Here is a 109,900-nt window from a genome sequence, read left to right as displayed (position 1 = left end):
GGGCGCGTTGCCCCCACCTTGCCCACACTCATTCACCCTTTGCCCACACTGCGCCGCACGGCCGCCGGAGCTGGCTGAGAACGCCTGCGGCGCAACAGCAACAGATCTTTTCTTAATCGCTGCGCGGATGCCGTCTTAACGACCGCTCCGCGGTGGCTGGGGCAGCGCCAAACCGCTGCGATGAACGTCGGCACGACAACTTAAATTCGGGGGAAAACTGTCCTGGACATGGGGTCCACTATATGTCGCGTCATACCCAAGCAAACCGCGAAGCCGAGATTCTTGCGTGTCTGCGAACTGATTTGCGAACCAAGAAGACTAAAATCAAGTATTACCTGCGGAAGTCGTCATGAGTGAACCAAGACGCGATCGTCAAGCAGCCATCGATCAATCGCTGCGATTTTCTGAAATGCGCTACCGCCGCCTGTTTGAATCGGCGCAAGACGGTATCCTGATCCTCAACGCAGAAACCTCGGAGATCGAGGATGCCAATCCCTTTCTGATTGATATCATCGGCTATTCGCACGAAGAGCTGGTGGGGAAAAGTCTGTGGGATATCGGCGCCTTCAGAGACACCAAACTCAACCAAGATGCGTTTATTGAGCTCCAGACCAACCGTTACATCCGCTACAGTGACCTGCCGTTGGAGAGGAAAGACGGGCAGCTCATTTACGTCGAGTTTATCAGCAATGTCTATGACTGCGATGGTATCGAAGTCATTCAGTGCAACATCCGTGATAATTCGAAGCGGCATTTCCTGGAAGTGGATTTGCTGGCCACCACCCGCACCCTAAAATTCTTGAGCGAGAGCAACGTCGCATTGCTGCGCTCCACGACTGAAACCATCCTGCTCAACGAATATTGCCGGATCGCGGTAGAGACCGGCGGTTATTTGATGGCCTGGGTGGGGCTCGCGGACAGTGGACCGGAGCGATGCGTCCGGCCGATCGCCCACTATGGACACAATGACGGCTATCTGGCATTAGGTCAATTCACCTCGGCGGAGACCGAACGCGGCCAAGGTCCCACGGGCCGCGCCATCCGCTCCGGGGAGGTCCAGTTCTGCGCTGATATTGCCACCGACCCGACCATGTTGCCATGGCGGGCGGCGGCCTCCCAGCGCGGCTACCAATCGAACATCGCCATACCGCTCAAACTGCCCAACGGGACAATAGCTTGCTTGAGCCTCTATAGTGCCAGCCGCGACTCCTGGTCGATTCCCGAGCGGAAGCTATTGCAGGAAGTGGCGGATGACATCAGCTTCGGCATTCGAGCCATTCGGACGGAAATCGAGAAAGTACAGTATCAGCTCAATTTGCGGGATAGCCTGGAGCAAACGATCCAGGTCATCGCCGACACCATCGACCAGCGTGACTCCTATACCGCGGGGCATCAGCGGCGGGTGGCCAATCTCAGCTCTGCCATCGCGCTGGAAATGGGGTTAGCGCCCAGCTTTATTCACGGCCTGCATCTGGCGGCGACGATTCATGACCTCGGCAAGATCGGCATCCCGCTTGAAATACTGGTGAAGCCCCGCCGTTTGAGTGAGAACGAATTTAACCTGATCAAAGAGCACGCGATGATCGGCTTCAATATTCTCAAGGCTATCAGTTTCCCATGGCCAATTGCCAAGATCATTCAGCAGCATCACGAGCGGATTGACGGATCAGGCTATCCGCTGGGACTGACGGGGGATGCCCTGTTGCTGGAATCCAAGATTCTCGCCGTCGCCGACGTGGTTGAGGCCATGGCCTCGCCGCGTCCTTATCGGGCGGCATTGGGTATTGAGGCGGCCATGAGCGAGATTGCGGCGCATCGCGGTACTACGTTCGATGCGGCGGTGGTTGATGCGTGCCTGCGCATCTTCCGCGAACAGGGATACAAGATCGAAGATACGCTTTAGCGATCCCGCGACGATCAGGCACCCCCTCAATGCACGCCCAGCTAACGGCCGAGCGTCGCAAAGGTTGCGGAGGGCGCGACCGGGTTGGCGATAAGATCGCTCGTGCCCGCCGTCAAGTCGTGGGCCCGGACTTCGTCGGAGGGGTTGGCGGTCAGCGCGAGGATGGGGAGTCCGGCCCACGGCACGTTGCGCGGGCTGTCGCTCCGGTCGACTTCACATAAATGGATTATCGGCCACGACCCTGTCAACGCAAGTTTCAGATGTCCGCTTTCACGTAAAGTACACGCACGACTACGAGCGCGTGCTGGTCACTTTGCTACGCGGACAACCGTCCGCCGGACCCCGCACCAGCGACGCTCGGCTGCGCGACTCCATCGTCGGCTCGCAAGTGCTAGCCCCCGATCCGGGCGCGAACCTCCAGCGCGACCTCCAGCGCTTTCAGCCCGATTGCACCGTCCACCAATGGCGGACGGCCGGTGCGGACCGATTGCACGAAGGCGGCCAGTTCCCGGTCCAGCGGTTTGACCGCTTCGACCTGAAGACGCTCACGCACGATCTCGGGACGGGCGGCCCCCGGTATCTCTTTGAGACCGGCGCTGTCGATGGTTTGCGCGATGAAGTCCAGCGACAGGTAGGCCCCCGGTTGGAAGACGCGGATGCGGCGGGTCTGTTTGTCCGAGACACGGCTCGCGACGACATTCGCCACGGTCCCGTTGACGAATTCGAGACGGGCGCTGGCAATGTCCACATGGGGGGTCAGCACCGCTGAACCCACCGCGGAGATGCTGCTGATCGGTTCCCCCACCAGCGCCAGGATGATGTCGATGTCGTGGATCATGAGATCCGACACCACGTCCACGTCGGTCGCGCGCTCGGTGAATCCGCCCATGCGCTGGGCTTCGATGTAGCGCGGTGCCGTAATGCGCTCGGCCAGCGCCATGACCCCGGCATTGAACCGCTCCACATGCCCGATCTGAACCAGTGCCCCATGGTCACCGGCCAATTGCACGATCGCGGCGCCGTCCGCCTGGGTCGCGGCGATGGGCTTCTCGATCAGCACCGCGATGCCGCGCCGCAAGAACGGCTCGGCGGCCGACCAATGGAGCGTGGTCGGGACCACGATACTGACCGCATCGACCCGATCGACCAGATCCGCCGCGCGGTCAAAGACGGCGCAGCCGGCCTCGGTCGCCACGGCCTGGGCGCGCTCCGGGTCCGCGTCGACCACGCCGATCAGCACGACATCGGTCATACGGGAGTAGATCAGGGCGTGAAAACGGCCCAGATAACCGACGCCGATCACGGCTAAACGGAGTTTATCCGGCATGGGGAGGAGACCTGCCGTGAGGCGATCAGCCACCGACCGCGTCGGCGCCGGGCGCCTGCTTGGCGATCGGCACCGCATCCGCGCCGTAGTAGATGTTGATCTGGTACGCGAGGGTTGCGGTCATACCGACGACCACGACGATCAGCAGGAGGGCGAACAGATCGGGTTTTCGACGGTTGCGCTTGTAAGTCATTGACGTACCGAAGAACACTGCAAGTGAAGTTCTGGGGGTGAGGGATCGAAAACCGTGCGAAACAACCATCAAATCGCGCAACGAGAGCGGCGTGAACGGACGTGACCGGTCACCGACGCCGCATTCCGGTTTGTATTATCCCGCGTTGCGGCCCGCTTGTCTGCTTCCGTTCACGCGCGCTGCACCGCGGTGCCGGCCTTGATCACGGTTCCGGCCACGGGACATCGTAGGGTGGACAAGCGTAGCGCAGTCCACCAGCGACGGCGCGGGATTCGGTGGACTGCGCTAGCGCTTGTCCACCCTGCGGCCGGAACGATGATCAAGGGCGCGGTGCCGGCGTGCTGAAATTCCGACCCGCGACGCGCATCCGATGCCGAACTTCCTGGAGTCGTGCGCGTTAAGGTACCCTTGACGGCCTGAGCGCGGTCAGTCAACCCATTGCAACGATTCAAGGAGTCCACATGAAGCATCACTCGATCAAGGTCGGTGCCCTCAGCAAGTTCCAGCCCGAGCAGTCCTCACCGGCCGACGGACGCTATGTCTTTTCCTACACCATTACCATCGAAAATCAAGGCGACGAGGCCGCGCGCCTGCTCGACCGGCATTGGGTGATCACCGATTCGAACGGCAAGGTTCAGGAAGTCCGCGGGGAGGGCGTGGTGGGAGAGCAACCCTATCTGCAACCGGGCGAGCGTTTCGAGTATACCAGCGGCACCATCCTGCCCACACCGGTCGGCAGTATGCATGGGAGCTACGGCATGGTCAGCGACGATGGCACCCGCTTCGACGCCGCGATCCCGGCGTTTTCCCTGGCATCCATGCGCAGCCTCCACTAGCCGGAACGCGACCGACAACACGCGTATGCCCACCTACGCCATCGGCGATATCCAGGGTTGCGAACTGGAACTCCACCGCCTGCTCGAACGCATCCGTTTCGATCCCGGCGCGGACCATCTCTGGTTCGCCGGCGATCTGGTCAATCGGGGGCCCGACTCCCTGGGCGTGCTGCGGCTGGTCCGCTCGCTCGACGCCTGTTCGGTCGTCGTACTCGGCAACCATGATCTGCACTTGCTCGCCCTGGCCGCCGGCAACCAGAAGCACGCCCAAAAGAGCACCCTCCAGGCGGTCCTGGAGGCCCCTGATCGCGAGGAACTCCTGGATTGGCTGCGCCGCCGCCCCCTGTTGCATCACGACAGCGCCAAGGGCTACACGTTGATCCATGCGGGGCTCCCCCCGCAATGGACCCTGCGCGACGCGCGCGCCTGCGCCGGTGAGGTGGAAACCGCCCTGCGGGGATCGGACTGGCGCGACTTCCTCTCCGCCATGTACGGCAACGAGCCGAGCCGCTGGAGCCCGGCGCTCACCGGCATCGACCGGCTGCGCTTCATCACCAACTGCCTGACCCGGCTGCGCTATTGCACCGCGGACGGCGCCCTGGCGCTCAAGGAAAAGAGCCTGCCGGCCAATTGTCCGGCAGGCTTGTTCCCCTGGTTCCAATGTCCGGGCCGACAGACCCGCACCGCGCGGATCATCTTCGGGCACTGGTCCGCGCTGGGCTACTGGGATCAGGACAACGTCTGGGGAATCGACAGCGGCTGCCTGTGGGGCGGCAGCCTGACCGCGGTGCGGGTGCGTAAATCCAAGCCCATCGAACCGCTGCATCTGCCCTGCGCGGGCTACCTGACGCCGGGCGAGGACGGCGACTGAGGCGACGCCCTATCAGGTCATCTGATACTCGGACTTGGAACCGGTCAGGTCCCAAGCAAAGGTACAATCCAGATGCGACAGCACCGCGATCATGCCGCTCTCGCCATCCTCCACCATGACGGCGATGGGTGCACGGCGGCCAAACCGCCGGTTCCCGCGCCTGACCCAGAGGTTGCGCTGTTCCGGATTACGCGGAAAATAGGTGTTCAGTGCCTCCTCGATCCGCACCAGATAGGCGATCCGACGATTCACCCGCGGGTCGTCCGGCAAGGGCTCGGCCTCGCGAAAACGCCCGACCTGACGCGCTTTCACGGTATCCGGCAGATCCAGGATCGCAACGATCGCCGGCGCGGGCAGTGCCCAGAGCGTGAGCAGGTCCATGATGCGCCGGGTCAGGGCCAGGCGTTCGTCAGCGGTTTCATCAGTCATAGCGGGCACCCTGGGCAAAACGAGGTCGTCAATTCGACCGCACGCCTGGACATGGCGACCGCGCCGCGGCGCAACAAGCCCCGTTGGTCGGGATGCCGATCCGCGGTACCGTCCCGAGCACCGACGGTTGCCCCGGTCCCCGGTGTCCGGCATACAATTGGGCGATCCAGCACGGATCGACAGCGCAGCACAGTATGACCCAGATCACCGACATCGACGCCTACATGGCCGAGGTGGGCCGGCGCGCCCGCTCGGCCGCGCGCGCGCTGGCCCGCGCCGCCACCTGCGATAAGGACGCCGCCTTGCGCGCCATCGCGCGGCGGATCGACCAAGCGCGCGACACCATCAGTGCGGCCAACCGCGCCGATCTCGAAGCCGGCGCCGCCAAGGGGCTGGATACCGCCGCGCTCGACCGACTCGAACTGACCCCCGGACGCATCGACGCCATGATCGAGGGTCTGCGCCAGATCGCCGCCCTGCCCGACCCCATCGGCGCCATCACGGACCTGAACTATCGCCCGTCCGGCATCCAGGTCGGCCGCATGCGGGTGCCGCTCGGGGTGATCGGGATCATTTACGAGTCACGCCCCAACGTGACGGCGGACGCGGCCGGACTCTGCCTGAAATCGGGCAACGCCACGGTGCTGCGCGGCGGCTCCGAGTCGCTCGCCTCCAATCAGGCGATCGCCGCCTGTATCCGCGAAGGACTGGACGCGGCCGGGCTGCCGGGCGACGGAGTGCAGGTGGTCGCCACCACGGACCGCGCCGCGGTGGGGGTCATGATCGCCATGCCGGAAGCGATCGACGTCATCATCCCGCGCGGCGGCAAGAGCCTGATCGAGCGCATCAGCCGCGAAGCGCGCGTGCCCGTGATCAAACACCTGGACGGGATTTGCCATGTCTATCTCGATGCCGCGGCCGACCCGCAGAAGGCGTTGCGCATCACCCTGAACGCCAAGACCCAGCGCTACGGCACCTGCAATACCCTGGAGACCCTGCTGGTGGATGCGGCAGTGGCGCCGTCCCTGCTGCCGCCCATCGCCGCCGCCCTGCGGGAGAAAGGCGTGGAACTGCGCGGCTGCCCGCGCACCCGTGAGATCCTGCCCGCGACCCTGGCGGCCACCGAGGAGGACTGGGCCACCGAGTACCTGGCGCCGATCCTGTCGATCCGGGTCGTGGACGGACTGGATGCGGCCATGGAGCACATCGCCCGCTACGGCTCGGCGCACACCGACGCCATCGTCACCGAGGATTACAGCCGCGCCCGCCGCTTCCTGCGCGAAGTCGACTCCAGTTCGGTCATGGTCAACGCCTCCACCCGTTTCGCCGACGGCTTCGAGTATGGCCTCGGCGCCGAGATCGGCATCAGCACCGACAAATTCCACGCCCGCGGACCGGTGGGTCTGGAGGGGCTGACCTCGCTGAAATTCGTGGTCCTGGGAAACGGCGAGGTCCGCGCCTGACGGTCACCCGACCGGAGTCCAAGGCTTTCGTCTTGGCTTCTCTGCTTGAAGCTGGGACGACGCCTAAAAAGTCCCGCCATTCCAGCCAAACAAATGCCTGGGCGGGGCCGCGAACTCGATGTACACCCGCTCGGCCGGGATACCCAGCGACTCATTGAGCAGGTCGCACAACACGCGCGAGTAGTGGGCCGTCTTGAGTTCGGGCAGGCTCAGACTTTTCAGTTCCAGATAGGCGGCGGGTGCCGCGGTGCCGGCGAAGATCAGATCGCGCCCGTCCTCCAGAATCACCATCACATAAGACTCCGGCTTGCCCAGCAGCTCAGCCACGGCGCCGGAGGCGCGTTTCAGTAAACCGGCACGGACTTCGGCCGGGACTTGGACATTGGTCAGGATGCGCAACGTGGGCATGGCGGACTGAACCTCGGCAGTCGGTAAATTCCACAATGATAGAGTGCGGGCGACGACTTGTCGTCGGGAGTAGAGCGCACTGGACTGCGCCACGCTCGTCCACCCTAGCAGCCTGTCGGACTTAAGGCGATTTCCGAATAAGACGCTCCGTAGGAGCCCGCTTGCGGGCGACGTGACCTGCCGGAATCGCGTCATTGTGCCCCCACCCGTCGCCCGCAAGCGGGCTCCTACGGGTTGGATTTTTCGCGGAAATCACCTTACGTTAGATTTTTGAGCAACAAAAAGCCTTTATATTGACTCATGCTCTTATCCTAGGGGCTAAGTCCGACAGGCTGCTAGGATGCCGCGTGGCCGGAACCATGATCAACGCCGCCTGCGGGTGACGCGACGCTGCCGTTTCTGCTAATGTTAGCGTAACCAAGCTGATTCACCGTCCCTCGCCTAAGAGTCAGGAGACCTTGCCCAAGGCCCTTACCGATCAACCAACCGGAGTCCGGAACGCCGCATTGCCGGTCCGTTCGACCGGAATCCGTGTCCGGCTCCCACGCGTCTGCCACCGTGCGGTTCGCCAGAGGCATGCGCTTTAGTCCCGCCATCGCGTCAGCTTCCGGGTGTCGTTGCGACGGCACCGCACGGCGATGATCGGCATCCTCGGCGGCACCTTCGACCCGATCCATTTGGGGCATCTGCGCCCGGCGCTGGATTGCCTCGAGTCCTTACGGCTCGACCAGGTCCGCTTCATCCCGCTCAACGTGGCGGTCCACCGCCCCCAACCCGAGGCCCCGGCGACACTGCGGCTGGCGATGCTGGAGGCGGCCATTGCCGGTCAGCCCGAGTTCGTGGCGGACACCCGTGAACTGGAGCGGCCGGGGGGGTCCTTCTCGTACGACACAATTCAATCCTTGCGGGCCGAACTGGGCATGCAAGTACCAATCTGCCTGCTGGTCGGAGGCGACGCCTTCCGCGGATTCCTGGACTGGTACCGGCCACGCGAGATCCTGGAACTGGCCCATCTGGTCGTGATGCATCGGCCTGGGGTCGGCCGCATATTGGAACCGGGGTTGCGTGCGCTCTATGCGGAACACGGCTGCGCCGGCCCGCACGCACTGCGCAACCGACCAGCGGGCGGCATCCTGTTCCATGAAGTAACCCAGGTCGATATCGCGTCGACCCGGATACGTGCACTGATGCGTCAAGGCTTGAGCCCCCGGTATCTGGTTCCGGACCCGGTGTTTGACATCCTGCGGGAGGCCGGGCTTTACCGACCAGCCGCCGGCATCAAGGCTGAACACTGATCGCTATCGATCACTGTCTTTCGGGTTCGCCGTGGATGGCGGACCCCGGCGCCGACCCCCGAGTCAGCGCGCCGCGCCGGGCGAAGACGTTTGCACCGTCTGCGTCGGCACCCCGCAAGGACGTTTTGACTCTCTAGAAACGGTGCACCCGCACCCCTTGAATCCGAAGCAGAGGAGATCGCATGCAGCTCGAAAAACTCAGGCAACTGGTAGTGGATACCCTGGACGACATGAAGGCCAAAGATGTCCAGGTGATGGATGTGCGCGGCAAAACGGCCATCACGGACTACATGATCGTGGCCTCGGGGACCTCCGACCGGCACGTCAAGGCCATCGCCGAGACCGTCGCCTACCGCTCCAAGGAAGCCGGAGAGGCGCCCCTGGGTACCGAAGGGCTGAACGAGGGTGAGTGGGCACTGGTCGACCTCAATGGCGTGGTCGTCCATGTGATGCTCCCGAAGGTGCGCGACTTCTACAACCTGGAACGTCTGTGGTCCGCCCCCGCGCTGGTTCCCGAAGCCGCCGCCGCGACCTCCTGAGTTGCCGCCCCTGCTGTGCGTGATTGCCGCCGTCGCCGCTAACGGCGTCATCGGCCGCGGCAACGCCCTGCCCTGGCGCCTGCCGGCGGATCTGGGCCATTTCCGGCGCCTGACGCTCGACAAGACCATCGTCATGGGTCGGCGCACCTGGGAGTCCCTGCCGGGACCCTTGCCGCGACGACGGCACCTGGTCCTGACCCATGATCCCGCGTTCCAGGCCGCGGGTTGCACCGCGGTCGGGTCACTGGATGCGGCCATCGCCGCGGCGGCGGAAGAAGCGCAACTCATGATCGTCGGCGGGGCCAGCCTCTATGCGCAGGCGTTACCGCGAGCGGACCGGCTCTATCTCACCCAGGTGCACGCGGTGATCGACGGCGATACCTGGTTTCCGCCCTGGGAGACGGACGCCTGGCGGGAGATCAGCCGCATCCAATACCCGGCCGATGCGCGCAACCCTATCCCCATGACCTTTTTGGAACTGCACCGCGGGCGGGCGTGATCCGAACGGTTCCTTACTGCTCAGGGTAGTCGATCGGGTAGCCGTGCCTGGCCCAGGCGATAATGCCGCCGCGCAGGTTGATCACCCGATCCCAGCCCTGCTGCATCATGTAGGCACAGGCCTGGTAGGACCGTGCGCCACTGCGGCAGTAGATGATTACATCCTGATCCTGCGGCAGTTCGTTCAGCCGCAGGGGCAGCAGGTGCATCGGCAGCAACTGCGCCTGCGGAATCACCCCTTGGGCGACTTCAGCCGGAGTGCGGATGTCGAGTAACACAATGCCCTCCCCGGCGGCGATCCGCTGTTGCAGCGACTCTGAATCGATCTCGTTGACCACGCGCTCCACCTATGCGAATGCTAAGTATTTAAGTATATTACGGTCTTTAGACTGATAACTCAACGGCCGACCTGGTGCCCGAAGTCCATGACCCTTGAATTCCTTCCAGTCTTTCTCTCCGTTGCGGACCGACCCTGCCTGGTGGTGGGCGGCGGCGCGACCGCGCAGCGCAAACTGACGAGTCTGCTGCGCGCCGGCGCGGCCGTGACCCTGGTCTCTCCCCAACTCACCGAGACCCTGACCCGTCAGGCCCAGGCGGGGGAATTCAGGCACCAGCCCCGTCCCTTCGAGCCCACCGATGTCCGCGGCATGAAACTGGTCATTGCCGCCACCGACGACGCGACGGTGAACCGGCAGATCGCCACGCTCGCCAAGGCGCAGGACATTCCGGTGAACGTCGTCGATGACCCGGACGCCTGCACCTTCCTGCTGCCGTCCATCATCGACCGGGCGCCGGTGATCGTCGCCGTCTCCAGCGGCAAGACCTCCCCGGTGCTGGCGCGACTGCTGCGCACCCGGCTGGAAGCGCTGATCCCCGCCGGCTATGGCCGGCTGGCCGACCTGTGCGGCCGCTACCGCACGCGGGTCAAGGACCGTTTCAGCGACCAGCGCGACCGTCGCCATTTCTGGGATCGGGTGCTGGAGGGCGCCGTCGCCGAACGCATCTTCGCCGGTCAGGTCGAAGAAGCCGAGGCGGCGATCGAGCGCGAACTGGCTCCCGGCGCACTCGATCACGACCTGGGTGAGGTCTATCTGGTGGGCGCCGGCCCCGGCGACCCCGACCTCCTGACCTTCCGTGCCCTGCGGCTCATGCAGCAGGCGGACGTGGTGGTCTACGACCGGTTGGTCGCCGAACCCATCCTCGCCATGACGCGGCGTGACGCACGGCGGATCTATGTGGGCAAGGAGCGCAACAATCACGTGATGCGCCAGGAAGAGATCAACCGGATGCTCGCCGATCTGGCGCGCGACGGGCACCGGGTGCTGCGGCTCAAGGGCGGCGACCCCTTCATCTTCGGCCGCGGCGGCGAGGAGATCGACACCCTGGCCGCCGAGGGGATTCCGTTCCAGGTCATCCCCGGCATCACCGCCGCCTCGGGCTGCGCCGCCTATGCCGGTATCCCCCTGACGCACCGCGATTATGCCCAGTCGGTGACCTTCGTCACCGGGCACCTCAAGGACGGCAGCATCAACCTCAACTGGACCCAGCTCGCGCAGCCAGGCCAAACGATTGTGTTTTATATGGGCCTGGTCGGACTGCCGATCATCGTCCGGGAGTTGATCGCGCATGGCGTCGCCCCGGCGATGCCGGTGGCCCTGGTGCAGCAGGGCACCACCCACATGCAGCGCGTCTACACCGGCACCCTGTCCGACATTCTCGGCGTCGTGGAGGCGGACCCGCCCAAACCACCGACCCTGATCATCGTCGGCGAGGTCGTCAAACTGCGCGACAAGCTCTCCTGGTTCCGCACCTTCGAGGACCCGCGCCAGGGCGCCACGACGCCGATCCTGGCCGAGCACTGATCCATGTGCCTCGCCATCCCCTATGGTCGGAAAGACGGCGGCGGCGGGACGCGCCTCGGGCGCGCGCTGCGGGCGCGCCCGGCGCTGGCGCCCGCCGGTGCCGGGGTGCTGATCCTGATGCTCGCCGCCCTGGTGCCGCTCCTGGGCGGTGCGCACACCTGGCCCTGGTCGCTGCTGCTCCTGATCCAGGGCCTGGCGACCCTGGCACTGGCCGCCCTGGCGGACCGGCTGCCGGAGCACTGCCGGATGTCGGCGCCGGGCTACCCGCGACAGACCCTGCTGGCGATCACACTCGGGCTCGGCGGCGGTTTCATCGGATTCGCTCTGCTCGGCGATGCCGAAGCCGGCTGGCGCGTGCTCGCCGGGTTGTCACTCCTGGGGCTTGGCTGGCCGCTGGCCGCGGCGCCGTTGCGCCGCCAGGCCGCCTGGTGCCGGGTGACGCCGTCCGCGCTGCTGCGGCACCTGTCGGCGACGCTGAACGGCAGCCTGACTGCCCTCATCTTGCTGGCTTTCGGGGCCTGGACCGGGTTGACCTGGATCAGCCTGACCGGGGCCACGCTGGGTATGGTCGGTGTCTTGCTGCTCGTCGGCGCGCTCCCCAGGGACGCTCATCATGCATGAACTCTCCATCTGCCAGGCCCTGCTCGATCAGGTCGAGGGGATCGCCCGCAACCACGGCGCCACGCGGGTGGAGCGCATCCTGCTCAAGGTCGGTCCGCTCTCCGGGGTCGAGCCGGTGCTGATCCAGCATGCCTACACCCTGGCCGCGGCGGGCACGATCGCCGAAACCGCCGAACTGGTGATCGAGACCGCCGAGGTGCGTGTGCACTGCACGGTCTGCGGCGTCGAATCGCCGGCCGCCCCCAATCGCTTGCTCTGTGCCGCCTGCGGCAGTTTTCAGACCCGGCTGGTGAGCGGCGATGAGCTGCTGCTGGCGCAACTGGAGATGACCATCCCGGACAGGACGGAGCCGGCCTCCTGACGCCTGCGGCGGCGCGAATGGGTTAGACTCGCAGCCTCAGGTCCGCCGTTTCGCTCCGGCCAACCACCGACGAGGAGGATAACAATATGTGTGACACTTGCGGCTGTAACATCACCCCCGGCAACGCGCACCTGGTGCGCGCCGACGGCAAACTCGGGCGCACCGAGGACGGCCGGGCGGCGGTCACTGTCCTCACCGGACTGCTCGCCGAAAACGACCATCAGGCGGCCCATAACCGGGAACATTTCGATCACCACGGGGTGCTGGCACTGAACCTGATGTCCTCTCCGGGGGCCGGCAAGACCAGCCTGCTCGAGGCGACCATCGACGCCCTGGGCAGCCAATTGCGCATCGCGGTGATCGAGGGCGATCTGGAGACCGAGAACGATGCCGTGCGCATCCGCGCCAAGGGCGTTCCGGCGATTCAGATCGCCACCGGCAGCGCCTGTCATCTGGATGCGCACATGGTCCACGATGCACTTCACCATCTGGACCTGAGCGGCATCGACATCCTGTTCATCGAGAACGTCGGTAACCTGGTGTGCCCGGCCAGCTTCGACCTGGGCCAGCACCGCAACGTCACCCTGCTTTCGGTTCCCGAGGGCGACGATAAGCCGGCCAAGTATCCGGTCATGTTCCGTGCGGCGGATCTGGTGCTCTGCACCAAAGCGGACCTGCTGAGCGTGCTGCCCGAGTTCGTCCCCGATCGCGCCGAGCACTATCTGCGGGACCTGGCCACCGCGGCGCCCTTCGCGGTCGTCTCCACCCGCGGTGCCGGTCAACTGGAACCCTGGCTGCACTGGCTGCAAGACGAACTGACCGCCCAGCGGGCCCGTCTGGAACAAGGCCGCACCCTGCGCCCCGCCATTGCGCCGGACGGGTCGCGACTGCACGCCGCGGCCGGAACGGCCACCGAGTCGGTCAGCGGTCATGGACACACGCATCATCACCATGATCATGTCCGTGATCATGCTCACCACGGGCACGCACACCAGCATGGGCACGATGGCCTCGATCAAGATTCCGGCCACTTGGGCTCGCCGGGTGCGTAGTCAGGCCATCCTGGCCTGACCGTCAGGGCTGGAAGCCCTGACTACGCACGCCGCTGGCCGGCATTGAGTCGGATCGCCGTTGACCCACTGCACGCTTGAGTGTTAGAAACGCGTGGATGTCGGCCGCTCGTCAATAAAGCAATAACCCTGGAGGAAGCCCGCCGTGACCCTAGCCTTCGCTAAGATGCCGTTTGCCAAGACATTCGGCGCACTCTCGCTCGCTGCCCTGGTCGGCTCCAGTCTCTATACGCCAATCGCGCAGGGATTCGACTTCGGGAATATGATGAACCCCGGGCGCTGGATGGGGGGTAACCGCGATCGTTACGACGATTACTACGACGGCCCCTGGGGCGGCCCTTACGGCGGCTATGGCGGGGGTCCCTGGAGCGCACCCTTCGGGGCACCGGGTTATGGCTATCCGGGTTACGGCTACGGCGCACCGGGTTACTTAGGGGCACCGGCGCTGACACCACCGGCCGCGGGACCGAGCGCGCCGGCCGTGGACAATTCGGCGAGTCAGCATGAAATCGATGCACTCAAGCGCCGCATCGAGGAACTGGAGACTGCCCAGCGACCGGCCAAACCGCCGGCCTCGGCACCCACCACGGAATGGCCCTCGGCCCCCGCGTTCCGGCCGATGAATCAATACTGAACCGAGCCTCCCGACAACCCGCGTCGATCGCGAGGGCGCGGGTTGCCCCGACCGCCCCCGCCCACCAGTGCAACTGAAAGGTCACCACTCATGCAGAGCCTCGCGCGGCGGCTGATCCTCTTGATCATGGTTCTGATCCCGACCCTGGCCGCGGCCGGACCCGGCTATGCCGTCTACCCGAGCCAGGCCGGATTCGACGATGTGCTCGATGCGCTCAAGCTGGCTATCGAGGAGCGGGGCATGTCCATCAACAATGTCATGCACCTGTCCGAGATGCTGGAGCGCACCGGCAAAGACCTGGGTCAGGAACAACCCATCTACCAGCGCGCCGAGTCGGTCGAGTTTTGCAGCGCCGTCCTGTCGCGCGAAATGACCAGTGAAGACCCCGCACGCCTGGTCAACTGCCCCTTCATCATCGGCCTCTACACTCTGCCCGGCGCATCGGGAACGACCTATGTGGTGCACCGCGAAATACCCCAGGACCAGGTCGCGGGCAGCCCGGTCATGGCCCGGGTCGCGACCATGTTGAAAGAGATTGCCGGGGCGGCGGCGAGTTGGTAGTCACTCCGACCCACATCACGAGGAATTCCCAACCATGGATCTTTTGCTCGATACCGATTGCGTCATCGCCGCCTGTGTCCCGGAGGCCGCGCCAAGTCCCGACGCAGCGGCAGCGATCACCCGTTGTCTGGATGAGGACGGTACCGTCTGGCTCTATGCCGGCGCGGCCCAGAGCTACGAGGATGGAGTCCTGCGCGCCTTGCAGGACACGGCCGAGCACCGTGTCGCTGAAGCGCAAACGCGGCTTGCCAGGCAACGGCTCGAGTGCTTCACCCAGGACAAGCAATGGCTCGCCGCCCTGGGCGGGGATTTCGCGCGCTTCGACGCGCCCGATCCGGCCCGTGAGCGTTTGTTGAACGCCTTGGATCGCCTGCCCCGCGGCGCGGTCAAGATTCTGACGCGCGATGAAATTTTCGTGGCCGCTCATGCGGAACAGGCGATCAGTCCCGCCGGCTATCTGGCGCTCCCGCCGGCCGTGCGGCGGATCGACTTCATTGATCTGCCCGCTCAGCAAGCAGCCATTCGCCCCCAATTGGAGGCGCAGATCCACCGGGTGCTGCATCACGGCCGCTATATCCTGGGGCCGGAGATGGAGGAATTGGAACAGCGGCTGCAAGCCTACACCGGCGCCGCGCACTGCATCAGTGTCGCCTCCGGAACCGAGGCGCTCCTGATCAGCCTGATGGCCTTGGGCGTCGGCCCCGGTGACGAGGTCATCACGACGCCCTTCACCTTCGTGGCGACCGCGGAAGTCATCTGTCTGGTAGGCGCGCGGCCGGTCTTTGTCGATGTCGAACCGGACACCTGCAACATCAACGTCGATAAGCTCGAGGCCGCGATCAATTCGACCACCAAGGCGATCATTCCGGTCGCGCTCTACGGCCAGCCGGCGGATATGGACGCCATCAACACCATCGCCGCGGCCTACGGACTGCCGGTCATCGAGGACGCGGCCCAGAGCTTCGGCGCCAGCTACCGGGGAGTCAAAAGCGGCAATCTCTCGACCATCGGCTGCACCAGTTTCTTTCCGTCCAAGCCGCTGGGCTGTTACGGCGACGGCGGCGCCATCTTCACCAATGACGGGGAGCTGGCCCAGACCATGCGCGAATTGCGCGTGCATGGCCAAGCGCGGCGCTATGTCCACACCCGCGTCGGAGTCGGCGGACGCATGGATACCCTACAATGCGCGGTGCTCCTGGCGAAACTCGACCGCTTCGACTGGGAGATCGAGCGGCGCATCGCGATCGGCCGACGCTATTCGGAATTGTTCGCTGCCGCCCCGCACATCACCACCCCCGTCATTCGCCCGGACCGCACCTGTGTCTTTGCTCAATACACCCTGCAGGTCCCCAACCGGGACGGCGTGGTCGATGCGCTCCAGTCACGCGGCATTCCGAGCGCGGTGCACTACCCGATCCCGCTCAATGTCCAGCCCGCTTACCAGCATCTCTGTTGCCCGGACTGCACGCCGGTTGCGGCCCGACTCGCCGCCAGGGTCATCAGCCTGCCGATGCATGCGGACCTGAGCGAGTCCGCGCAGGACCTTATCGCGGAGGCGGTGATCGCCTGCGTGCGGGAGTGATGCCGTGACATCAAGCCCTGTGGGAGCGGCGTCCCGCCGCGACAGGTCGGGCGCGAAGCCGCAGTGTTAAAGGTCACCGCGGCACCGCATCGCGGCGGGACGCCGCTCCCACGGGGGACATGCATAGCCGTTTACTGAGCGTCGACGAAGGCCCGATAGGTCCGCTCCAGTCCCTCTTTCAATGCGACGCGCGGCTGCCAACCGAGTGCACTGAGCCGCTCGGTATTCAGGAGTTTACGCGGTGCCCCGTCGGGCTTCGCGGGATCATAGCGAATCCGCCCGGTGAAGCCGACCGTGGCACAGATCAGCGCGACCAGCTCAGCGATGGTCAAATCCTCGCCCGCGCCGACGTTGATATGCGACAGCATCGGCTCCGTATGGGTCGCATAAGTCGCCTGATCCAAGTCCATGACGTGCAAGCAGGCGGCGGCCATATCCTCGACATAGAGGAACTCGCGCCGCACCGTCCCGGTCCCCCAGATCACCAGTTCATCCAGTCCGCCGCTCTTGGCCTCGTGGGCACGACGCAGCAGCGCGGGGATGACATGGCTGTTGAGTGGGTGATAATTGTCGCCCGGACCATAGAGATTGGTCGGCATGACACTGCGATAATCCGTTCCGTATTGCCGGTTATAGGACTCACAGAGCTTGATACCGGCGATCTTGGCAACGGCATAGGGTTCATTGGTAGGCTCCAGTACCCCGGTCAGCAGCGCCCCCTCGGGGATCGGCTGCGGCGCCAGCCGCGGGTAGATGCAGCTCGACCCCAGAAACAACAGGCGCTGCACCCCGGCGCGCCAGGCCTCGTGAATGACATTGGCCTCGATCATCAGGTTCTGATAGATGAACTCGGCCGGAAAGCTGTCATTGGCGTGAATCCCGCCGACCTTCGCCGCCGCCAGATAGACCGCGGCTGGCCGCTCCGCCTGAAAGAACGCGCGCACCTGAGCCTGATCCGTCAGATCCAACTCGGCATGGGTCCTGGTGATCAGGTTGTGATAACCGCGTCGGCGCAATTCCTGCACCAGGGCGGCGCCGACCATGCCGCGATGTCCGGCTACATAGATCGCCTGTCCGGTCTCCATGCTCGACCTCATTCGTGATGGTTGAAGGTACTGTAACCGTGTTGCGTCACCAATTCATCGCGTTGCGCCTGCTTGAGATCCTCCCGGACCATCTCGGATACCAGTTCCTGGAAGCTGGTGGCGGGCGCCCAGCCGAGCCGCTCGTGTGCCTTGCGCGGATCGCCGAGCAGGGTTTCCACTTCAGTGGGCCGAAAATATCGGGGATCGACGGCGACAATACAGCGTCCGGCGGCGTCATACCCCTTCTCATCGACACCCTCGCCTTCCCAGCGGATCGCGATCTTCAATTCCTTTGCGGCGGCGGCCACGAAGTCGCGCACGCTGTATTGCACACCGGTGGCGATGACGAAATCTTCCGGCTGCTCCTGCTGAAGCATCAGCCACTGCATTTCGACATAGTCCCGCGCATGGCCCCAATCGCGCTTGGCGCTCAGATTGCCGAGATAGAGGCAGTCCTGTAAGCCAAGGGTGATGCGCGCCAGGGCACGGGTGATCTTGCGGGTCACGAAGGTCTCGCCGCGCACCGGGCTCTCGTGATTGAAGAGAATCCCGTTGCAGGCATAGATGCCATAGGCTTCGCGGTAGTTCACCGTGATCCAGTAGGCGTAGAGCTTGGCGACCGCATAGGGGCTGCGCGGATAAAAGGGCGTGGTCTCGCGCTGCGGAGTCTCCTGCACCAGACCGAAGAGCTCGGAGGTACTCGCCTGATAGAAACGCGTCTTGCGCTCCAATCCGAGGATACGAATCGCTTCCAGAATGCGCAGTGCGCCGAGTCCATCGGAGTTGGCGGTATATTCCGGCTCCTCGAACGACACCGCGACATGACTCTGAGCCGCAAGATTGTAGATCTCGTCCGGCTGCACCAGTTGGATGACCCGGATCAGGCTCATCGAGTCGGTCAGATCCCCATGATGGAGAATAAAGCGGCGATCACTCTCATGGGGGTCCTGATAGAGATGATCGATGCGATCGGTATTGAACAGCGAGGACCGCCGTTTGATGCCGTGCACGACATAGCCTTTGTTCAGCAGGAATTCCGCCAGATAGGCGCCGTCCTGTCCGGTTACACCGGTAATTAAAGCCGTTTTCATACGCTTATTTCACTCCTGTTCATTTGCTGTAAACGAAATCTTTCTGGATTCCAGCAGTTCGCGATACACCGCAAGGGTCGCCGCATGGATGCGGACTGAGTCGAAACGCGCCTCGGCGATCATCCGCGAACGCGCGCCGAACCGCCGCCGCAAATCCGTGTCGCCGATGAGGCGTTCGAGCGCGTGCGCCAAGGCCAGCGGGTCATGGACCGGGACCAGCAGTCCGTTGCCCTCGACCTCCACGGCCTCCCGACAGCCGGTCGCATCCGTGGTGACCAACGGCAGCCCCGCGGCCGCGGCCTCGATCAGAAACTTGGGCAGACCCTCGCGATAATAGGACGGCAAACAGGCGATGTGCGCCTGCGCCAGCACCCCGGGCATGTCGGCGCTATGACCCCACCACTCGATACAGCCCTCCTGATGCCAGTCGCGCAGTTGCTCCTCCGCCACCGAGGTCGGATTGCCGGGGTCGGGTTTGCCCACCAGCACGCACCGCGCCGGGCTGCCCCGCGCCTTGAGCAGGCGGGCGGCGCTGACGAAATCTCCCACGCCCTTGTCCCACAGCAGCCGCGAGGCCAGCATCACCACCACCGCCCCCGGCGGGTCCGAGCGCGGAACGAAGCGCGTCACATCCACCCCGGAGCCGGGGATCAGCACCGGCTCCACTCCCGTGAGCCGCAGGACCTGCTGTTGATCGTCCGGGTTCTGCACCAGGACCCGCACGTTCGGCGCGGCGAGCAGGGCGCGATAGGCGCCGCCCACCAATCCGCGCAGCAGGCGGGCCCGCGGGCCGTCGGAGGAGAACAGATAGCCCATCCCCGCCACCCCGTTGACCACCGTCGGCACCCCCGCGAGACGGGCCGCCAAGGTGCCGTAAAGCACCGGTTTCTGCGCGATATTGTGCAACAGGACGGGCTTCAGGTCCTTGAGGATGCGCGTCACCCGCGCAATGCTGCGCAGTTCGTGCCACGGATGCATCCCCTTGCGTGAGACCTCCAGGGGGATCAGGTCGAGCCCGGCCGCGCGGATGCGCTCGCCGTGGGCCTCCACCCCGGTGATGACCGTGACCGCGAAACCGGCAGCGCGTACGGCCTGAGCCAGCGCGAGATAGTGATGGCAGAAATACCAGTCCACGGTTACGAAGAAGGCGACCCGCCGGGTGCCGAGCGCCGTCATGGCCGGCGACTCGCGGACGGCGCGGCCCCGGCCGCATCCAGCCACGCCTGGAACATCAGCAAATCCCACAGGTAATAGGACCAGTTGCGCCGCCCCGCCAGGTGCTCCTCCCACTTGGCGCGAATGGGATCGGGCCTCAGGATGCCGTCGGCCAGCAGCCGATCGCGCGCCAGCAGGGCCTCCGCCCAGTCACGCAGCGGCCCGCGCAGCCAATGCTCGATCGGCACCCCGAACCCCATCTTGGGCCGATCCATGAGGGCACGCGGCACATGCCGCTCGACAATGTGCCGCAGCGGGAGCTTGCCGAGGCGTCCGCGCACTTTCCAGCGCAACGGCAGCGACCAGGCGAACTCGTAGACCCGATGATCCAGCAGCGGCACCCGCGCCTCCAGGCCGACCCCCATGCTGGCCCGGTCGACCTTGACCAGGATGTCATCCGGCAGATAAAGACAACTGTCCATGAACATCATCGACTCGGTGATCGATCCGGTGCGCGGGCGCCGCGCCGGGTCGGTGAGCACGCTCGCCGGTTCTTGGGCACCGATCACCAGCGCGGCCGGGTCGTTCCAGTGCGAGACCATGCGCAGATAGAGCGCCTCGGGCGAGTCGCCGGTCAGGACATCGATCGCCTTATGCAGTCGGTCCCCGGGGTTGGCGATGGCGAGTGGTCCGGGCAGCAGCCGGCCGAGGGGTCGCAGCAGCCGGTCCCAGGTGCCGGGGGCGATGGCGGTGACCGCACCGGCCAGCGCCCGGCGCAGCCCCAGCGGCACCCAGCCGATGCGCCGCCAGGTCTCGCGCGTCCAGAGATACCGGGAATAGCCGCCGAACAGCTCGTCTCCGCCGTCTCCGGACAGGCATACGGTCACATCGCGCCGGGCCATCCGGCTCACCAGCAGAGTCGGGATCTGGGACGAGTCCCCGAAGGGTTCGTCCCAGAGCCGCGGCAGGTCGACGATGGTCTCGATGCCGTGCTGAGCGGTGACGTACAGCTCGGTATGATCGGTCCCCAGATGCGCGGCGACCTGCCGGGCATAGGGTGCCTCGTCGAATCCCGTCTCGTGAAATCCGATGGAGAAGGTGCGCACCGGCTTGGCCGACTGGGCCTGCATCAGGGCCACCACCGCGGTGGAGTCGATGCCGCCGGAAAGGAAGGCGCCGAGCGGGACATCGGCCTGCATCCGCAACCCCACGGCGTCGCTCAGCAGCGACTCCAGCGCGTCCAGGGCCTGCGCCCGCGATCCGTCAAAGGGCGCGGCCAGACCGCGCTCGACGGCCTCGCGCGCAGTCCAATAGGCGCGGATGACCGGGGTCTGCTGACCCTGATCGAGGGCGGCCGAGGTCCCGGGTTCGAGCTTGCGAATCCCCTGGTAGATGGAATGCGGCGCCGGGACATAGCTCAGGCGCAGATAGGCCGCCAGCGCATCCCGATCGAGCGTGCCCTGCCAGTGCGGATGGGCGGTCAGCGCCTTGAGCTCGGAGCCGAACAGAAAGCGCCCGCGGTTCCAGCCATAGTAGAGCGGCTTCTCTCCCAGGCGGTCGCGCGCCAGGGTGAGCCGACGCTCCTGTCGATCCCACAGGGCGAAGGCGAACATACCGTTGAGCTGCGGCAGCGTCGCCGCCACCCCGCGCCGGCTGATCCAGGCGAGCAGCACCTCGGTGTCCGAGTGCCCGCGCCAGGGCAGGGTCTCGCCAAGGTCGCGGCGCAGGGCCAGGTAGTTATAGATTTCACCATTGAAGGCGAGCACATACCGGCCGCAATGGGAGACCATCGGCTGATGCCCCAGGGGCGAGAGGTCGAGGATCGACAACCGCCGATGCCCCAGCGCGACCCCCGCCGCGGGGTCCAGCCACAGGCCCTGATCATCCGGTCCGCGATGCACCAGGGTGTCGTTCATCCGCCCGACGGCATGACGCAGGTCGGACTCGGTGGGGGCATCGGGCTCGATCAGGCCGCACAGACCGCACATTAGCGATTCCCTCGGTTCAATGACAAATAGAGATTCGTGTAGCGCGCGGCGATCAGCGGTAAGGCGTAGTGCGCTGCGATGCGGGCGCGGGCGGCGCGGCCGCGGTCGGCCAGCGCGTCCGGACCCTCGGCGAGCAGGCATTCGATGGCCGCGGCCAGGGCCGGCGGGTCGCGCGGCGGCACCGTGAGTCCGGTCTCGCCGACGATCAGGGCGGAGTCGCCCACGTCGGTGACCACACAGGGCACGGCACAGGCCATGGCCTCGCCGATCACGTTCGGAAAGCCTTCCCCATAGGCCGAGGCGCTGACCAGCAGATCCAGGGCGGCAAAGACGCGCGGCGTGTCGGCGCGCGGACCGAGCAGGCTGACCGCGTCACCCAGGCGTGCGTCCGCCATCCAGCCCATCAGTTGCGGGTTGGCCGTGTCCATGCCCGGACCGCACAGCAGGAACCGACACTCGGGTCGCGCGGCCCGGACCAGCGCCGCCGCCCGCAGAAAAGTCGGCAAATCTTTCTGCGGATCGAATCGGGCCACGAGCCCGACCAGCGGGATCCCGGCCGGTATCCCCAAGGCATCGCGCAGCGCAACGCGGGCCTGCGCATCCGGCCGGAAACGCTCCAGTTCAAATCCGTTCGGGATCACGGACAGGATGCCGCGCCGATAACCCAAGGCCAGATGGACCTCCCGCGCGCGTTCCGAGCAACAGAGGATGCGGTCCGGCGCCAGACGGGAGAGCCCGGCATTGAGCCGGGCCACGATCCGGGTGGCGCGGCGGGTCTGACGCGGGTCCAGATCGCTCTGGCGGATATTCCAGACCAACCGCGGACGCCCGGACCCCGCCCGCACCAGCGGCAACACCAGCCCGCCGAGCAAATCCGCATGGTACATCCAGGTCTGAATCAGATCGGGCCGAAAGGCGCGCAGCAGACGCACCAGACGCAGGACCGCCCCGGCCGTCGGGAAACCGCGGCGCAAATCGAGCGTTTCCACCCGGACACCCAGCGCGCCGATCCGCGGCCCCATGGGTCCGGGAGGGATCAGTGAGATCACCAGCGGTTCGAACACCGTCCGGTCCATGGTACTCAGCAGCTTGAACAGCATCATCTCGGCGCCGCCCAGTTCCAGGCCGGTGATGACATGGGCGATCTTCATCCTGCTGTCCCGGCTGACACGAGGCAGCAATTCCAAATTTGGGCGGAATCGCGCGGCCCTTGGTGGATGCGGCGCGTGCGACCGACGTGCCGAATCCCTGACACCGAGCAGCGCGCCTTATCCACCCTACAGCGGAGCCGGTTTCGTAGGGTGGATAAGCGCAGCGCATCCACCATCAGCCTCGCTGCCGGCATGCTGCTGGTGGGCGGCCAGCCAAATTTGGAACTGCTGGGCGCAATGAGGCCCAAAGTGATGTGGTCGCTGACGCGCGTTGGATGGGCAGAGCGAGAGCGATTGTGAAAGTGTTCGCTGCGAACCCGAAAACATCGCAATGCCGTAGGTTGGGGTGAGGAACGAACCCCAACATTTCAGCTTGCCCAATCCCGGGCGCGATGCCCATCCGGCCACCGCGACGCTTGAGGATAGGCATTGCGCTCGCTCCACCCATCCGACCTAACGACTTGACCCACACAAACCACATCATGTCCGATCACACCCCGGCGCAAGTGCGCCGCATCCCAGCACCTCCAGATACCGGCGGGTCACGGGTTCAAGTCCGTAATCCGCCGCGCGCGCCTTGAGGCGTTCCGGTTCCGGCGGTTGCTCCAGGGTCAGCGCCATCGCCGCGGCCAGCGCCTCGACCGCGCCCACCGGAACCAGCGGGCCGAAGCGCCCGTCCGCCAGGACCTCGCGTGGTCCGCTCGGGCAGTCCGTGCTGACCACCGGAGTCCCGCAGGCCATGGCCTGAATCAGCACCCCCGGCAACCCCTCCCAGGCCGATGACAGCACGAACAGGCTGGCGCGGCTCATATAGGCAAAGGGATTGTCCCTGAATCCGGGCAGGGCGACCCGGTCAGCGAGCCCCAGTTGCTGAATCAGCGACTCCAGTGCCGTGCGCTCCGGCCCCTCACCAAGGATGATCAGACGCAGATCCCGCCCGGCACTCAAGGCCGCGAAAGCGCGGATCAGCGTCGGATAATCTTTCTGCGGGGCCAACCGCCCGGCGGCCAGGATCACCGGCACTGTGCCCGGTTGCAGCCAGGGATGATCGGCCGGCGCGGCGGCAAGCGCTGCCAGTTCGGGCGTCACCACCGGATTGGGAATGACCAGGATGCGCGCACGACCCGCGCCGAGCAGCCGGTCGAGGTCATCGGCCACCCCTTGCGACACGGCGATGACCGCGTCCGCGCGCGGATAAAACGCGCGCGCCAGCCGCGGCATCCAACGCCCGGCCAGGAACGGCGAATGCGCGGCCTCCTGCGACAGATTGCTGCGCACGCTGACACAGACACGCGTCGGCACCCGTGCCAAGGCGCGCGCCCACAGAGCGACCATGTTGGCATGATCCATCGCGGCCAGCAGAGCCCGCGGCCGGCGCCGGCGCAAATAGCGCACCAGCCCCGGCAAAGCACCCAGCACCCGCGCTGCGCCAAGGTCGACAAGCGTGCAGCCCGGCGGCACCAGCGCTAGGTAAGGCCCATCGGCTTTACCAACCACGAGATCCACCGCGACCCCGGCAGCCACCGCCCCCTGGGCGAGGTTCAGCATCATGCGTTCCGCACCACCGCCGGCCAGCGAGGGTAGAAAAATAGCGAGCGGTGTACCGTACATCAATCACCCTGAGGCAGCGCTGATCCGATCGATTCTCCGACAGAAATCGCCTCAGGATCGCGATCGAGCCGATCGGCCGCATCAGGCGTGTTCCGGACGGGCGGAGTTTAACATCCTCGGGATGGGCGGGGCGCCGTTGGGCGTTGGGCGGGCATGTCACTTTGGAACTGCTGCGAGCGCACCTTGGCCATGGTTCCGGCAAACCGAGGCTCTGGCCGGAACGATAATCGATGCGCGACTGAACGACGCCAGGCCAAGCGCGGCCCCCTGTCGATGTCTCCTAAACACCCTGATAAACCCTCGGGAAGAAGGTTATAGAATATTGTTTTCTTTATTTTTTGTTAACTTTGCTACACCAGCGCCGGTCGGTCTATGCGGACCCGTTTGGGCGTTATGAGGCAAGATCGCCTCATAACGCATAAACGGTGCGAGTCCGGGCGCGGCACCTCTGCCGGTGCCTCTAAACACCCTGAGCATTCGCTGAGAAAGGCACTTCATACGATTGTATTATCTCTTATTCTTTTGTCAGAACCACGCGGGCATCCCCCGGTTTACGCGGTGTACCTTCGATTCGTTCGTGCGTTATGAGGCAAGACTGCCTCATAACGCACGAACGGTGCAGCGAGGAACGGCGCGCAAGCGCTTGACAACCCGGATGAACCCTGATTCAATCCGAAAAAGGCGACGCGTTATGGGGTAGTTCGTCCGCCGAAATCAAGTTAGGCAAGAATAGCCAACCAGAGAGATTTATGGACGCACTGGTCACCTTGTTGAGATTACCGTTTGGTTTGATAGCAACTGTTGTTGTAATTGTATTCTGGTTAGCGATATTTCCTTTCGAGACTATTGCAATGATTGTAGCTTTTCCATTTGCTGCAATTTTCATGTCTCGTAGCGAGCTTGGCTATTCTTGGATAGGCAAATATCCAAATTCGCTCAAGGCAATACCTGAAAAACTTGAGGCTGTGTGGGAATGGGTCGGCGGTGAGTGAGCGTGGCAAAAGTCTCCAGGGAGCTCGGGAGCTCCGGGGACAGTTTACTTAATTCCATAACCGAGCGCCAGATGAAGGGTCAGGTCTTGCCTTTTGTCTCCGCTGCCTAAGCACTCCAGGTGAGTGCCAAACTACGACTGCCGCGACGGGCAGTATCAAGCAATAGAAACCGGCGAAATCATGAGCTTCGAGTGGGACCCAAGAAAGGCGAGAGTAAATCTGCGCGAACATGGGGTTACCTTTGAAGAGGCATCCAGCGCGTTACGCGATCGACTTTCGGCGACCGGCCATGACCCAGACCATTCGGAAGACGAAGATCGCTTTGTAACATTCGGCCTTTCTTCCCGAGGTCGCTTACTTACGGTGTCGCACACCGATCGGGGAACCGCAATTCGCATTATTTCCGCACGAATAGCAACAAACATTGAAAGGCAGCTTTATGAAGAAGGTTAAGGCGGGAACCGCGGACGAACTTCGGCCTGAATATAATAGGTCAGACTTCGGCGAGCTTGTTCGTGGCAAATATGCGGATCGCATCAAGGAAGAATCAAACGTGGTGCTCCTTGAGCCAGATATTGCGCAGGCATTTCCAAACGACGAAGCAGTGAACAAAGCCCTTCGTTATCTGCTGGAAGTCGCGGAGGCTTCAACTCGCCTAACAAGCGGCCTCAAAAGCGAGCGCGCGCCACGGCCGTTGCGGTAACTCTCAGGAGTGGATGGGGTCAGGTCTTTCCTTTTGGGAGTGGATGGGGTCAGGTCTTTCCTTTTGCATTCGCCGTTCTTCCTCAACGCGTTGCGACCGCCGGAGGTGCGCGTGCTCTGGCGCGCTGGCGCGATGAGCGCGGCTACACCCAGACGCAGCGGGCCTGCGACATCCCCGGCGTGCTGGAGTTTGCCGAGCATGGGGCGCTGCTCGGCCATCTGTGGATGGAGGGTCAACTCGGCGTCGGCGATCCGCTGGTGAATCAAGGGGCGCCGACCCGGCCGTTGAAAGGCGGGCGACGGGCATGACGACCGCGCATTTCGACTACGCTCTGGAGATTCCGATGAGCCCACTTCCGTTCGATCCGCCGCCGCATTCGGGATCGCCGACCGAACCCCCACTCGTCAATGGTCCGCACTTCACTTACCGCCTGCCGCCAGGGTGGACCGTCGGGGAAGAAGGCAAGTTCTCACTCGTTCTGCGTTCGCCGGATTTCATTGCCGCTGTGATCGTGTTCGGCCAGAGCGGGATGATGCAGCCGCTGTCGCCGGAGCAGTTCGCTTACTACGCGATGACCGGGGTCATGCGACTGGCCCCGGATGTGCAGTTCGGCCCTTCGCGGCCCATCCAACCGATGCCCGGCTACACACACTCGGCGACCTTCGAGACGACCTACACGCTCAACGGTCCTGCCGGAGCGGCGCCGGTCCGCGGGGTGGTCGTCAGCAACGTGTCCATTGGGTACGGGCAGTGCAACGGGGTGCTCACCTTGGCCGGTTCGGACGCTCGCCATTGGCCCCACTACTCGGGCTGGTTGCCGCGGGTGGCCATGGCCGCACTGAACACCGGGCCGGACCCGTACGGGCGCCACACGGTGGCCGGGATGATCACAGACATCGGCCGGCAGGACGGCGAGTCTTATCGACAGCACCAGGCGTGGTCACAGCAACTATGGGGACAAGTGACCGCCGACCGGAACAGGTCCAGCGACGGTCAGCAGGAGGCACTAGGCGCTATGCTGGACGGACATGTGTGGATTCCCGAAGGCTTCGGCGGGCAACCAATCCGTCGATCGACCACCCCGGCGTGCATCTGGCGGAGCCGTGACGGCCGGGAGATCCCTTCGGACGATCCGGCATTCGATCCCCGCACACCCGGGGACGTCGATTGGGTCCGCGTGCGGTGAGCGGGATAAAGTGAAGTGGAGTCAGGTCTTGCCTTTTGCCTCGGGTCAGACCGTTCCAGGATGGACTCCACCGTGACGCGCGTACCGGCGATGGTTGGATTACCCATCATGATGTCGGGAGTCGAGACGCCGTCCCCGGTGTCCATCAAACCTTGGCTTGGTTATCAGGCGCTACGCGTTGAGCAATCACTGAGCCACTGCGCGAATTCGATTTCGCCGAGATTGCCGGCGGCGAGTTGTTCAATGATGACGACCGCTTGCGGCTCGGGCGCATCCAGACTGAATCCGTTGATCTCCAGAAATATCGAAGCAACCGCAAGGGCTGCGCGCTTGTTCCCGTCAATGAATGGATGATTCTTTGCCAGGCCATAGCCATACGCAGCAGCGAGATCAAAGAGCCTCGCCTGTGGTTCGTAGAAGAGTCGCTGTCGGGGTCTGGCCAATGCGGAATCAAGCAGTCCCTTGTCGCGAATACCAGGACGTCCACCATGTTCCGCAATTAACATGCGGTGAACCGAAATGACCACCGAATCCAGGGCCCATCGCGGATCGATCATTTCGCAAGCTCGTGAAACGCATTCCGGTACTTTTTCAGCACCTTTTCGGCTGCCTCCATCTGCTTTTCAAAATCTTGCTGGTACGGCGTGATGGTAAATCCCTCTTCATTCTCGACAAGATACAAAGTATCGCCCTTCCCGACTTTCAGTTTGTTAAGTGCTTCTTTTGGCAGCAAAATACCCATTGAATTGCCGACCGAGGTGACTTTGACTTTGAGCATAATCATGTACCATCCGCACAGTTATTACTTTTGTTACCACAGAATCTAGTCCTGCCAAACAAGCAGGTCAAGCCGGTTGCGTACTGAGGGACGAAGACGACAGCGAACCACAGGGCCTTAGGGCATTGGGGTGGGCCGTAAGGCGATTTCCGACAATTTGGATACCGGTCAGTGTAGGTGCGCCTGGCCTTGATCATTGTTCCGGCCATGCGGCCTCGTAGGGTGGACAAGCGCAGCGCAGTCCACCAGCGACGGCGCGGGATTCGGTGGACTGCGCTAGCGCTAGTCCACCCTACGGCCGGAACGATGATCAAGGCCGCCTCGCGTGTCAGGCAAAAGGCAAGACTTGCCCCTTTGCCCCCTAGACCTGACCCCTTGACCTTTTTCGGTGATTTCCGGGAAATGATCCACCTACGTGTAGGGGCGACTTTAGTCGCCCCTAAAGCCCCCTGCGGATCTCGCTGCACCCGCACAACAGACCGGAGGGCGAGGCTTCAGCCGAACAAGGCGCCGCCGCCCGCTAAAGCGTCGGCCTCCGGTTGCGTCGCCCCGATCACCGGCGGTTGAGCCCGCGTGATATGAAGCTCTTCGGAAATCGCCTTCATTTTCGTCGGTGAACAGGCTCTCTGTGTGAGAACTGCTTTTTTTGGTTCAGACCGCTGCTGCCGCAGGCGGTAGTCTGAACGGTTACGCTTCCCAGTGCCCCCAATCGCCCCCATCTCCGCGCAACTGTACCTACACCGGAACCCGCGTACCCCCCGCCCCATGCTCGACATCGCCAACCTCTCCCGCCAGTTCAACGGCCGCCCGGTCCTGCGGGACATCTCATTGCGGCTGCAACCGGGCGAGTACGTCGCCATCGTGGGCGAATCCGGCGTCGGCAAATCCACCCTGCTCAATCTGATCGCCGGGCTGGACCGGCCGGACGCCGGACGCCTGGCACTCGACGGCAGCGACTACGCCGCGTTGGATGAGGACGCGCTGACGCGGCTGCGGCGCGACCAATTGGGCTTTGTGTTCCAGGCATTCCATGTGCTGCCCCATCTCACGGTGCTGCAGAACGTGGCCCTGCCGCTGTGGCTCAAGGGCTTGGCCGGTGCGGCGGCGGAGGAGCCGGCGCGGCAACTGCTGGCGGCCGTGGGCCTGGGCGAGCGTGCCGCGAGCTGGCCGCGCGAATTGTCCGGCGGCGAATTGCAGCGGGTGGCGATTGCCCGCGCGCTGGTTCATGCCCCGCGGCTGGTGCTGGCCGACGAGCCGACCGGCAACCTGGACCCGGCCAACGGCGCCAGGGTGCTCGCCCTGCTGGCCGAGCGCATTCGCGGGGTCGGCGCGATCGGCATCCTGGTGACGCATTCGCTGGAGGGCGCCAAGACGGCGGACCGGGTGCTGCATCTCACCACCGAGGGGCTGCTGGGGTGAGTCTGGCGCCGGTCTTTCTCGGTTCACTCGCCCGGCGGCGGACGGCGACACTGTTTTCCATGGCGGCGATTTGCCTGGGTGTGGCACTGGGCATGGCGGTGCACGCGATCCATGAGGCGGCACTCACCGAGTTCGGGCGCGGTCTGCGCTCCATGGCCGGCGAGGCCGATCTGCAAGTCAAGGGACCGCGGAGCGGCTTTGACGAGGGTCTCTATGCCGTGCTCGCCGCCCGCCCTGAGGTGGCCGCGGCGAGTCCGGTGGTCGAGGTCGAGACTCAGGTCACCGGGCGCGACGAGACACTGCAACTACTGGGAGTCGACGTCTTCACCCTGCCCCGCGTGACGCCGGCCCTGCTGCCGCGCCCGGCGGAGGCGGCCGACACGTCGCAGCGCACCGACCGCTTCGCGATCTTGGCCGAGGACACCGTTTTTCTGAGCGCGGCGGCGCAGTCCGCGCTCGGGCTCAAGTCCGGCGACCGGCTGCGGCTGCGCGCGGGTGATCACACGCTGGATTTGCGGGTGGCCGGCGATCTGCCCGGTGCCGCGCAGAACCGCCGCCTGGCCGTGATGGATATTGCCGCGGTGCAGGCCCGCTTCGCCAGGCTCGGGCGGCTCACCCGGATCGATCTGCGGCTGGCCGAGGGTGTGACCGCGGAGGCGGCGCGGCTGGGATTGCAGGCCATTCTGCCCGCCGGGGTACTGATCGAGGCACCCGAGGCCGCGGAGGATCAGGCGGCCAATCTGTCGCGCGCCTACCGGGTGAATCTGACCATGCTGGCGGCCATCGCGCTCTTGACCGGCGGGTTTCTGGTCTTCTCGGCTCAGGCACTCTCCGTGGTGCGCCGGCGGACCGAGTTCGCCTTTCTGCGCGCCATCGGTCTGGCGCGACGCGACCTGTTCATCTGGCTCTTGGCCGAGGGGGCGCTGGTCGGACTGGCGGGCGGACTGGTCGGCGTGGCCCTGGGGCATGGGTTGGCCTGGGCGATGCTGACCGTGCTCGGCGGCGATCTGGGCGCCGGGTATTTCGCCGGGCTGACGCCGCAACTTCAGTTCCAGCCGGGCGTGACGGGGGTCTATGTGGCACTGGGCGTGCTGGCCGGCGTGGCCGGCGCCTGGCTGCCGGCCCGCGAGGCGGCCACGGTCTCACCGGCGCAGGCGCTGAAAGCCGGCGACGACGCGGCGCTGCTCGGCGGACGTGGACATCCGCGCCTGGGCATCGCCGTGCTCGCCGCCAGCCTGCCGGTCTGCTGGATTCCGCCCATCAACGGGCTGCCGGTGGGCGGTTATCTGGCCGTCGCCGGTGTGCTGGCCGGAAGTGTCCTGTTGCTGCCGGCCGTCGCCTCCGCCGTCGCCTGGCTGCTGCCGCAACGCGGTCCGGTGCCGGCCCGCCTCGCCGCGGCCCGGCTGGGCGCCGCCCCCGGACATGCCGTCGTGGCGGCGGCCGGGGTCCTGACCAGCGTCGCCCTGGCGGCGGCCATGGCGATCATGGTCGCGTCCTTTCGGGAGTCGGTCGACGAGTGGCTGAGCGAACTCCTGCCCGCCGACCTCTATCTGCGGGTCGGCACGATCCAGAGCGGCAGTCTGCTGGACGCAGCGCTGCAAGCCCGCATCAGCGCCGTGCCCGGCATTGGCCGCGTCAACTTCACGCGCCACGAGAGTCTGCGTCTCGCCGCGGGCCAGGCGCCGGTGGGTTTGATCGCCCGGCCGGTGGCGGCCGACGGCCGGGATTTGCCGCTGGTCGGCGCCGCGCAACCGCCCGGCCCGGGTGAAACGGCGATCTGGGTTTCCGAAGCGATGCAGGACCTCTACGGCTGGCGGCCCGGCCAGCGCGTGGAGGTCCCGCTCGCCGGACGGCCGGTGCCGCTACGCGTGGCCGGTATCTGGCGCGACTATGCCCGCCAGACCGGTGCACTGATGATCGACTTGGCCGACTACCGCCGCCTGACCGGTGACCCGCTGGCCAACGACGCGGCCATCTGGCTCGCCCCCGGTGCGGCGGCGTCGCAGGTGGCCGCCGCGCTCACCGCCGTCGGCGACCCCGGCGCGCTGGAATTGGCCTATCCGGGCGAGATCCGCGCCATCAGCCTGCGCGTCTTCGACCGCACCTTTGCCGTGACCTATCTGCTGGAAGCGGTCGCGGTCGCCATTGGCCTGGCCGGAGTGGCGGCCAGCTTCGCCGCGCTGGCGGCGGCGCGGCGGCGCGAATTCGGGATGCTGCGCCATCTGGGGCTGACGCGCCGCCAGATCGGCTGGATGCTCGCCCAGGAGGGCGCGCTGGCGGCCGGGGTCGGGGTGCTCGGCGGACTGCTGGCGGGCGGAGCGATCGGGCTGGTGCTGATCGAGGTCGTCAACCGGCAGAGTTTCCACTGGAGTATGGATGTGCACGTCCCCTGGGGGTCACTGGCCTTGTTCGCGGGTGCGCTGATCGCCTTGGCGGCCGCCGCGGCCGTGCTCGCCGGTCGGCAGGCCATGCGACAGGACGCGGTGCTGGCGGTCCGTGAAGATTGGTGATACCGGAATGAATCGACGTACCTGTCTCCTTGCCTTGGCGAGCCTGCCGGTCTGGCGCAGCACTGCGGGCCAGTCAGCGAAGCCCGACCAGACCGAGGGGGCGGCAATCACCTTTGCCCCGGTGCTCCCCGACCGGACCCTGGTTTTTCCCGACGATCACGGCGCTCACCCGGCGTTTCGGACCGAGTGGTGGTATGCCACCGGCTGGCTGCGCCTGCCGGACGGCAGCCCGCTCGGCTTCCAGACGACCTTTTTCCGGGTGCGGACCGGTCTCGGAGAGCAAAACCCGAGCGCTTTCGCGCCGCGTCAGTTGATCATTGCCCACGCTGCCATCGCCGACCCGCGGCTGGGCCGGCTGCGCCACGATCAACGCGCGGCCCGGATCGGATTCGGCCGGGCCGGGTCCGAGACCGGGCGCACCCAGGTCTGGATCGACGACTGGAAATTCGAGCAGACCGACGACCGCTATCAGGCTGACGTCCGCGGCGAGGAACTCGCCTACAGCCTGTCGCTGGTCCCGGACGGCCCGCCGCTGCTCAACGGCGCCGCCGGGTTCAGCACCAAGGCCGCCGATCCGCGCCATGCGAGCTATTACTATAGCCGCCCGCACCTCGCGGTCACCGGCACGGTGACGCTGGATAGCCGCACCCAGGCCGTGACCGGTCAGGCCTGGCTGGATCACGAATGGTCGAGCGAGTACCTGCCGCAAGGCGCGGCCGGCTGGGACTGGATCGGCCTGAATCTCGATGACGGCAGTGCCCTGATAGCCTTCCGGATGCGCGGTGACGACGGCCGCGCCGTCTGGTCAGCCGCCACCGTCCGGTCGGCCGGGGGCGGCGCGCGGGCGCTGCCGCCGGACGCCGTGACCTTCACCCCCCGGCGCCACTGGCGCTCGCCGCGCACCGACATCACCTACCCGGTCGCCTGGCAGGTGGGCATCGGCGGGCGGCTGCTCGATCTGCAACCCCTCATGGACGACCAGGAACTGGATAGCCGGCGCTCCACCGGCGCCGTCTATTGGGAAGGGGCGGTGCGGGTGTCTGAAGACGGCCGGGAGATCGGACGCGGTTATCTGGAGATGACCGGGTATGGGGAGACGATCAGGGTCGGGTAATCTTGGTCGCGAGGGGCCTTGATCGTAATCCCGGCCGGCGGCGTGCGTCGTCAGGGCTTCCAGCCCTGACGGTGTCAGGCCAGGATGGCCTGACTACGCACCCGGCGAGCCCAAGCTGACAGCGAAGCCACGAGGCGCGAGCACATCCGGCGCGCTACGATCAATTCGATTACGACAACGACAACGACCGCTGACCATGGCGGGCGCGCTGCGGCGGCCGGACGTGGAGCAGCGGGCGCACGCTGATTATGCCGCCCCGCAGCGAATCACCCCCGACACGATCCCGAGAATCTCCAGCTCCTCGTGCCGCAAGTAGATGGGTTCCATGGCCGGATTGGCGGGTTGCAGCCGGATGCCGTCGGTTTCGATGAAAAAGCGCTTGAGGGTCACGCGTTCGCCGTTGATCATGGCGACCACGGACTCCCCGTTGGCGGCGGTCTCGCGCTTTTCGATGATGATGATGTCGCCGTCCTGGATGGAGTCGTCGATCATCGAGTGACCACGCACGCGCAGGGCATAGCTGTTCTTGCGTACCATGTGCCGCGGCACGGTGACGGTGGCGCGGTCCTCCGGAATGTCGACCGGCTGCCCGGCGGTGACATACCCGAGCAGCGGGATCTCAACACCCGGCTCGCGGCCGAGGCGCAGGGGCTCCAGGGCGGGGTTCCAGGTCGTGTGACGGCGCTTCGGCAGGATGTAGGCAAGGCTCGGACGCATCGGGTGTACCTCGTGGCGGGGTGGATCGTTCTCGATTCGTTCTCCTCCAGACAAGCATAGACTATCCGAACAAAAAGAGAAGAAGGCGCCATGCCGCTCACCCCTCGCCAACAGCAGGTCCTGGATTGCCTGCGGCAGCACGCCGCGGACTTCGGCCGGGCGCCCACCCTCGACGGGCTCTGCCGACTGCTCGGCCTGCGCTCGCGCGGGTCGCTCCACAAGCATGTGCAGGCGCTGATCGCCGAGGGTCTGGTCGAGCCGCTCAACGGGCGTCACCGCGGCATCCATCTGGTCACGCAGTCAACGGACGAGAATACCCTGCCGCTGCTCGGCAAGATCGCCGCCGGACGGCCGATCGAGGCCCTGCCCCAACCGGATACGATCGAAATCCCGCCGCGATTGCGCACGTCCAGACCCTGCTATGTGTTGCAGGTGACGGGCGATTCGATGGCCGAGGCCGGTATTTTGGATGGAGATTTTGTCGTTATCGAGCGGCGCGAGACCGCGCGCAACGGCGAGATCGTGGCGGCATTGATCCGCGGCGAGGAGACGACCCTCAAACGGATCATCCAGGAGCCGGGGCAGGTGACCCTGGTCCCCGCCAACCGGGGCTTGTTACCGGTGGTGTATGCGCCTGAGGAGGTCGCGATTCAGGGTGTGCTGGTCGGGCAGATGCGCGCGTATCATTAGGTGCGGGAGGCGGGGGCGGTGCGGACCGACCCGACCCCCACGCGTGGATCAGGCGGCCCCGATCAAGCTTCCGGCCACTTGGGCTCGCCGGGTGCGTAGTCAGGCCATCCTGGCCTGACACCGTCAGGGCTGGAAGCCCTGACGACGCACCCCGCTGGCCGGGATTACGATCAAGGCCGATCAGGCCGCGTAATTGGCCGAGACGAAGGCCCAGTTGATCTTGTCCCAGATGGTTTCCAGATACTTGGGACGGGCATTGCGATAATCGATGTAGTAGGCGTGCTCCCAGACATCGACGGTGAGCAGGGCCTGCTTGCCGGAGGTCAGCGGGCAGCCGGCGTTGGCGGTGTTGAAAATCTCGATGGAGCCGTCGGCGTTCTTCACCAGCCAGGTCCAGCCGGACCCGAAATTGGTGACGGCGGACTGGCTGAACTGCTTCTTGAACTCGTCGAATGAGCCGAACTTGGCGTTGATCGCGTCCGCCAGAGCACCGGTCGGGGCGCCGCCGCCGGTGGGACTCAGACAGTTCCAGTAGAAGCTGTGGTTCCAGACCTGAGCGGCGTTGTTGAAGACCCCGCCGGAGGACTTCTTGATGATCTCTTCCAGGGACATGGACTCGAACTCGGTCCCCGGAATCAGGTTATTCAGATTGGTGACATACGCCTGATGATGCTTGCCGTAGTGATAATCGATGGTCTCGGCGGAGATCACGGGCTCCAGGGCATTCTTTTCGTAGGGCAGCGCGGGCAGTTGATGTGCCATGATCGGACGTCTCCAAGGGTGAGTGAGGGGTGAGTGAAGTCAGACCCAGGCCCAGACACGCACCAAGGCGGAGCCCGAGACCTGATACCGACGGCGCTTAAGCGGCCGTCTAACTGAGCCGCGATTTATGGCCGCGTCGGCGGCTTTGCAACCTGACCACCAAGACCGCGAGTTGCTGCCCATGCCCCTCGACCCCATCGACCTCGGTCTCTTTGCCAGCCGTCTAAACGCGCTGTGCGACGAAATGGGCGCGGTACTGCGCAATGCCGCCTTCTCGCCCAATATTCGCGATCGGCTGGATTTCTCCTGTGCCGTCTTCGACGGCCAGGGCGGCTTGTGCGCCCAGGCCGCCCATATCCCGGTGCATTTGGGGAGCATGGCCTATGCCATGGCTGATGTGGTGGCCGCGCTCGATTGGTCTCCTGGGGACATGGTGGTCCTCAACGACCCCTATCTGGGCGGCACGCACCTGCCCGATGTGACCCTGATCGCGCCGCTGTATGCCGCTGCCGCGGCCCGGGGCCGATCCGATCAGGACGGCGCGCCCATCGCCTTCCTGGTGAACCGTGCCCATCACGCGGATATCGGCGCGAGCAGCCCCGGCTCGATGCCCTTGGCACGCACCCTGGCCGAGGAGGGTCTGATCCTGCCGCCGACCCACCTGATCCGCGGCGGCGTCCTACAGACCGAGTTCCTGGAGGGGATCCTCGGCGCCACCCGCAACCCCGGGGATGCGCGCGGCGACTTCTTCGCCCAGATCGGCGCCAACCGCGCCGGACTCGCCCGCCTGGGCACCCTGGTGGACGGGATGGGGGCGGCGGCCTACCGCGGCGCGCTGGACGACCTCAACGACTATGGCGAGCGCCTGGCGCGTGCCGCCCTGGCGGTGCTGCCGCCGGGTCTCTATCGTTATGAGGACTGGATGGACGACGACGGCCAGGGCACCCGCGACATCCCGATTCAGGTGGCAATGACCGTTTCCGCCGGCGGCGTGCACCTGGATTTCAGCGGCACCGCGCCCCAGGTCCCGGGCAACATCAACTGCCCCCTGTCGGTGGCGGCGGCCGCCGTCCTCTACTGTTTCCGTTGCCTGATGCCGCCCCAGACCCCGGCCTGCGCCGGGACCTTCCGGCCGATTGCGCTGACCGCTCCGGTCGGCTGTCTGCTCAATGCGCGGCGGCCGGCCGCGGTGGCCGCCGGCAACGTCGAGACCAGCACGCGGGTGGTGGATGTGGTGCTCGGTGCCCTGGCCCAGGCCGTCCCGGAGCGGATTCCGGCAGCCAGCCACGGCAGTATGAACAATTTGGCCATGGGCAGCACCGATCCGGCCGCGCCCTGGGACTATTACGAGACCATCGGCGGCGGCATGGGGGCCGGCCCCGCGGGCGGCGGCTGGTCCGGGGTCCAGACACACATGACCAACACGCTCAACACGCCCATCGAAGTGCTGGAATCGCGCTATCCGCTGCGCGTCACCCGTTATGCTCTGCGGCGCGGCTCAGGCGGCGCCGGGCAGCGGCCCGGCGGCGACGGGCTGATCCGGGAGATCGCGTTCCTGGCCCCGGCCCAGGTGACCCTGCTCACCGAACGCCGCCGTCATGCGCCCTGGGGCAGCGGCGGCGGTGCCGACGGGGCGGCCGGTGTCAATCGGCTCAACGGCCGGGACCTGCCGGGCAAGGTGACCCTGACGGTCGCCGCGGGTGACCGGCTGCGCCTCGAGACGCCGGGCGGCGGGGGCTGGGGCGCTGAGGACGATTGCGCCGCGGAGGAACGCGTTCAATTGCGGCCGATACGCGGACTCTCTGAAAAATGAGCCAATCATCAAGCTGTTCGGAGTAGGATCGAATGTGCGGTATCTGTGGTGAATTGCGTCTCGACGGCGCCCCGGCGAACCTGGATGTCATCCAGCGCATGATGGCTGAACTGACCCGGCGCGGGCCGGATCATGGCGGCAGCTACAGCGACGGGGCGCTCGGTTTTGGTCATCGGCGGCTGGCGATCATCGACCTCTCGGTGCGCTCCAACCAACCTATGGTGGACGCACACCTGGGGCTGGCTCTGGTCTTCAACGGGACCATCTACAACTACCGCGCGCTGCGCGCCGAGTTGGAGGCCAAGGGCTACCACTTTTTCTCCGACGGCGACACCGAGGTCATCCTCAAGGCCTATCACGCCTGGGGCAACGCCTGCCCGGAACGGCTGCACGGCATGTTCGCCTTCGCGCTCTGGGACGCGAACCGGCGGGCGCTGTTCATGGCCCGCGACCGTTTCGGCGTCAAGCCGCTGTACTGGAACCGGCAGGGACAGGTGTTCCGCTTCGCCTCCACCACCCAGGCCCTGCTCGCCGCCGGCGGCGTGGACACCCGCATCGATCCGGTGGCCTTGCACCATTTGTTTACACTGCACGCCGTGGTGCCGGCACCGCGCACCGTCCTCACCGGGGTGCGCAAGCTCCCCCCGGCGCATTGGATGCAGGTGGATGCCGACGGCAACACCACCGAGGGGCGCTACTGGCACCTGGACGCCACCCGTCCGGAGCAGCCGCTGACCGATGACGATTGGCTGGCGGCCATCCATGAGTCCTTGCGCCAGGCGGTCAAGAAGCGCAGCGAAGTGGCCGATGTTCCGGTCGGAGTGCTGCTCTCCGGCGGTCTAGACTCCAGTCTGCTGGTCGCCCTGCTGGCCGAGGCCGGAGTGTCGGATCTGCGCACCTTCTCGGTGGGCTTCGATGACACCCCGGAAGAGGCCGGCAGCGAGTTCGAGTTCTCGGACCAAGTGGTGGCACGCTACGGCACCCGCCACCGCAAGTTCCGGGTACCCAACGACCAGGTCCTGGAGCGCCTGCCGGAGGCCATCGACGCCATGACCGAACCCATGTTCGGTCAGGACGCGGTCGCCTTCTATCTGCTCGCCGAACAGGTCTCGCGCGAGATCAAGGTGGTGCAGTCCGGCCAGGGTGCGGACGAGGTCTTCGGCGGCTATTTCTGGTATCCGCGCATTGCGGCCGAGGCGACCGGCTCGCGCGTCGAACGGCTGGCCAAGCACTATTTCGACCGCGATCATGACGAGTACCTGCGACTGGTGCAGCCCGCCTATGCCGGGGCGGACCACACCTCGGCCCTGATCGCGGGCCTTCTGGATGAGGACGGCGCCGACGAGCTGCTGGACGCCATCCTGCGGCTCGATGTGACCACACTCATCGTCGACGATCCGGTCAAGCGGGTCGATAACATGACCATGGCTTGGGGGCTGGAGGCGCGGGTGCCCTTCCTCGATCATCAGCTCGTCGAGCTGGCCGCCCGCTGCCCGACGGAACTGAAACTGCGCGCGGGCGGCAAGTACCCGCTCAAGGCGATGGCCCGCGGCCTGCTGCCCGACGCCGTGATCGACCGGCCCAAGGGGTACTTCCCCATGCCGGCCCTCAAATACGTCCGCGGCGCCTTCCTGGAGATGATGCGCGACGTCCTTAGTTCAGGCGCCAGCCGCCAACGGGGCCTCTACGCCCAGGGCTATCTGGACATGCTGCTCGCCGCCCCGGACCTGCACCACACCCGCATCATGGGCAATAAGCTCTGGCACCTGGCCCTGCTGGAACTCTGGCTGCAGCGAAACGTGGATGGGCACGGGTAGGCGCGAGCAGCAACCCGCCAAGCGCGGCCGCCGACGCGCTCGGCCGTTGAAAACCTTCGACTGGTCCCGACTTACCCGATGTCAGTCAACTATATCACCAGAGGTGTCGAATGGACGTTTTGGAGCGAATCGGCGAGCAGGTCAAGAGTAACGCCGTCGTCATCTACATGAAGGGGACGCCCCAGTTCCCCCAATGCGGCTTCTCCATGAGGGCCTCGGCGGCCCTTCAGGAGTGCGGTGTTCCCTTCGCCTACGTCAACGTACTGCAAGACCCGGAGATCTTCGAAAACCTGCCGCGCTATGCCGACTGGCCGACCTTTCCGCAGATCTACATCGACGGCGAGTTGGTCGGCGGCTGCGACATCACCCTGGAACTGCACGCCAGCGGCGAGCTCAAGACCATGATGGAGACCGCCGCCGCCAAGACCGAAGCCAACGCCTGAACCACACCCCGCGCCGCCCCGGCGCGCGCGTGCAGATGCAGCGCCCGCCCTGGTGACAGCGCGCCCATCGCCTTTGAACGAGCCTCAGCGCTGCTTGAAGATACAGTCGAGCGCCGGCTGATTGGTGCCGGTCGGGTAGAAGGCGTTGATGCCGTCGGTGTAGTCCTTCGCCGAGAACTGGCCGAAGTAATACTTGCTGGTCATGTCGACGAAGGTCACATCGTCGCTGGTGCTGCTCAGCAGCCAGTTCAACGGCTGATTGCCGACCGACAGCTTGCCGCAGTTCTGCTGGATTCGGTTCAGGAACGCCTCGGCACCAGGGTCTTCGACCAGGGCATCGCGGGCAAAGCCGCCGGGGCCACAGCCGGTCAGGGCGAGCAAGGCGAGTGCCGGCAGGAAGACCCGGGCAGCCTGGTGATCGCGGGCAATCGATTTTATTTTCTTCATCATTTCTCGTCGAGATTTACCGTGAAAGTCGCATAGCGNCCCCGTGGGAGCGGCGTCCCGCCGCGACGGGCCGGGCGGATAGCCGCAAGCGTTCGGGGTCACCGCGGCACCGCATCGCGGCGCGACGCCGCTCCCCCGGGGGACCCTCATCGTCCGGGGTGGTTGATGTTCCTTATCATGGCCGTGTCGACATCACATCTGCGCGGCTCTGGCCCGGCTCAAGCCTCGACCTCCAGTGCGCGACTCCCGTACACCGGCCGGAATGATGATCCATGCCATCTGTGGGCGACACGCGGCCTCAATCAGGCGGCGGAAACGGCACGAGCAGGCCCTTGGCATCGAGCGTCCAACGGGTCCCGTCGTCGGCGGGAATGCCGGTCTGGAGCCGCCAACGCTCCGGCAGCGGACGGGGCAGTGCCAGCAGTCCGCCGCCGGCCGTCTCCAGCAAGGTAAACTCCAGCTTGCCGGTCGCCGCGCCGGTGATCTCCACCAGCACCTTCCAGCACCCGCTCCACTCGCGGAAAAAGTCGTACTTCAAGACCACCGGGCCGATCAACTCGGTGAGCAGCGATTCGATCAGGGCGCGGGCGGCCGAGGCGCGGCGGGTGAAGTCAGTCAGCGGCACGGGGGTCTGGTCGGTCATGGGGTTCCTGTCGGTCGGCCTTCAGCAAGTTCGGAGGCGCATCGCCCGCACGCGGTGTGTGGAAAATGCGTTGGCATTCGTCCAAATATGAGTATGTTCACGCCAAGAACCAGGTCACTCCCATAGGAACTTGCCCATTTGGCCGCCATCATCGCCATCACCGCCCCGATCTTCCTCCTGATCGCCCTGGGATTCGTCGCCGTCCGGGCCGACTGGGTGCCGCGCGAGGGCGCACTCGCCATGGGCCGCTACGTGCTGCGCTTCGCGTTGCCCGCACTGGTCTTCAACGCGCTGGCCAAGCGTCCGCTCGGGGAGATGCTGGTGCCGCAGTTCCTGGTCGTCTATGCCGGCGGCTCGCTGATCGCCTTCACTATCGGGATGGCGGTCAGCACGGCCTTGCGCCGAACCCGCCCCCTTGGCAATGCCTTCTTCGGCATGGGCGTGTCCATGTCCAACAGCGGCTACATCGGCTATCCGCTGGTCGCTCAATTGCTGGGGGCCGACGCGCTGATCGCCGTGGCCATGACCATGCTGGTGGAAATCCTGCTGATCATGCTTTCGCTGGTTGCGCCCTTCGACCCCACGCTGACCCAAGCCGCGCTAGTGCTGGCCGGTCTGCCCATGGTCACCATCTTCCCCTTGCTCGCCCAGCGCTATGGCCAGGGCGAGCAATGCGCCTCGGCACTGCTGGTGACCACACTGCTGTCATTCCTGACGCTGAATCTGGGGCTGTGGGCCTTGGGTGTGGGGTCGACACCATGACCCTGGGCGCCTTTGTAGAGGCGCCGCTGGACCAACGATCGTGCGCGGAACTATAGTTCCTCAAGGTGCGCAGTTTACCGCCACTGTGACCGTTGGTTCCGCCTGTCTCGCGATGATCGAGAGCCGAGCTGCTTTTCAGGATGCTCCGCCGTTCGTTACGCTTCCGGCACCGCATGTTGAATCTTCCGGTTTTCGCTTTATAAAACAGCGGCTTTTGTGAAATGGACACATCATCGTTCGTACCGCCGGAGACCGATCCATCCGCTTTCCAGCGGGGTGGAACGTCATCGTCGGCAACTGCCGAACCGGGACGCGCGGCATCGCGCCGTCTGTGCGCCGTTGATCTTTTCGCCGGCGCCGGGGGATTTTCCGCCGCCGCGTCAAAGGTCGGCATTCGCATTGTTGCCGCCGTCGAACTGGACAAACACGCCTGCTCCACCTACCAGGCAAACCTGATCGACGGCTGCGACGACCCCGATGCGGCTCCCAAGCTGTATTCCACCGACATTCTGGAACTGGCACCCGATGCTCTGCGTGACGCACACTTCGCCGGGAATCGTGTCTGCGACATCGTTCTGGGCGGTCCTCCATGCCAGGGGTTTTCCGTACATCGAATCAAGAATGCAGGGGTGGACGATCCGCGCAATAAACTGATCCTCAGTTATTTTCGGTTCGTCAAGTGTTTGCGGCCCAGCGTTTTTCTGATGGAGAACGTCCCCGGCTTGCTGTGGCAACGTCACCAGGACTTCCTTACCGACTTCCTCCACGCGAGCCGTCGCGCCGGATATCGGATCATCGGGCCTACACCCCTTGACGCCAGGGACTATGGCATTCCCCAGAGGCGCAAGCGCATCTTCATCCTCGGCATCCGTGAGGACGCAAGCTTCGACAAAGCCGTATGGCCGCCGCCGCCAACCCACGGCGACGCAAAGGCGCTGGAGCGGAACCCGTCGCTCCTGCCTTGGGTTAGTGCAGCGACGGTGTTCGAGACGCCGATGCCGGAAGACGATGAGAACGATCGGCATATGAATCACTCGCCGAAACTGGTCAAGGTATTTGAGAACACGCCGATCAACGGCGGCAGCCGATGCGAGTCGGGGCGTGTGTTGCCGTGCCACGACGGCCACGATGGGCATAGCGACGTCTACGGACGCATCGACCCGACCGCACCGGGACCGACCATGACCACCGCCTGCATCAACCCGTCGAAGGGACGCTTTGTCCATCCGACCGAGCCGCACGGCATCACTGTGCGCCAAGCGGCCCGCTTTCAGACCTTCCCGGACACCTTCGTCTTCAAAGGGGGCCTGATGGCCGCGGGCGCGCAGATCGGCAATGCAGTGCCCATTCAACTTGGCGAAGTGTTGTTGCGTGCCGTCTCCCGCGGACTCGGAGTTGATCCGGATGCTGACCGGGCCGGAATCACCTATGGTTGAAGCCGTCGCCTTCCGTACTCGCGCTCGTACCATCGACCATCTGGGGCGGGAGCAGATCGCCGACTGTCCCACCGCGATTTCCGAACTCTGGAAGAACGCCTACGACGCCTACGCAACCACTGTCGCGCTGCACATTTACGATGGCGACATACCCGTGGCGGCCATCGTCGATGACGGTCATGGCATGACCCACAAGGACTTCATCGACAAGTGGCTGGTGGTCGGTACCGAATCGAAGGCGAGCGGAGGTCAGGTTCGCGAAGAAGACCGTAACGGACTTCCGCCGCGGCCGAAGCAGGGCCAGAAGGGCATCGGGCGACTCTCCTCAGCCTTTCTCGGCCCCCTGTTGCTGGTGGTCTCCAAACGTCGCGACACGCCCTTTACCGCCGCCCTGATCGACTGGCGCCTGTTCGAGAATCCCTTTCTTTATCTTCAGGACATCGAAGTTCCGGTCGTCGAGTTCGACGCCAAAGAACAGGTTTTTGAACAGCTCCCGGCCATGTTCGAGACGCTCGGCGGCAACCTGCGGGGCACCGGTCGGGACCCGGCGCGGGACCAACGCATCGCCCAAGCATGGCAGAGCTTCGACGCGCTGGAGGCAACCGAAGGAAAGCCATCGACACGCGACGCCATGGAGCGAATCGTCGAGGGCACAATCTTCGCTCCCCGTCATTTCCTCCAATGGCCGCTCTGGCGGGGAGACAAGGAGCACGGCACCATCCTGCTCATTGCCGACATTGTCTTTGACCTTGAGGCTCAATTACCGGAACGACTTCATGCCGAGGATTCCAATGCCGCACAGCAAGCAAGAGATCGACTTTTTCAGACACTGTCGAACTTTACCGATCCTTTTACCAACCCCAAGGAAGTCGAAGAAGACTATAGCGCCGCTGATTTCAATTATTCGGTGATCGCTTGGGAGGGGGCTCTGCAACGCACAGTCATTGCCAATCAACGCGAGTTCGACTACCGAAATCTGGAGGAATTGGAGCATGTGGTCGAGGGCGGCGTCGATGAACACGGGGTTTTCGTCGGCAGGGTACGGGCGTTCGGAAACTGGCTGGAGGGCGAGGTTCGCATCGATCCAAAGATGAGTGTTCCGCAGCGGGCCAACTCAAAGGTCGGGGCATTCCACCTCCGCCTTGGAAGTTTCCAGCAGGATTCTGGATCATCCTCCCACCCGCCGGACATACACCGTCAGCTGCTGGAGCAAGCGAAGCTGTACGCAGGAGTGATGATTTACCGGAATGGTCTGCGTGTAATGCCCTTCGGACGGGAGGAAAACGACTTCTTCGAGATCGAGAAGCGGCGCAGCCTGCACGCAGGGCGGAACTTTTGGTCAAACCGAAGGACATTCGGGCGCATCGCCATCACCCGCGAAGGAAATTCAAACCTCAAGGACAAGGCAGGCCGTGAGGGACTAATCGACAACAAGGCGACAAAGGTCTTTCGCGATCTGGTCGAGAATCTACTGCGGAAGACCGCGCTGGAATATTTTGGAACCGGCTCTGAGGGACAGAAGCAGTATCTCCCGGATATTCAGGCAACCCGCGCCCGGGAAAAAGCCGAAGCGGAGCGCAATCGCCGCCGCGCCTTCAATCGGAAGCGCTTTCGCACCAACCTGCAACGATTCGGCCCGGTACTTTCTGAACTGCGTACTGAGCTCGAGACGCTAGCCGAACGGCTGCGCGATACCGAGCCGACCTCTGAGTCGGATATCCTGCGATTGCGGGAGCAAGTTCAAGGGCTAAAGGATCGATCTAAAGATTTCTCCTTGGGCGAGGCGCCCAGAATCCTCGGGAGCCTTGAAGAAGAATACGGTGCCTTCCGGTTCAATCAACGCAGCGTCGGCAATTTGCTCAGCACCTTGGATCAGTCATTGAACGCTGCCCTGGAAGCGGTGAAGCCGCGCGCACCTCGCGAGATCGCTTTCTCCGATATGAGCAGTCATGCCGCATACCTTCAGGGGCGCCTGCGCAAGTGGCTGAAAGATGCGCGTGAACTGCTTGAGGCCGAACAAGGACGAATCACTGCGCTCTACGAGACACGCAGCAAGCAATACCACGCCAAGACCTTGCCTATTCTCGATGATGTCGAGCACGAGCGTATCCCATTGGCTAGGGCACTGGAACGTCTGGCCGGCGAACGTGACAACGTCGACATCGAGAACGCCGAAACCTTCGAGCCCTACATCGCGGCGTTGCGCAGCCTCCAGGAAAACATCGACCTGGAAACCCTCGCATCCTACGGCATGGATGCGGCGGACGAGACGCGCGAAGAGGTGGATCGGTTGCATTCGCTGGCGCAACTCGGCATCACCGTGGAGATTATCGGACATGAAATCGAAGGGTTTGAGTTAACGATCAGCGAAAGTCTGCAAGACCTGCCCGAGATTGCGCAACGGACACCGGCCTTCGCCGCGATCAAGGTCGCCCATGAAGCACTGGCGGATCGCCTGCGGTTCCTCTCGCCGCTGAAGCTCTCCGGGCCTAAGTATAAGACGACGCTTGGTGGTGCAGATATCATTGGCTATGTGCAGCGATTTTTCCAAGACACTTTGCGGAATACCGGCGTTACACTGGAAGCCACCGAGCGCTTCCTCCGTTTTTCCGTCTACGAACAACCGGCACGACTTTTTCCCGTTTTCATCAACTTGATCAACAATGCCGTCTACTGGGTCCGGCAAAAAGGCCCTGGTGACCATCGCATCCTGCTGGATGCCGTAGATGCGAGGGTCGTCGTCGCCGACGATGGACCCGGCGTTGACGAGGACGATCTAAGGCACCTGTTTTCCTTGTTCTTTACCCGCAAGGTCCGCGGCGGTCGCGGTGTAGGACTCTACCTTTGTCGCGCCAACCTGGCGGCAGGAGGACACACCATCGAATATGCGACGGATGAGCGGTTCAAGATTCTGTCCGGAGCGAATTTTGTCATCGACTTCAAGGGGGCGAAGTATGAGTGATGTAGGTACTTCCACTTACGGAGACCTGATACAAGAGGTTTTCATCGGTCCCATCCGGTCGGTATTGGTGGTAGACGATGATTTCCCCACTCTTGATTTGTTGCTTAGCCGGCAAATGCTCACACAAGGCACGCCCTGTGACGAGCAAGACGCGCAACGGGTCCGAGACATCATCCAGTTTTGCCACGCAGAAGCACGTCGGTGGATGATTGAGGTCCACGACGGCCAGCCCGACAAACCGCAAGTCCCCTCGCACCTCACTCAGTCGGACCTGATGATCCTGGATTTCCATCTCAATAAGGAATGTCCGGACGAGGGCGCCGCTGCGATTGAGATTCTTCGGCAGTTGGCGGAAAACAGATACTTTAATTTAGTCGTTGTTTATACGAAGGGCTTCGCTGGCATCGGAGGCGACATCGCACGGGTTACGCGAGAAATCGCCGTCGGGCTTTGCACACCAGACGAGCGGTTGACTTTGCATGCAAACGGGATAACTACCATCGAAACTCTACTACAAGAGTGGGAGGACGATGATCCGGAAATCAGAGGGAAACTGAAAGCAGAGATCGATGACGAAACCTTCCTGAAGATTCGGGGCTTCGCAGATCCAAAGATCGATTGGATTAGTGTGTGCGACTGGGACGAATTACAGGGACTCAGGAATTTTTTCGTTGGCGCACCAAAGTCCATTTGCGATGATTCAAAATTCAAACTCTTAACGAAATGGGCCTTCTACGAAAAGCAACTTGAGCTGTTGCCTAAGCTCGCCACCACAGGCTTGGGTGCTGTGGAGATGCGTTTCGGTGACGAAGGGGTTAACTGGATACGAACGGACGGACTATTCGTTACGGTGGTGAGCAAGTCGAACGACGCTTCCTCTCTTCCCGAACATCTCCTAAAGGCATTGCAAAGTTGGGACCCTGAACCGTATCGGCTGTTGATGGCCAAGATGCGCGCCGTCTTGGACGAGCACGGCGCCCTGGCAGAGGCGGAGGTATTGCGCAATCGGCACCTTCAGGCAGGATGGCTGGGCGACTTTATGGCCTCCGAACCTGATCAGCGTCCATGGAAATTTCACAATGTGATCAAGCGACACTGGGAAGGATTGGGAGATGCGATCCGAACTACTGTCACTGAATTCGGTGAGCGTCTGGGAGGTCGCGTCGTCGCGGATGGGGTCGAGAGATGGTATGCATCGCTTGAGCCGGCAGAGGTCATGGTTCACCTTAACCGATACGAGTGCAGCAAGAAAGTAGAGGGCAGCCACTTGACCACTGGGCACGTCCTACAAATAAAAAATGGCGCTTCCGCCGGAGCATATTGGCTGTGCCTCTCTCCCGCATGCGACCTTGAACCTGGACAGAAGGATTCGGGTTGGCACAAACGACTGGGAGAGCACATCCCGTTTATTGCCGTGGAGCTTTTCGGAGTTCCTCATGCAAGAGTGGGCGAGGCCCTCGAAAGTGCCTCCAGCGCAAATTATCTGTTTCTAGAAATTGATCGGAAGTTGAGGTGTTTCAGCTTCCTTCCGCTTTCCCCCAACAACTTTGGTGGGGTGAGAGACAGAACTCCGAATCCGAAATGGGAGCAGATGTTTGCTGAAAGACAGGGTCGCTTTGATAACACTGGAAACCGCTTTCAAATCACCCGGACAGCAGGTGGAAGCGAGCGTCTTGCGCTCAGCACCTATTCCGCAACGGTCGTTGCGCAGCTTCGCTATGAGTATGCGCTCAACCTTTTACAACGCCTCGGCGCAAGTCTGTCGAGAGTTGGACTCGATTTCGTCCCGATGACTTGTCGCCCACTGCCCAATGGACAAACTGACGCCCAAGCAACGCTCGAAAATCATGTCGAAGGTCAAGGGACGGAATACCCTTCCGGAGGTTAGAGTCCGACAGGCGTTGCATGCAATGGGCTATCGCTTTCGCCTGCATCGCAAAGACCTCCCGGGAAAACCGGACATCGTCCTTCCGAAACACGGGGTATGCATATTCGTTCATGGCTGCTTCTGGCATCGACATCCGGGCTGCGTGCGCGCATCAACCCCACAGTCGAACAAGGAATTTTGGACTAGAAAGCTCGCAGGCAACGTTGAAAGGGACCAGTGTAATGCGATGGAGTTGGCCAAGGCGGGTTGGCGAGTATGCGTCATTTGGGAATGCGAAACGAAAAGTGCGTCCGCCTTGGACATCGCCGTCAACCGCTGTCTGAACAGCGAAACGCAGGCCCGGCCGCAGCCAAAACCGCGATAAACCTTGGGAAACGGCCAGGTCTTGGCTAAGATCGCGTCCATGATCACCTGGCCGCACCGCACGGGCGACTCGGCCCAGCCAGCGCCATGCGAACCCCCGCGGATGACCGAACCGAGCCCCCGCTATCACACCGACCCGCCCGCCGAGCACCTCTCGGGCTCGATCGAGCGCGTGACCTTTCACAGTGAGCAGAGCGGCTTCTGCGTGCTGCGGGTGAAGGTGCGCGGTCAGCGGGACCTGGTGACCGTGATCGGCGCGGCGGCCAGCGTGACCGCCGGCGAGTATATCGAATGCGGGGGCCAGTGGATCAACGACCGTCAGCACGGGCTGCAATTCAAGGCCGCCGACCTGCGCTGCGTGCCGCCGAGCACGGTGGAGGGGATCGAGCGCTATCTGGGCTCCGGCATGGTGAAGGGCATCGGCCCGCATTTCGCGCGCAAGCTGGTGCGCGCCTTCGGTGAGCGGGTGTTCGACGTGATCGAGGACAACCCGGAGCGGCTGCTCGAACTGCCCGGCATCGGCCCCAAGCGTCAAGCGCGCGTGACCGGCGCCTGGGCCGAGCAGAAGGTGATCCGCGAGATCATGGTCTTTCTCCAGTCCCATGGGGTCGGCACCGCACGAGCGGTTCGCATCTACAAGACCTATGGGGACGACGCCATCGCCCGGGTTACCGAGAATCCCTACCGGCTGGCGCTCGACATCCACGGGGTCGGCTTCAAGACCGCGGACGCCATCGCCCAGCGACTCGGGATCGCCGCGGACTCCCTAATCCGCGCCCAGGCCGGGGTGCGTCACTGCCTGCAGGAGATCGCCGGCCAGGGTCACTGCGCCGCCTATCGTGAGGTCCTGGCCGCGCAGGCGGTCACCCTGTTGGAAATCCCGGCGCCCATCATCGAGCAGGCGATCCGCGCCGAGGTGCATGAGGAGCACCTGATCGAGGAGCCGATCGACGCCCGCCCGGCGCTCTTCCTCACCCCACTCCAGCGCGCCGAGCAGGGCATCGCCCTCGGCATTCGCCGGCTGCTGCTGCGCCTGCCGGTATGGGGCTTCATCGACGCCGGACGGGCCATCCCCTGGGTCGAGGGGCGCACCGGGCTGGCCTTGTCGGAATCCCAGCGGACCGCGGTCGCGGCGGCCGTCAACGGCAAGGTGACGCTGATCACCGGCGGTCCCGGGGTGGGCAAGACCACGGTGGTGCGCGGCATCCTGGACATCCTCGCCGCCAAGGGCGTGGAGATGCTGCTGTGCGCCCCAACCGGGCGGGCCGCCAAGCGCCTGAGCGAATCCACCGGCCGTGAGGCGCGCACCATCCACCGGCTGCTGGAGTTCGATCCCAAGGCCATGGCCTTCAAGCGCGATCAGTATTCGCCGCTCAAGGCGCAGTTGGTGGTGGTGGACGAGTGTTCCATGGTCGATGTCGCCCTGATGAACCAACTGCTGCGCGCGGTACCGACCCAGGCGGCGGTGCTGCTGGTGGGTGACGTCGATCAGTTGCCCTCGGTCGGACCGGGGTCGGTGCTCGCCGACCTGATCAACTCCGGCGCCGTGCCCACCTGCCGGCTGACCGAGGTCTTCCGCCAGGCCGCCGCCTCGCGGATCATCGTCAATGCCCATCGCATCAATGCCGGGCGGATGCCCGAGCGACCGGACGAAGGGCCGCCCGCGACCGATTTCTATCTCATCCACTGTCAGTCGCCGGAGGAAATTCAGGACCGGCTGCTGCGCGTGGTGCTGGAGCGTATCCCGCAACGCTTTGGTCTGGATCCGGTGGCCGACGTGCAGGTGCTCACCCCCATGAACCGGGGCGGTCTGGGCGCCCGCTCGCTGAATGTCTTGCTGCAACAGCGCCTCAACCCGGACGCGACACCGCGCATCACCCGCTTCGGCTGGACCTTTGCACCTGGGGACAAGGTGATTCAACTGGTCAACAACTATGATAAAGAGGTCTTCAACGGCGACATCGGACGGATTGCCGCCATCGACGCGGAGGAGGGGCTGGTACAGGTCGAGCTCGACGGGCGGCGGGTGGAGTACGAATTGGGCGAACTCGACGAACTGTCACTCGCCTACGCCACCACGGTGCACAAGGCCCAGGGGTCCGAATACCCGGCGGTGGTGATCCCGCTGGCGATGCAGCACTACACCCTGCTGGAGCGTAACCTGCTCTACACCGCGGTCACCCGCGGCCGGCGCCTGGTGGTGCTGATCGCCGAACCCAAGGCGTTGGCGATGGCCGTCAAGCGGGTCGGCTCCAACCAGCGGCTGACCAAGCTGCGGCAGCGCCTCGTCGAGGCCGTGGCGGCAGCCGGTGGGCTGGAGGATGAAGCACTTTAGACGAGGACCTGACCGCCAGTGAACACGGTTGCCCGCGACAACGACCCCGATCACCCATTCATCACCGACCCATGGTAGCCTCTCGCCCCTAGCAACCCCAGCGGAGCATTTCCATGCAGCAACTCACACCCGAAGGCCAGCACCTGGTCGCGGATTTGGCGAACCGTCACGGTTTCAGCGCCGATGCCGTCACCCACATGCTGATCGCCGTGCGTAACGGCAACGGGTCCATGGCCCAGTTCAGTCACCCGGAGTTCGGCGGCGGAGGCCAATGGATGCAGGGCGGCATGATCATGGTGGGTGACATGTTCAACAATATGCTCAAAGGCCGCGTAGACGCGCTGTGCAATGAGCTCTCGGGCATTCTGGCCCGCCAGCCGGGGCTGCTCCAGACCGGCAGTTTCCAATCCCAGAGCCAGGGCGGCAGCGGTTACCAGACCCAGACCGCCGGCGGCTATCCCGGTCAATCCAGCCTCTTCGTACCGGACCCGGCCACACACTGGTGGCCGGCCGAACTTGGCTCGCCCAATGCCACCGGCGCCCAGAACAATGTGAAGTATGCCTACTTCGCCAACGCCCGGCGCCTGGCGGTGGAGGCCGGCGGGGAGTGCTGGGTCTACGACACACTCGATCATCAGATCGGCGGTTTCTCACAGCAGCAGGGGGGCAGCTCGTCCATTACCTTCACCAGTCAATACGGCACCGTGAGTCTGGCGCACTTGCCCATCGTGTCGCGCGGTCGGTCGCCGCGCTGACCCGGTCGTTGTCGACGCGAGACGGTCAACCGTGAGGCCCCATGCAGTCGCCAGGCCGGCCCCGTCGCCACACCGCAGGCTGGGGCCGATCGCGCATGCCCGCACGCATCCGGTCATCCGTGCGCGGACCCTCGCGGGACTGGCCCTGCTTGCGGGTGCGCCCGCGGCCTGGGCCGGGACGGCATTGGGCACTGATCTCCGGCCCTCCCTGCTGGCCGCTGCCGTGGGGTTGCTGTTGCTTGCGCTCAGTGTGGTCGGTCTGTTTGCGATGCGCCGGGCGCGCGGACTTGCCGACACCTTGCGCCGCCGCGAGGCCGAATGCGAGGCGGCGCAGCGCCAGGCCGAACAGAGCGAGCGCAGCGAACGTCGCTACGCGTCCGTGCAGCAGGAGGCGCAGGACCGCTTGATGGCCCTGATCGCCGATGGGGCACCCTTGGCTGACCTGCTGGAGGCAGTCGCTTCCTCGATCGAGTCGCTGGATCCTGGACTCGTCTGTTCGATCATGCTGGTCGACCCGCAAACCCACCACTTACGGGTCGGGGCGGCGCCGCGGCTACCCGACAGCCTGATCGCCGCGCTCGACGGCCGCTCGGCCGCGTCCGCCGACACCGACGCGCCTGCCGACCCGGCCGCCCTGCGTCCGCTGGGCGACCGGCTGGTGGTCGCGGACATCCTGTTTCACCCTTACTGGGAGTCGATGGCCGGGGCGGTCGAAGCCGCCGGAGTGCGCAGTTGCTGGTGCGAGCCGATCCGTGACGCCAAGGGCCGGATGCTCGGTTATGTCGATGTCTACTCGCGAGTCCCGGATAAACCGGACGCGCAGCAGCGGGCCTTCATTGATCACGCGGTCTCGCTGGTGGCACTGGCCCTGCAACACGACCAGGATCGCAACGCCCGCCAAGTGGCCGAGGAACGCGCCAGCCTGCTGCTCGAATCGGCCAACGAGGGGGTCTTCGGCCTCGATCTGGACGGCGTGATCACCTTCATCAACCCCATTGGGGCACGCCTGCTCGGCTATGCCGTAGCCGACCTGGTGGGCCACGACAGCCATGAACTGATTCACGATCGGGCCGGCAACGGCAGCCCCATCGCGGCCCCCGACTGCCCCATACTCGCGGTCATGCGCACCGGCGAGCCCGTTCGCGTAGCGCACGAAGTCTTGTGGCGGCGGGACGGAACGTCTTTTCCGGTCGAGTACCGGGCCGCCCCCATCCGCAGCCATGGTTCGATCGTCGGTGCGGTCGTCATCTTCAACGACAGCACCGAGCGGGATCGGCAGGAGCAGCGCATCCACCGGCTCGCCTACTTCGATGGACTGACCCATCTGCCGAACCGGGAGCTGTTCAAGGCCCGCCTGCAAAAACGCCTGAGCTCCGCCCGCCAGGGTGATCAAGGATTCGCCCTGCACTTTCTGGACCTGGATCGCTTCAAGGACGTCAACGACACGCTGGGACACCCGGCCGGTGACAGCCTGCTCAAAGAGGTGGCCGAGCGCCTGCGCGCTTTAGTACGGGCGACCGACACGGTCGCGCGTTTCGGCGGCGATGAGTTCGCCGTCATCCAGCCGGACGTCCGCGCACTGACGGATGCCGCCACGCTCGCCGAGAAGATCGTCACCAGCCTGGCCGCGCCCTATTGGGTCGCCGACCGGGAGGTCCAGTGCGGCGCCAGTGTCGGCGTCGTGCACGTGGCGGGCACTGAACTGGACCTGGAAACCCTGCTGGGACGCGCGGACGTGGCACTCTACAAGGCCAAGCGCAACGGACGTGGGCGTTACGCCTTCCACACCGATGAGATGACCCGTCAGGTGTGTCGGGACACCGCGCTGATGGACGCTCTGGATCAGGCGGTGCGCAACGGCGAACTCTTCCTGCACTTCCAACCCCAGGTCGAACTGGCATCGGGGCGCATCACCGCGGTGGAAGCCCTGGTGCGCTGGCACCATCCGCACGAGGGCGTCATCCCGCCCGGGGATTTCGTGCACCTGGCCGAGCGCCGCGGGCTGTTTCAATTACTCGGCGCCTGGGTGCTCTCGAATGCCGCCGCGCAGGCCCGCCGCTGGCACGACGCCGGATTCGCTTTCGGCCGAATCACCATCAATGTCTCGCCCCAGCAGGTGCGCAGCGGCAGCCTGGCGGATGACCTGATCTCGACCACGCAGGAGCACGGCATCGCGCCCGCCTTGCTGGGGCTGGAGTTCACCGAGACCGCACTCCTGGAGTACGGCGAGCACCATCGCATCCAGGTCGCCGCCCTGCGCGACGCCGGTGTCCACCTGACCGTCGATGACTTCGGCACCGGCCTGTCGTCGCTGACCCATCTGCGCCGCGGCGGAGTCAGCACGCTCAAGATCGACCGCAAGCTCGTCCACGACATCTTCGACGAGAAGGATGCCGTCGAGATTGTGCGCGCCGTCCTCGCCGTTGCCGCGGCCCTGGACCTGGACACCGTCGCCGAGGGGGTCGAGACCGCGGCGCAGGCCGCGCGGCTCGCGTCCTTGGGATGCCACTGCGCCCAGGGGCGGTTGTTCGTTCCGCCATTGGAACCCGCTGCACTGGAGCCTTATCTGGCCCGCGGGGTGATTACGCCGGTGTCGACGGATGACCAGGATCGATTCGAATGATCTCGGTCGCCGCCTACCTGGAAAACGAGAAAGTCGCTGACCTGCGCAGTGAGTACGTCAATGGCCGCTGCCTGCCCGTAGTCGGTGCCAGTCGGCGGCACGATCAGATCTGCATGCGCCTGGCCCAGCTCCTGGCGGATCACCTCAACGGCTCGGCCTGTCGTCTGTTCCGCCCGACGGTCAAGGTCCATCTCCAGGGCCCGGCGGATGAACGCTTCTACTATCCCGATCTGCACGTCGCCTGTGGGGAAGTCGCCGAGCACCCGGACTATCTCGATGCACCTACGCTGATTATCGAGGTCTTATCCGTGGCGAGCGCGCGCCGCGACCGCGAGGAAAAGGCGCCGGCCTATTGCCGCATGGCCGCACTCGAGGAGTTGGTCCTGGTCGCCCCTGACGCGCCGCGCATCGAGGTCCGGCGGCGCCGCGACCAGTGGGCGCCGGAAATCCTGGTCGATACCGCAACGCTGGATCTGACCAGTATCGGCGCTGTCATTGCGTTGCAGCAGATTTTTGGAGGACTGGCGCCGGGGGAGAGATAAGGAACCGCTGACTTCCTGATTTCCTCCACCCTGTCACCGACCTTGGTTGGCGCTCCCGGCCCACTCTGGAGGACGCATCCCGCCGTCGCTGTGCTTGGCGTCATGACAGGGTGCCGCGAACCCGTTACCCTGATCCCCGACGACTCGCGTCTCCGCTTCCGAGGCCCACCATGCACCGCCGCAGACTGCCGATCGGCATCCAGACCTTCGCCAAGATCCGCGCGGATGATCATTACTATGTCGACAAGACCGGCTTCATCCGGCAGTTGACCGACGAGGGCACCCACTATTTTCTGTCGCGCCCGCGCCGTTTCGGCAAATCGCTGTTGCTCGATACCCTGGGGGAACTCTTCGCCGGCAACGAGGCGCTGTTCCGGGGACTGCTGATCCATCCGCACTGGGACTGGGCGACTCGCTATCCGGTCATCCGGATCAGCTTCGGCGGCGGTCTCGTGCACAGCCGGGCGGAACTGGACGACAAGATCGGGGAACAACTGCGCATCAATCAGGACGCGCTGGGGCTGCGCTGCACCGAAACCGGGAGCGGCGCCTGCTTCGCGGAGCTGCTGCGGCTGGCCCATGCCGCGACCGGCCACCGCGTGGTGGTGCTGGTCGACGAATACGACAAGCCGATCCTCGACAATCTCACCGATCCCGACACCGCGCGCGCCGCGCGCGACGGGCTGCGCGATCTCTATTCGGTCATCAAGGACAACGATGCCCATGTTCGCTTTGTATTCATCACCGGGGTGAGCAAGTTCAGCAAGGTGAGCATTTTCTCGGGGCTCAATAACCTGCGTGACATCACGGTCTCTGCCGATTATTCAGCCCTGTGCGGCTATACCGAGCAGGATGTCGAGACCGTCTTCGCCCCCGAACTTTCCGGTCTGGATCGGGACGCGATCCGCCGCTGGTACAACGGTTACAACTGGACCGGGGAGGCCGTTTACAATCCCTTCGATCTGCTGCTGCTGTTTCAGGAGCGCGAATTCAGAACCTGGTGGTTCGAGACCGGCACGCCGACCTTTCTGGTGGAGATCCTCGTCGCACGCGGTTACTTCACCCCCAATCTGGCCCAACTGCACGCGTCCGAAGCATTGCTGGCGAGCTTCGATGTGGAGGCCATCGCCTCGGAGGCCTTGCTGTGGCAGACTGGTTATCTCACCTTCACCGGTGCGCGGCGGATCGGCGCACGGATCGACTATCAACTCGGTTATCCCAATCTCGAGGTGGAGAGCGCGCTGAATGATGCCCTGCTCAAAGGGTTGATAGGTGATCCCATGCAGGCCGAGCGCGCCGTCACCCGACTCTATGACGTGCTGGCGGCCACGGATTTCGCGGGCTTCAGAGCCCATCTCGACAGCCTGTTCGCGGCCATTCCGTATCAGTGGCATACCGGTAATCCCATCGCGCGTTACGAGGGGTACTACGCCAGCGTGTTCTACAGCCATCTGGCCGCGCTCGGCCTGGACTTGACGGCGGAGGACGCCAGCCGCCAAGGCCGGGTCGATCTGACGCTGAAATTCAATGACCGGGTTTGGCTGTTCGAGTTCAAGGTGGTGGAGTTGGAGCCCGCGGGGCGGGCGTTGCAACAGCTCAAGGACCGGGGCTACGCGGACAAGTACCGGGCGGCAGGCCAGCCGATCCATCTGATCGGCATCGAATTCAGCCGCGAACAACGCGGGGTGGTCGGGTTCGAGGTCGAGACGCTCTAGGACCCGAGCGTCGCGCGGGGTCCCGGAAGCGGCAACACGTGGCCTTGGTCATCATTGCGCTGTTCTTCTTCGTGTTCTTGGTGTCTTTGTGAGAGCCATCTTGCTGATGGGTCTACAATGCCGTCTTTGCGGACCGCCACACGGCCACCATGGACCAAGCACCCGACCTCTTCTCCTATCGCAAACACTGGGCACACAAGCTCGGGACAGCGCCTGAACTGCCCATGTCCCGCGCCGAGATGGACCTGCTCGGCTGGGATGCCTGTGACGTGATCATCGTCACCGGAGACGCCTATGTGGACCATCCCTCGTTCGGGATGGCGATCATCGGGCGGCTGCTGGAGGCCCAAGGGTTTCGTGTCGGCATCATCAGCCAGCCCGACTGGCGTTCGGCGCAGGACTTCACCCGCCTGGGCCGCCCGACCCTGTTCTTCGGTGTCACCGCCGGGAACATGGACAGCATGGTCAACCGCTACACCTCGGACCGGCGGCTGCGCTCCACGGACGCCTATACCCCGGACGGCGCCCCCGGCAAGCGGCCCGACCATTCGGTCACCGTCTATGCCCAGCGGGCGCGGGAGGCCTATCGCGACGTGCCGATCATCATCGGCGGCATCGAGGCCAGCCTGCGGCGCATCGCCCATTACGACCATTGGTCGGAGAAGGTCAAGCGCGCCGCCCTGGTCGACGCCAAGGCGGATCTGCTGATCTTCGGCAATGCCGAACGGGCGGTGGTGGAGGTCGCCCACCGGCTGGCCCGCGGCGAGCCCATCGGCACCATCCGCGACCTGCGCGGGACCGGCTTTCTGGTGCACGGGGTCCCTGACGGGTGGACCGAGATCGATGCCGGCCAGGTCGACCGGCCCGGACCGGTGGCGGCGCATCCGGACCCCTATGCGTCTGAACCCGCGGGGTGCACGGCCGTCAAAGCCGACGCGTCGGTGTCGACGGCCGCTACGGCCGCGGCCGTTCCCATCCAGTTCCACCGCCGCCCGCGTCACCTGGACCGCGGCCGGACCGTCGTGCGCCTGCCCTCCTACGAGCAGGTGCGCGATGACCCGGTGCTCTATGCCCATGCCTCGCGCGTCTTCCACCAGGAGACCAACCCCGGTAACGCCCGCGCGCTGATCCAGAACCATGGGGACCGCGCCGTCTGGCTCAATCCGCCGCCCATTCCGCTGACCAGCGCGGAATTCGACCGGGTCTATGAACTCCCCTACAGCCGTCGGCCGCACGCCGGCTACGGCGCCTCATCCATCCCGGCCTGGGAGATGATCCGCTTCTCGGTGAACATCCTGCGCGGCTGTTTCGGCGGCTGCACCTTCTGCTCCATCACCGAGCACGAAGGGCGCATCATCCAGAACCGCTCCGCGGAGTCCATCCTGCGCGAGATGGAGGAGATCCGCGACCGTACGCCCGGCTTCACCGGGACCATCTCGGATCTGGGCGGCCCGACCGCCAACATGTGGCGGCTCGCCTGCAAGGACCCGGCGGTCGAATCAGCCTGCCGCAAGCCGTCCTGCGTCTATCCCGACATCTGCCCCAATCTCAACACCGATCACGGCCCGCTGATCCAACTCTATCGCCGGGCGCGCCAGGTCCCCGGCATCAAGCGGGTGCTGATCGCCTCGGGACTGCGCTACGACTTGGCGGTCCGCTCCCCCGAGTATGTCCGCGAACTGGTCAGCCACCACGTGGGCGGCTATCTCAAGATCGCGCCGGAGCACACCGAGCCGGGACCGCTCTCCAAGATGATGAAACCCGGTATCGGCACCTACGACCGCTTCAAGGCGCTGTTCGACAAATTCTCGAAGGAGGCCGGCAAGGAGCAGTATCTGATCCCCTATTTCATCTCGGCCCACCCCGGCACCACCGACGAGGACATGATGCACCTCGCGCTCTGGCTCAAGAAACACGACTTCCGGCCGGACCAGGTTCAGGCGTTCCTGCCCACTCCCATGGCCACCGCCTCGGCCATGTACCACACCGGCCTCAACCCCCTCAAACGGGTGACGCGCGGCGGGGAGAAGATGATGGTGGTGCGGGGCGCGCGCCAGCGGCGCCTGCACAAAGCCTTTCTGCGCTATCACGACCCCGAGAACTGGCCGCTGCTGCGCGAGGCACTCAAGTCGATGGGCCGCGCGGATCTGATCGGCAACGGCAAGCGGCATCTGGTGCCGGCATTCCAGCCCGCGGGGACGGGTCTGCGCCCCGAGGGGCGACGGCGGCCGACGGCCGTCACCGGCGTGGGCGGGACCACCGCGATGCGGCCGGTGCGGCCGCCGGCGCGTAAACGTTAGCGCGTCGCGAAGTCCTGGATATTGGCGGCCACCGCGTCGATCAGTCGCTGGCGCGCCGCGCGGCTGGCCCAGGCGACATGGGGCGTCAACGTCAGGTTTGGGATGTCCGCCGCAAGCAGCGGGTGATCCGGCGGGGGCGGTTCAACGGACAGCACGTCCAACACCGCCGCCCCGAGCTGCCCGGCGCGCAACGCCGCGGCCAGCGCCGGCTCGTCGACGATACCGCCGCGGGCGGTGTTGAGCAGCAGGGCCTGGGGCTTCATCAGGGCCAACTCGGGCGCGCCGATCAGTCCACGTGTCTGCGGCGTCAGCGGACAGTGCAGCGACAGCACATCGACCCGCGGCAGCAACTCATGCAGCGGGATGCGCCCCGGCCGATCGTCGCCGCCCGGCCGCGCCGCCGTCAGGACCGCCATGCCGAAACACTCGGCCAGGCGCGCGACGGCGCGGCCGAGTTCACCGAACCCAACAATCCCCAGCGTCTGACCCGCAATCTCCTCGATCGGGTGATCGAGCAAACAGAAATGCGCGCTCCGGCACCAGTCACCGGCGGCCACCGAAGCCCGGTAATCCGGCAGCCGCGTGACATGGCTCAGGATGCAGGCAAAACAGTGCTGAACCACCGAGGCCGTCGCATAGCCGGTGACATTACGCACCGCGATCCCGAGCGCGGCGGCGGCCTCCAGGTCCACATTGTTGGTCCCGGTGGCGGCCACGCAGATCAGCCGCAGGCGGGGCAGCGACCGCAGCAGATCCGCGCCCAGCACCACCTTGTTCGTCACCACCACCTCGGCCGCACGCACCCGCTCCAACACCTGGTCAGGCCGGGTCGCCTCGTGGAAGGCCCAGGCGGCGCAGGCCGCGCTCAGCCGGCCCAGATCGAGGTCGCCGCGATCGGTGCTGGCGAGGTCGAGGAAGACGCCGAGTTGGGGTCGTTTGGACATGTTAAGGCGCTTGCCGGAACAGCATGTACCAGCACGTCTAGCCCAGAAGATGCCTTGCGGACAACAGGTCCTCCTCGGCGATGTCACGCAGAACGGGGTTGTCCTGTCGTATCAAACCCAGGAACCAGGCGTCCTGGCGTTGTTCCACGGTCAGATCCTCGTCTTCGAGATCGATATGACGGATGCGGGCCGGTGGTTCACCGCTGATCTCAGTCTCGATCACGGTAGCGAGATAAGGGTAACGCTCCCGCTCCAGGGACCAGTCCACCGCGTCGCCGGCTCGGGCGTGGGCACGGTTGCGGTGCACGCGCAGCACGCCATCGCCCGCGTAGCGCTCCCAGTGATGGTCGAACCAATCGGCGGCGGCTCGCCAGCCCTGGGATCGGGCATGCCAGAGACCGGTCTCGATGAGTTGAGTAGTGCCGGGCGGCAGGGTCGCGATTTCTGTCCAAGCCCGTTCCAGGTGATCGCCGCCGACCCGGCGCAGCAGGATGGCGCGGCCGATAGCAGGGTCATGCGACACATCCTCTCCGGTAATATCGGTCAGTGCATCGAGGTCACCGCCGGGGCCTTCGTCGGGGGTGCGCGTCTGCTTGAGCCGCACCGGCTGGCCGCTCAACGCTTGTTGCAAGCGAGCGCGGGTTTGGCCGCGCTTGGCCGCGCTCCGCTCGTCCATGTCGAGCTGATCAGCCCAGCGCATGACATCTTCAGCTTCATCGAGCCGTCCCAAGTCTCTCAGAGTATCCGCGAGTCCGTTGACGATTGCAGGGTTGCGAGGGAAATGCTGCTGAGCCTCCCGGTATACCATCACCGCCCGTTCGCGGTGGTTGGTGATACGCAGGGTGTGAGCGAGGTCATTGCGACTATAAGGGTCGTTTGGAAATAGCTGCATGGCCGCGCGGTAGACAGCTTCTCCGAGCTCGACCTCTCCGTGGACGATCAACGCGTGGGCCAACTGATTGTGGCGTTTATCGTCGTGAGGGAAACGGCGGCGCGCGTGCCAGTAAACTGCGTGGGCACGGTGCCAATCGCCCTCCGCATCCAGTGCGCGGGCGAGAAGCGACCAAGGAACTGGGTCCTGCGGATTCCAGCGGGCAGCCTCGTGGGCCAAGTCGCGCGCCCAGGCTGGGTCTGGCCCAAGCAGCCGGTCCCCCAGGTTACAGAAGGTCCGGATCAGGTAGTGGCTGTCGCCGCTCTCGCGACAGTACTGGCGATGCTTGTCGAGAAACGCTTCAAGCTCCGGGCGAATGGCACTCAGCCGTCCCGGAAGCTGTCTCAGAAGTGTCTGCCGTTCGTCAGGATCGGGCGGCGCAAGGATGACCCTCACCGTTCTCGCCTCGCGCGCCTGAAACGCTGCCGGATAGCGCTGATCCAACCACTTTCGCACCGGCGCGGAGACATCCCGCGTCTGCACCAGATCGCGGAAGCGTCGACCCCACTGATCGACACTCATCGGATAGACGGCAGCCAGGTAATCCAATTCGGCGAGCCAGGTCTTGCCCTTGATATCGCCGCGCCGCGCCAGCGCCTCGCCGTAATCCAGCACTCCACGCAGCATGGCCGTCGGCACCGAGCGCTCCACCTTGCCCTCATCGTCCGCCGGCATCAGACGCAGCCCGGTGATGGCGAGCCGGGCATAGTCCGCTGACACCCCCCCGGAGAGTCGGGCGAGCCCGAGCCACAGCCCGAGCAGGCGGCGGTCCGGCTGGCCCTGGGTCAGGGCGACCAGCAGTGCGGCCTCCGGATCGCGGGAGCGGCCGAAATAAAAACTGCGCAGCCAGGACCTCAGCCGGCCCTGCTGCTGCGCGCACCAGGCGCGCGACTCGGGCAATGGCACCAGCAGGATGGCGCGGAACGCATCGACGAGTGCGTCGGCGAAGCGCTTGCCCGGCAGATCGGCGCGTGCCGGGGAGCCAATTACCTGCCCGAGCCACTCGCGCATTGCCAAATCCGTCGGCTGGATCTGGTCAGGGGAGAGGATCTGGATCAGGGCCTCGGAGGGGCGTGCCCGCGCGAAGGAGCCCAGGAAGATGCGGCCGGCCAACAGGTCGCCGATGGCCTGGACCGGATCGGTGGTGAACCGGGCGCTCCAACGCTCAGCCGCCGGGCTGACGGCAGGCGCCTTCATCGCACGGCACCGGCGCAGAAATCCGCCCCGAAGTCATCCCGCTCGGCATAGAGACGGACCCAGGGCAGGTGAAAACCCCGCGCGCGAACCAGCGGCATGGTCACCGGTTCGGTAATGATGCCGGCGCGATAGAAATGCTCGGGACGGTAAGGGATGCGCGCATGTAGCAGTTCACAACCCATCTGGTAATCATTCTCCGTTTCTACCGGAGTAAGGTTTACTGTTCTGCCGTAGCGCAGCGCTTCGGTCGCGTTCGGCTGAGGAAGTGGGCTTGGGAAAAAGAATGGGTTGATGTCACCATCCAGCACCGTCGGGATCGCCGGGTGACCCTGGCCGGCGGACGCGGCAATGACCTCGGCAACCGGGTAGCGCATGAGGAAGATCTCGACCGGCCGTCCGGAACGGCCAGGGTCGTAGTGGCCTAACCCCAGACGGTCGCGCAACTGCAGTGCCCAGTCGACGACGCCGTCGGCCAGGCAGTCCTCAACCTGGATCTCAGTCGTGACATAGGCCGGGCGTTGGTCGCGCTCCGGGTTCCAGGCGTCGCAAAGACCCTGAAGGTAGGCCCTCGCTGACGCGTCACCAGACTGAAACGTCTCGATTTGGGTCTTGATTTCCTCAAAAGAATGTCCGCGCAGAGAGCAAGGCCAAGCCGCGTGCTCAATCCGAATCAGATTCAAACGCACATCAATCTGAGTCAGCCTGTTACGAATGTTGATGTCGCGGAAAGTGTAGGGAATCAGGGGCTCGTCCTGATCAATGAACAGGTGCTCCGTTGCGTAGCCGCGATGTCGACCGTACCAGTCGTCCAGTCCGCTGATAGAGCCCGTGAGGAAACGGGGCTGATACAGGGCCAGCGCGGCCACAGGCGGACGTTCGTCAAGCAAGAAGTTCTGGGCACACGCCTGTTCCTCGGGATCACCGGATACCGAGGCCGCTTCCAAGTAGCTGTGAAGACTGGGAATTGCTCTTGAGTCCATCAATTGCCTCGGGGCCGCCTAAATTTGCACCAGCGGACTGATTTCCTTCAGTTGTCCGGTCGGACGTCATCAAACGAGCGTCGGTTGGCAAAGACTAATCTACCGCGGCTGCCCGTGTCCACGAAGCCGGCCGGTGAGCCCGGTTCCGGGAAGTCGACTGGAGTCCAAGGCTTCCGCCTTGGAGCGGCAGGCCAAGGCTGAAGCCTTGGACTCCAATTGAGCATCGCTGGCCGGAACGATGATCAAGGCCCGCCGTCGCGTGCCGCTAGGCGGTACCCGGCCAATAAACGTCCGCGATGATCTGTTCCGTGGTGTAAGGACAGGCGGAGGGAAAGCGATCCGCCTGGAGTTTGGTCTCGATGGCCGCGAGCCGTCTCGCCGAGGGGTATTCCCGCAGGATCAGAGTCGGGACGCTGCCGACCAGACTCGGACTATCTTCGAGGATGACGGCGATTTCGCGCCGGGCGCTGATGATGGACCGCTGCCAACTGGTGCCGCGGCGACTGGGCTGAAACTCCCACTTCAAGAGATGCAGCAGGAGGTTACGCAGATGACTGCCCAAGGCGCGCCGTTCGCTCTTGCCCAAGTCTTCCAACTCCTCGGCAATGTGGTCGACATCGATCTCGGCGAGTCGCCGCTGGCGGAGCAATGCCGCGTTCGCCTCGGCCCAGGCCACCAGATCGCTTTCGTAGCCATCGGGACAGGCGTCGCCTAAAGGTTGGAGCTTACGCGCGAGTGCCATGTTGCGTCTTCCGATTCGAGTGGGACTCACTCACTTCACACGAGTATCGGCTGAGCCTCGGGGCGCGTCAATGAACGGCAATAACCCGGTCGCGCAGGCGCGCCCTGAACATCGCTCCGGCCACCAGGTTTCTTGAAGGGTGCAGTTCGTTCCTGACACTGGTGGCGAATTGCGCCCACGCGGACGCATCCGCCGCACCAGCTTGGCGCAGACCCGGAATGGCTCACGCCAAGGCGCCAAGACGCCAAGGGTCTTCAAGGCAATAGCGAAACCGGAGGCGCTCGCGGAGTGACCGGGGAGCACCGCAGAATTGCGCGATTCTTGGCGTGCTTGGCGACTTGGCGTGAGATAGGTTCTTTCCAGACTCCGCGGTCGGGAGCATTCGCCGCCAATGTCCCTTCGTCGCCGCACCCTACAGCAGACGCGAGAGATCGAGATGGACTGACTCCAAGCCGGGAACCCTCACCGCCGTTACATCGGTCACGGGCTCCGATTCCAGGTATCCGGTGTGACTTGGTGCGCGGTAACACCTGATGGTACGGGCATTGACATCCAATAGCCACGCCTCGGGAATACCGGCCCGGCCATAGACGTGGATCTTTACGTCGCGATCGTAGCGCAGCGTGGTGTCGGCAACCTCGATCAGCAGCAAGATATCCGCGGGCGCCGGGTGGCGCCGGCGGTACTTGGAGGCCGGCGGCCTGACGAGGGCGATGTCGGGTTGGGGCTCGTCGTGTCGGCCCAACTGAATGGGGTTCTGCACGCGCACAACCGCGGCATCCCCCACCGCCCGCACCAGTGCCGTCTGCAGATCGGTCACGATACTCGCATGCGGCGCTCCAATCGGCGGCATCTCGATCACCTCCCCGTCAATCAGTTCGACCCGCGCATCCGGTGCGAGGATGCCGACCTCGCCCATACGGTAATAATCCTCCACCGTATAGCGGTGACGGTGGATCAGGTCTTCGGCGGTGCTGGACATGGGCTGCTGCCTATTGTCGGTTGATCCCAAGCGAAGGAAAACCCGTCTGCCTCGTCAAACCTCCTGGTAGATCCGCGCCCCCTCCTTGCGGAACTCCTCCGCCTTTTCCTTCATGCCTTCCTCGATCGCGATCTCGACGTTGTCTAACCGGTGTGCCTGGGCATAGTCGCGCACGTCCTGGGTGATCTTCATGGAGCAGAAGTGCGGGCCGCACATGGAGCAGAAATGGGCGACCTTGTGGGAGTCATGGGGCATGGTCTGATCGTGATATTCGCGCGCCCGCTCGGGGTCGAGCGAGAGATTGAATTGATCGTCCCAGCGGAATTCAAAGCGCGCCTTGGACAGCGCATTGTCGCGAATCTGGGCGCCCGGCAAGCCCTTGGCGAGATCCGCACCATGGGCGGCGATCTTGTAGGTGACGATGCCGTCGCGCACGTCCTGCTTGGTGGGCAGACCCAGGTGCTCCTTGGGCGTGACATAGCAGAGCATAGCGGTGCCGTACCAGCCGATGTTGGCGGCGCCGATGCCGGAAGTGATGTGATCATAGGCGGGGGCGATGTCGGTGATCAGAGGCCCGAGTGTATAGAAGGGCGCCTCGTAGCACTCGATCAGCTCCTTCTCCATATTCTCCTGGATCATCTGCAGCGGCACATGGCCCGGGCCTTCGATCATGACTTGCACATCATGATCCCAGGCGACCTTGGTCAATTCGCCCAGGGTCTCCAGTTCGGCGAACTGGGCGGCGTCATTGGCGTCGGCAATGGACCCCGGGCGCAATCCATCACCCAAGCTGAAAGCGACATCATAGGCTTTCATGATCTCGCAGATGTCTTCGAAATGGGTGTAGAGGAAGTTCTCCCGATGGTGCGCCAGACACCACTTGGCCAGAATGGACCCGCCGCGCGAGACGATGCCGGTCACCCGATCCGCGGTCAGCGGCACATAGCGCAGCAGGACTCCGGCATGAATGGTGAAATAATCCACGCCCTGCTCGGCCTGTTCGATGAGGGTGTCGCGGAACATTTCCCAGGTGAGTTCCTCGGCCTTGCCGTCGACCTTCTCCAGCGCCTGATAGATCGGTACTGTGCCGATCGGCATGGGGGCATTACGCAGAATCCACTCGCGGGTTTCGTGGATGTTCTTACCCGTCGAGAGATCCATCAGGGTATCGCCGCCCCAGCGGGCCGACCAGACCATCTTTTCGACTTCGTCCTCGATTCCGGAGGTGACCGCGGAGTTGCCGATATTGGTATTGATCTTCACCCGGAAGTTGCGCCCGATGATCATGGGCTCCAATTCCGGATGATTGATGTTGGCCGGGATGATGGCGCGACCGCGGGCGACCTCGGCACGCACGAATTCGGGGGTGATGGTCTCCGGCAGACTGGCGCCGAACGAGTGACCGCGGTGCTGGCGCAAGACCTTGGCATAACGCGGGTCGCCGCGCAATGTATCCAGGCGCATGTTCTCGCGAATCGCGACGTATTCCATCTCGGGGGTGATGATCCCCGCCCGTGCATAATGCATCTGGGAGACATTCCCGCCCGGCTTGGCGCGGCGAGGCGTGCGCAGGTGCGCAAAACGCAGATGCGCCAGACCCGCGTCCCCCTGACGGCGGCGCCCGAACTCGGAACTGGGGCCGGCCAGGCGCTGCGTGTCGCCGCGCTCCTCAATCCAGGCCGAGCGCAGGTCCGGCAGGCCGGCCATCAGGTCGATGTGGACGGTCGGGTCCGTGTAGGGCCCGGAGGTGTCGTAGATGAACACCGGCGGGTTTTCTTCGATCCCCTGGCTAGTCTGGGTGGGGGTGAGGCTGACCTCGCGCAGGGGCACGCGCAGGTCCGGCCGCGACCCCTGGACATACACTTTGCGGGACCCTGGGAAGGGCTGGGTGACCTCGTCCGACAACTGCGCGGTTTTCTGGACGAATGTTTTCGGGATGGCGCTCATGTGATGTCCTCGCGATGCAAGCGGGCGCGCTGGGGCGCTGGTTGTTCAAATTCCGGGAACCAGCGTCGGGGCTGATCGATCGGCCAGAGGCCGGCGGGACGGAAAGCGGCAGCGAACAGGCGGCGGCGGGACCGCGGCGACGCGGGGTTCCGGCGAGGGTTCGCCTGCTTTCCTGCGCCGGCATGATCCGGATCAGGTTCAAAGGGACTCTCTCAGCCCGACACTCGGTTCGGACACCCCCAGCAGGTTTCAATCGGGAAACCTATAGAAATCGTCGGCAGATTTCAACCACCGTGATACTGATACACGACCGGGCAGGCCCGCGGGTGCGACCGGAACGCAAGCCAAAGGCCCGGACGTGCTACCTTAAGCACGCGCTGACAGCCGCCGCGCGTCCGCAGACACAGCGAAGGAACCGCGGCGAGTCGGTCGGCGACAGCAGGGAGGCCGGCGTGCATGCACGTTTCGGCCCTGGGAAACCAAGCAGACTGCATCGAGGTTCACGAGATGCTGACTCCCATGACGCACCGGATACCCAAAAACCACGTTTACTACCTGGGTGACGATACGGCGCTGTGCCTCGACCTGAGTTCGCTCCTCAACCAGAAGGGACTGACGCTGCGGATCTTCGCCGCCCCGGACGCCCTGGCCGCGGCGACCGCGCAGACCGCCCCGGCCGTGCTGATCCTGGAAATGGACAAGGTGCCGACCGGCACGACCCTGGAACCCTTTCTCAACGGCCTGCTGGCCAACGCGGAGCAACGTCCGGAACTCCTGTGCATCGCCGCGCGGGAGGCCATCGAGACGCGCCTGCAGGCCATGCGGGCCGGTGCCCAGGGCGTCTACTTGGCCCCGGTCGCGGCCGGGGATCTGGCCCAGCGGGTGCTGCAACTCAGCGGCATCGGCGACGCCGGCCGTTACCGTGTACTGGTGGTCGAGGATGACCCGGCCCAGGCCAAGTATGTCGCCCTGCTGCTCACCAACGCCAACATCGAATCACGGGTGGTCGGCGAGCCGCTCAAGGTTCTGGACGCGATCCGCTCTTTCCGACCGGATCTGGTGTTGATGGATCTCTACATGCCGGACGCCAACGGCGACGAGCTCACGGCGATCATCCGTGATCAGGACGAGTTCCTGGATCTGCCCATCATCTTTCTGTCGTCGGAACTGGACCTTGACCGGCAGATGGACGCCTTGCGCGTGGGCGGCGACAGCTTTCTCGCCAAACCGATCCAGCGCAAACTGCTGATCGACTCGATCGAACACCGCATCCGCATGGCCCGCTGGCTGCGCGAGCGCCGGCTGGCGGTCAGTCGCCGGGATGCCGCCGCCGGGCTGCTCCAGCCCGACCAATTCATGCGGCACCTGGATCGCTGTGTCCGCTCCTGCGGGACCACGGGTGAGGGCGGGCTCTTGCTGATCGAGATCGACTCGCCGCAAGAGACCCTGGATCGGCTCGGTTTCGATGGGACGGATCGACTGTCGCGCCGCCTGGAGGTCGAACTCAGCAACCGTATGACCCCCGAGGAATGCGCCACGCGGCTGGGGGACTTCAGCTATGCCTTGCTGGCCAAGCGCGATGATGCGCGCGCGCTGGTCGACCTGGCCGAGCGGCTGCGCCACCTGCTCGCCGACTCCGGATCGGCGGGCCGCACCGGGTCGGCGGCGGAGGCCGCGGAGCACCAGACAACGGTCAGCATCGGCATCGGACGCTTTGCGCCCGCGGCGGACGATGCGCTGACCATGCTCTCGCGCGGGCAGAAGGCCGCCATGGCCGCGCAGGCGGCCGGCGGGAATCGGGTGCAGTTCTGGGAGCCGGCGGTCACCCCGGGGCAACCCGCGCAGGCGGATGCCCAAATCCGCACCCTGCTTGAAGGCGCCATTGCCCGCCAGGGGCTGATGCTGCTGTTCCAACCCATCCTGTCGCTGGGCCAGGACGCCGGTGAACTCTACGAGGTCCAGTTGCGGCTGCGCGCCCCGGACGGCGAGCACATACCACCCCACGACTTCCTGCCCGTGGCCGAACGGACCGGTCTCATGCCGGCGATTGACCGTTGGGTGATGCAGCGCGCGATGGACGTGATGGACGTCCAGCGGGTCGCGCACCCGCGGCTGCGGCTGCTCGTCCATCAGACGCTGACCGCGGTCGCCGCCCCCCAGTGGCTCCAGTGGTTCCGCGACCAGATCGTCCAGCGCAACCTGATCCGCTTACGGCCGCTGCTGGCGCTGCGGATGAGCGAAATCGTGCGCGACCTGGACACGGCCAGGCCCTTGATGGCCAACCTGCGCAAATACGGGGTCCAGGTCTGTATCGCCGACTGCTCCGGCAACCCAGCCGAACGGGAGATCCTGGCGGAGTTCGCGGTCTCCCTGGTCAAACTCTCCACCCATACCCTGACGAACTCTGAACAGGGCGTGCTGGCCAGGATCGTCCGCGACTTGCGCGACCTGGGGTCCGCGGTCATCGCCGCCGGCATCGAGGACCCGGAAACCATCGCGCGCGTCTGGAACTGCCGCCCGGATTTCCTGCAGGGCAATTACCTCCAGTTACCGAGCGCGGAACTCAGTTACGACTTTACCAAGGCGGAGTATCTCGCCTAAACGATCAAGCGCCGAAACGCCTGCACCGCGTCGTATTGGTCCGGCATCCGCGCATGGGCGGCGAGCAGGGCCAGATCCAGATCCGGCAGCAGTCGGCTGCGGGTGTCGCGGCGGTAGCCGTCGGGTTCCAGTACATGGACCTCCAGATCGCCGTTGCGCCAGAGCCAGACCTCCAGGATCCCCAACCCCTGATAAAGCGGGAGCTTGCTGAGCGCCTCGTGGGTGACGACGACCTCGATGACGAGATCCGGCAGTGACTTGTCGGAGCCGATGCAGTAGGACTGGTCCGGCTCACCGGCGGCCCGGCCGGGCTGCTTCAGGGTGAAGCCGCCGCGGCCATAGAAGCGGATCCCGTGCGCGGTCAGATAGGCCTCGAGGAGATAGCCGATGCTCATCTTGCGCGTTTCGTGCTCTGGCCCGATCGGCGACATGAGCTCCAGGCTCCCATCCAGGTACGTGAGGCGGACCGCACGGCTGTCCTCGAAGCAGGCGGACAACTGTTCGAAGCGCTGCCAGGAGACACCTTCGAGCAGGATGCGCTGCACCGCGTTGTCGGTGGCGGCGGGTGGGTCGATGACGGTGGGCATGGGTAAGACTCAGGCCGGGCCGCCCAGACCGCGCGAAACGGTTGCCAGCACCTCAGCCGCGAGCCGGGAACCTTCCTCGGCCAGTTGGACACGGGCCGTGCCGCAAGCCGATTGGAATGCGGCATCCCGCAAGCCGGGAAGATTGATGTCCACATTGTAGAGCACGGCCTTGAGCGCGCCCTCCAGGATGCCGGCGCCGGCCCCGACATCGCTCAGCACATGGGGATGCGTGAGCGGCAGGGCACGGGTCGCCAGGTGCAGCGCCGCGACCATGAACCGTGCCGCCTGCAGCGGTGATTCAGTCGCGCGGATAACCGCGGCCTGCAGGGACTCGGCGCGCTGCCGTTTCTTATCATCCGTGTCCTTCGGCAACTTGAGTGCCGCCATGTAGGCCCGGAAGGCCGCGATATCCGCATCCGCCGCAGCGGCGATCTGCGCCATCACCGGGCGTGATTCGGCCAGCAGTGCAGTGATCTCCGCGGGCCGTGCCGCGTCCTTGCGCTTGCCGGAGATCTCCAGGGCCATCACCACCAGACCCAGGCCGCAAGCCGCGGTCACACCGGCGACACTGCCGCCGCCGGGCGTGGGCTGGGCACTCGCGGTGGCGGATAAAAAGTCCTGCAGCGACTGCGTCCAGAGGGTGTCGGTCACAGCGGTTGAATCGGTGATTGGAGTGTTCATCGCGTCGTCGGATCAGTCTGTTGTCTCTCGGCCGCGCGGATCAGATTTTGAAAGATCAGCGCGGAGGTCAGCGGCCCGACACCGCCGGGAACCGGCGTCAGCGCCGCGGCGAGGCCCTCCACCGCGGCCGCGTCCAGGTCTCCGACCAGCTTGCCGTTCAGATAATTGATGCCCGCATCGATGAGGATCTGGCCCGCCCGCACCTGCGCGCGCCCGATCTGATGGGCCCGGCCGATGGCCACGAATACCAGCTCACAATCCGCCAGCACCGCCGCGAGATCGCGGGTGCGGCTGTGGCACACGGTCACCGTGGCATGGCGATTCACCAGCATGCTGGCCAGGGGCCGGCCGACGGTGCGCCCGCGCCCGATGACGGCTACCTGCTTGCCGGCCACCGAGCCGCGCGTCTCCGCGAGCATGATGCAGGCCTGCGCCGTCGCCGAGGTCAGCGCCTCGTCCTCCCGTCCGGTGGTGATCAGACCCATGCTGTAGGCGGTCATGCCGTCGATGTCTTTGGCCGGCGCGATCAGGTCCAGTGCCCGGTCGCCGTGAAGGTGCGGGGCGAGCGGCAGCTCCAACAGAATGCCGTGCACCGTCACATCCCGCGACAGCGCCCGACAGGTCTCCTCCAAGCGCTCCTGTGTGGTGTCGCTGCCCAGGTCATGGATGTCAAGTTCGATACCCAGTTGGGCGGCGGTGCGCTGCTTCGATTGCGAATAGCTGAGCGACGCCGGATCATCAGAGGCAAGGATCACCGCCATCTTCGGCTTGAAACCGGTTGCCGTCAGCACCGCGGCACGCGCGGCAACCGCCTGGCGAACGTCTTTGGCCAGGGCGTCGCCCCGGATCTTCTGTGTTTCTGTAATGGTGTCAGTGGTGGACATGCAGTACGCATCATGTTTCGGTGAGACCCGGCGGTGGCTGCGTGTGCAGCCGCGGGCCGTGCGGCCGCCGGCCGCGACAAGGCGGAAAACCAACCGCCCCAGGTACGATAAGGGTTCGAATGTAGCCCGGATGCAAATGGCGGGCAAGCCCGGTCACACCTGACGACGATCAAGATGCAAGGAACCCGGCAGCCGGACCGATTGCCGATCCTGCGACGCCGGTCTCACGGCGGCCTGCTATCGTTAATGCGATTGGCAATGTCACAACGCAACAAGGACCTGGATCATGGCAAAGCCCCTTTCATCAATGTCTCTGATATTGACACTCGGCATCGGCATCGGCATCGCCGCCTTGAGCAGCCCCAACCCGGCCATCGCCGCGATCTACCGATGCACCAACGCGGCGGGGGAGGTCGGATTCTCGGACGAACCCTGCCCCGCCGACTTCGCCACGGACGAGTTGGATATCCAGAGCCAACCCGCTCGGGGAGCCTCCAGCCGGAGGACCGACGACAACCCCTACTCCGCCATCGAGCAGGTCAAACGGCTGGAGAAGGAACGGGCCAGCCGGGGCCGATACACGACATCGCGGCGCGATGCGGCAAACCCGGATCATCACGCCAGGCTGCAAGACATCAAGGAACAACTGCGCACCTTGGCGCGCGGTGAACGGAATCTGCGCGACGACTTGGGGGGCAACGCCTCACCGATCCGCAAGCGATGGGCACGCGAAGAACTCGCCACGCTACTTGAGCAGCAAGCGCAACTGCGTCGAGAGCGCGACCTCCTTAGCGGACGCCGCCCCCGGACGGCCGACATCGAGCGCCGCGCCAGGAAAGATGCCTTGGAGGCTGAATCCGTTACGCGCGCGGCGCAAGCAAAGACCGGGCAGGCGCAGCGGGAGGCGCAATTGCGTTCGCAGAAAGCAAAAAAACAAGCCCAAGCCGAGGAACAGCGGGCCAACGCGAAGAGCTGGCACACCAAAGAACCGCAACCATGAGCGCCGGCGCACAAGCGCAGTTGGTGACATCGACCGCATTGATCGCCTTCGTACCTGATATACGGACCGACCCTGGCGTAGAGGCGGGTTTGAAACCCGCCCCTACATCCGGTTATCTCGTCCGACGGCGATACATCACCAGGCGACGGATTCGGGTCTCGTCCGACACCGATCGCGACGCCCCCGGCCTTAATCCGACTGTAATGATCAGACATTAGACTGTGCCCTGACGCGGGATCGCAGCACGTGTTGCCGCGCCATTCCCGCCAACATCAGTCAAGGCTGTCACGATCACGCAGGGGGATTGTCATGCGCTCGTCCAATGAAGAAGATAGCGTCAGTAATGTCAGCGGTAACCGCCATCTCAATGAGATCGTCGCGGTCAATATGAAACGTCGGCAACTCCTGATCGGTGGATTGGGCGCCGCGGCACTGGGTTTTCTCGGGATCCCTGTTCCGGGAGGTCTGCGTGAAGCGCGTGCATACGATACCTCGATCCCACCTCGCCCCGACTTTGGCGGCATCGGCTTCGACGGGATTCCAGCCAACACGCTCGCCGCGGGTCTGCTCGACGATGTGCGTCTGCCGCCCGGTTACACCTACCAGGTGCTTTACGCCTGGGGTGATCCGATCGGGGCGCTCGACCAGCCACCGGGCGCGCCGGCCTGGAAGGACGATGCCAGTAATACCGCCGAGGAGCAGACGCTGCAGTCGGGTGACCACCACGACGGCATGAAGTTCTTCGCATTCCCGCAGAAGGGACGGGGCTATCGCGGCCTCCTGTGCGTGAACCATGAGTATAACGATCAGGAGCTCCTGTTTCCCGATGGCATGGAGAACTGGTCGCTGGAAAAGGCCCGAAAATCCCAGCATGCGCATGGCGTGAGCGTCATCGAGATCGGGGTCGATCGACTCACGGGCGGTTGGGAAGTGAAGCGTCCGTCACGCTTTGCCCGCCGGATCCACGGCAACACCCCGATGCTGCTGTCGGGTCCCGCGGCCGGCCACCCGCTGCTGCAAACCGCCGCCGACCCGACCGGCACCTCGGTACTGGGCACGCTGAACAACTGCGCGAGTGGACGCACCCCTTGGGGGACCTATCTGACCTGTGAGGAAAACTGGAACGGCTATTTCGCCAACCCCACCGGCGATGTCGAAAGCGTTCCGGGTGAAGATCAAAAACTCGAAATCCTCGCCGGCCAATCCCGCTATGGCATTACTCAGGAAGGTGTCGGGTACCGGTGGCATGAGGTCGACGCGCGCTTCCGTGCCGATCTCAATCCCAACGAACCGCATCGCTTCGGCTATGTGGTCGAGATCGATCCCTTCAATCGGCGTGGCACGCCCAAGAAACGGACCGCCTTGGGGCGCGTCAAGCACGAGAACGCCGAACTGGTGGTCGCCCCTGATGGCCACGTGGTCGTCTATACCGGTGATGATGAGCGTAATGAGTACATCTATAAGTTCGTCACCAAGGGGCGCTTCGACCCGAATCAGCGTCGCGCCAACATGGACCTGCTCGACGAGGGGACCCTCTATGTGGCCCGTTTCCATGAGGATGGCAGCGGTGAGTGGCTCGAGCTGACACCCGACAATCCCGCGTTGGCGGGCTGGACCCAGGCGGAGATCTGTATTCGTACCCGCCAGGCAGCGGATCTGGCGGGTGCGACCATGATGGATCGGCCGGAGTGGATCAGCGCCCATCCGTTTAAACGCTCGACCGTGTATTGCACTCTCACCAACAACAGCAACCGCGGCCGCACCCCGGAATCGGTCAACACCCCGACGACCAACGCGGGCTCGGCTCGACCCCCGATAGACACGGCCAACCCGCGCGGCGGTGACGCCGGCGAGGGGTTCGGCTCGGGTAACGTCTACGGTCATATCATTCGCTGGCACGAGGCCGGCGCAGACAACACCGCGCTCACCTTCACCTGGGACATCTTCGCCCTGGCCGGTGACCGGGCGCAAAGCGTCGACAAGCTCAAGGGCAACATCCTCGGCGATGAGTACAATAGCCCGGACGGACTCTGGTTCGACTCGACCGGTCGGCTGTGGATTCAAACCGATGCCACCACCAGTGAGTCAAGCTATGCCGAGGGTGGCGTGAACGAGCGGATCGGAACCAATCAGATGCTCTGCGCGGACCCATTGACCGGCGAGACGCGTCGCTTCCTGACCGGTCCCAGGGGCTGCGAGGTCACGGGCGTCACCTCGACACCCGACAACCGTGCCCTGTTCGTGAATATCCAGCATCCGGGCGAGGGTGGAACCAGTGAAGACCCGACGGCGGTGAGCAGTTGGCCCGACCGCGGAGCACGACCGCGCTCGGGGACCATCGTCATCACCCGCGAGGACGGCGGGGTGATCGGCGCGGCCTGATCCCGATGGGAGCGCGTGCCGCGACGTTGTCACGGCGAGGACATCGCGGCGGCGCTCATTGAACGGATGGCTGTTGCCGGGCTTGATCAAGATTCCGGCCACTTGGGCTCGCCGGGTGCGTACCACCTCGTCGGGCTTGCTGACCTCCATGCACGGTGCCGTAGCGCAAGGCGTCCTCATCCGCAGCCACACTGAACACATTTGGCGCCAGCATCAGCGGTGCCTGGCGCTGATAACGGTGCCGTTGGTGCACCGCCTCGGTCCAGTCCTTGCCGCTGCTGACATAGCTCTTGTACTCGGCGATCACCAACGGGATGTCGTGGCCGGAGAGCCAGGCGATGACGGGGAGTTCGACGTAGCCGGATTCGCTCATCGGACGGTCCTATCTTGTTTGATTTCTTGATTGCGGTGTCGAGAAACCGCGCTATCTAGCCGCTCTATCAAAAGAAGTCTTTTTGTTTTTCCGCAAGATAGGCGTGCCTAATTGATAAATGCAAGGTGTTCCGTCGAGCTAAGGGCTGGAACTTATCAAAACCCAGCGTGGACATCTGCGACTACCCGCGTTGCGGATTTGCCCCTGCTTGGCCAGTTTCCCGAGCAGATTGTGGATGCGGTTCTCCTTTTGCCCGTCGTCCAACACTTCCGGAAGCTTGTCCAGTAAAAGCCGGTCGATGTCCTCTCGCGTCACCGGTTGGTGTTCTTTCACCAAGGCCAAGATCAGGTCTTCATAGTATTTTCGATCAAATCCCCGATCCCGGATATGTCTCGCCTTCTCGCCGACCGCCGCGGCCACCTTGCCGGCGACCACCGTGTTCGGATAGCGGCCTTCCACCAGGTTACCGGCCTTGAGCAAACGATGCTCCTCGGCGGTGATCGGCCGGCGTTTCTGCACCTTGTCCAGTAGCATGATGGTGCACAGATCGAAATCGGTATTTGCCATCAACAGCCGGGTGTAGCGCGCGTCCAGAATCCGCCCCTGAAGCGCCACCTTGACGCGCTCCGGGGCGGAGAGGTCGTAATCCGGTAGGGGAAAGAAGCGGTTGCGCTGCTTAATGAACATGCGCTTGATGCCGCCACCCTGGGTGTCGATCATGTTCAGATTGACCATCACCTCCGCCAACAAGCCGTTACGGTAAACCTCCAGCGGGGCATCCTGCTGGATTACCGCCTCCACATTGCCCGGCAGGAAAGACCCGACATTGCTCAGGATCAGTGCGTCCGGCGTCTCGACGATGTTGATGCGGCCCCGCAAACCATAATCCTGATGGGCGATGCAGTTATGCAGCGCCTCGCGGATCACCCAGGGGTCATATTGCGACATCTCCACCGGGAACAGGGTGCCGTCCGGGAGTTCGCGCACGGTGAGGTTGCGGATGCGCGCCAGCATCCGATCCACGTTGAGCAGGAAAGGCGGGCCAAAATGCTCGTAGCCCAATTCCTCGTTTCGATCGTTCTTGAGTATCCAGCTCATCCGCGCCACGGCCGGTGCCAGCAGGGGGCTCGATTCCTCCCGCCCCAGCAACAGCAGGGCGGCGTGGGTCAGCCCGCCTCGGATCGCCAACTTGGTCTTATTAAGAAACACCGGGGGATCCCAAGCGTCCACCTCGGCGGACTTGGCGGGAAACTTGGTTTTGTATTCAAAGCGCGCCTTGGCGATAGCGTCCGGGTCCAGGTCATCGAGGGTCGCGCGCTCACAGACCTCGGCGCTCCAGTCCACCCGGCGGTTCCATATCTGACGTGCCTTCTGCGGATACTTGCGCAGCTCCGTCTTGCTGGAGCCATCGCGGATATAGGCCGTCCCGTCGAATTCGACGGGGCGGTCATAGGCGGGGTGGATCTCGAACAGCAACACCCGCCGACCCTGATAGTCGAACGAGTGAATCTCATAGCCGGTGTTGGGTTGCAGATGCACAGACAGCCACAGCGGCAGCAACTGGTTGCCCCGGCCATCCCGGTCCTTGACCGTCTCCGCCGCTGGATCGAAGGTCGTGCCGACCACGGCATGGGTGCCGTCCTCGATGCCGAAGACCAGATAGGCCCGTGGCTTGCCCAGCAGGCAGGCTGAATTCGCCAAGGCGGAGAGATACTCACCCAGCGCGCGCGGCTCGAAGCGATTGGCCTTGAATTCCAGCCATTCGCCCTCGTGCGGCTCGGCGCGCAGACGGTCGAGCAGGGCGGTGAGCTCCTGAGTGTTCATGGGGGTAGTGACAGGCCGTACTCGAAATTCGTTACAACCGTATTGACTGATCTCAGGTCCCAAGATTGCGGAATGAGCCCAATCGAAGTCTTTTTTTTCGGTTCACTGCGAACAGCTCCGCAGAATAACTCCTGCGCGAGCGCTAGTTTTTCGATCTCTGCCCGGTTGGCGGCATCCCGCGCCCGATCACTCGCCCTGTCCACGACCTCTGGCGGAGTGAAGAACTCGCCCGCTTCGGCCCCGACATCGTCGGCGAACTTCTTCACTTCAGGGGTCAGCTTGCGGGTTTCCCGCTGTCATCGAACAGCCGGCCCTGCTCGGGGATCACAATCCCGTGGCGCCCGCAATGGTCGCGGATCAGCACCTCCACCATGTTGGCAATGGAGCGATGCTCGCGGGCGGCGGCCGTACGTAGCGCCTCCTTCAGGCCGGGTTCGATGCGGAAGGTCAACGTGGTGGTCTTGGCGGTGGCCATCGCCCCTCTCAACGGCGGTACTGGAGATGTACTGCACGGTACAGTAAAGCCCGATCTGATCCAAGGGCTTGACAATGGTTGCGCAACGCGGGGTTGAGTCGAAGCCCATGGTCGCCCCCTAAGCACCGCCCTTCGCGATCACCCCCGCCATCGTCGCGCTCATCGCCGACATCTCCGAGCGGGTCGGCCATCATACCCAGGCGGGTGAGTCCGCCGCCGCCCTGCGACTGCGGCGTATCAATCGTATCCGTACCATTCAGGGCTCGTTGGCGATTGAAGGCAATACTTTGAGCGAGCGACAGATCACCGCGACCATGGAGGGCAAGCGGGTGATTACCCCACCCCGCGAGATCCAGGAGGTACGCAATGCAACCGGCGCTCGCCGCCGGTTGGCTGGAACAGACACACCCCGATACGCCGAAGAGTCCCAGACAGCAATACCGTCTGACCCGGTCAGGACAACAGGTGGCGCAGGACTTTGCCCGGGACACTCGCTGACAGGGACGAGCCCGATGCACTGATGGTCGGCGGGCTCGCGGGCGTGTTGGGCGCGAAGAGCGCGGGTGGAATTCGGTGCTACCCCTCAACCGGCACCGGACCGAACTTCCAGACTTGGTAGTCCAGGCCGGTCACACTGCGCCCGGTCTGCCGGAAGTCCTCGAAATCGAGCAAAGGGCACGGTCAATGACCGGCAACCTTGATCTTGACCTGGGGCGAAAATTCACTCGGATTCAAAGCCGCAAGCTGAGTCCTTACGCGCTCGCGCAGACCGATGGCGGGCTTGAGTACATATTCTTCGTAGTCGGGGTGCTCCGGATTCAACATGAACAACCGTGACAGGGCGCGAGCCAGTCGCTCGATGGCCTTGGAGTCGCGGGTATCGCCCTGCATCGACGGGACCTGACCATACGGGAAAAGCGTACTGCTGGCCGTACGGATCTGGTGCGCATATTCGCCGAAAACATCGGCCTTGATGCCCGGACCCTGGGCAAAATGGGCATTGGTGATGCGCGGGATCTTCCACCCGGCAACGATCCCATGAAAGCGATCGAGCAGGGCATCATCATGGAACATCTCGGGCAACTGGCGGATGAAATCGGGCCGCATTGGCAATCCGCTGTAGTCCAACTCGATATTTGCTAGAACCATTAGGCCGCACTCGCTGGTAATCTTGTCATGGCCGATGGTGTAATGGCCGGATTCCAGATAGTCCTTGAATTTAGCATGAATATCACTCTCCCCCTTAAACTCGATGGACTGGCCCTCATCCAGCACCAACAGATCAAAGCGGGCAAGCAAACCCTCCTCCTGGGTACTCAAATTCTTGAAGAGCTGCGCCCTGGTCAAAGCTCCGCCGCTGTTGAGCCAGACATGGCGACTCAGATTGGAAAAGACGAATGACTTACCGGTACCCTTGGGGGCCAACTCCATCATGTTTAAGTTTTTCTGCACCAAGGGGAGCAGCCGCAATACGATATTCCGTCGTTGATCCTCGTTGTAGGCTTCCGGTTCATAGCCCATTGTGCGAATCAGGACCCCTAGCCACTCCGCAGTGCTAAAACCTTGGCGTGCATCGACGAGAGCCTGTAACCGGATCTGGCCGGACTGCATGGGCCGGAACTCGATCAGCTCAATTACATTGCGGTCTTTACCGTCTTGCCGCAACATAAGCCGGCCAGCGCCCCACTGGCCGCCGCTCAAAAGTCCGGGATGCTCATCGAGAAGGACATTGCTGGCCTCGGCCTTGCTCTCGTCTAAGCAGGGGATGTGGACAAAACGCTTACCCTTGGACACATCGACACGGACGGTGAAGCGATCAAGAACAACGACGGAGTCACCGTTGACAATGCGATTTTTCAGCCCCTCCTTCTCGGTCTTTGTTGGCAAGTGTTGCGTCATAAAAGCGGTTATCTCATGATAAACGGCCTGGTCATTTTTTTCCGGCCCTTCATAGCGTGACACCAGCCACTCCTCAACAAACGTCGTTACCGTCCGTGCCTCGCGTATATGGAGATTACGTACTCGCTCCTTATCGATCGTCAGATCGCCGAGCAACTCGACAATCTTACGATCCAAATCAGTAATAATTGCCATGCTCACTCGTACCCGGTGTTAAAGGTCAAAGAAATTATTGAAATCGCTCGCTGCCATGGTACTCTCGATCAGGTGTACACCCAACTCCAGGTCCAATTCAAACGCCAGGGTCTGGAATGGAGCCCCATCGCCAGGCTGATAACGCAGATCGAAGGGAACACGTGTCTTACCCTGCTGCTCGATGCTGGCCGTCAGATTGAGGATGATCCGAGGTTCAGTCTCGTAAGGATTAAGACGAGCGATTGCTTGACTCTCTCCGGCAAAGGGGTACTTGGCCACGGCCTTGAGATTGAAAAAGGTCTCATTTGCTGAGTTCATTAGGCAGAGCGTTGCGTGCCAGCCCTTGGTCGCTGCATGACAGCGAGCCTCGGCCGGGGTTAGATGCAGCGCGAATAGAGACTGAGCAGCGCCTTGGGCGATCAGGATAAAGGGGATCAACACTTCCTCTGGAGTCAGGCCCCCGTGCAGCAAGTTCGCGGTCGATCCGAACGACACCCGACCATGGGGAATCAACCAACCGCCGGCCTGACTACCGGCCGCCACATAGGCATAGCCTTCCGGCACCGGCTCAGGGGCCGCGGAGACCTGTAGTAGCCGCCGTTCAATCGGCACCGCACCGGGCAACGGCACACTGCTGCGCGAGACCTTGGTGGCGCCATGATCAGCCGTGATCAGGATTGTCGCCTTGACGCCAAAGCGGGCCGCATCGAGCAGCCAACCAGCGATCAGATCGGCAAGCTGAGCCGCAACTGTGCGCACCCGCTCGCGATGCAGACGAAACTCGGTGCATTGGTGCAGGTCGTCGTCCACCCGATTGTCCAGACACACCAACAGCCGCGTCTGCGGGCTGAGCGCCTGGCGAAAGTCTCTCCAGCTCTTGACGATCTGGAGCGCCCCCGGCGCGCTGAGATGGTCGGCGAAGCGCTCCCGCAAGGCACTCTCGTAACCCGTTGACGGAGTCGGCCTGTCCCGGCCGGTCAAGACGCCGATCTTGCCGATCTCGGTGATGGTCGGTAAAGGTGCGAAAAGCGGTTTGATGATGGGTGCACTCTGATCCACTAGCCGCTGGCGTAGCTCCAATTCCACTAGATCCATATGGATCGCGCCCAAGGCGTCAATGACACAGAGGATAACCAGATTTCCGGCGCTAAGTTCCTCGTCCACCGTCCGCGCGACAACGCGCCAATCATACTCCGACTGAATGATTCGATTCTGTTGAGCAACAACCCAGCGTGCGAAACTTCTCCCGATCGCATCATCCGGCTCAGCGTGCCGCTCAAAGGCCCCGATAGCATAGCGAAAGTACCGCGCACTCCAGCGCAACACATCATTCACGCAGGCGTCCGCAGACAGCGGCTCACAATGAGAGTGATTCAGATACTCCTGCATTCGGGAAGCCAGACCCATCGCGGTCACCCCGCCCAGGTTCCGTAGGGCCATGATCAATGGCTCACTGGCAATCCCGGGGTTCTGCTCGAACAGGGTCTGAAAACACTCCAACAGCCCCGGCCAGTCTTGCAGGGCATATTCCGCGAGCGCATGGACCTCAAGCCCACCACCATGGGTCCGGCGCTCCGCCGCGATTAACAGGCGTCGCAGATAATCCGGATAGGGCGCCGCGTCGGGTTCCGCCAGCGGCAGCGGTGGAAGTTGCTGAACCAGTGCCTTGGAGCACAGCCGGGGCGGCAAGGCGAAATCCAAGGTCAAATCGTCGCGTGAGCACAGTTTATCCAAGTGTTCGCGCACTGAGGCCAAGGCAAGCGTACGAAAAACGTCTGCGGGGACTGTCGAGTTGTCGATCAGCATCGCCAGAAATTCGGTCGTGGCGGTCATTCCGCACGCATCTAATCGTCCACTGAGCCGTTCCCTTATCTGGGGGACACTGAGTATAGCCTGAGCCCCCGCCTGCTGCCGGGACAGGGCCGCAAGCATCGCTGATAGGTCGGCTGACTGCACCAGTGCTGGGTCCAGCAGACCCAAGACCCGGTCAGCCGGGTCGGCCCCTTCATCAGCTACCCGGTAGTCGCCCCTAATTGACCGGAGCGCTCCCGCAAGCTCGTCATTCAACCAAGACGGTGCGGCGCAACCTAGGCGCTCGCGCAATGTCCGTCGGGGGGACACTCGCTCTACATCCAGGCCCGGCTGCCCCTCCAAGTCTGCAAAACGACGGAAAATCGCCGAGGACATGCACAGGACCAAAGACTGAAGCTCTGCAGCGCCGAGGCAATGACGAATGCGCTCGCGTACGGCATAGATCTGGTTTACGTCCGAGGACAGTACCTTTTCGGCATCCTGACCCTGGTACAACCCATGATCGTCCACTACGATGCGTACGGCCATAACGAAACCTACGCCAGTGAACAATCGGCAGTTGCGGCGCTGCCGAGTTTGTCAAGATGGCTCATGAGGATCGCCGTCAGGCACGCAGAATCCAACATTTTTTCGTAACGGAAGATTAATGCACCCAGTTCCTGCTTGAAGGTTTCTTCCGCACTCTGCTCCCGTCGAAAAAGTAACGAAACGATAGGGCCTGTCTGGGCATCTGTCGCCTCCACATCTTCCGCCTGCCTGAAAGGTGGAGAGAGGGGCGGGAGCTCAGGCTTAGCGGCTTGTTCAAGTAGCCGCTGGAGATCCCCGCTCAAACGGCCAATCTCAATGTCACTGCATTGATTTAGGTCTTTATCGGCGATAATACGAACGACCTCAGACAACCCCTCCGCTTCCCCTTGATCGGCCCGCTCCAGTGCTTGTGCAAGTGCTGGCTTCCCCTGGAGCTTGACGGCCTCGAAAATGCGGCGCTTTTGCTCCGGCTCCCTCAAGGCAGGGGCAATGACTTGAAGCACCGCCGCCGTTCGCTCGTCTTTGATGGAGTCGATGGAATCGAACAGTTCTCGCAATACCGCGCGTATCTCCTCGTCATCCTTTGCACCTTTTGAAATACCCAGCAGACAATCCGCAATGTCCTGAGAGTCTAATCCGGGCTGTTTAAGCTTCTGCAAAAGGCTACGTGCAATTTCGGTCAACTTGCCGGAGACTCTTACCGCGTCAGGTAATCCGCCATAGTAGGATCGTAGTCCCGCGATCGTTTCGCGCGCCTGTTCGTCCAAATCGCTTGAGATCGGCGGCGCCATTCGCAGGACATGATGCAAAGCGTTCAAGACTTGAAGCTGTGCAGCTTTAAATGTATCGAAACGTAGCTTCATCGCACTGCCATGGGTAAAAGCGTCCCAAAGAAGTGACTCGAAGGCTCCGGATTGGTTGACCCATTTCAATCGGGTGGCATCTTTGCGAATAGCGACGGCCGTAAAAATTGGCATGACGGCAGTCGGGAGTCCGTAGGGAGGCGCAATGAGCGCAGAACGCAACAGCGATAACTCACAAATTTTCCGGCGTTTGTCAAGTACCGTATCGTGGATCAGCGACAACAAGTCCCCCACCGATCCATCGGCCTCGCTCGGAGTCTTCAGGTGCCAACCGTCGGCGCGCTCGATAAGTAGCGCGTTGCTATAGGTGCCCAAGGTCCCGTCGATCAATGCAGCGACCTCACTGCCATCGTTTTCCCCAAAGAGGTCACTTCGTAGATTTGCGGCCTGCTCATCGAAATGAAGGATGCCGTGGATAAGCTTTTCGGTCCTCTTTATCTTATAATTCTCCGGATTATACAGGCGATTGACGTTCATCGTCCTTACCTTGACCTCTTTTGGGTAGCGTGCCTGCACCCGCGTGGTGAGATATTCGGTAAAGCTATGCCAGCTTGTAACGTCCACTACTTCGTCGGGATCGCCGAGCCGCTTGATCACCGTATCCCCGCGCTCTAATGCTATTCGCCCTAGCCTTTCCTTGATCTCCCGATGTAGTAGCCGACGGGTCTTATCCCATTCGTTGCGCAGCCGGCGCGCCAACCCTTCACCAGCGGCTTGCTGCTGCAACAATCTATCTATGACCAGATAGCGGCGAAGCGGTTCGATCAGCTCGGCAAGGCCGCGTTTGGGTATCCAAAGATAGGTCAGTGTCGTTGGTTCTGGGAGTTCGTCGCAACGGTTAATGGCTGGCGCTGCCTGCCGCGTATCTTCTAATATTAGGATTTCAACCAATGCTGACAATCGCTCATCGCTGGCTACCGGCGATTTCTCTGTCAAGTCGGCGACCAGTCGAACCTCGAATGACCGTATGATACCCGCTGGAGACGGGTCACAGTCATGAATTCCGCACTGCGGAAAGAGGTCTTGCAATAGATCGGGGTGCTCGTGTAGGTAGCCGAAGAGATTATTCGGCGTCAGTTGTTTTAACTCCTGCTCGATCAACGGCTCGATCTGGGTACCACTCTCGGCCTCCAGTTCCCACACTGGGATATCCGTATCTCTTCGCCAAATCAATTCAGCACGACGAAGAGTCTCAAGTTCTTGTTTGAGAACCAGCGGCTCCGACTCTGCGTCAAAGAGGGTGGTTGCGAGGAACGCCTCCGTTGGTTGGAAGTGTTCACCGAGTGCCCGGGCTAGCAACAGCACGGTAAGGATGTCCCGCTTCGTTGCCTGCGAATCCGGAAACCCCTGCGCGACCGCCGCAACCGCGTGGTTGTAGGCATCGGCAAGACCAGGGTACTCCTCGAACACGTCCTTCCGATATACCGCCAGAAGTGTCGGTAAACGGATCAGTTCAGATCCATAAAGCGTATCCGAGGCAATTGGTTGTTCTAAGGCAGTGCCAGACGTTGCCGCTTGGAGGTTCTGGAAGAAGGTGAAGACCGTCCGATTTGCCTGCGTATATTTAGCATGGGCGGCGATCGCAAAGAGCCCGGCAGCGGTTACTGGGTGCAGCGGATAGCATCCGGTCACAATATGCTCGACATCTTTGGCGAGGCTCGAAAACAAGGGCATCCTGGCACACACTTGGGCGAGGCTCCAGGCGCGTGGACGGGCCTGCTCTAAAAGAGTTACCCCAAGATCGGTCGGTGTGATCAGAGTGCTCAGGAGATGATAACCCTCCGTCTCCGATGATTTCAGCGCCACCGGAAAATCGCCGAAGCGCCCCTCAATCGTCAACAGTCGATTCTTTACCTCGATACCTGCCTGCGTACTTGCACCGTACTCACCCAATGATTTGTGAGTTAAAGCGATGAACAGGGTATGAGCCTTGGGTGGGGCACAGACCGTCTCAACAAATTTCTGCAGCTCAAAGATCTCCTTCACCGGATTGCGCTGTGGCTGATTGATCAGATTTTCCAGCGCATAGCCGAACTCGTCCCAAATGACCGCGATACCGTTATAGCCATGCGCACGACTCAGGGTCGCAGCGGCTTCCAAAAAGGCGTCACTAACAGCTTTTCCACCCAATGCCTGCGGGTCAAACTGGGCGCCGGCAGAGACTTTAGGATGCCAGACCTTGAACGTTTCAAGCGCCTCCGGATCGAACGAGCGGAGTTGGGTTTCCATCTCGTCCAAATTGAAAGCAGCCCCACGGACATCCCAGTCGGCGAGGGGCTTAGATCGATACCCCGGCTCATGCTCTAAGATGGTCGCGAGTCGTTCAAGGGCTGCGGCAAACTCAGTCTTCGGCATTATTGCTTGTGGGTCGAGTCCATCCGTATCGCTAAGCGCACGGTAGAGACCCTCCAGCAGCGCATGCTGCAAGGTTGGTGCTGGCGACCCATAGAGCGTTACGACCAGATACGGCCGGGAGTCAGGATTGCCGAGCGGGTGAAATGTCGTCTTGATCGACTCACACAGTCGGGACTCACCCTGACTCGTTAGTCGATCCAGAAATCCCATCATGGCGTCAGTGCCAGTTCCATTGCGCACTAACTCTCCGACAAGCACACCCAAATGGCTCTTGCCGGAACCATAGACTCCATGCCAGATCATCGCCCGCCACTCTTTCTGGGCATTCGCCAGCACTGCTTTTTGCAGGTGGGAAAGAATTCCGATAGATGAGTGGGTAGGCGTGAACGCATCTACTAGCGCACGGGCGCGACCGGAAAGTCCATCGTCAAGGCGGATTGCAGCATCGCGGCGGGAAGCATCTACATTAACGATGTCGCACAGCCTGGTCATGATAAAACCCCTTGCAGATGATCAATCGATTGGTGACGGGAGAGCCAAATCGAAAAAGGCAGTCGACCCAGTTCGTGCTCCGCAAGACTTACCCGCAACTGAGCAATGACGGGAGGCGTGGCCACGGTCATAATCACGATCTCGTGTCGACCGAAGGCATCAGCGATCCCGGTCCAGAAGGTGGCCTCATCTTGCTCGGACCAGTCAAGCATCCAATCCTTCGGTGAGAAGATGACTAGCCCCCGTTTGCGCGGCAGGAACACGGCATCAAAAAAATTGCGCCGTACGCATGGGATATCGGGTGCAGTGCCTTCGCCAGGTGTCTCCCAGACATCGTGTTCCAAAAGGATAGCTTCGATCTGGCTGCGCACTACCGAGAAATCATCCTGCGACTTTACTGCGATAACAACGCCTTGGTAGCGTACCGTCTGGTGGGCGGCAAAGAACGCTCGCAGCGCCTCGTTCAGTTGCTTTCGGTCCATTTTTTTCCCCGTTAGATCCAGGTGTCTTTCGATTCCTGCAACAGGTTAAGCAGGGTATGATTTGGATTTAGTCGCTCGCCAAAGCGGACCGAATCTAAGCCTTGTCCTTCGAGGAACTCGAAGTGGTGCTGCCAGGCCGCCGATCTTCCTAGATCCCGAAGGCGTTCTTTCAAGTCAGTCATGGATAAGCAAAGAAAGTGTTGGAGTCGAAGGTCGACTAATTCCCGAAAGTGTACTGTTGAACGCGTCGGAAAATGCTTATGACGGGCTAGGGCCAGGGCGTGAACAAGCGCTTGTTCAGGAACATTTGGTTCCGCAAGACGTAAGCGTTTCTTGCTGCCTGTCTTTATGATATCAATGAGTCCAGGGTCGGAAAGAGGACTATCGCCCATAAACATCCGTAACACTCCGTCGAGATTACTCTCTATCGTACTGGGTTTAACAAGTTCTGCTTGCTCCGCAAAAATCGCCGCTAGTTTCAAGAAGAGCGCATCATCAACCGTTACATAATCCGAACTTTCTCCCAGTATATAAAAGAGTGATCGATACGGATCGCATCGCTCAGAAAAACAGATGGCAAGATGAAGGCTCCACCATGAGCCGGTATTTTCCATTCTTGGATCGTTTAACAGAAGTCGTTTCCCGTAGTCGGTCAAGAAATACTGGGTCCGCTCGCTTACCACAACATTTGCAGCAAGCAACCATCCCTTGATCGAGTCTAGTACATTTTTTCCTGATATGAATTGGACCCGAGTCTCACGCATCCGGCTCGCAGTAAAAGCGTCGGGTTGCTTTGGAATAAGGGCAAGGGCGGTGATGAGCCTTTGTTTGGTTAGCGCAAACGTCTGTGTGTTAATCATTGCCATGATAGCGTTCTCCGACTTCTTCAGCCGCTCCTAGATTCGACCTTCAGTGGTGCCCCCGAGCTCACTTGAAGCAGTATGGACAACCGTCGCCTTCCTCCTCGGCGATCAGTTCGGTCCAGTTTGATGCTTCTTTCTTGCGTGGTCGCTCCGAAATCTCTGCGGCCCGCGCAATCAACTCGTCTAGAGATTCCCGTTGAGACCAGGTATACCGTTCCCCGGTTTCCTCATCGTACTTCTCGTATGCCTTTGCAAGCTCAAATAGATCGGGGTGTTCGCGATAGAGCCCTAACCACTCATGCTTCTGCTGGAAAAAGCAAAAATAACAGCCGGACCGACTTCGCCATTTATAGTAATCCGGGAGTCCGACTCCTGCGTCTTCCAATATCTTGAGAATGTCTTTCTTGGCCAGTCCATCTTCCCTGAACGGGAAGCGCGCTGTTATGTTTGGCTTTCGTGATATATACCCTTTTCTTTCTGGCTCGTCCGCGCGAATCCCAACATAGCTGATGGCCTGATCCTCCCCGACAAATCGCTCGAACGGCTTAATCTTGAGATTGACCGTACACCATCGCTGATCCACGGCAGGCAGGAAGTTGTCGTGTAGCTTCAGATAGTAATCAAAGTCTTTGCCCGCATTAATCCGGACAACCTTGCGCCCCAAATAGTCCTCCATGCGCTCGATGAACTCGATAGTTTCCGGCAACTCTGCTCCGGTATCCGCAAAGAAATATTCCATATCCGGAATCTTGTCGCGCATGTAGATTGCAAGCGCTGCACTATCCTTTCCGCCGGACAGCCCCAGCAGGTGTCTGGTCGGTTTGTCACTCATGTTTTAACTCCCACTTAGGTCTCTGCTTGAAGTAATTTCACAATGATAGCAAGTCGCAACTCTTGGTCTTCAAAGTTCGCTAGTAAGGCGTTAATACGCTCGGCCTGGGCGTCGATCAGAGGTCGCTGTTCGGGATTGATATAGGCGATGCGGCCGGCCCGTTCGCCGTCCGCGCTGGAGACCGTCCGCAGGAGGATAACTTCGCGATCTTGGCCCGCTGGACGTGCTTGGACGGCCCGGTCCAGCGTTTCCAAGTCACGCAGACGCACCGCCAAGTCGCTAAGGTACTCGATGGCATAAAGCCGTTGTTCGTCGGCCCACTTCTGTGGCGGAGTCTTGCCGACCAGGGTCATGACAGACTCTAACCAAGGTTGATCATCATGGTGTCCGGCAGTCAGGCGTCGGATGAAGGTGCGCAGATCCTGTCGATTCTCCCCAGCATAGCGATCCAAACCCTGAAAGCGAGCGGTCAACGCCTGACGTAGCTGGACTAGGGCCAACCCGGCATCCAGTCCGAAGACTCGCGCAAGTCTCTGCTGAAAGTCGTCGACCATTCCGGGATAGGCGTCGCGTAACTCCCGCAGTCCGGCAACGAGGGTGTGCAAATAGTCGTCCATCAGGGTCTCGTCCGCATCTGTGATTGCAATGGGTGCAATGCCACAGGCGCGCGGGAGGGTCTCAAACAGGAGCGCGGCCGGACCGCGGGCACGTGGAAAGGTCTCGCGAATCGCCACGGCGGGGCCGCTCAGATGCGATGCCTTTTGCGCATAGGGCGGCAGGGCACGCATGAACTTGGCGAGCGGCCGGATGATGTCGAGCAGCGTGGCGGGCTCCGGAATCCGTCCGACGATCGTCTCCAGATATTTGCGGAACAGTACTAAGCGCCCACCCTGTAAGCGGAAGCGCTCGATGGCAAAGCGCTCAGGACGCCTGGCCAGCAGTTCCAGTTGCTCGCCCCCGAAGCTGGGGCAAAAGACGGAGTCTTCGTACAGTGCGATTTCGCGTTGGTGGGCGAGGTAGTAGGCCATTAGCAAGATCGGCATGACACCGGGCTTGATCCCGTGAGGCGGCAAACTCATTGCCCCGAAAAGATCGGGCAGCGGGAGGGGTGAACCTTCATGTGCGAGCAGGTGTGCATCGAAAGCGTCGAACAGTGGACCGAAGCGATAGAGGTCGGATTCCGGCGGTCGGTGAAAGCCCCACACGCCTTTTTCCTGCCGATGCAGGCCGGGGGCGCGCAGCAGAGCGCGGTACATAGCCTTCTCGGGTGGGAATTTGGCGATTCCCAGATCCTCCTGATCCGCATGCTCGAACATGGCGACGAGCAGTTTATTGCGACCGGCTGCGGCCTGACCGGAGGGTTGATCACGGTTGATCAGTTCATTCCGCAGCAGGGGCGCATGGCGGTAGCAACGATCGAGGATCATGGAGAGTGTGCGCTGAAGGTCCCCCTTGTCGCCAATGGGCAACTCGCCGCCTTGCCAATACCAGCGCGCCTCGCCCGGGTCGGCAAAGACCCGGCTAAGCTCTTGCTCAAGACGCCGCTCGGCCGCCGCCTGTTGTTCGCGCAGTTCGCGCTCGGCGACCGGATCGCCCTGCAATCCTTGGGCCTGTCGACGCAGGGTTTCACCGGCCATGACCTCAATGAGGACCTCCCGGAGTAGGTCGGCGTTTGTGCACACAACGGCCAGATCGCTCACGGGTAGGGCGCTGAGGGTCTGGGCGAGTTCTGCCTGGTCGTCATCCGCATCCAGCAAGAGCTGAAGCAGCCGCGGGGAAGTTGGATCGGCATCCAGGTCAAGACAACGATCCAGATCCGTGTAGACAGGTTGGAACCAGCGTAGCGTGCCAGTGGCTATGCTGTGGCGGCGAGCGACCAAGGGGCGCGGCGCCGGGCGTTCTGCCAGGGTGGTCACGATGTCGATTTCGTCGAACTCCGCACGGGCGCGGGCGAATTCGCCTTCGAGGTCGAAATCGCTGCCAGCCCAGACGCGGTATTCGTTGCTGAAGCGCCGGAACTGGATAAGCGAGCGGGCGAGCAGGTCGTCGATCAGGGGTTGGGCATCGTCGCCAACACACAGGGCGATGATCGACGGGGACGCCTTGAGGTTGCCTTGAGCGCCGATGATGTTGAGCAGACCGACGGACTTGAGCAGAGCGATCTGCGCGGGCGGGGCGTCGCCGAGACGCTCGAGTGCCGTAATGACCTCGTTCCAGCGGCGATGGGTGTGGTGGGAGGTCGAGGCGGCGGGCTGGTTGAGAATAAAGTAATCGTAGATCTCCGCGGGCGGGATGCTGTCGCCCACCCGCTCGAGCCGCGTCAGGCTATCGCGGTAGCCGTAGGGTTCCTGGCTACCCAGGTAGCTGAACAGGGTGCGTTCATTCTGGGCCACGCGCTGGCAGAGCGGCGGAAGCAGCAGGGCGCCGACCGGGTGAAGCGGGTAGCAGGCGGCGAGCAGGTCCGTAGCCTCGGTGAGTCCTAGGGCCGCGGGCAGCGCACCTTCCGCCAGGAGTGCGGTCGCGGCCTTCGCTGCACCGCGCCGCACCAAGGCTTGTTCGTCGGCATCGAGGCGTTGGCGACAGGCAGCGGCGACGATGCGCAGGGTCTGGTCGGCAGGGTCCAGGAAGGCAATGTTCTCGAAGCGGCCCTGGACCTTGGTCCATTCGTTGCGCAGGGTCTCGCCAAGGCGCTGGGCGTATTGCTCGAAGGATTGATGGAGCAGGACCACGAGGTTCAGCGGCGCTCCATGCTGGCGGACGGCGTGCTCGGCCAGGGCTTGCAGGAGGTAGATGTCGTTGGCGCCGTGACGGGCCTCGTACTCCAGGAATTTGCCTAGTTCGTCGATGATTAAGAGCAGACCGTTGCCCTGGGCCTTGGTAATGGCGACCTGCAATTGACCGATCACCGGGCCGACATCGCTGGGCCGCAGGCGCCCGCCTTGGGCCAAGTCTTCGAGAGTACCGAGGATGGCCGGGCGACGGCCCCGATCGCGCCAGAATTCGTTGGCTCCGTGTAAGAGGGCAATGGCGAGTCGTTCGGCGAGGGGCTCAGGGCTGCCCGTGAGCAGGACGCAGCAGTGGCCGGCAGTACCGGCGCCTAAGGCCGAGAAGCGCTCGGCCAAGGTGTGGTCGAACCGGGCCAGGACATGCCTGGCAGCGGCACCGGTCTCGTAAGTCTCGTCGCCGAGCAGATGGGAGAGGAAGACGGCGAAGGATGACTTGCCGGCACCGTAGGGTCCGACGAGAGAAAAGGCGCGGGGTGCTTCGGTGGTGTCGAAGCCTTTAATGATGCGGCTCAGGGTGTCCAGGCTACGAGCGGTCGGAATGTAGGTTTCCACCCCTTCGAGTGAATCGATGTCCCGCTCCAGATTGGCGGAGCGGGTGTAGTGGGTGTTGACGCTGATGCGCTCTTGCAGGCTCATCGGGTGTCGGCCGGCTGGCCCGGGCGGTAGTGGGAGCGAAGGTAGTCCATGGGGTCGATGATGTCGCGCAGGCTGTAGAGCTGGTGGACCCCGGCCTGCTCGCGCAGGGCGAAACGCCCGGGGAGGCGGCGGATGATGCGCTCCAGCTTGGTAATGAGGGCGTTTTCGGTCAGGCGGAACACGGCGCCGAGGGCGGGAAACCCGGGGCGTCCGTACATCAGTTCGGCCATCGGCAGGGTGCGCAGGCCAATCTGGTCGAACAGGTCTGCGATCGCATAGCCGAAGACGCCGTCGGGTGGCCCGTCCCGCTCCTCGGCGGCGGAGCGGTGGCGGTGGGATTCGGGCAGCGCACGCACCAACCCGAGCAGCGACAGGGGGGAGTCCAGTGCGTCTTCCAGGTGGACGCGGGGGCCGATGGCGGAGGGCTCGTACATGCGCATCAGGATGCGCAGATCATTGATCATGGTCTTGGGCGGGGCCTTGTTGCCGAGCCGCTCCTGGACGAAACGGGTCAGGGCATTGCCAGCCTCGGGAAGCGAAAACTCGGCCTGGTGGAAGTGGTTGAAGAACCAGCGCCAGACGGTCGCCTGGGCGCCGTTGGTGGCGAGCAGCCAGTGGATCAGCCAGATCGTGGCCTCGTCTTCCAGATAGGGGTCGAGCCCGTCTGCTGCGAACACGGCCTGACCCAGGGCGGTGGGGCAGAGACCCGCGGGCCTGCGCTCGGCGATGCGGGTCGCCTGGAGCCAGTAGTGGATAGCGGCCACCATGTTTTTGCCGACGCCCAAGGTAACGGTGGACTCGTCGGCGTCGAAGGCCCGGGGATCGACGCTCATGGCCTGGAACCCCTTGGTCAGCCAGGCGTAGCGCAGGTGGAAGGTCTGGTGCCGACCGAAGGACGCTTGGTCGAAACGGTACTCCAAAGGCTTGCGGGCGGGGGCGATGGAGGCCATGGGCTGGGCGTGACTCCTTGCGGTCGCTGGCGGGGGTTGGCGGCCCGCGGCACCGCTTACCCGCGGTGATGATGGCGATCTGTTCATTTGTTTGGGGCTTGCATAGGGATGATACACCGCGCCACGTCAACCGAGACGGTGGGCTTGACCGACGGTTGCGACGGTAACTCCCCGTTTCAGATCTTTACCACATAGCCAGCGTCACGGACCGTGACGTAAGGCGCAGTTTGTCGAGGTAGCTCATGTGCGTCACCCTCTGTGCTCGGACCACGCGAGCGCACGGAGGATCGCGGTCCGACTCACCGGACCGCCGTCCGGTGCTTCTGCCCCGCACCGACCCCGGGTTACTGAAGCCGTGGCCAAGGCCCGCGCCCAGCGGGAAACGGGCCGCAGGAATCACCAGCGGGTCCGTCAACGGGGCGCCCGAGGCCGCCATCGCCGGGTCGTCGCGGTAGGTCCAGCCCCAGGCCGTGGTTGCCGGGTGGCGCTGCCGTGGCCGGAGAGCCAGGCGATGACGGGGAGTTCGACGTAGCCGGATTCGATCATGGACTCTTTTTCACCTTCCGGAACAAGGGTTGAGCGTGAGAATGGAGCCGAACCGCCATGCTATACTCAACCCTGATGAAACCATCGGCCTACGAGATCGCAAAGTCAGGCGGCCGGCACGCAGGCGTCCTGATCGGACATGCGAGTAAATCGACTGGTGAATTGAATCGCGCAATCCGCTCGTTGCGCAATCAGGTCGAAATCCACCGAGAAAAGATCGCAAACCCGCTGAAATGGGTATCGCCCGAGCTGTCCGAGCGTCAACTCAACCCCTCGTCAACCAATATTGGCCGAAAGAGATCGCCAATTTTACCGAGCAAATTGAAATCCTAGAGCGAATTCTTACGGAGCCTGATCCATGAGCAAACAGCAAGACGCACTGCTGGTCCTGGAAGAGACCGCCCAATCTCTGAAGGGCGCGGCCATGGCGTTGAATGCGTCGTCCGCCTATGACGAAGGGCGTCTGATGGGCTACTACGAGGCACTGTCAACGCTCTTATCCCAGTGTGCCATGCTGGACATCACGCCGGCCGATCTGCACCTGGGTGCGGATTTTCGTCCTGAATCGCTGTTGCGGCCGTCTTCCGTTGCCCGCGCCGCGTAGGTCGGGTTAGCGGAGCCTAACCGGACGGCCAGTTGAGGAACCTCAATCAGTACGCCATACCCCAACAGGCCCGCTGCCACCCGCCATGCAGGTCCGGGAAATGTATTCAAGCCCAGCATGCCGAGTGAAAAAAATGCCAGGACATGGTTGGCCTTGTCCCAACCCGTGCTGAGGAGCATCCCACCGCTGAGGTTACCGAGTTTCCAACCCGCGCCCGCACGGGGGCGAAGTGACTCCCGGCGAACACTGAAGATCCCCAGACCCGACCCCCTTCACCCGGAGAACCCACGATGACCGCCGACATTGAAAGCCTGATCCTGGAACACTGGCGCCACATCCGCGGCCGGGTCGATCAGATTGCCGATGACGTCAGCGGCCTGAAACACCGCATGACGAGCCTTGACGGTGCCATGGCCTTGGTCAAGCGCGAAGTGACCTTTGGCGATGAGACCGACGCCAGGCACCAAGTCAGCATGGACACCTTGAATTGACCGAGGGCTGAGGACATGACCAGCTTCATTCTTGACACCCTGGCCTATGCCGACACCCTCAAGGCGGGCGGATTCAGCCCGCAGCAAGCCGAAACCCAGTCTCGCGCATTGGCCGAAATCCTGGATCGGCAAATGGCGACCAAGGCCGAAACAGCCGAACACGAGAACAACCTGCGGCGCGATATTGAAGCGTTGCGACTGGAACTGAAGCGCGATATTCGGGAATCCGAGTTGCGACTTGAAGCGAAGATTGCCGAGACGAACACCCGGATTGCCGAAAGCAAAGCCGAGCTAACCCGCTGGGTCATTGGTGCGGGAATATTGCAAACAAGCATCATCGTGGGCGTCTTGCTCAAGGTCGGAAAGCTGATTTAACCCGCTCGGCCGGGTCTAGGCTGATCCCCGAAAAGGCGGCCCCTTCACCGCCTAACCCCGGCGGAGGTTGTCGCGCTTCCGGCCCGTGGGCGTGGGCGAAATCGTTGACAGGAAAGGTATAATTTGACGGGAACGGTGCCGTACTCGACCTGGACCACACCGACGAACGCCCCGAGCTGGCGGCCCTGGCCGACAGGCTGCCGGCTGGTTGCGAGGGGCAAGGGTGTCGGCACCTATCATCCATGCCCATCACCCGCCTACGGCGAGCCCCGTGCATGTGATTTTGAAACGCGCGAAGGTCGAATTGGACTCGGCCGACGCACCCATTGGAACCCTACCGTTCGTCGGCTCGACGAGAGCGGACACAGGGTGACTTTGCCCCGCGTGGTTGCTTAGTGGTTGCGCAAACAAGAACGGCCTAGACCCGATTGAGTCTAAGCCGTTGTCTTTATTGGCGCGCCCGGAGAGATTCGAACTCCCGACCCCCTGGTTCGTAGCCAGGTGCTCTATCCAACTGAGCTACGGGCGCTTATCTGGGGTGCCCCGTCCGTGGAGGCTTTATCCAGCCGCGCATGCCTGCGGGCTGATTGATCGTGAACGGCACCGCTGAGCCGGCCGTCGCTGAGCGCGGTAATATGCCGGTGATCGGCTGTGCTGTCAATCATTTTATCGAATCCGCCGTCAGCGGCTCGATGAGCCCGGGGTCGTCGTCGCGGACATGGTTGACGCGTCGACTGACGGGCTCCAGGGTCCAGTCGGCGGCCGGGGCGCTCTGGAGCAGGTCGTGCAGCGCGGCGGGGTCGCGCCTGGCCGGGTCGAGCCAGGCGGCATGGTGCGCGGGACTCAGGACAACCGGCATGCGGTCGTGGACCGGCGCGATGGCGGCGTTGGCGGCGGTGACGATGATGGTGACCGAGGTGATGGGGCCGGTCTGCGCGGTGCCGACCCAGTGCTCCCAGAGTCCGGCCATGGCGAAGGGCCGCCGGTCGGTCCGGCGGATCAGATAGGGCTGCCGGCCGGCACATTCGGTGCGCCATTCGTAGAAGCCCTCGGTCGGGATCAGGCAGCGGCGCTCGCGAAACGCGGTGCGGTAGGCGGGCCGCTCGGTGAGGGTCTCGGCGCGGGCGTTGATCATGGAGTAGCGGTTGTCCGGGCCTTTCGACCAGGCCGGGACCAGCCCCCAGCGCAAGGGGTCCAGGCGCCGTTTGCCGTCGGCGCCGACCCGGATGACCAGAATGTTCTGGCTGGGGGCGATGTTGTAACGCGGTCGCGCTTCGCCCGCCGAGGCCGCGTGCGACTCCAGGTCGAAGGCGTCGGCATAGGTCTGCGGGTCGGAGCACTGGATGAAGCGTCCACACATTGCGTCTTCCTCAAAATGATGACCGTTGGCCGACATGGCAGCAATTCCATGGTTAGGCGGCATCGCGCGGCCGGTGGATGCGGCGCGCGCGACCGACGTGCCGGGTCCCTAACACCGAGCGGCGCGCCTTATCCACCCTACAGTGGAGCAGGTTTTGTCGTAGATTATCGAAGCACATCCACCGTCAGTCTTGCTGCCGGCATGGACCTGCGGTGACGGCTTCCGCTAACATGCTGGTTTTCCGGCAAGGGGGTAATGGGGTGCACAGGCTACGCAAACCAGAAGATCATACAGTCGTTGTGCTGGGGGCCAGCCCCAAGCCGGTGCGCTATTCGTTCCAGGCGGTGAAGCTCCTCAAGGAGAAGGGTTATCGGGTTATTCCGGTGCACCCGAAAGCACACCAGATCGAGCATATCCCGGTGGTTCATTCCCTGGCGTCGATCGCGGGCCCGGTCGATACCCTCACCCTGTACATGGGTCCGGACCGCGTCCATGACGAGATCCAGGCGATCGTGGACCTGCGTCCGGGACGGGTCATCCTCAATCCGGGCGCCGAGTCGCGTGAGTTGGAGACCGCCCTGCATTTGGCCGGCATTCCCCACGAGCACGCCTGTACCCTGGTGCTGCTGCGCACCGGACAGTTCTGACGGCCGCGGTCCGGTCGCGCCGCGCACGGCACGCCCGGAGTCTGTCGAAGTCCCGCTGGAGGTCGCCTCATGTCCGTTGTTCGAGCCAATCCATCCGCCGCCGGGGTGCTCGGCGCGTTCGGCCTGATGGGGCTGCTGCTGACCGCCGGCTGCGCGGATATGGCCACGGATATCGGCCTGATGGCCAAGGCCCCGGCCGCCGCGCCGCCCGACCTGCAACAGCACCCGCCGGTCACCCAGGGCACCCGCCCCGCGGCGGTGCTGAGCATCCATACCCGCAAGGCCTTCCCGAATGCCTGCAAGTACGGCATCACGCTGACCAACAACTTGCCTTACAAGATCAGCGAACTGTCCTTCCGACTCACGGCGATCATCGACGGCGACGTGCCCTACGACACCCAGACCAAGAGTTTCTCGGAGCTGCGGCCAAGCGAGCAGACCTATCGCGACATCACCTTCCAAGGGGTGCAATGCAAGCAGATCCGCCGCATCGCCGTCACGGACCCGGGGCGCTGCACCCTGGACACGCTCAACCGGTTCAATACCGCACCGGGGGACTGCGCCAAGTTCAGCGAGGTGGCCGCCAGCCCGCTGGTCACTGTCGTCAAGCAGGCGCCATGAGCGGCGCGGCCCCGAACCCCGAACCCCGAACCCCGAACCCCGAACCCCAGATTACCGGCCACCACCCGGATCGAATGCAATGTCTGATCAGACCTCCATCGACACTCTGTTGGCCATCATGGCCCGCTTGCGCGACCCGACCGACGGTTGCCCCTGGGATCTGGCGCAGACCTTCAGCACCATCCTGCCCTACACCCTGGAGGAAGCCTATGAGGTCGCCGAGGCCATCGAGAGCGGCACCCTGGAGGATCTGCGCGACGAACTGGGTGACCTGCTGTTGCAGGTGGTCTTTCACGCGCGTATGGCGCAGGAGCAAGGCGCCTTCGCCTTCCCCGATGTGGTTCGCGCCATCTGCGACAAGCTGATCCGGCGCCACCCGCACGTGTTCGGCGATGCGGAGCTGAGCGACGCGGCGGCGGTGCGGCACCACTGGGAGCAGGCCAAGGCCGCGGAGCGTGGACGCGCGGCGCAGGCGCAAGGCGGCGACCGCGCCGACACGGCACAGAGTGTCCTGGCGGGTGTGGCGGCGGCGCTGCCGGCCCTGGTGCGGGCGGAGAAACTCCAGCGGCGGGCGGCCGCGGTCGGCTTCGACTGGGACGCCATCGCCGGCGTCTTCGACAAGGTTCGCGAGGAATTGGACGAATGTCACGCGACCCTCCCTGAACAGACGGATCCGACTGAACGAGTACACGAAGTCGGCGACCTGCTGTTCTCCTGCGTCAACCTGGCGCGCCATCTGGGAGTCGATGCCGAACAGGCACTGCGGGCCGCGAACCATCGCTTCGAGCGGCGCTTCGCGCACATCGAAGCGGGGCTGGCCGCGCAGGGCGCGCGGCCGGGACCGCAGATGCGCACCGAGATGGAGCGTCTATGGGATGACGCCAAGGCACATTCATGAGCTATCTTGATAAAATTCGGGCTTGCAACGCCTGCAACCCGGCCGATTTTCTACCCTGGATGCTGGCGGGCGAGCGCGTCGGCGCGGTGCGGCGCACCCTGGCGGCGCACCTGAAGCGCTGGCCGGAGCAGTTCCAGGTCGATGATGTACGGGTCGATTGGTACGGCGCACCGGACAGCATGGCGGCGCGCTCCGCGGTCCTGGCGGAGATGGTCGAGGTCCTGGTGGCGGCGGGCTTGATCGAGGCACTGCAGGGCGAGCCCTATGCCGTGACCCCGAACCGGCGCGATCAGGCACGTTGTCTGATCGACCGCGCGGCGGCACCCTGGTTCGGCGTCCGGGCTTTCGGGCAGCACCTGAACGGCTTCGTGCGCACCGGGCGCGGCGATCCGGGGCAGCAGATCCAACTCTGGGTCGGGCGCCGGTCGGCCAATCGACGCGTCTCGCCGCTGCATCTGGATAATCTGGTCGCCGGCGGCCTGCCCTACGGGGTCAGCCTGCGGGACAATCTGCGCAAGGAGTGTCATGAAGAGGCGGCGATTCCAACCGCCATCGCGGATCAGGCCGTACCCGTCAGCGCCATCACCTACTGCCGTGACGCGGCGCGGGGGCTGAAACCGGATCTGATGTACTGCTATGACCTGGAGTTGCCGGAATCCTTCGTACCGCATTGCACCGACGGCGAGGTCGAGTCATTCACCCTTATGCCGGCGGCGGAAGTGGCCCGGTTGGTCCGCGACACCGACGAGTTCAAGCTCAACTGCAACCTGGTGGTGATCGACTTCCTGATTCGCCACGGGGTGATTGCCCAGGAGGACCCGGACTATATTGCGATCATCCAGGGGCTGCGGTCCCCGTTGCCGTAGGGTCCGCTGCGCGGACCAACGACCAAGGACCTCGCCGCCAACCCAGCGGTTCGGTCCGCATAGCGGTTCGGTCCGCATAGCGGACCCTACGGGGATTTTGTAGGGTGGATAAGCGCAGCGCATCCACCATCAGCCTCGCAGACGGCACCATGCTGGTTGCTGCGGAAGTGCTGTGCAGCGTCATTCCGGCAGGATGCCGGAAGGAAGTCGCCACGGATGGTACCTCGCAGCGAGCACGGACCTGCAAGATGAGCAGGATCGCTCAACCGTTATTCCGGCAGGATGCCGGAATCCAGCGCCATGGACGGTACCTCGCAGCAAGCACGGACCTGCAAGATGAGCGGGATCGCTCAACCGTCATTCCGGCAGGATGCCGGAAGGAAGTCGCCACGGATGGTACCTCGCAGCGAGCACGGACCCGCAAGATAAGACGAAACGCCCTACCAGGACACGCGATCAGCTCAGGTTTTCATTCAAGAAATCGTGCCGCAACAGCGGCGAGGTCAGCATGAGTTCAGTCCCCTCCTCCATCCAATCCCCGATCCAGCGCCGTGTCACGGTTCCGGTGCGCATCGGGCCGGTGACCGCGGGCGGCGGCGCGCCCATCGTCGTCCAGTCCATGACCAACACCGACACCGCCGACGTCGCGGCCACGGTGCGCCAGGTGGCGGAACTGGCGGAGGCCGGCTCCGAATTGGTCCGCATCACGGTCAATACCGAGTCCGCCGCCCGCGCGGTGGCGCAAATCCGCAGCACGCTGGACGCCCAGGGCTGCAACGTGCCGCTGATCGGCGACTTCCATTTCAACGGCCACCGCTTGCTCACCGACTATCCGGACTGCGCCCAGGCCCTGGCCAAATACCGCATCAACCCCGGCAACGTGGGCAGCGGCGCGACGCGCGACAGCCAGTTCGCCACCATGATCGAGATCGCCTGCCGCTATGACCGGCCGGTGCGCATCGGCGTCAACTGGGGCAGCCTGGATCAGGATCTGATCGTGCGCATGATGGATGAAAATGCCCGCAGCGCCGCTCCCCTATCGGCCGAGCGCGTGATGCACGAGGCCATGGTGGAATCCGCGGTCGCCAATGCCGCGCGCGCCGTGGAGCTGGGCCTGCCCAAGGACCACGTCATCCTGTCCTGCAAGATGAGCGGCGTGCAGGATCTGATCGCCGTCTACCGCATGCTGGCCGCCCGTTCGGACCACGCCCTGCATCTGGGATTGACCGAGGCCGGGATGGGCTCCAAGGGAATCGTCGCCTCCACCGCGGCCCTGGCCGTGCTGTTGCAGGAAGGCATCGGCGACACCATCCGCGTCTCGCTCACCCCGGCGCCGGGGGAGGCGCGCACCCGCGAGGTGCAGGTGGCGCAGGAAATCCTCCAGACCATGGGCCTGCGCTCCTTCGCCCCCATGGTCACCGCCTGCCCCGGCTGCGGACGCACCACCAGCGACACCTTCCAGCACCTGGCCCAGGACATCCAGGGCTACCTGCGCGAACAGATGCCGCACTGGCGTTCCCGCTATCCGGGGGTGGAAACGCTCCAGGTCGCGGTGATGGGCTGCGTGGTGAACGGCCCCGGCGAGAGCAAACACGCCAACATCGGCATCAGCCTGCCGGGCAACGGCGAGCGCCCGTCGGCGCCCGTCTTCGTCGACGGCGAGAAAGTCGCGACCCTCAAGGGCGACGATATCACCGCGCAATTCAAGCGGATGGTGGATGACTATGTCGAGCGGCACTATGGCTGAGTGAGCCTGTTGCGGCACTGATCGTCATTCCGGCCGCAAGACGACCGCGGGTCAAGGCTTAACCGCAACAGTCGCGTAGCGACCCCGTGGGAGCGGCGTCCCGCCGCGACGGGGCCGGCCGCGGAGCCGCAAGCCTTAGAGATCACCGCAGCACCGCATCGCGGCGGGACGCCGCTCCCACAAGGTCACGGGCTGACGTTGACGTTAAACGGCGACTATAGGGGCGACTTTAGTCGCCCCTAAACGGCGGTAGATCCTTTCCTGGAAATCACCTAAGTTAAACAACGAATACAATCGTTGTCATACCCCGTCACCCGAGGAGCACCCCATGTTCAAGAAGCTGATTCCGCTTGCCCTGATCGCCGTCTGCACCCCCGCCCTGGCCGCGGAGCCCATGGTGATCCAGGTCAAACGCCTGTCGCTGGATACCGCGCTCAAGATCGCCCAGGGCAGCATCGCCGCCTGCCGCGAGAAAGGCATACAGATCGGCGTCACCGTGGTGGATCGCGACGGCACGGTGCAGGTCACGCTGCGCGACACCATCGCCGCACCCATCACGGTGCCGATCAGTGAGCAGAAGGCCCGCACCGCGGTCAACTTCAACGCCGCCACCTCCGCCATGAAGGACCGCGCCAACAGCCCCATCGGCCGCATCGACGGCTTGGTGATGTCCGCCGGCGGCGTGCCGATCCTGGTCGGCGGATCGGCCCTGGCCGGCGGGGTGGGCGTCAGCGGCGCACCGGCCGGCGAAACCGATGAGGAATGCGCGCTGGCCGGCGTCGCCAAGGTGCAGGAGGATTTGGATTTGGCGATGTAGCGTTGGGCGGGTCTCTCACTCTAAATCCGGTAGTTACTCACGCCAAGACGCTAAGGCGCCAAGAAAAATAGAGGGATGTGCGAGACCTCCAGATCACCCATCGGGCGAGTCGCCAAACGCAGAGAGGTCTTGATCATCGTTCCGGCCGACGACCGGGCCTCCCGCACTGGAGGTCGAGGCTTTACCGTGAAAGTCGCGTGGCGACCCCGTGGGAGCGGCGTCCCGCCGCGATGGGGCCGGGCGCACAGCCGCAGCGTTCGCGGTCACCGCGGCACCGCATCGCGGCGGGACGCCGCTCCCACGAGGGACTTTCATCTTCCGGGGTGGCTTGATGTTCCTGACCATGGCCGTTAGCCGGACGAGCGCAGCCCAAACGCGAGATCCACCGGCTAAAGCCTCGACCTCCGGTTTTCTTGCGGCCGGAACGATGGTCAAAGCACGAAGATAAAACATTGAAAAAATTGGCGTCTTGACGTGAAATCTGGTCTTTTTCGGCGCCCAGGGACCCGCACCAGGCCGGCCCGCCTTCACGATTCCTGAACTCGGGCGCAACGGAAGCCCAGGGGGAGGTTACGGATAGCCGGCGCGTACCTGCCGCGGAAGGCGCAACGGCAGTAGCGCGCGACGTCGTACCAGGAACCGCCGCGGACCACCCGGCTCGCGCCAGCGTCGAGCGGACCGACCGGATCCTGCTCCCACCGCGCGTCATAGGTGCGTTTGCCATCGGCGCACCATTCCCAGACATTGCCGAGCATGTCGTAAAGACCCCAGGGGTTCGGTTCCTTACCGGCCACCGGGTGGCTGCCGGACGTGGGATTGGGATACTGCATCTCGGGCCAAGTCGCGGAGTTGTACCCATCCGCCAACTCGAACCCCACCCCGCTGTTGCCGCCATACCAGGCGATGAGGTCGAGCGTCGGCGCATTGTTCTTGCCCAGGATCTCAATCGGTCCCTGGTAGAGTGCCGTCCCGTTCCCCGCCCGGCAGGCATGTTCCCATTGCGCTTCGGTCGGCAGGCTCAGGCCCAGCCCCGGGACCTCGACCTCGATCCGCTCGAGAAAGCGCTGCACGTCGTCCCAACTCACCCGCTCCACCGGCCGATCCGGGCTTTGGAAGCGGCTGGGGTTCTCGCCCATGATCCGTACCCAGAGCGCCTGGGTGCACGGGGTATCGAACAGCCAGAAGCCGCGCCCGATCTGCACGACATGCTGCGGACCCTCATCGCTGTCGCGGCCCGGCTCATCCTCCGGCGAGCCCATGCGGAAGACTCCGGCCGGGATCCAGCGCAGGCGCTGCACCAGGTCGCCGAGGCTGAAGGCGGCAAAGACGCCGAAGCGGTCCTCTCCCCAGGCGCTGGCCCAGGCGGGCGCGGCGCCCTTGACCAAGGGGTGTCGGGAGGGGTCGATGGAGCGCGGCGGGGCGGTGGGCAGCATTAAGTTAAGTCCGGGAATTGCTCACGACGAGGCGCCAGGAACGCTGTACGGGGGATTCAGATGACCCATCGGGTCAGCCAATAAACTTGAATCCGGAAATGACTCTCACAAAGGCACAAAGGCACAAAGAACACCAGGAACGATCGATGATTGAACGCTTCGGGTCGATCGCCGCGCGGGTGGTTTGCGCGACCGACGTATCGCGTTGAAAAAAACCGGCTCCATTGTAGGGTGGATAAGGCGCGCCGCTCGGTGTCAGGGACCCGGCACGGCGGTCGCGCGCGCCGCATCCACCAAGGGCCGCGCGATGCCGCCCAAAATGGAATTGCCGGCAGCCGGGATGTCGGGTTACGGCGCGCGTCAACGGTCAGTATTCGTTTGTCAGGGTCAAGGCACGCGCGCCTAACCCGAACTACGGGACTTGCCGATGGGCGCAGGGTATTGGTCCGCGCAGCGGACCCTACGGGGATCCCGATCCGCCAAAGAAACCTTTCAGCCGACCCCACAGCCCCGCCTGCTCCGGCTCCGCACGCCGGACCTGCCGCCGCCCGGCCTGATCCGCTACCGCGGGCCGGGCAGCGGCAGGTCCGGCGCGCTCCGCGGCCGGCCCGACCGACTCACTGACCTGAACTCGGGCGCAACGGAAGCCGAGGTCGTAGTTACGGCTGCCGGGCGCGTTCCCGTTGCGGGCGGCGCAACGGCAGTAGCGCGCGTAGCCGTCCCAGGAACCGCCGCGGACCACCCGGTCCGCGCCAGCGGCATCGGCATCGGCATCGGCATCGGCATCGGCATCGGCATCGGCATCGGAGGGCCAAGCAGAACCATCTGACGGTGCGCCATCGTACCCGTCATGCCAGGCATCTTGCATCCATTCAAAAACGTTGCCGAGCATGTCGTAAAAACCCCAGTCATTGGGCAGTTTGCCTTTGACCGGATGACTTCCGGCGGTGCCCACAGGGTATTGCAAATCCTTCAGCCACGACAGCTCAAGCCCGCTATCCAGTTCAAACCCGACATTGCTGTTGCCGCCGTACCAGGCGATCGGGTCCAGCGCCGGGGCATTGGCCTCGCCCAGGATCGTGATCGGGCCGGTATAGAGTGCGGACTCGCTGCCGGCACGACAGGCGTATTCCCATTGCGACTCGCTCGGCAGCACGAAGCGCGCGTCGGCGGCGTCAGCGCCGGCAAGACGCCGATTCAGCGCGGCGACGAAGCTTTGTGCCTCGTCCCAACTCACCCCATCGACCGGCCGGTCCGGCGTCTTGAAGGTGCTTGGATTCTCGCCCATCAGCGCCGCCCACAGGGCCTGGGTGCAGGGGGTATCGAAGAGCCAATAGCCCGCGCCCAGCGTCACCGGATGGCGCGGACCTTCCCAGCTCAAACGGCCCGGCTCGTCGTCCGGCGACCCCATGAGAAAGCGCCCCGGCGGGCACCAGCGCAGGCGCTGGATGACCGGCTGGCCGCCGCCCGTGTCGGGCTCAATGGCGATCTCGGCCCACAGGCCGTAGCGGTCACGGCCCATGGCACTGGCCCAGGCGGGGCGCGTGGTCCGGCGCAGGGTGAGGATGGCGCGCTCGGTGCGCACCTCGACCGCGGGGGCATCGGGCAGCGTCACCGCCGCAGGCGCGGCGCTGTCCAGGCGCAAAGGCTCCGACCTGCCAAAGTCCGCTCCGCGACCGGATCGGGTGCCGCCCGGCCTGTTCCGCTCCGCGGGCCGGGCAGCACCCGATCCGGGCGCTCCGCTGCCTCCGGCCCCTGCCGGCCCGCCTGGCTCACAAACCTGAACTCGGGCGCAACGGAAGCCGAGGAAGTCGAAACGGACAGCGGGCGCGAACCTTTGGCGGAAGGCGCAACGGCAGTTGCGCGCGCGGTCGTCCGAGGCACCGCTGCGGATAACCCGGCTCGCGCCAGTGGCAGCAAGCCACGCCGAACCATCGGTCGGCGCACCGGAATAGTCGGCGTGCCAATGGTCTTCGACCCACTCCCTGACATTGCCCAACATATCGTAGAGGCCCCAGGGGTTCGGCTGCTTCTCGCCCACCGGGTGGGTGCCGGACTTGGGGTTGGGATACTGCTGCTCCTTCCAATCTGACGAGTCGTACCCGTTTGCCAGCTCAAAGCCAACCCCGCTGTTGCCGCCGTACCAGGCGATCGGGTCCAGGGCCGGAGCGTTGAGCTCGCTCAGAATGTCGATGGGGCCGGTATAGAGTGCGCTGTCGGTCCCGGCCCGACAGGCATGTTCCCACTGGGCCTCAGTCGGCAGGGTCAAATCGAGTCCGGGGATCAGCCCATTGAGGCGGTCAAGGAATCCCCGGACATCCTCCCAATTCACCTGCTCCACCGGCCGATCGGGACTTTGAAGCCGGCTCGGATTGGCGCCCATCACGGCCGCCCACAGCGCTTGGGTGCAGGGGGTGTCGAAGAGCCAGAAGCCGTCCGCGATCGTCACCTGGTGCCGCGGCCCTTCGTCCTTCCAACGCCCCGGCTCGTCCTCCGGCGAGCCCATCAGGAAGGTGCCAGGCGCGATCCAGCGCAGGCGCTGCGTGACGCGCCCGCCGCTCGGGTCCGGTACCGAAAATTCGATCCAGTCGCCGTACGCGTCGGTGCCGCGGCGATCCGCCCAGGGGGGCAGGTCATCCAGGGGCACGATCTGAATCAGTCCGCTGCCGCTCTCGATGCGTCCAAGCGGGCTGCGCCCAGCGCGGCCCGCGGTCGTGCCGCCAACCACGGTGACCTCCAGGCAGTCTGCGAATTGGCAGAGTTCCAAGTGGCGGACGGCACCCACGGGGGCAAAGGCGGGGTCGAACCCGGACGGCGGCCGGTAGCCGGGATCCTGCGCGTGCACCGCCCAGGACAGGCGTTGCAGCGCTTCCCCGACGACCCCCGCGGACCAGGCGTGCTCGGGCAGGCGCCGCTCGCACCGGCGGTACCAGGCAAGCGCCGCACCCGGCACCCCACCCGGCAGGACGGCGCGCGCCCGTTGGCTGAGCTGGCGAAAGAAGCGTTCGGCCAGTTCGAGATCGCCGGCCTCGGGCAGCAAGGCGCGCGAGGGCGGGGCGAGCGACAGGATCTCCTCGAACCACAGTTCCTGGGGGGCGTGCTTGCGCCAGACGCGCAGCAAGGCGAGCACCTGCCGCTGGAGTTCGGGGGACTCGTCGGCAAAGTCGGCGCGCAGCCGCGCGGCAGACTGAGGGTCCAGCGTCGCGCCGGCAGCAGCGGCACTGATCACCGCGGGGTGCTGCCAGGCATCCAGCTCGGTGCCGGCGTCGGCCTCGGCGGCGGGCAGCAGCAGGCGCACGGCGCGCAGGAATCCGGGCTCGATGCGCACGGCGGGCGAGACCAGGCGCAGCAGGCGTTCCGCGCGGGCGTCGAGGCTGTCGGGGGGTGCATTGTTGTCGGGGGGTGCGCCGGTCCGCACAGCGGACCCTACGGCCCCCCGTAGGGTCCGCTGCGCGGACCGCTCCCCGTACCGCTCCCCCCGCCCGCTCCCAAGGAATCAACTCCCAGGCATCGCGCAGCCCAGGTCCGTAGCGCGACAGCGGCAGCGGGGTCAGCGCGACCGCACGACAACCGGCCGCGCGCAGTGCGGCACCCAGGCGCAGCCAGTGTCGCGACACCGCCGGATCGCCTCGTTGCGCACCGCCCAGGTCCCCGAGCACCAGCACCAGGGACCCGGGCGGCGGCATCCGGTAGGCCAGGGTGTGGCCATCGCGCCCGAGCAGCCGCGGCCGGTCCAGGTCCTCCCACAGGATGCCGCGCTCCAGCGCGTGGATCGGCAGCAATGACGCCAGGCGCCGGGCGACGACATCCTGATCAGTCCAAATGGGTACCAGGCGCTCGCTGCGGTCGACGATGAGCTGCACGCGCGGACTCCAGCGCAGACGCCGCTCGTAGGGCACGCGGGCGAGTTGGCGCCCGCGACTGACCAGGGCGACGATCCGCGCCACGTCGGGCGTGCGGGTCGCGACCCTGGCGGCGGCGCGGGTGCGCAGGCGCGGTTGAAGCAGCCGCCAGGGGCAGAGCAGGCGGATCGCCGGGTCTTCGCCGGGACGCCCGGTCCAACGCACCTCGGCGATCGGCAGCGGCGTTTCAGGCGCGGCCGGATCGGTCAGGGGCCGGTACTCGGTCGCCTGCCAGAAGCGAGCGGGGAGCAGTGTGCTAGCTTGGGGCGTCGGCGCCGTCGTGGGGGCCTCGGCCCCGAACGCAACCAGCCGAAGGACGCAACTACCCTGACTCGTCTCCGGACGCGCCCGGGGCACATAGCCGAGCAGCGCCGCGGTGATGTCGAGCAGCCGCGGGTCCGCGGCGGCGAGCGCTCGCACCAGGTCGGCGCGCCCGCCGGCGGCCAGTGGCGTCACGTCCCCTCCGGGTCGACCCCGGCGACCGCTTCGGGGTGCTTCCTAAGCACGAAACCCGCCACCTGGTCCAGGATTTCCGCGGCGGTGAGCCCGGCGGCCCCGGGGCCCGCCCCGGCCAACGCGAGCACGGCGCGCACCAGGTCCAGATATTCAGCCTGGCCGGGCAGCGGCAGCCAGTGTTCGCGCCGGGCGGTCTCGCGATCCTCGACCAGGAGGCCCGCGGCGCGGCGCAGGATCTCCGGGTCCGCCCCGGGGAAGTGCGCGGCGGCGCGCCCCACGAGCTGGGCGATGAGCGGCTCGCGCTCGCGCGGGAGACGCAGGTGCAGGACCAGGCAGCGGCGCAGGAAGGCATCCGGCAAGGTGCGCTCCTCGTTGGTGGTGATGACCACCAGCGGCGGTTCGCCCACCGCGGTCACCGGGGTCTGGCGGCCGAACGGGGTGAAGCTGCCGGCGCCCAGTGCTTCGAGCAGCCCGTTGGGCACGTCGCTCTCGGCCTTGTCGATCTCGTCGATGAGGACCAGGGCACCCTGCCGGGGATCGCCCCCATCGGGCTGGGGCGGGGACTCGATCCCCAACGCGCCGGCCTGCGCCAGGGCGCTGTTCCAGTCGAAGGCCCACCAGAGTGCGCGGGGCTGGACATAGCGAGAGACCGCCAGCCGGACACGCGCCGCCGCCTCCAATGCCGCCCAATCCGCGGTGCAGGCATCCGCCGCTTGGCCGGGGTCCGGGTGCGGCGCCCGGCGCACACCGAAGGCGCCCAGGGCGCCGAAGAGCTGGGCGTCGGCCAGCCGGGCCACGGCGTCGAAATGCCACAGCAAATCGCGCGATTCGGTGCGCGAATCCACCACCTGGGAGAGAAAGACGCGGCCCAGTGCCTTGGCTGCCGCCCGTGCCAACTGGCTCTTGCCGATGCCAGGCTCGCCGCGCACCAGGAGCGGACGCCTGGCCGCCAGGGCGGCATTGATGGCGTCGATTTCCTCCGCGGCCAGGACATGGACTTGCTCGGGTACGGTGGCCGAACGGGTCAAGCGGACGATGGTTCCGGGTTGGGCGTCGAGGTAGCTCATGGGCGCTGCGGTCGCTGTTTGGGGAGCAGATCGAGGAAAGGCCGGAAGCGGTCGATCTCGCTCAGCTCATGCTCGAAGGCGCTGCTAAGCTCGATACACATGAGCCCAAGATAACGCGCACACAGCGTCCGGGCGACCGTGCGCAGGCGTTCGTGGTCATCAGCCTCCTCCGGAGCGCGGAGGATCAGGTAATGCGTCCTGCCCGTGTCGGCCTGGTGCTTGATTTCGCGGGCGGCAAGGGCTTGGCGTCACTGCGTTTGGCATCGGCCATCGAGCGCGCGGCAAAGCGCGCGATCATGAAGCCGTCGACCGCGCGCTCCAACGCCTGGGCCTGATCCGGATCCAGCGTGAGCTTGCGTGCCAGGTGCTCCTCGATGGCCGCCATAGCCTGCCGCCCGTCCTCGTCGAAGCCGCACTCCGGGGGCTCTGGCAGACGCAGCCGGCCCTTCGGGAAATGGTTGTCGTCGCGGCGTGCGCACAGCTCCAACGGACGCCGGTCGGCGCCGGCCATGATGATCTCGGCCACCGTATGGTGATAAGCGGGGAGTGCGAGCAGCCCGGCCTGGACATCGCCGCACGCGCTGCGCACGGTCTCCACGACCCCGTGATCATAGACCGCGGGCAAGATGGCGCGGACCGCGTCGGCGATGGCCTGGGCCGCCTCGGGCTGGGCGGCGGCGCGCTTGCGATAGGCGCGATCGGCGACCACGACGACCTGATCGATCTCCAAACCCAGCAGGCGCCGGGCCAGTGTCGCCGCGCGCTCGGGGCCGCTCAGGCCTTCCAGATCCGCGGCGAGCCCAGGGATTTCCTTCGCGACGGCCCGCACGGCGTCAGGGGCCGGCCCTAGCGCGGCGCATACGGCATGCTCCAAGGCCTCCCGCCGGTCCTTGCGCTGCTGATAACCAATCTGCTCGCAAAAGTCCGGCGCTTCACGCAGCAGCCGCCAAATGGGCACCGCGGACAGACGCCGCGCCTTGACGTCCTTCGGCACAGAGACGATCACGCCGAAGATGCGCGAGTCGACGAACACCGGACTGCCGGAGACGCCCTTCCAGGCGTCGGCGTCCTCGGGACCCGCGGTCTCGTCCACGTCGAACCGATCCGCGCGGTCGATGTCGGCCTTGATTGAGCCGCCCGTACCGAACGACTCGCGCACTCCGTCGCGCTTGCCGCCGACCCGCGGAAAGCCGACGCTGTACCACTGCGCATTGGGCACCGGGCGTTCTTCACTGAGGAAGGCGCCCCAGTGGTCGATGTGCTCCGGCAGGGTGCAGGCGAGCAGGGCCAGGTCCCAGCCCTGGTCTTCCCAGACAATGTCCCCAACCGGGCGCCAGCACGGATCAACGTCCCGGCAGCGCCAGCGGATTTCGATGGGGTGTTTCGGGTCACGACCGGGGGCAGGAAACAACGGATGGCGGGCGGTGAGGATGCGGTCGCGGGCGATCGGATAGCCGGTCGCGAATTGGCCCTCCTCGCCATTGGTTCCGCACTCGGGCACGAAGATCTCGACTACCAGGTCCTGGATCACCGCGGCACCTGCGCAGGCTTCGTGGGCTGGAGGCTATTTCTTGTCGCGATCCGAGACCAGGGTGTCGCTGCCATCGGGGTTGATCGGGGCGAGCTTGAGACGCAGGGTCTGGACATTCTCCAGTTCGCGCCCGGCATCCACTCCGAATTCGCCCACGCAGAATTTAAGACCGGCTTTGACGCCGCCTTTACTGGTGACACCGACCTTGATTTCGAGGTCAACGGCATCGACACGAAACCGTAAGGACTCCGCTGCCGCCTCTTTTTGCGCCCGCGCCAGTTCTCTGCGCAACCCCACCAGCACGTCCGCGAGCTCGATCTCCGCCATGTCTACTCTCCTGTTGCTGTTCGGTCTGTGCCAGAATACCGCGCGCCGCGGCTTTCTTCCAATACCTGCAAGATCACCAGCAATTCCAAATTTTGGCGGCATCGCGTGACCCCTGGTGGATGCGGCGCGCGCGACCACCGTGCCGGGTCCCTGACACCGAGCGGCGCGCCTTATCCACCCTACAACGGAGCCCGTTTTCGTAGGGTGGATTATGCTGAAAAGCCGCGCGGAGACATCATGGCCGCTACCAACTTCAAAACCGAGAACACCACCTTTCGCAAGCTCATCGGCAACGGTCTGACCTACCGCATCCCGCGGTTTCAACGTGATTACAGTTGGACGGACGAGGAGTGGGAGGATCTGTGGCTCGACCTGCTGGGTACCCTGCAACCCGGCGGCGAACCGGCTCATTACATGGGGTATCTCGTCCTGCAATCGCCAGACGATAAATTCTTCGAGGTTATTGATGGTCAGCAGCGCCTGACCACCGTCACCATCGTCATTCTGGCTATTCTGAAGCACCTGCAACGTCTGGTGGATGCTGGCAAGGAGCCCGTCGCCAACGCGCAGCGCGTCACGCAGATCCGTCAGACTTACATCGGCTATCTTGACCCGGTCACCCTGGTCTCGCGCCCCAAGCTCGTCCTCAACCGCAACAACAACAGCTACTTTCAAGACTATCTGGTCCCGTTGGGACACCTGCCGCGACGCGGCTTTCGCGCCTCGGAACATCTGTTGCG

98 protein-coding genes, 1 tRNA gene, 1 pseudogene and 1 riboswitch (1 of these 101 cut by a window edge) are annotated in these 109,900 nt (G+C 64.1%); of the genes and pseudogenes, 53 read left to right on the top strand and 47 right to left on the bottom strand.

Features of this window, described 5'->3' with window-relative positions; translation table 11 throughout:
- Positions 1-349 precede the first annotated feature (349 nt).
- Positions 350-1,903, top strand: coding sequence for an HD domain-containing phosphohydrolase (locus tag A39O_RS0110490; RefSeq protein WP_040527637.1), 1,554 nt, complete (start codon positions 350-352; stop codon positions 1,901-1,903).
- A 391-nt stretch (positions 1,904-2,294) separates the two neighbouring features.
- Here the strand turns inward: A39O_RS0110490 and A39O_RS0110480 are convergent, their stop codons facing one another.
- Together A39O_RS0110480 and A39O_RS41720 are read right to left on the bottom strand one after the other, a co-directional pair.
- On the bottom strand, positions 2,295-3,230 hold the full coding sequence (locus A39O_RS0110480) for a Gfo/Idh/MocA family protein (protein WP_020504612.1): 936 nt from the start codon (positions 3,228-3,230) through the stop codon (positions 2,295-2,297).
- Between the two features lie 25 nt (positions 3,231-3,255).
- Positions 3,256-3,423: a hypothetical protein gene (locus A39O_RS41720; RefSeq protein ID WP_020504611.1), complete on the bottom strand. Its 168-nt coding sequence runs from the start codon at positions 3,421-3,423 to the stop codon at positions 3,256-3,258.
- Positions 3,424-3,884: 461 nt separating this feature from the next.
- Here A39O_RS41720 and apaG point away from each other — a divergent pair, with 461 nt between their 5' ends.
- Positions 3,885-4,259, top strand: a complete 375-nt coding sequence (gene apaG / locus A39O_RS0110470) for a Co2+/Mg2+ efflux protein ApaG (RefSeq protein ID WP_020504610.1) — start codon at positions 3,885-3,887, stop codon at positions 4,257-4,259.
- Positions 4,260-4,284: 25 nt separating this feature from the next.
- Complete coding sequence (locus tag A39O_RS0110465; protein ID WP_020504609.1) at positions 4,285-5,130, top strand: symmetrical bis(5'-nucleosyl)-tetraphosphatase; 846 nt, start codon at positions 4,285-4,287, stop codon at positions 5,128-5,130.
- Positions 5,131-5,142: 12 nt separating this feature from the next.
- Here the strand turns inward: A39O_RS0110465 and A39O_RS0110460 are convergent, their stop codons facing one another.
- Positions 5,143-5,559, bottom strand: coding sequence for a hypothetical protein (locus tag A39O_RS0110460; protein ID WP_020504608.1), 417 nt, complete (start codon positions 5,557-5,559; stop codon positions 5,143-5,145).
- Between the two features lie 194 nt (positions 5,560-5,753).
- On the opposite strand from A39O_RS0110460, the gene A39O_RS0110455 reads away from it, so the two are divergent.
- Positions 5,754-7,022: a glutamate-5-semialdehyde dehydrogenase gene (locus A39O_RS0110455; RefSeq protein ID WP_020504607.1), complete on the top strand. Its 1,269-nt coding sequence runs from the start codon at positions 5,754-5,756 to the stop codon at positions 7,020-7,022.
- A gap of 63 nt (positions 7,023-7,085) precedes the next feature.
- On the opposite strand, the gene A39O_RS0110450 is transcribed toward A39O_RS0110455, so the two are convergent.
- On the bottom strand, positions 7,086-7,430 hold the full coding sequence (locus A39O_RS0110450) for a phenylpyruvate tautomerase MIF-related protein (RefSeq protein WP_020504606.1): 345 nt from the start codon (positions 7,428-7,430) through the stop codon (positions 7,086-7,088).
- A gap of 638 nt (positions 7,431-8,068) precedes the next feature.
- On the opposite strand from A39O_RS0110450, the gene nadD reads away from it, so the two are divergent.
- The 3 genes from nadD to A39O_RS0110435 all read left to right on the top strand — a co-directional run bounded on the left by nadD (position 8,069) and on the right by A39O_RS0110435 (position 9,763).
- Entirely contained in the window at positions 8,069-8,725 is a 657-nt protein-coding gene (nadD, locus tag A39O_RS0110445; RefSeq protein WP_020504605.1) for a nicotinate-nucleotide adenylyltransferase, read from the top strand.
- A gap of 182 nt (positions 8,726-8,907) precedes the next feature.
- The gene (rsfS, locus tag A39O_RS0110440) at positions 8,908-9,264 is read left to right on the top strand and encodes a ribosome silencing factor (protein ID WP_020504604.1); all 357 of its coding nucleotides are present in this window, start codon (positions 8,908-8,910) and stop codon (positions 9,262-9,264) included.
- Between the two features lies 1 nt (position 9,265).
- Positions 9,266-9,763 (top strand): dihydrofolate reductase, encoded by a 498-nt coding sequence (locus A39O_RS0110435; protein ID WP_020504603.1) that lies wholly within the window; start codon positions 9,266-9,268, stop codon positions 9,761-9,763.
- A 13-nt stretch (positions 9,764-9,776) separates the two neighbouring features.
- Here A39O_RS0110435 and A39O_RS0110430 read toward each other — a convergent pair whose 3' ends face one another.
- Positions 9,777-10,100 (bottom strand): rhodanese-like domain-containing protein, encoded by a 324-nt coding sequence (locus A39O_RS0110430; RefSeq protein WP_040527681.1) that lies wholly within the window; start codon positions 10,098-10,100, stop codon positions 9,777-9,779.
- A gap of 87 nt (positions 10,101-10,187) precedes the next feature.
- Between A39O_RS0110430 and cysG the strand changes: the two genes are divergently transcribed.
- The 7 genes from cysG (at position 10,188) to A39O_RS0110395 (ending at position 16,453) form a co-directional block, all read left to right on the top strand.
- Positions 10,188-11,624, top strand: coding sequence for a siroheme synthase CysG (gene cysG, locus A39O_RS0110425; RefSeq protein ID WP_020504601.1), 1,437 nt, complete (start codon positions 10,188-10,190; stop codon positions 11,622-11,624).
- Between the two features lie 3 nt (positions 11,625-11,627).
- Complete coding sequence (locus tag A39O_RS0110420; protein ID WP_020504600.1) at positions 11,628-12,245, top strand: hypothetical protein; 618 nt, start codon at positions 11,628-11,630, stop codon at positions 12,243-12,245.
- Positions 12,238-12,606, top strand: a complete 369-nt coding sequence (locus A39O_RS0110415; RefSeq protein ID WP_020504599.1) for a hydrogenase maturation nickel metallochaperone HypA/HybF — start codon at positions 12,238-12,240, stop codon at positions 12,604-12,606. Before A39O_RS0110420 ends, A39O_RS0110415 begins: the two co-directional genes overlap by 8 nt.
- Before the next feature lie 86 nt (positions 12,607-12,692).
- A complete protein-coding gene (hypB, locus tag A39O_RS0110410; protein WP_020504598.1) occupies positions 12,693-13,658 on the top strand; it encodes a hydrogenase nickel incorporation protein HypB in 966 nt (321 codons plus the stop codon).
- Between the two features lie 163 nt (positions 13,659-13,821).
- Positions 13,822-14,310, top strand: coding sequence for a hypothetical protein (locus A39O_RS0110405; RefSeq protein ID WP_245561863.1), 489 nt, complete (start codon positions 13,822-13,824; stop codon positions 14,308-14,310).
- Between the two features lie 90 nt (positions 14,311-14,400).
- Positions 14,401-14,871 carry a hypothetical protein gene (locus tag A39O_RS0110400; RefSeq protein ID WP_020504596.1) on the top strand — a complete coding sequence of 157 codons (471 nt, stop codon included), beginning with the start codon at positions 14,401-14,403 and terminating at the stop codon, positions 14,869-14,871.
- 34 nt (positions 14,872-14,905) lie between these two features.
- On the top strand, positions 14,906-16,453 hold the full coding sequence (locus tag A39O_RS0110395; RefSeq protein ID WP_020504595.1) for a DegT/DnrJ/EryC1/StrS family aminotransferase: 1,548 nt from the start codon (positions 14,906-14,908) through the stop codon (positions 16,451-16,453).
- A gap of 131 nt (positions 16,454-16,584) precedes the next feature.
- Here A39O_RS0110395 and fcl read toward each other — a convergent pair whose 3' ends face one another.
- The 6 genes from fcl to A39O_RS0110360 form a co-directional block, all read right to left on the bottom strand.
- Entirely contained in the window at positions 16,585-17,538 is a 954-nt protein-coding gene (fcl, locus tag A39O_RS0110390) for a GDP-L-fucose synthase (protein ID WP_020504594.1), read from the bottom strand.
- 8 nt (positions 17,539-17,546) lie between these two features.
- Positions 17,547-18,629: a GDP-mannose 4,6-dehydratase gene (gmd, locus tag A39O_RS0110385; RefSeq protein ID WP_020504593.1), complete on the bottom strand. Its 1,083-nt coding sequence runs from the start codon at positions 18,627-18,629 to the stop codon at positions 17,547-17,549.
- Positions 18,630-18,638: 9 nt separating this feature from the next.
- On the bottom strand, positions 18,639-19,805 hold the full coding sequence (locus tag A39O_RS0110380; RefSeq protein WP_157639946.1) for a glycosyltransferase family 4 protein: 1,167 nt from the start codon (positions 19,803-19,805) through the stop codon (positions 18,639-18,641).
- Positions 19,802-21,772 (bottom strand): asparagine synthase (glutamine-hydrolyzing), encoded by a 1,971-nt coding sequence (gene asnB, locus A39O_RS0110375; protein ID WP_020504591.1) that lies wholly within the window; start codon positions 21,770-21,772, stop codon positions 19,802-19,804. The genes A39O_RS0110380 and asnB overlap by 4 nt, the downstream gene beginning before the upstream one ends.
- A complete protein-coding gene (locus A39O_RS32995) occupies positions 21,772-22,923 on the bottom strand; it encodes a glycosyltransferase (protein ID WP_020504590.1) in 1,152 nt (383 codons plus the stop codon). Before A39O_RS32995 ends, asnB begins: the two co-directional genes overlap by 1 nt.
- 480 nt (positions 22,924-23,403) lie before the next feature.
- Positions 23,404-24,534, bottom strand: a complete 1,131-nt coding sequence (locus A39O_RS0110360; RefSeq protein ID WP_020504588.1) for a glycosyltransferase — start codon at positions 24,532-24,534, stop codon at positions 23,404-23,406.
- A gap of 749 nt (positions 24,535-25,283) precedes the next feature.
- Between A39O_RS0110360 and A39O_RS40665 the strand changes: the two genes are divergently transcribed.
- From A39O_RS40665 to A39O_RS42645, 5 genes are all read left to right on the top strand, one after another.
- Positions 25,284-25,526: a hypothetical protein gene (locus A39O_RS40665; RefSeq protein ID WP_157639944.1), complete on the top strand. Its 243-nt coding sequence runs from the start codon at positions 25,284-25,286 to the stop codon at positions 25,524-25,526.
- Positions 25,527-25,649: 123 nt separating this feature from the next.
- The gene (locus tag A39O_RS38280) at positions 25,650-25,979 is read left to right on the top strand and encodes a BrnT family toxin (RefSeq protein WP_322786443.1); all 330 of its coding nucleotides are present in this window, start codon (positions 25,650-25,652) and stop codon (positions 25,977-25,979) included.
- Positions 25,966-26,229 (top strand): hypothetical protein, encoded by a 264-nt coding sequence (locus A39O_RS38275; RefSeq protein ID WP_026199300.1) that lies wholly within the window; start codon positions 25,966-25,968, stop codon positions 26,227-26,229. The genes A39O_RS38280 and A39O_RS38275 overlap by 14 nt, the downstream gene beginning before the upstream one ends.
- Before the next feature lie 179 nt (positions 26,230-26,408).
- Positions 26,409-26,537 (top strand): hypothetical protein, encoded by a 129-nt coding sequence (locus A39O_RS43135; RefSeq protein WP_020504587.1) that lies wholly within the window; start codon positions 26,409-26,411, stop codon positions 26,535-26,537.
- Positions 26,534-27,415, top strand: coding sequence for a hypothetical protein (locus tag A39O_RS42645; protein ID WP_020504586.1), 882 nt, complete (start codon positions 26,534-26,536; stop codon positions 27,413-27,415). The genes A39O_RS43135 and A39O_RS42645 overlap by 4 nt, the downstream gene beginning before the upstream one ends.
- 59 nt (positions 27,416-27,474) lie before the next feature.
- Here A39O_RS42645 and A39O_RS43525 read toward each other — a convergent pair.
- The 3 genes and pseudogenes from A39O_RS43525 to A39O_RS0110335 all read right to left on the bottom strand — a co-directional run.
- Positions 27,475-27,561: pseudogene (locus A39O_RS43525) on the bottom strand (DUF433 domain-containing protein); the annotation flags it as partial.
- An 18-nt stretch (positions 27,562-27,579) separates the two neighbouring features.
- Positions 27,580-27,972 carry a type II toxin-antitoxin system death-on-curing family toxin gene (locus A39O_RS0110340; RefSeq protein WP_020504585.1) on the bottom strand — a complete coding sequence of 131 codons (393 nt, stop codon included), beginning with the start codon at positions 27,970-27,972 and terminating at the stop codon, positions 27,580-27,582.
- Complete coding sequence (locus A39O_RS0110335; protein ID WP_245561859.1) at positions 27,969-28,199, bottom strand: AbrB/MazE/SpoVT family DNA-binding domain-containing protein; 231 nt, start codon at positions 28,197-28,199, stop codon at positions 27,969-27,971. The genes A39O_RS0110340 and A39O_RS0110335 overlap by 4 nt, the downstream gene beginning before the upstream one ends.
- Positions 28,200-28,958: 759 nt before the next feature.
- Here A39O_RS0110335 and A39O_RS0110325 point away from each other — a divergent pair.
- From A39O_RS0110325 to A39O_RS0110315, 3 genes are read left to right on the top strand one after another with little or no spacing between them, the layout of a single operon-like run.
- Positions 28,959-29,612, top strand: coding sequence for an ABC transporter ATP-binding protein (locus A39O_RS0110325; protein ID WP_020504582.1), 654 nt, complete (start codon positions 28,959-28,961; stop codon positions 29,610-29,612).
- Positions 29,609-32,122 (top strand): ABC transporter permease, encoded by a 2,514-nt coding sequence (locus tag A39O_RS0110320; protein ID WP_020504581.1) that lies wholly within the window; start codon positions 29,609-29,611, stop codon positions 32,120-32,122. Before A39O_RS0110325 ends, A39O_RS0110320 begins: the two co-directional genes overlap by 4 nt.
- 7 nt (positions 32,123-32,129) lie before the next feature.
- A complete protein-coding gene (locus tag A39O_RS0110315) occupies positions 32,130-33,236 on the top strand; it encodes a lipocalin-like domain-containing protein (protein WP_020504580.1) in 1,107 nt (368 codons plus the stop codon).
- Positions 33,237-33,482: 246 nt separating this feature from the next.
- Here A39O_RS0110315 and A39O_RS0110310 read toward each other — a convergent pair whose 3' ends face one another.
- Positions 33,483-33,953 carry a LexA family protein gene (locus tag A39O_RS0110310; protein WP_020504579.1) on the bottom strand — a complete coding sequence of 157 codons (471 nt, stop codon included), beginning with the start codon at positions 33,951-33,953 and terminating at the stop codon, positions 33,483-33,485.
- A gap of 90 nt (positions 33,954-34,043) precedes the next feature.
- Here A39O_RS0110310 and lexA point away from each other — a divergent pair, with 90 nt between their 5' ends.
- Positions 34,044-34,643, top strand: coding sequence for a transcriptional repressor LexA (gene lexA / locus A39O_RS0110305; protein ID WP_020504578.1), 600 nt, complete (start codon positions 34,044-34,046; stop codon positions 34,641-34,643).
- Positions 34,644-34,823: 180 nt separating this feature from the next.
- On the opposite strand, the gene A39O_RS0110300 is transcribed toward lexA, so the two are convergent.
- Positions 34,824-35,405: a superoxide dismutase gene (locus A39O_RS0110300; protein WP_020504577.1), complete on the bottom strand. Its 582-nt coding sequence runs from the start codon at positions 35,403-35,405 to the stop codon at positions 34,824-34,826.
- 181 nt (positions 35,406-35,586) lie between these two features.
- Here A39O_RS0110300 and A39O_RS0110295 point away from each other — a divergent pair, with 181 nt between their 5' ends.
- From A39O_RS0110295 to grxD, 3 genes are all read left to right on the top strand, one after another.
- Positions 35,587-37,218: a hydantoinase B/oxoprolinase family protein gene (locus tag A39O_RS0110295; RefSeq protein WP_051088796.1), complete on the top strand. Its 1,632-nt coding sequence runs from the start codon at positions 35,587-35,589 to the stop codon at positions 37,216-37,218.
- Between the two features lie 32 nt (positions 37,219-37,250).
- Entirely contained in the window at positions 37,251-39,035 is a 1,785-nt protein-coding gene (locus tag A39O_RS0110290) for an N-acetylglutaminylglutamine amidotransferase (RefSeq protein ID WP_020504575.1), read from the top strand.
- A gap of 110 nt (positions 39,036-39,145) precedes the next feature.
- Positions 39,146-39,478: a Grx4 family monothiol glutaredoxin gene (grxD, locus tag A39O_RS0110285; protein WP_020504574.1), complete on the top strand. Its 333-nt coding sequence runs from the start codon at positions 39,146-39,148 to the stop codon at positions 39,476-39,478.
- Between the two features lie 84 nt (positions 39,479-39,562).
- Here grxD and A39O_RS0110280 read toward each other — a convergent pair whose 3' ends face one another.
- On the bottom strand, positions 39,563-39,925 hold the full coding sequence (locus A39O_RS0110280; RefSeq protein ID WP_051088795.1) for a hypothetical protein: 363 nt from the start codon (positions 39,923-39,925) through the stop codon (positions 39,563-39,565).
- Between the two features lie 298 nt (positions 39,926-40,223).
- On the bottom strand, positions 40,224-40,568 hold the full coding sequence (locus tag A39O_RS0110275) for a hypothetical protein (RefSeq protein WP_020504572.1): 345 nt from the start codon (positions 40,566-40,568) through the stop codon (positions 40,224-40,226).
- A 138-nt stretch (positions 40,569-40,706) separates the two neighbouring features.
- Between A39O_RS0110275 and A39O_RS0110270 the strand changes: the two genes are divergently transcribed.
- The 11 genes from A39O_RS0110270 to A39O_RS0110225 all read left to right on the top strand — a co-directional run bounded on the left by A39O_RS0110270 (position 40,707) and on the right by A39O_RS0110225 (position 58,249).
- Positions 40,707-41,330, top strand: coding sequence for an AEC family transporter (locus A39O_RS0110270; protein WP_020504571.1), 624 nt, complete (start codon positions 40,707-40,709; stop codon positions 41,328-41,330).
- Positions 41,331-41,551: 221 nt separating this feature from the next.
- Positions 41,552-42,766 (top strand): DNA cytosine methyltransferase, encoded by a 1,215-nt coding sequence (locus A39O_RS0110265; RefSeq protein WP_020504570.1) that lies wholly within the window; start codon positions 41,552-41,554, stop codon positions 42,764-42,766.
- Positions 42,759-45,728, top strand: coding sequence for an ATP-binding protein (locus tag A39O_RS0110260; RefSeq protein WP_020504569.1), 2,970 nt, complete (start codon positions 42,759-42,761; stop codon positions 45,726-45,728). Before A39O_RS0110265 ends, A39O_RS0110260 begins: the two co-directional genes overlap by 8 nt.
- Complete coding sequence (locus tag A39O_RS0110255) at positions 45,721-47,616, top strand: response regulator receiver domain (protein WP_020504568.1); 1,896 nt, start codon at positions 45,721-45,723, stop codon at positions 47,614-47,616. The genes A39O_RS0110260 and A39O_RS0110255 overlap by 8 nt, the downstream gene beginning before the upstream one ends.
- Positions 47,540-47,980 (top strand): very short patch repair endonuclease, encoded by a 441-nt coding sequence (locus tag A39O_RS38255; RefSeq protein WP_083924618.1) that lies wholly within the window; start codon positions 47,540-47,542, stop codon positions 47,978-47,980. Before A39O_RS0110255 ends, A39O_RS38255 begins: the two co-directional genes overlap by 77 nt.
- A gap of 102 nt (positions 47,981-48,082) precedes the next feature.
- The gene (recD2, locus tag A39O_RS32990; protein ID WP_051088794.1) at positions 48,083-50,314 is read left to right on the top strand and encodes an SF1B family DNA helicase RecD2; all 2,232 of its coding nucleotides are present in this window, start codon (positions 48,083-48,085) and stop codon (positions 50,312-50,314) included.
- A 113-nt stretch (positions 50,315-50,427) separates the two neighbouring features.
- Positions 50,428-51,069 carry a hypothetical protein gene (locus A39O_RS0110245; protein ID WP_020504565.1) on the top strand — a complete coding sequence of 214 codons (642 nt, stop codon included), beginning with the start codon at positions 50,428-50,430 and terminating at the stop codon, positions 51,067-51,069.
- Positions 51,070-51,100: 31 nt separating this feature from the next.
- A complete protein-coding gene (locus tag A39O_RS0110240) occupies positions 51,101-53,692 on the top strand; it encodes a putative bifunctional diguanylate cyclase/phosphodiesterase (protein ID WP_020504564.1) in 2,592 nt (863 codons plus the stop codon).
- On the top strand, positions 53,689-54,234 hold the full coding sequence (locus tag A39O_RS0110235; RefSeq protein ID WP_020504563.1) for a Uma2 family endonuclease: 546 nt from the start codon (positions 53,689-53,691) through the stop codon (positions 54,232-54,234). The genes A39O_RS0110240 and A39O_RS0110235 overlap by 4 nt, the downstream gene beginning before the upstream one ends.
- Positions 54,235-54,404: 170 nt before the next feature.
- Complete coding sequence (locus tag A39O_RS0110230; RefSeq protein ID WP_020504562.1) at positions 54,405-55,949, top strand: ATP-binding protein; 1,545 nt, start codon at positions 54,405-54,407, stop codon at positions 55,947-55,949.
- A gap of 149 nt (positions 55,950-56,098) precedes the next feature.
- The gene (locus tag A39O_RS0110225) at positions 56,099-58,249 is read left to right on the top strand and encodes a YgiQ family radical SAM protein (protein ID WP_020504561.1); all 2,151 of its coding nucleotides are present in this window, start codon (positions 56,099-56,101) and stop codon (positions 58,247-58,249) included.
- Here A39O_RS0110225 and A39O_RS0110220 read toward each other — a convergent pair.
- The 6 genes from A39O_RS0110220 to thiC form a co-directional block, all read right to left on the bottom strand.
- Positions 58,246-59,193: a D-2-hydroxyacid dehydrogenase gene (locus tag A39O_RS0110220; protein ID WP_020504560.1), complete on the bottom strand. Its 948-nt coding sequence runs from the start codon at positions 59,191-59,193 to the stop codon at positions 58,246-58,248. The genes A39O_RS0110225 and A39O_RS0110220 overlap by 4 nt on opposite strands.
- A gap of 37 nt (positions 59,194-59,230) precedes the next feature.
- On the bottom strand, positions 59,231-61,321 hold the full coding sequence (locus A39O_RS0110215; RefSeq protein ID WP_020504559.1) for a tetratricopeptide repeat protein: 2,091 nt from the start codon (positions 61,319-61,321) through the stop codon (positions 59,231-59,233).
- The gene (locus A39O_RS0110210) at positions 61,318-62,301 is read right to left on the bottom strand and encodes a hypothetical protein (protein WP_157639939.1); all 984 of its coding nucleotides are present in this window, start codon (positions 62,299-62,301) and stop codon (positions 61,318-61,320) included. The genes A39O_RS0110215 and A39O_RS0110210 overlap by 4 nt, the downstream gene beginning before the upstream one ends.
- A gap of 265 nt (positions 62,302-62,566) precedes the next feature.
- Positions 62,567-63,043: a DUF29 domain-containing protein gene (locus A39O_RS0110205; protein ID WP_020504557.1), complete on the bottom strand. Its 477-nt coding sequence runs from the start codon at positions 63,041-63,043 to the stop codon at positions 62,567-62,569.
- A 412-nt stretch (positions 63,044-63,455) separates the two neighbouring features.
- Positions 63,456-64,025, bottom strand: coding sequence for a Uma2 family endonuclease (locus tag A39O_RS0110200; protein WP_020504556.1), 570 nt, complete (start codon positions 64,023-64,025; stop codon positions 63,456-63,458).
- 54 nt (positions 64,026-64,079) lie between these two features.
- On the bottom strand, positions 64,080-65,972 hold the full coding sequence (gene thiC / locus A39O_RS0110195; protein ID WP_020504555.1) for a phosphomethylpyrimidine synthase ThiC: 1,893 nt from the start codon (positions 65,970-65,972) through the stop codon (positions 64,080-64,082).
- A gap of 152 nt (positions 65,973-66,124) precedes the next feature.
- Positions 66,125-66,223: riboswitch (TPP riboswitch) on the bottom strand.
- Between the two features lie 205 nt (positions 66,224-66,428).
- On the opposite strand from thiC, the gene A39O_RS0110190 reads away from it, so the two are divergent.
- The gene (locus tag A39O_RS0110190) at positions 66,429-68,573 is read left to right on the top strand and encodes an EAL domain-containing protein (RefSeq protein ID WP_245561858.1); all 2,145 of its coding nucleotides are present in this window, start codon (positions 66,429-66,431) and stop codon (positions 68,571-68,573) included.
- Here A39O_RS0110190 and A39O_RS0110185 read toward each other — a convergent pair.
- From A39O_RS0110185 to A39O_RS0110175, 3 genes are read right to left on the bottom strand one after another with little or no spacing between them, the layout of a single operon-like run.
- Positions 68,570-69,160: a Uma2 family endonuclease gene (locus A39O_RS0110185; protein ID WP_020504553.1), complete on the bottom strand. Its 591-nt coding sequence runs from the start codon at positions 69,158-69,160 to the stop codon at positions 68,570-68,572. The genes A39O_RS0110190 and A39O_RS0110185 overlap by 4 nt on opposite strands.
- A 9-nt stretch (positions 69,161-69,169) precedes the next feature.
- Positions 69,170-69,841: a cyclodeaminase/cyclohydrolase family protein gene (locus A39O_RS32985; protein WP_020504552.1), complete on the bottom strand. Its 672-nt coding sequence runs from the start codon at positions 69,839-69,841 to the stop codon at positions 69,170-69,172.
- A complete protein-coding gene (locus tag A39O_RS0110175) occupies positions 69,838-70,725 on the bottom strand; it encodes a bifunctional 5,10-methylenetetrahydrofolate dehydrogenase/5,10-methenyltetrahydrofolate cyclohydrolase (RefSeq protein WP_020504551.1) in 888 nt (295 codons plus the stop codon). Before A39O_RS0110175 ends, A39O_RS32985 begins: the two co-directional genes overlap by 4 nt.
- A gap of 307 nt (positions 70,726-71,032) precedes the next feature.
- Here A39O_RS0110175 and A39O_RS0110170 point away from each other — a divergent pair, with 307 nt between their 5' ends.
- A complete protein-coding gene (locus tag A39O_RS0110170) occupies positions 71,033-71,725 on the top strand; it encodes a DUF4124 domain-containing protein (protein WP_026199296.1) in 693 nt (230 codons plus the stop codon).
- A 309-nt stretch (positions 71,726-72,034) separates the two neighbouring features.
- Positions 72,035-74,107 carry a PhoX family protein gene (locus A39O_RS0110165; protein ID WP_020504550.1) on the top strand — a complete coding sequence of 691 codons (2,073 nt, stop codon included), beginning with the start codon at positions 72,035-72,037 and terminating at the stop codon, positions 74,105-74,107.
- 55 nt (positions 74,108-74,162) lie between these two features.
- Here A39O_RS0110165 and A39O_RS0110160 read toward each other — a convergent pair whose 3' ends face one another.
- From A39O_RS0110160 to A39O_RS0110145, 4 genes are all read right to left on the bottom strand, one after another.
- Positions 74,163-74,480 carry a type I restriction endonuclease gene (locus tag A39O_RS0110160; protein ID WP_020504549.1) on the bottom strand — a complete coding sequence of 106 codons (318 nt, stop codon included), beginning with the start codon at positions 74,478-74,480 and terminating at the stop codon, positions 74,163-74,165.
- Positions 74,481-74,618: 138 nt separating this feature from the next.
- Positions 74,619-76,304, bottom strand: a complete 1,686-nt coding sequence (locus tag A39O_RS0110155) for an RNA-binding domain-containing protein (RefSeq protein WP_020504548.1) — start codon at positions 76,302-76,304, stop codon at positions 74,619-74,621.
- Positions 76,301-76,570, bottom strand: a complete 270-nt coding sequence (locus tag A39O_RS0110150) for a type I restriction-modification system subunit M (RefSeq protein ID WP_020504547.1) — start codon at positions 76,568-76,570, stop codon at positions 76,301-76,303. The genes A39O_RS0110155 and A39O_RS0110150 overlap by 4 nt, the downstream gene beginning before the upstream one ends.
- Before the next feature lie 8 nt (positions 76,571-76,578).
- Positions 76,579-76,779 carry a hypothetical protein gene (locus A39O_RS0110145; protein WP_020504546.1) on the bottom strand — a complete coding sequence of 67 codons (201 nt, stop codon included), beginning with the start codon at positions 76,777-76,779 and terminating at the stop codon, positions 76,579-76,581.
- 366 nt (positions 76,780-77,145) lie between these two features.
- Here A39O_RS0110145 and A39O_RS43520 point away from each other — a divergent pair, with 366 nt between their 5' ends.
- Positions 77,146-77,277, top strand: a complete 132-nt coding sequence (locus A39O_RS43520; RefSeq protein WP_407635632.1) for a Fic family protein — start codon at positions 77,146-77,148, stop codon at positions 77,275-77,277.
- Positions 77,278-77,355: 78 nt separating this feature from the next.
- On the opposite strand, the gene A39O_RS43130 is transcribed toward A39O_RS43520, so the two are convergent.
- From A39O_RS43130 to A39O_RS0110105, 9 genes are all read right to left on the bottom strand, one after another.
- A complete protein-coding gene (locus tag A39O_RS43130) occupies positions 77,356-77,451 on the bottom strand; it encodes a type II toxin-antitoxin system antitoxin SocA domain-containing protein (protein WP_020504545.1) in 96 nt (31 codons plus the stop codon).
- A gap of 9 nt (positions 77,452-77,460) precedes the next feature.
- Complete coding sequence (gene brxL, locus A39O_RS0110135; RefSeq protein WP_020504544.1) at positions 77,461-78,873, bottom strand: BREX system Lon protease-like protein BrxL; 1,413 nt, start codon at positions 78,871-78,873, stop codon at positions 77,461-77,463.
- Between the two features lie 18 nt (positions 78,874-78,891).
- Positions 78,892-80,706 carry a hypothetical protein gene (locus tag A39O_RS0110130; protein WP_020504543.1) on the bottom strand — a complete coding sequence of 605 codons (1,815 nt, stop codon included), beginning with the start codon at positions 80,704-80,706 and terminating at the stop codon, positions 78,892-78,894.
- A 515-nt stretch (positions 80,707-81,221) separates the two neighbouring features.
- The gene (locus tag A39O_RS0110125; protein ID WP_020504542.1) at positions 81,222-84,923 is read right to left on the bottom strand and encodes a hypothetical protein; all 3,702 of its coding nucleotides are present in this window, start codon (positions 84,921-84,923) and stop codon (positions 81,222-81,224) included.
- On the bottom strand, positions 84,920-85,405 hold the full coding sequence (locus A39O_RS0110120) for a hypothetical protein (protein ID WP_020504541.1): 486 nt from the start codon (positions 85,403-85,405) through the stop codon (positions 84,920-84,922). Before A39O_RS0110120 ends, A39O_RS0110125 begins: the two co-directional genes overlap by 4 nt.
- Positions 85,406-85,416: 11 nt before the next feature.
- Positions 85,417-86,271, bottom strand: coding sequence for a DUF4007 family protein (locus tag A39O_RS38240; RefSeq protein ID WP_083924616.1), 855 nt, complete (start codon positions 86,269-86,271; stop codon positions 85,417-85,419).
- 61 nt (positions 86,272-86,332) lie between these two features.
- Entirely contained in the window at positions 86,333-87,100 is a 768-nt protein-coding gene (locus A39O_RS32980; protein ID WP_020504540.1) for a phosphoadenosine phosphosulfate reductase family protein, read from the bottom strand.
- Positions 87,101-87,114: 14 nt separating this feature from the next.
- A complete protein-coding gene (locus tag A39O_RS0110110; RefSeq protein WP_020504539.1) occupies positions 87,115-90,522 on the bottom strand; it encodes a hypothetical protein in 3,408 nt (1,135 codons plus the stop codon).
- Positions 90,519-91,472, bottom strand: a complete 954-nt coding sequence (locus A39O_RS0110105) for a DUF4007 family protein (RefSeq protein WP_020504538.1) — start codon at positions 91,470-91,472, stop codon at positions 90,519-90,521. The genes A39O_RS0110110 and A39O_RS0110105 overlap by 4 nt, the downstream gene beginning before the upstream one ends.
- Positions 91,473-92,093: 621 nt before the next feature.
- Between A39O_RS0110105 and A39O_RS40660 the strand changes: the two genes are divergently transcribed.
- The 4 genes from A39O_RS40660 (at position 92,094) to A39O_RS0110090 (ending at position 93,488) form a co-directional block, all read left to right on the top strand.
- On the top strand, positions 92,094-92,351 hold the full coding sequence (locus A39O_RS40660; RefSeq protein ID WP_211211563.1) for a hypothetical protein: 258 nt from the start codon (positions 92,094-92,096) through the stop codon (positions 92,349-92,351).
- A gap of 25 nt (positions 92,352-92,376) precedes the next feature.
- A complete protein-coding gene (locus A39O_RS0110100; protein WP_020504537.1) occupies positions 92,377-92,622 on the top strand; it encodes a hypothetical protein in 246 nt (81 codons plus the stop codon).
- A 290-nt stretch (positions 92,623-92,912) separates the two neighbouring features.
- On the top strand, positions 92,913-93,113 hold the full coding sequence (locus tag A39O_RS0110095) for a hypothetical protein (protein WP_020504536.1): 201 nt from the start codon (positions 92,913-92,915) through the stop codon (positions 93,111-93,113).
- Between the two features lie 15 nt (positions 93,114-93,128).
- Complete coding sequence (locus A39O_RS0110090) at positions 93,129-93,488, top strand: CCDC90 family protein (RefSeq protein WP_020504535.1); 360 nt, start codon at positions 93,129-93,131, stop codon at positions 93,486-93,488.
- Positions 93,489-93,940: 452 nt separating this feature from the next.
- On the opposite strand, the gene A39O_RS0110085 is transcribed toward A39O_RS0110090, so the two are convergent.
- A tRNA-Arg gene (locus A39O_RS0110085) sits at positions 93,941-94,017 on the bottom strand.
- Positions 94,018-94,149: 132 nt separating this feature from the next.
- Positions 94,150-94,848 carry an SOS response-associated peptidase gene (locus tag A39O_RS0110080; RefSeq protein ID WP_026199294.1) on the bottom strand — a complete coding sequence of 233 codons (699 nt, stop codon included), beginning with the start codon at positions 94,846-94,848 and terminating at the stop codon, positions 94,150-94,152.
- Between the two features lie 299 nt (positions 94,849-95,147).
- Between A39O_RS0110080 and A39O_RS0110075 the strand changes: the two genes are divergently transcribed.
- The 6 genes from A39O_RS0110075 to A39O_RS0110050 all read left to right on the top strand — a co-directional run bounded on the left by A39O_RS0110075 (position 95,148) and on the right by A39O_RS0110050 (position 100,444).
- On the top strand, positions 95,148-95,495 hold the full coding sequence (locus tag A39O_RS0110075; protein WP_020504533.1) for a CoA-binding protein: 348 nt from the start codon (positions 95,148-95,150) through the stop codon (positions 95,493-95,495).
- A 69-nt stretch (positions 95,496-95,564) separates the two neighbouring features.
- Complete coding sequence (locus A39O_RS0110070) at positions 95,565-96,116, top strand: hypothetical protein (RefSeq protein ID WP_157639935.1); 552 nt, start codon at positions 95,565-95,567, stop codon at positions 96,114-96,116.
- A 79-nt stretch (positions 96,117-96,195) separates the two neighbouring features.
- Positions 96,196-97,014 (top strand): nucleoside triphosphate pyrophosphohydrolase, encoded by an 819-nt coding sequence (gene mazG, locus A39O_RS0110065; protein ID WP_020504531.1) that lies wholly within the window; start codon positions 96,196-96,198, stop codon positions 97,012-97,014.
- Positions 97,011-97,880 (top strand): DUF4743 domain-containing protein, encoded by an 870-nt coding sequence (locus tag A39O_RS0110060; RefSeq protein ID WP_020504530.1) that lies wholly within the window; start codon positions 97,011-97,013, stop codon positions 97,878-97,880. Before mazG ends, A39O_RS0110060 begins: the two co-directional genes overlap by 4 nt.
- A 508-nt stretch (positions 97,881-98,388) precedes the next feature.
- The gene (gene ispG / locus A39O_RS0110055; RefSeq protein ID WP_040527635.1) at positions 98,389-99,627 is read left to right on the top strand and encodes a flavodoxin-dependent (E)-4-hydroxy-3-methylbut-2-enyl-diphosphate synthase; all 1,239 of its coding nucleotides are present in this window, start codon (positions 98,389-98,391) and stop codon (positions 99,625-99,627) included.
- 328 nt (positions 99,628-99,955) lie between these two features.
- Positions 99,956-100,444, top strand: coding sequence for a GlcG/HbpS family heme-binding protein (locus A39O_RS0110050; protein WP_020504527.1), 489 nt, complete (start codon positions 99,956-99,958; stop codon positions 100,442-100,444).
- A 527-nt stretch (positions 100,445-100,971) separates the two neighbouring features.
- Here the strand turns inward: A39O_RS0110050 and A39O_RS0110045 are convergent.
- Both A39O_RS0110045 and A39O_RS42635 read right to left on the bottom strand, forming a co-directional pair.
- On the bottom strand, positions 100,972-101,877 hold the full coding sequence (locus A39O_RS0110045; protein ID WP_020504526.1) for a formylglycine-generating enzyme family protein: 906 nt from the start codon (positions 101,875-101,877) through the stop codon (positions 100,972-100,974).
- Between the two features lie 460 nt (positions 101,878-102,337).
- Positions 102,338-105,295 (bottom strand): formylglycine-generating enzyme family protein, encoded by a 2,958-nt coding sequence (locus A39O_RS42635; RefSeq protein ID WP_020504525.1) that lies wholly within the window; start codon positions 105,293-105,295, stop codon positions 102,338-102,340.
- Between the two features lie 187 nt (positions 105,296-105,482).
- Between A39O_RS42635 and A39O_RS40655 the strand changes: the two genes are divergently transcribed.
- Positions 105,483-105,662, top strand: a complete 180-nt coding sequence (locus tag A39O_RS40655; RefSeq protein ID WP_157639933.1) for a hypothetical protein — start codon at positions 105,483-105,485, stop codon at positions 105,660-105,662.
- A 569-nt stretch (positions 105,663-106,231) separates the two neighbouring features.
- Here the strand turns inward: A39O_RS40655 and A39O_RS0110030 are convergent.
- From A39O_RS0110030 to A39O_RS0110015, 3 genes are all read right to left on the bottom strand, one after another.
- A complete protein-coding gene (locus A39O_RS0110030) occupies positions 106,232-107,302 on the bottom strand; it encodes an AAA family ATPase (RefSeq protein WP_020504523.1) in 1,071 nt (356 codons plus the stop codon).
- A 184-nt stretch (positions 107,303-107,486) separates the two neighbouring features.
- Entirely contained in the window at positions 107,487-108,833 is a 1,347-nt protein-coding gene (locus A39O_RS0110020) for a trypsin-like serine peptidase (RefSeq protein ID WP_020504521.1), read from the bottom strand.
- Positions 108,834-108,866: 33 nt separating this feature from the next.
- Positions 108,867-109,160 (bottom strand): trypco2 family protein, encoded by a 294-nt coding sequence (locus A39O_RS0110015; RefSeq protein WP_020504520.1) that lies wholly within the window; start codon positions 109,158-109,160, stop codon positions 108,867-108,869.
- Positions 109,161-109,397: 237 nt separating this feature from the next.
- Between A39O_RS0110015 and A39O_RS0110010 the strand changes: the two genes are divergently transcribed.
- A protein-coding gene (locus A39O_RS0110010) for a DUF262 domain-containing protein (RefSeq protein WP_020504519.1) crosses the window boundary here: on the top strand, positions 109,398-109,900 show its 5' end (the start). 1,216 nt of this gene lie beyond the right edge of the window; 503 of the gene's 1,719 nt are visible here — the first part of the coding sequence; it begins with the start codon at positions 109,398-109,400; the stop codon falls past the right edge of the window.

It is taken from the genome of Lamprocystis purpurea DSM 4197, assembly GCF_000379525.1.
GTDB lineage: Bacteria > Pseudomonadota > Gammaproteobacteria > Chromatiales > Chromatiaceae > Thiodictyon > Thiodictyon purpureum.
Note: the sequence above shows the minus strand (reverse complement) of the source record. Positions and strands in the feature narration are given on the sequence as shown.

Excerpts from the sequence above, each read along its gene's own strand:
- A39O_RS0110490 (WP_040527637.1), top strand. The coding sequence starts at position 350 with ATGAGTGAACCAAGACGCGATCGTCAAGCAGCCATCGATCAATCGCTG.
- A39O_RS0110480 (WP_020504612.1), bottom strand. The coding sequence starts at position 3,230 with ATGCCGGATAAACTCCGTTTAGCCGTGATCGGCGTCGGTTATCTGGGC.
- A39O_RS41720 (WP_020504611.1), bottom strand. The coding sequence starts at position 3,423 with ATGACTTACAAGCGCAACCGTCGAAAACCCGATCTGTTCGCCCTCCTG.
- apaG (WP_020504610.1), top strand. The coding sequence starts at position 3,885 with ATGAAGCATCACTCGATCAAGGTCGGTGCCCTCAGCAAGTTCCAGCCC.
- A39O_RS0110465 (WP_020504609.1), top strand. The coding sequence starts at position 4,285 with ATGCCCACCTACGCCATCGGCGATATCCAGGGTTGCGAACTGGAACTC.
- A39O_RS0110460 (WP_020504608.1), bottom strand. The coding sequence starts at position 5,559 with ATGACTGATGAAACCGCTGACGAACGCCTGGCCCTGACCCGGCGCATC.
- A39O_RS0110455 (WP_020504607.1), top strand. The coding sequence starts at position 5,754 with ATGACCCAGATCACCGACATCGACGCCTACATGGCCGAGGTGGGCCGG.
- A39O_RS0110450 (WP_020504606.1), bottom strand. The coding sequence starts at position 7,430 with ATGCCCACGTTGCGCATCCTGACCAATGTCCAAGTCCCGGCCGAAGTC.
- nadD (WP_020504605.1), top strand. The coding sequence starts at position 8,069 with ATGATCGGCATCCTCGGCGGCACCTTCGACCCGATCCATTTGGGGCAT.
- rsfS (WP_020504604.1), top strand. The coding sequence starts at position 8,908 with ATGCAGCTCGAAAAACTCAGGCAACTGGTAGTGGATACCCTGGACGAC.
- cysG (WP_020504601.1), top strand. The coding sequence starts at position 10,188 with ATGACCCTTGAATTCCTTCCAGTCTTTCTCTCCGTTGCGGACCGACCC.
- A39O_RS0110420 (WP_020504600.1), top strand. The coding sequence starts at position 11,628 with ATGTGCCTCGCCATCCCCTATGGTCGGAAAGACGGCGGCGGCGGGACG.
- A39O_RS0110415 (WP_020504599.1), top strand. The coding sequence starts at position 12,238 with ATGCATGAACTCTCCATCTGCCAGGCCCTGCTCGATCAGGTCGAGGGG.
- hypB (WP_020504598.1), top strand. The coding sequence starts at position 12,693 with ATGTGTGACACTTGCGGCTGTAACATCACCCCCGGCAACGCGCACCTG.
- A39O_RS0110400 (WP_020504596.1), top strand. The coding sequence starts at position 14,401 with ATGCAGAGCCTCGCGCGGCGGCTGATCCTCTTGATCATGGTTCTGATC.
- A39O_RS0110395 (WP_020504595.1), top strand. The coding sequence starts at position 14,906 with ATGGATCTTTTGCTCGATACCGATTGCGTCATCGCCGCCTGTGTCCCG.
- fcl (WP_020504594.1), bottom strand. The coding sequence starts at position 17,538 with ATGGAGACCGGACAGGCGATCTATGTAGCCGGACATCGCGGCATGGTC.
- gmd (WP_020504593.1), bottom strand. The coding sequence starts at position 18,629 with ATGAAAACGGCTTTAATTACCGGTGTAACCGGACAGGACGGCGCCTAT.
- A39O_RS0110380 (WP_157639946.1), bottom strand. The coding sequence starts at position 19,805 with ATGACGGCGCTCGGCACCCGGCGGGTCGCCTTCTTCGTAACCGTGGAC.
- asnB (WP_020504591.1), bottom strand. The coding sequence starts at position 21,772 with ATGTGCGGTCTGTGCGGCCTGATCGAGCCCGATGCCCCCACCGAGTCC.
- A39O_RS32995 (WP_020504590.1), bottom strand. The coding sequence starts at position 22,923 with ATGAAGATCGCCCATGTCATCACCGGCCTGGAACTGGGCGGCGCCGAG.
- A39O_RS0110360 (WP_020504588.1), bottom strand. The coding sequence starts at position 24,534 with ATGTACGGTACACCGCTCGCTATTTTTCTACCCTCGCTGGCCGGCGGT.
- A39O_RS40665 (WP_157639944.1), top strand. The coding sequence starts at position 25,284 with ATGGACGCACTGGTCACCTTGTTGAGATTACCGTTTGGTTTGATAGCA.
- A39O_RS38275 (WP_026199300.1), top strand. The coding sequence starts at position 25,966 with ATGAAGAAGGTTAAGGCGGGAACCGCGGACGAACTTCGGCCTGAATAT.
- A39O_RS42645 (WP_020504586.1), top strand. The coding sequence starts at position 26,534 with ATGACGACCGCGCATTTCGACTACGCTCTGGAGATTCCGATGAGCCCA.
- A39O_RS0110340 (WP_020504585.1), bottom strand. The coding sequence starts at position 27,972 with ATGATCGATCCGCGATGGGCCCTGGATTCGGTGGTCATTTCGGTTCAC.
- A39O_RS0110335 (WP_245561859.1), bottom strand. The coding sequence starts at position 28,199 with ATGATTATGCTCAAAGTCAAAGTCACCTCGGTCGGCAATTCAATGGGT.
- A39O_RS0110325 (WP_020504582.1), top strand. The coding sequence starts at position 28,959 with ATGCTCGACATCGCCAACCTCTCCCGCCAGTTCAACGGCCGCCCGGTC.
- A39O_RS0110315 (WP_020504580.1), top strand. The coding sequence starts at position 32,130 with ATGAATCGACGTACCTGTCTCCTTGCCTTGGCGAGCCTGCCGGTCTGG.
- A39O_RS0110310 (WP_020504579.1), bottom strand. The coding sequence starts at position 33,953 with ATGCGTCCGAGCCTTGCCTACATCCTGCCGAAGCGCCGTCACACGACC.
- lexA (WP_020504578.1), top strand. The coding sequence starts at position 34,044 with ATGCCGCTCACCCCTCGCCAACAGCAGGTCCTGGATTGCCTGCGGCAG.
- A39O_RS0110300 (WP_020504577.1), bottom strand. The coding sequence starts at position 35,405 with ATGGCACATCAACTGCCCGCGCTGCCCTACGAAAAGAATGCCCTGGAG.
- A39O_RS0110295 (WP_051088796.1), top strand. The coding sequence starts at position 35,587 with ATGCCCCTCGACCCCATCGACCTCGGTCTCTTTGCCAGCCGTCTAAAC.
- A39O_RS0110290 (WP_020504575.1), top strand. The coding sequence starts at position 37,251 with ATGTGCGGTATCTGTGGTGAATTGCGTCTCGACGGCGCCCCGGCGAAC.
- grxD (WP_020504574.1), top strand. The coding sequence starts at position 39,146 with ATGGACGTTTTGGAGCGAATCGGCGAGCAGGTCAAGAGTAACGCCGTC.
- A39O_RS0110280 (WP_051088795.1), bottom strand. The coding sequence starts at position 39,925 with ATGAAGAAAATAAAATCGATTGCCCGCGATCACCAGGCTGCCCGGGTC.
- A39O_RS0110275 (WP_020504572.1), bottom strand. The coding sequence starts at position 40,568 with ATGACCGACCAGACCCCCGTGCCGCTGACTGACTTCACCCGCCGCGCC.
- A39O_RS0110265 (WP_020504570.1), top strand. The coding sequence starts at position 41,552 with ATGGACACATCATCGTTCGTACCGCCGGAGACCGATCCATCCGCTTTC.
- A39O_RS0110260 (WP_020504569.1), top strand. The coding sequence starts at position 42,759 with ATGGTTGAAGCCGTCGCCTTCCGTACTCGCGCTCGTACCATCGACCAT.
- A39O_RS0110255 (WP_020504568.1), top strand. The coding sequence starts at position 45,721 with ATGAGTGATGTAGGTACTTCCACTTACGGAGACCTGATACAAGAGGTT.
- A39O_RS38255 (WP_083924618.1), top strand. The coding sequence starts at position 47,540 with ATGGACAAACTGACGCCCAAGCAACGCTCGAAAATCATGTCGAAGGTC.
- recD2 (WP_051088794.1), top strand. The coding sequence starts at position 48,083 with ATGACCGAACCGAGCCCCCGCTATCACACCGACCCGCCCGCCGAGCAC.
- A39O_RS0110245 (WP_020504565.1), top strand. The coding sequence starts at position 50,428 with ATGCAGCAACTCACACCCGAAGGCCAGCACCTGGTCGCGGATTTGGCG.
- A39O_RS0110235 (WP_020504563.1), top strand. The coding sequence starts at position 53,689 with ATGATCTCGGTCGCCGCCTACCTGGAAAACGAGAAAGTCGCTGACCTG.
- A39O_RS0110230 (WP_020504562.1), top strand. The coding sequence starts at position 54,405 with ATGCACCGCCGCAGACTGCCGATCGGCATCCAGACCTTCGCCAAGATC.
- A39O_RS0110225 (WP_020504561.1), top strand. The coding sequence starts at position 56,099 with ATGGACCAAGCACCCGACCTCTTCTCCTATCGCAAACACTGGGCACAC.
- A39O_RS0110220 (WP_020504560.1), bottom strand. The coding sequence starts at position 59,193 with ATGTCCAAACGACCCCAACTCGGCGTCTTCCTCGACCTCGCCAGCACC.
- A39O_RS0110215 (WP_020504559.1), bottom strand. The coding sequence starts at position 61,321 with ATGAAGGCGCCTGCCGTCAGCCCGGCGGCTGAGCGTTGGAGCGCCCGG.
- A39O_RS0110210 (WP_157639939.1), bottom strand. The coding sequence starts at position 62,301 with ATGGACTCAAGAGCAATTCCCAGTCTTCACAGCTACTTGGAAGCGGCC.
- A39O_RS0110205 (WP_020504557.1), bottom strand. The coding sequence starts at position 63,043 with ATGGCACTCGCGCGTAAGCTCCAACCTTTAGGCGACGCCTGTCCCGAT.
- A39O_RS0110200 (WP_020504556.1), bottom strand. The coding sequence starts at position 64,025 with ATGTCCAGCACCGCCGAAGACCTGATCCACCGTCACCGCTATACGGTG.
- thiC (WP_020504555.1), bottom strand. The coding sequence starts at position 65,972 with ATGAGCGCCATCCCGAAAACATTCGTCCAGAAAACCGCGCAGTTGTCG.
- A39O_RS0110190 (WP_245561858.1), top strand. The coding sequence starts at position 66,429 with ATGCACGTTTCGGCCCTGGGAAACCAAGCAGACTGCATCGAGGTTCAC.
- A39O_RS0110185 (WP_020504553.1), bottom strand. The coding sequence starts at position 69,160 with ATGCCCACCGTCATCGACCCACCCGCCGCCACCGACAACGCGGTGCAG.
- A39O_RS32985 (WP_020504552.1), bottom strand. The coding sequence starts at position 69,841 with ATGAACACTCCAATCACCGATTCAACCGCTGTGACCGACACCCTCTGG.
- A39O_RS0110175 (WP_020504551.1), bottom strand. The coding sequence starts at position 70,725 with ATGTCCACCACTGACACCATTACAGAAACACAGAAGATCCGGGGCGAC.
- A39O_RS0110170 (WP_026199296.1), top strand. The coding sequence starts at position 71,033 with ATGTCTCTGATATTGACACTCGGCATCGGCATCGGCATCGCCGCCTTG.
- A39O_RS0110165 (WP_020504550.1), top strand. The coding sequence starts at position 72,035 with ATGCGCTCGTCCAATGAAGAAGATAGCGTCAGTAATGTCAGCGGTAAC.
- A39O_RS0110160 (WP_020504549.1), bottom strand. The coding sequence starts at position 74,480 with ATGAGCGAATCCGGCTACGTCGAACTCCCCGTCATCGCCTGGCTCTCC.
- A39O_RS0110155 (WP_020504548.1), bottom strand. The coding sequence starts at position 76,304 with ATGAACACTCAGGAGCTCACCGCCCTGCTCGACCGTCTGCGCGCCGAG.
- A39O_RS0110145 (WP_020504546.1), bottom strand. The coding sequence starts at position 76,779 with ATGGCCACCGCCAAGACCACCACGTTGACCTTCCGCATCGAACCCGGC.
- A39O_RS43520 (WP_407635632.1), top strand. The coding sequence starts at position 77,146 with ATGCAACCGGCGCTCGCCGCCGGTTGGCTGGAACAGACACACCCCGAT.
- brxL (WP_020504544.1), bottom strand. The coding sequence starts at position 78,873 with ATGGCAATTATTACTGATTTGGATCGTAAGATTGTCGAGTTGCTCGGC.
- A39O_RS0110130 (WP_020504543.1), bottom strand. The coding sequence starts at position 80,706 with ATGACCGCCACGACCGAATTTCTGGCGATGCTGATCGACAACTCGACA.
- A39O_RS0110125 (WP_020504542.1), bottom strand. The coding sequence starts at position 84,923 with ATGACCAGGCTGTGCGACATCGTTAATGTAGATGCTTCCCGCCGCGAT.
- A39O_RS0110120 (WP_020504541.1), bottom strand. The coding sequence starts at position 85,405 with ATGGACCGAAAGCAACTGAACGAGGCGCTGCGAGCGTTCTTTGCCGCC.
- A39O_RS38240 (WP_083924616.1), bottom strand. The coding sequence starts at position 86,271 with ATGGCAATGATTAACACACAGACGTTTGCGCTAACCAAACAAAGGCTC.
- A39O_RS32980 (WP_020504540.1), bottom strand. The coding sequence starts at position 87,100 with ATGAGTGACAAACCGACCAGACACCTGCTGGGGCTGTCCGGCGGAAAG.
- A39O_RS0110110 (WP_020504539.1), bottom strand. The coding sequence starts at position 90,522 with ATGAGCCTGCAAGAGCGCATCAGCGTCAACACCCACTACACCCGCTCC.
- A39O_RS0110105 (WP_020504538.1), bottom strand. The coding sequence starts at position 91,472 with ATGGCCTCCATCGCCCCCGCCCGCAAGCCTTTGGAGTACCGTTTCGAC.
- A39O_RS40660 (WP_211211563.1), top strand. The coding sequence starts at position 92,094 with ATGAAACCATCGGCCTACGAGATCGCAAAGTCAGGCGGCCGGCACGCA.
- A39O_RS0110100 (WP_020504537.1), top strand. The coding sequence starts at position 92,377 with ATGAGCAAACAGCAAGACGCACTGCTGGTCCTGGAAGAGACCGCCCAA.
- A39O_RS0110095 (WP_020504536.1), top strand. The coding sequence starts at position 92,913 with ATGACCGCCGACATTGAAAGCCTGATCCTGGAACACTGGCGCCACATC.
- A39O_RS0110090 (WP_020504535.1), top strand. The coding sequence starts at position 93,129 with ATGACCAGCTTCATTCTTGACACCCTGGCCTATGCCGACACCCTCAAG.
- A39O_RS0110080 (WP_026199294.1), bottom strand. The coding sequence starts at position 94,848 with ATGTGTGGACGCTTCATCCAGTGCTCCGACCCGCAGACCTATGCCGAC.
- A39O_RS0110070 (WP_157639935.1), top strand. The coding sequence starts at position 95,565 with ATGTCCGTTGTTCGAGCCAATCCATCCGCCGCCGGGGTGCTCGGCGCG.
- mazG (WP_020504531.1), top strand. The coding sequence starts at position 96,196 with ATGTCTGATCAGACCTCCATCGACACTCTGTTGGCCATCATGGCCCGC.
- A39O_RS0110060 (WP_020504530.1), top strand. The coding sequence starts at position 97,011 with ATGAGCTATCTTGATAAAATTCGGGCTTGCAACGCCTGCAACCCGGCC.
- ispG (WP_040527635.1), top strand. The coding sequence starts at position 98,389 with ATGAGTTCAGTCCCCTCCTCCATCCAATCCCCGATCCAGCGCCGTGTC.
- A39O_RS0110050 (WP_020504527.1), top strand. The coding sequence starts at position 99,956 with ATGTTCAAGAAGCTGATTCCGCTTGCCCTGATCGCCGTCTGCACCCCC.
- A39O_RS0110045 (WP_020504526.1), bottom strand. The coding sequence starts at position 101,877 with ATGCTGCCCACCGCCCCGCCGCGCTCCATCGACCCCTCCCGACACCCC.
- A39O_RS0110030 (WP_020504523.1), bottom strand. The coding sequence starts at position 107,302 with ATGAGCTACCTCGACGCCCAACCCGGAACCATCGTCCGCTTGACCCGT.
- A39O_RS0110015 (WP_020504520.1), bottom strand. The coding sequence starts at position 109,160 with ATGGCGGAGATCGAGCTCGCGGACGTGCTGGTGGGGTTGCGCAGAGAA.